Here is a 113,997-nt window from a genome sequence, read left to right on the forward strand (position 1 = left end):
CGCCTTCGCCACCGGCTATCGCCCGTTCGAGCTGCCGCCGCTGGAGGTGCAGCAGCTCGGCATGTTCGTGGCGCTGATGATGCCGACGCCGGTGCCGGCGCTGCTGGATCTCGCGGCCTGCGCGGTGGTGGAGCTGGACGGCCTGCGCGCGCCCCTCACGGAGCAGGAGCTGGCCCGGCGCCGCCCCGAGCGGCTCTCCGCCCGGCAGCTGGAGCATCTGCACCGCTACGGCTATCCCTTCGTGCTGGAGGATTTCCGCTTCCACATGACGCTGACCGACGCGCTCGACGAACCCACCTGCGCCCATGCGCTCAATTCCCTGTGCGAGGCCTATGCCGCCAGCGGCGCGCATCTTCCGGTGCCGGTCGCGGAGATCGCGATCTATCGCCAGGCCGAGGCCGGGCAGCGCTTCCGCGCCCTCCACCGCGCACCGCTGGGCGGCATGGACGCCACGCAGGAGATGCCGGCATGAGCCCGCAGGCCCCGAAGAAGCTCGGCCTTGCGCCGCTGATCCACGAGGGCGCGCAGGTGAGGGCCTCGACCCTCGGGCGCTACACCGAGGTCGGCGCCCGCACCAAGCTGCTCGAAGTGGACATGGGCGATTATTCCTACGTCGCCAATGATGCCGACATCGCTTATGCCAGCATCGGCAAATTCTGCTCCATCGCGGCGATGACGCGGCTCAACCCCGGCAATCATCCCATGTGGCGGGCGAGCCAGTCGCATTTCACCTATCGCGCCTCGGCCTATTTCGACGACGCGGCCGACGAGCCGGATTTCTTCCAATGGCGCCGCGACCATCATCTCCACATGGGGCATGACGTCTGGGTGGGGCATGGGGCGGTGATCCTACCCGGCCGCACCATCGGCACCGGCGCCGTGATCGCGGCGGGGGCCGTGGTGAGCAAGGACGTGCCGCCCTATGCCATCGTCGCCGGCGTGCCCGCGCGGATCGTGAAATGGCGCTTTCCCGAAGACATCGCTGCGCGGCTCCAGGCGCTTGCCTGGTGGGACTGGCCCCACGCGGACCTGCGCGCGGCGCTGGAGGATTTCCGCAGCCTCTCCATCGAGGCGTTTTTGGAGCGCTACGAGGCCGAGGCGGTGGACGAACCGCAGCCCTGAGCGGATTTCGCGTGCGCCGGCCGCGCGCTCAGACCGGCTCCACGCGCAGCACCGGGCCGTCAGCCGCCACCACCTTCACCTGCGCGCCCATGGGCAAGTCGGGGCCCTCGACCCGCCAGATGGTGTCGTCGATGCGCACCCGCCCGATGCCTTGCTGGATCGCGTGCTCCAGCGTGAACACGCGCCCCACATAGCCTTCCGCCCGGCGGTTGAGAAACGGGCGGTCGCTCGCCTGGTCGGGCTTAGGGGTGATCTGCCGGGCGATCAGCACCGCCACCAGGGCAAGCCCCGCGAACACGATCACCTGCGTCTGCCATGAGAGCACGACGAGCAGCGCGACGCCCCCCGTGGCGAGCGCGGCGAGGCCGAGCCAGAGCAGGAAGACGCCCGGCAGGAACACTTCGGCCAGCAGGAGCAGGCCGCCGATGACGAACCAGCTCCAGCTGGATTGTTCGAGCCATTCGCCCATGGCGGCTCAGGCGTCCCGCGCCGGGCCGGCGGAGGGGCCGGTGGGACCCGCGCGGCGGATGGATTTTCCATCCTCGCCACCGAACGCGCCGCGCGCGATCTCGCCGATGCCGGCGAGCGAGGAGAGCAGCGCCGTGCCCTCGTAAGGCATCAGCACCACCTTCTGGTTGGGCGCGCCGGCGAGCGTCTCAAACGCCTTCACATATTTCTCGGCGATATAATAATTCAGCGCGGCGGGATCGCCCGCCGTGATGGCAGTGGAGAGCATCTGGGTCGCCTTGGCATCGGCCTCGGCGAGGCGCTCGCGGGCCTCGGCATCGCGATAGGCGGCCTCGCGCCGTCCTTCGGCCTGCAGGATCTGGCCCTGCTTCTCGCCTTCAGAGCGCAGGATTTCCGACTGGCGCTGGCCCTCGGCCTCCAGGATCACGGCGCGCTTCTCGCGCTCCGCCTTCATCTGCCGGCCCATGGCGGCGACGAGATCGGCGGGCGGGACGATGTCCTTGATCTCGATGCGGTTGATCTTCACGCCCCAGCTCGCAACCGCCGCATCCACCACCCGCAGGAGACGCTCGTTGATCTCATCGCGGTGGGAGAGCAATTGGTCGAGGTCCATGGATCCCATGACGGTACGGATATTGGTTGTCGTCAGGGCGATAATGGACGTATCGAGCAGCGTGACTTCATAGCTGGCCTTGGCGGCGTCGAACACCTGGTAGAACACCACCCCATCCACGGAGACGGTGGCATTGTCCTTGGTGATGACTTCCTGGGTGGGCACATCATGGACCTGCTCCATGATGTTCACCCTCTTGCCGATGCTGTCGATGAAGGGAACGATCAGGTTGAGGCCGGGATAGAGCGTGCGCGTATAGCGGCGGAACCGCTCGACCGTGAATTGGTAACCCTGGGGCACGGTCTTCACGCCGGCGAATACCACGGCGATGACCAGCACCAGGAAAACCACCACGAACGCATTCAGTCCGAACGGCATGGCGTGTCTCCCGCGCAGCGCCGCGCTTCAGGGCGGCGGGGGGATATGGGCACGCCCTTCGCCGTGCCGCAAGCGGGCGGTGGCCAGGCCCGGAACAAAGGAGGATCCGAGCCGGCGCAGCGATTCGGACGCGGTTCGTTCCCCGGCCGTTCGGATCGCGGTCCGGAGCCGTCCCGCTGCGGGACTCTGGCGCGGGGCGGGAGGCACGGGGAACGAAGCGCGTTTTTTCCGAAGGCCGCGATTCGCGCGCGCTCTGTTCCCGGCGTGTTCGCGATCAGGCGCCGGCCGTCCCGTTGTGGGACGGGCCGCGCGGGCACTCAGCCGGCGATCCAGCCCGACAGCTCGCGCCGCACCACGGCCTCGATCACCCGCATGCCCTCGGCGCTATCGTTCAGGCACGGGATGGCCGCAAATTTCTCGCCGCCATTGTGCTTGAAGATCTCGGCATTCTCGACGCCGATCTCCTCCAGCGTCTCCAGGCAATCGGCGGTGAAACCGGGATTGACGATGGCGAGCCGCTTCACGCCGCTCTTGGCCAGGGCCTCCACGGTCTTGTCCGTATAAGGCTGCAGCCATTCCTCGGTGCCGAAGCGGGACTGGAAGGTGAGGCGGAATTTCTCCTGCGCGAAACCGAGCCGCTCGCGCATGAGGCGGGCCGTCTTCACGCACTGGCAATGATAGGGATCGCCCTTCAGCAGATAGGATTTCGGCACGCCGTGGAACGAGGCGAGGATCACCTCCGGCTCGAAATCGAGCTGCGCCAGGTGCCCTTCCAGCGCCGCGCAGGCGGCCTCGATATAGACCGGATCGTCGTGCCAGGGCGGGGCGACGCGCAGGATCGGCTGCCAGCGCATGGTCTTGAGCTTGTCGAATGCCTTGTCGCAGACCGTGGCGGTGGTCGCGGCGGCATATTGGGGATAGAGCGGCACAAGCAGGATGCGCTCGCAGCCCGCCTTTTGCAGCGCTTCGATCCGCTCGCCGATGGGCGGCTTGCCGTAGCGCATGGCCCAATCCACCACGATGCGGGCATCGGTGCCGCCAAGGCTTGCGGCGAGCTTTTCGGCCTGGGAGCGGGTGATGGTCTTCAGCGGACCCTCGTTGCGCTCCTTGTTCCAGATGCTCTCATAATCCTTGCCCTTGGGGCCAGGCCGCTTGGTGAGCACGATGGCGTTGAGGATGAACCACCACAGGGCCCGGTTCACCTCGATGACGCGCTTGTCCCAGAGGAATTCCTTCAGATAGGCGCGCATGGACCAATAATCGGTCGCTTCCGGCGTGCCGAGATTGACCAGCAGCACGCCGATGCGCCCGTAGGACACGGGCGGATGGTCCTTCGGGAAATGGGTGGCATCGCCGAACGGTGCGGCTGCGGGGGCGGGGGACGGGGTCATGGTCTCTCCTCTTGCGAGGCGAGATGAGGCTTTGCGGGCGCAAGGTCAATGCGAAACGCAGCCGCGCCGGACGGCGGCCGCGTTCACCATTGCGCCAGCGCGCTCCGCTACCGCCGCAGCCTCAGGCCGCGTTCGGCGTCAGCGCGAGCACGGATTCGAAGCCCTCGAATTCCGGCGGGCCGATGTAGTTCACCTTATTGGTGCCGGCGCTCGCATGGGCGGCGCGGAACGCTTCCGAGCGCGTCCAGCCCTCGAAATCCGCCTTCGAGGCCCAATGGGTGTGGGAGGCATAGAGGGTGTAGTCCTCCTTCTGCGGCCCCTTGAGCAGGTTGAAGGCGACGAAACCCGGCACGGTGGCGAGATAGCTGTCGCGCTCGCGCCAGACGCGCTCGAACTCGGCCTCGGACCCCTGCTTCACCTTGAAGCGGTTCATGGCAATGTACATGCGTCTCTCCTCATCCCACCCCGTGCGCCCGGGGACCCGCTTGCGGCGAGGCGAGTGGCGGGCGCGGGTCCTTGCGGCGCCGCCGGGCGGCGGACGTCAGGGTAGGGGAGAAAGCAGCAGCGCGCGCGCATGTCCAGACGACGCCGCGCAAATCAGAATGGCTATAATGAAAGGCTTCCGGATGGTGGGCGCGACAGGGATCGAACCTGTGACCCTCACGATGTCAACGTGATGCTCTCCCGCTGAGCTACGCGCCCATCCGTTGGAAGGAGGCCTCTATATCGGCAAGTTTTAAGCGATGCAAGGCGTGGACGGCGGATATCCCCCGCTCACGCCGCGGCCAGCATTTTTCCGACTTCAAAAACCAGATCGCGCAGGTGAAACGGCTTGGAGAGCACCTTGGCTTCGCGCGGCGCCTCCACATCGGCGTTCAGCGCCACGGCGGCGAAGCCGGTGATGAACATGACCTTGAGATCGGGATCGAGCTCGGTGGCGCGCCGGGCCAGCTCGATGCCATCCATCTCCGGCATGACGATATCGGTCAGCAGCAGTTCGAACGGCTCTTCCCGCATGCGCTCATAGGCGGACCGGCCGTTGTCGAAAGAGGCCACCTGGTAGCCCGCATTCTGCAACGCCTTCACGAGGAAGCGGCGCATGTCATTATCGTCTTCGGCGAGCAGGATCTTCGACACGCCTTCGTCCCCTTGTTACATGTGCTGCGCCGTCGGCGTTCTGGCTGCAGCGTCCATGGCTTGTTTCGCGCATTCGGGTAAATTCGAAGTGAACCTTCTCGCCTCTTCCCAAAACACCGCCGCGCCGGGCATCATAATGCGGGCCGCCGGCTCACCAACCGATCATTTGAGCCCGCGATGACAGCCTGCCTTGCCGATACCATAGATCCGGCCTTCGATATCCTGCTTCCCGAGGCGGTCACGGCGCCGTTCGTGTTCAATTCGCCGCACAGCGGGCGAATCTACCCGCGCGCCTTCATGGAGCAGACGCGGCTCGATTTCGACACTCTGCGCCGTTCGGAAGACAGTTTCGTGGACGAATTGTTCGCGGACGTGGTTTCACGGGGCCTTCCCCTGATGCGGGCGCTGTTTCCGCGCGCGTTCCTGGATCTCAACCGGGAGCCCTACGAACTCGACCCGCGCATGTTCGAAGGCCGCCTTCCGGCATTCGCCAACACCCGTTCGCTGCGGGTCTCGGGCGGGCTCGGCACCATCGCGCGCGTGGTGGGCGAGGCGCAGGATATTTATTTTCGCCGCCTGACGGTGAGCGAGGGCCTTGAGCGCATCGAGACCTTCTACAAGCCCTATCATCAGGCGCTGCGGCGCCTCATCACCCGCACCCATCGCAGTTTCGGGGCGGTGGTGCTGGTGGATTGCCATTCCATGCCCTCTGGTCCAGGCCGGGAGGAAGGCGCCCGCGCCGATATCGTGCTGGGCGACCGCTATGCCACGAGCTGCGCCGGCTTCATCACCGACGCGCTGGAGCTGGAGCTGGCCGGGCGCGGCTATGCGGTGGTGCGCAACAAGCCTTATGCGGGCGGCTACATCACCGAACATTATGGAAATCCGGCGGCCGGCCTGCATGCCGTGCAGATCGAAATCAATCGCGGTCTCTATATGGACGAGGCGAACTATCAGCGCGCCGCAGATTTTTATCGTGTGCGGGCAGACCTTTGCGCCGCGATGGCCGGGGTTGTCGCACGCACGGCGGAGGCACTGACGGGGCCGCGGGCGGCCGCTGCCGAATAAGGCATAAAAAAGGTGCCTTGCGTTTTTCGAATGGCAGATATACGAATTTGCGCACGGGGCGATTTCGTAAAGAGATAGCCCTCGGAGGCCGATTGCCTCGATACAGCCGGCTCAAAAAGAAAGGGGCCGCCCGCAGAGCGAACGGCCCAAGTCTAGGGAGGAAACGCCCAAGGAGGGCAGCGACACAGCGACGCCAATCGCCATGTCGCAATGCAGCAATAGCCCATTGCGGTGCCAAAAATCAAGTGGTCGTTTGTCGCACTCTTGTATACCAGAATAAGTCTTTGTTTAATAAGGCGTTTTGGTCAATTCAGCGGTGCGTAGCGGGCGCATTTTCAAGCGGTGGTAGACAAAATAATCAATTCAACCGGTCCGAAACGGCTCAAATCGGCACAGTGCGGCGCACGCGTGTCATTTGGGCAACAGGTTTTGGGGCGGACAGGGGTGGCCAACCATGCCCTGCGGTTTCAGATTACCAATGATCGGGCGCGGGGGTTTTTGAGCGGGAGTGGCTCGTTCTCGGAGGTTAGCGGTTCGGTACTTCTCACCGAATCGCGCGCCGGGAGAGCGGACTGTCGGAAGAGGGGCGGCATGGCGTGGCGCACACGCCGCGCGCGAGGGGTTAACCCGACCGCGAAATCCAGATCGGGCGCGCCAACGGCCGGATCGAGGACTTGAGATTTAGAGGGGAAGACGGCCGCAAAGGCCGCAAAAGAAAGGGGCCGCTCACGAATATCGGAGCGGCCCAAGTCTAGGGAGGAAACGCCCAAGGAGGGCAGCGGCATCGCAGCAAGCAATACCGCGCCGCATCAATATGGGCTCCTTCCCCATCTGCATCAAGCCGGCTCTCTGCTCATATTTTAAGCGTGCTCAGAAAGTAAACTCTTTAGCATTTCCAATGGCTTGCGATCGTCCGCTCAATGCAGGGGCGACTTTACCAAAGGAAATGCCGTAGAATTCACCGTCCCCTGTGTCCCGGGTCGGCTCTGGCACGGCGCCGATTCTAATCCTTTTGAACCTCGCGGGCGCCCGCATTCGCCGTGCCGACGCGCGCCGTTGGCTTTGCGCCCGTGGGAAACACGCCGGCCGCCGCCTTCTCCTGCGGCGCGAGTTGCTCTAAGCAAGGCGCGCCCCTCGGAGAGCCGCCCATGACCGCCGTCGCCATTGATGCTTTCGTTCATCAGCTCGCAACGGAGTCGGGCCGCGCCATCCTGCCGTTCTTCCGCACCGCAATCGGCGTGGAGGACAAGAGCGGCGGAACGGCCTTCGATCCGGTGACCGAGGCCGACCGCGCCGCCGAGCAGGTGATGCGCCGCCTGATCAACGCGCATTTTCCCGGCCACGGCATCATCGGCGAGGAATTCGCCAACGAGCGCACCGACGCTGCTTATGTGTGGGCGCTCGATCCCATCGACGGCACGAAATCCTTCATCGCCGGCCTGCCGGCCTGGGGCACGCTGATCGGCCTGCTCAAGCACGGCAAGCCCGTGTACGGCATGATGCACCAGCCCTTCATCCAGGAGCGCTTCTTCGGCGACGGGGCGTCTGCCCATTACCAGGGCCCGGCGGGCGCGCGGGTGCTCACGGCGCGTGATTGCCAGCGGCTGGAAGACGCCGTGTTGTTCACCACCAGTCCCCGCCTGATGAACGGCGCCGATCGTACGGCCTTCGAACGCGTGGAGGAGAAGGTCCGCCTCTCGCGCTATGGCGGCGATTGCTATGCCTATTGCATGGTCGCCGCCGGCTTGGTGGACCTGGTGATCGAAACCGGCCTCCAGGACCATGACGTGATCGCCCTGGTGCCGATCATCGAAGGCGCCGGCGGCATCGTGACCAGCTGGGAAGGCGGCTCGCCGGTCGCGGGGGGGCGTGTGGTGGCGGCCGGCAGCGCGGCGGTTCACGCCCAGGCGCTCGCCGTTCTCAACGGTTGAAGCCCTTCAATAGGGCGCGCTACCGGGGATGAAGGCGTCGAACGCGGCCCAGAACTGGGCGCGGAAGATGTCGCGCTCCATCAGGATCTCATGCCGGCTTGCCGGCACCACCACCTGCGCGCCGGCGATGAGCCGCGCCGCCAGATGCTCGACGGCGGTGTTGGAGACGATCGAATCCGCCCCCGCCGCGACGATCAGGAGCGGCTGGCGGATGCGGCGCACGGTTTCCGGCGCCATCAGGTGCGCCATCGTCTCATAAGCGGCATTCATCCATCCGATGGTCGGCGCGCCGAGGCCGAGCTGGGGATGGGCCTCCACAATCTCCGCCGCGCGGGCATAGCGCTTGGGATCGGACGTCACGGGGTTGCGAGCGAACGGGCCGGAGGTGGTGGCGCGGCTCCCGCCGCCGGGCACGAAGGCGCGGGAGAAGCCCATGTGCGCCAGCAGCCGCGCCGCCGGCTGCAGCACCGAGGAAAACCGCACCAGCTGCAATTCCACCATCGGGGCGGTGATCACCGCCCGATCGAACCAGCGGTGCCCGGCGAGGACGGTTTCCAGGAAGATGGCCCCGCCCATGGAATGGGCCAGGGCGAAATGGGGCGCCGGGCAATCGGGCAGAACCACGTCCCGCACGACCGCCGCCAGATCGCGTTGATACTCGGCGAAGCTCGCCACATGGCCCTTACGCGGGTTGCGCAGCAGGCGTTCCGAGCCGCCCTGTCCGCGCCAGTCGAGAATCGCCACGGCAAAGCCCCGCGCGCGCAGCTCGCGCACCACCTCGAAATATTTCTCGATGAATTCCGTGCGGCCGGAGAAAATCGTCACGGTGCCGCGCCGCTGGGTTCCCTCCAGCGGCAACCAGCGGGCGAAGCGGATGCGGACGGCGTCCTCGCTGGTCACATGGCCGCTCACGGCGCCTTCGGGGACCGGATTTGATGCTGTCGGGTAGAGGGTCATGACGCGCGCCGGCCCGAGAAACTGCACAGATGCGGGAGGCCGGGCTTCGCCTTCTCCTGGCGGAAAAGGCGGATCGAACCGGCGTCTCAGTGCGATACACGCTCAGGCGCCGCGCGACAACGCATGCTCAATAGCGCTTGTCGCCAAAGCCGATCACCACCACGCCGCTGATTTCGCCGGTGGTCGCATCAACCACCAGGCGGACCCGTTCCCGCCGGGGGCCGGTGGCTTCGCAAATCACGTTGCCGCCTTTCTGGTGGACATCGGTGAAGTGGGAAAAGCCGCGCGCCCTCAGGCTCTCCAGCAGCGCGGCGAGATTGGCCGGCGGCTTTTTGTGAGGGACGGGCCCGAGATAGGGCGCATAGGCCGGCGCCGTCGTGGCGATGCCGACCGTCGAGCCGTCGCGAAACGGAGCGCCCAGGCTGAGCCCCACAACCTGTGCCTGCGCCGGCCCCGCGAGCAGCGCGCCCATCAACAGCGCGGCGGCCATGCCGGGGGCAATAGGATGCCACATCCGCATATCTCCCGCAGAGAGTGCGTGATTAAGGCCGGCGCCCCATTCCGACGTTCCGATTATAGACTGATTGGGTGAATGCGCGCCAACGCCGCTGTTCAGGCACTGTTCATCTGCGCACGTTTCGCGTGCGGTGCGCGGGCCCTCTTGACGGCGAAAATACGCCTTCCCACATGATTTGCAGCGCCGGTCATCACGACGGCGCGTTCATCGGACCCGGCTTCGGCGGGTCCTGCATGTCGCTTGAGGAGGATATGCTATGCGTCTTGATCTTTCCCCCCTGTATCGCAACACCGTCGGCTTCGACCGCGTGTTTTCGCTTCTGGACGCCGCCGGCGGCGTCGAGGCAGCGCCTACTTATCCGCCGTACAATATCGAGCGGACGGGCGAGAATGCGTATCGCATCACGGTCGCGGTTGCCGGCTTCACCCCGGCTGAACTGTCGATCGAGGTGAACGAGAATGTGCTCACCCTGCGCGGCGAAAAAGCTGCCGAGCCGGAGGCGGAAGGTGCGCAGGTGCTGTATCGCGGCATCGCGGCCCGCGCGTTCGCGCGCCGCTTCCAGCTGGCCGACCATGTGGAAGTAAAGGGCGCGAGCCTGGAGAATGGCCTGTTGCACGTTGAGCTGGTGCGCAACATTCCCGAGGCGAAGAAGCCCCGGACCATTGCCATCACCTCCGGCACGCCCAACCAGGTGCTCGAAGCCAAGGCGGCCTGATCGCTTCGGCGTGGGCTTAGGCGCTCCGGCGACAGCCGGGGCGCTTGCGCGTTTCCCCCGTCGCGGACTGAGGCGCGCCATTCCCTTGTTCGGCGTTCCTCTCCGCGGCGGGCGTAAGCTGCGCGAAAAGGTGCCTCAGACGGCGTGCCCCACGGCACGCCGTTTTGTCATGGCGGGGGGGCCTGCACGGGATTGCGGTCATCCACCGGCGGCGACGGCGCAGCGGCCGCGGCCGCGGCCGCTGCCGTGCCGGGAGGCCAGGAATAATCGTCCGCGCGCCCGGGCACCACCGGCATGGGCGTGCCTTCCAGCAAAGCGCGCGCGGCTTCGTTCGGCTGAAGCTTCACCGCGATGGGAGCGACCGCCGATGACGGTCCACCCGCCAGGGTGCTGGCGCCACGCGCGATGTCGCTGAGCGAGAGCGGCCCGGATCGTCCATCCGCGCCCTGGGGCTCCTCGATTCGCGGTGCTTCGGAGAGGAAGCGCGTCAGGTCCTTCTGGGTGAAGAAAGCAAGCTTGCGCGCACCGGCGCGGGTGAACCTGATTCCGTCATTGAACCTCAGGCGTCGGCGCTGCCCGTCCACCGCCGCGCCGGAAGCGGCATATTTTCCGTCGTCATCCACAAACCCGTCCCATACCGGCGCGAACACCACGCCGGCGCGCACGGCCTGTGCCCGCAGCACGTCGTTCAGCTTCTCGTAATCAGCGAACACGGTGGGATTCTGCACCGGCGCGAGGCCGACGAGGATGATGTTTCCCGTACGTGCGCGCAGCGAGCCGAGCACATCGGCGACGCGCTTGGCATAGAGTTCCTGCCAGCGATCGCTCAGCGGCTCCACCTTGGTGTCGCCATCGGCAATCGGCTGGAGGTCGTTGGCGCCCAGGGCAAGGACCACGCCGTTCGGTCGCGCGGCGCCGATGGCCTCCGGGCCTCGCGTCAGCCAATCGGTGCCGCCGGGCGCGGTGGGCGCGAGAAACCCGCTTTCATCGTCGGTCACGCCAATCACGGCGGGGCTGCTGCGGTCGGTGACATAGGCATCCGCCAAGCCTTGGGCGAGCTGGGCGGCGGTCCGGTCGCCAAGAACGAGCACGAATTTCGTCGGCGGCTGCTTCTTGCCCTCCACCGCATCGGCGAGCGAGGCGTGCACCACCCCCTCCGGCTCCGGCGGAGGAGCGACCCGCTTGGGAGCGGGGGGCTGGACGGGCACGGCTTGGCGCGGCGGAGCAAACCATCCGCCAAACAGATTGAACGGCTGGGCGCCTCCGGCGCCGGGGACCACGCCGGGCGGGCGCAGATCCTGCGCAAATGCGGCGGACGAGAGGGACAGAAACGCGAGCGCGAGCAGCGCGATTGCCGCAAATGGAAAATGCAGGCGGGCGCGCCCGTTCCCGACGCGGCCGAGGAGCCCAAGGCCGAGCGAAAGCGCGAAAAGCGGCTGCGAGCGTTTCATGTCTCAGCTTTGACGCAGGAGGGCGGCTGTTTCAAGACCGCGTCGGCGGTGCGGGGCGCACGGCGCGTACCCGGTACCAACAAAAAGGCCGCCTCGGAGAGGCGGCCGATTGTGCTTGCGAAGGCTTAGGTTTGTCTGCGGGCGAGGCCCGCGATCAGGCGCCAGAAGCTCAGTTGAGCTTGGCCTTCACATCCGAAATAGCGCTGCCGATGAGGCGCTCGGCCAGGTTTCCGGTGACGCTGCCGGTCAGCAGATGCTCGGCGGCCTTCACCGCGGCGTCGGCGGCGAAGGCCTTCACGTCGGCCACGGCCTGGCTTTCCGCCTGGGCAATCTTCTCTTCCGCCATGCGGGTGCGGCGGGCGATGAAATCTTCCAGCTTGGCCTTGGTCTCGGCGGCGAGGCGCTCGGCTTCGGCTTTGGCTGCGGTGACGATGGATTCGGCTTCGGCCTCGGCCTCGCGCTGCTTGCGCTTATATTCGGCCACCAGCTTCTGGGCTTCTTCCTTCAGGCGCCGGGCTTCGTCCAGCTCGGCGGCGATGCGGGTGCCGCGGCTGTCGAGCGCGCCCGCGATGCTGCGATGGACACCGGCATACAGCAGGATCGCCACGAAAACGACGAAGGCAATGGCGACCCAAAGCTCCGCGAGTTGCATCTCGTTCATGGCAGTCCTCGATCGCCCGTCGTCTCGATTTCAATTCCCCGAGGTGCCTGGCGCACCACGGGGGCTCTGCTGGGTCGCTGGGTTCAGGCGGCCTTGCGGCTGAGCACCTGATCCACCGCGCTTTCAATGTCCTGCTGGGCGGGCGTGGTGCCGACCAGGGTGTTCACGATGGTCTGCGCCGTGTCCACGGCGATGCCGCGCACATGGGAGAGAGCATTGGTCTTGGTGGTGGAGATGCGCGCCTCGGCCTCTTCGAGCTTCACCGTCAGCGCCGCTTCCAGGCTCTTGCGGTTGGTCTCGGTCTCGGCATTGAGGCGGTTGCGGGCCTCGCCAGCAATGGCATTGGCCTTGCTGCGCGCTTCCGTCAGCGCCTTTTCGTAGGCGATCTGCGCGGCTTCGCTTTCGGCGCGCCGCTGGGATGCCTCAGCCAGATCGCGGGCGATCCGGTCATGACGTTCCTCCAGGATCCGGCCGATCCGGGGCAAGGTGACCCGGCTCATGAGGAGATAGAGAACGCCGAAGCTCACGGCCAGCCATGCCAGCTGCGAGCCGAAGGTCGCGGGGTTGAACGGCGGGAAGCCGCCCTTGTGTTCGCCGCTGTGTGCCGCTTCGCCGACGACCTCGGCCACATGGGCGCCGGTGGACGCGCCATGATCCTGCTGCGCGACGACAGCTCCGGCCGGGCCGGACGAAGGTTTTGCGCTGTCCGATGCCACCGCCGGAGCCGCCGCGAGGGCCAGTCCCATCAGTGCGGCTGCAACAGTCAGCTTCCATGTCTTGGTCATGGCTCGCCCGCCCGTTTCTTGTCCATCAGGCTCCGGGCGAAGGCCCGAAGCCGCATTTCTCTCGTGCGCGGATCAGGCGACGAAGAGCAGAACCAGCGCGACGACCAGCGAGAAGATGCCGAGACCTTCCGCGAGCGCGGCGCCGATGAAGGCGCGGGCAAACTGGCCGTCGGCGGCCGAGGGGTTACGCAGGGCGCCGGAGAGGAAGTTTCCGAAGATGTTACCGACGCCAATGCCGGCCAGGCCCATGCCCAGGCAGGCGATACCGGCGCCCAGGAACTTTGCAGCATCCGCTTCCATTGTTCTGCTCCTTGAAAAACACGCTTGGGTGGTATTGGGGTTGCGATGGCGGTCCGGGTCAGTGCCCGGGGTGGACCGCATCGTTGAGATAGATCGAGGTGAGAACCGCAAACACATAGGCCTGCAGCACCGCGACCAGAAGCTCGAGCGCGGTGAGCGCCACGATCATGAAGAAGGGCAACGTCGCGCCGAACATGCCGGCAATGCCCGCCGAGGACAGGCCGACGACGAAGAAGGCGAACACCTTCAGCGCGATATGGCCGGCCAGCATGTTGGCGAACAGACGCAGCGACAGGCTGATGGGGCGCGAGAGGAACGACACCACCTCGATCAACACGACGAACGGGAGCAGGAAGCTCGGTACGCCCGACGGCACGAACAGGTGCAGGAAGTGGGTGCCGTGGCGCCAGAAGCCGTAGATCACCACGGTGCCGATCACCAGCAGCGCGAGGGCAGCCGTCACGATGATATGGGCGGTGATGGTGAAGGTGTAGGGCACGAGGCCGATAACATTGGCCACGAACACGAACATGAAGAGCGAGAACACCAGCGGGAAGAACACCATGCCTTCGTTGCCGGCTGAGTCTCGAACCATCTTGGCGATGAATTCGTAACTCATCTCCGCCACCGACTGCATGCGGCCCGGCACCAGGGTGCGGCCACGCGTGGCGAAGGTGAGGAACAGGAAGATCGCCCCGACGATCCCGATCATGAAGGCGGAGGCGTTGGTGAAGGAGAACGAGACGCCGCTGACCCTCAGCAGGTCCGCGTAACGTTGCACTTCAAACTGGTGGATCGGATCAATGTTCATCCGACTCGCCTCTGTCTCAAGCGGCTCGCGAGAGCCGTGCCAAACCAACGGCTTGCGCCGCGAAAAAGGATGCGACCCCTCGGGCTCACGCCTTCGGGCCGCTTTTTTTGCCGGTCTCGCCCGCCGCCCGCAGCATGTTCATCACGCCGGCGCCGAAACCAACCAAAGTGAAAACAAGCATTCCCCAGGGCGCCACGTCGAAGACGGTGTCGATGCCCCAGCCAATGAGTGCCCCCACCAGAACCCCGGCAACGAACTCCGATCCCAAACGGAAGGCCATGGCCATTCCAGAGGATGTGGACGTATCGTTCCGTGAACCCGCCGGCTGCGATTGGTCTTTCGGCCGAGCCTTGTCAAGCGCGGCATTGAGCCGCTGAAGACGCTCGGAGAGGGCGGAATCCGCCTCTTCGTTCGCCTGCTTTCCAGGTCGTCCGTCAGGTGTCCGATGATCGGAGCCCGAACCCTCCGGCATGCTGAAAACTCCGGCTTCGAATGAAGATGGATCCGACGATCTCAGCACCGAAACCGCGCCGCACCATAGTTGCGCCAAAATGGGGTGTCAAGGCGAAGGTGGCTACATATAACTAATTGAAATATATATAAAAAATGCGTTGTGCGACATCGTGGCCGACACGTTTAACTCACCTCGCGTAACCTCTCGGCCGCCTGGAGATCCACCGAAACGAGCCGGGAAACGCCGCGCTCCGCCATTGTGACCCCGAACAAACGATCCATATGCGCCATCGAAATGGGATTATGGGTGATGACGAGAAAACGCGTGTCGGTCAGGCGCGTCATTTCGTCCATCAGCGCGCAGAATCGCTCCACATTGGCATCGTCGAGGGGCGCGTCCACCTCGTCGAGCACGCAGATCGGCGCGGGATTCGTCAGGAACACGGCGAAGATCAGCGCCATGGCGGTCAGCGCCTGCTCGCCGCCCGAGAGCAGGGAGAGCGTCTGCGGCTTCTTGCCGGGCGGCTTGGCAATGATGTCCAGCCCGGCTTCCAGCGGGTCTTCAGCGTCGGTCAGCACCAATTGTGCCTCGCCGCCGCCGAACAGCGTGTCGAACAATTTGCGGAAATGGCCGTCGACCACCGTGAACGACGCCTGCAGGCGTTCGCGCGCCTCGCGGTTCAGGCTCTGGATGCCGGCGCGCAGGCGCTTGATGGCCTCGATCAGATCGTCGCGTTCGCCGGCGAGATTGCCATGCTGGCCCTCCGCCTCCTGAAGCTCCAGTTCGGCGCGCAAATTCACCGCGCCGAGCCGTTCGCGGTCGCGCCGCGCCCGCTCCAGCGCGGCCTCGATGGCGCCAAGCTCCGGCAAGGGTGCGCCGGGCTCCAGCCCGGATTGCACGCGCGCGGTCTCGGGCGGGCCTTCGAGCGCGTCGGCGATCTCCCGCATGAGGTCGTCGCGGCGCTGGCGCAGGGCGTCAAGCCGCGCCTCGGCGCGGGCGTTCTCCTCGCGCGCGGCAGACATGGCCTCCAGCGTGTCGCGGGCGGCGCGGTCGGCGGCCGCCTGAGCTGCCTCGCCCGCCACCAGGCGATCGGCCGCGGCGCGGCGGGCGGCTTCGGCTTTCTCCAACTCGCTCATGAGGATGCGGCGCTGACGGCCGAGCTCGGCCGGGGCTTCCTCGGTATCCTCCAGGGCTGCCTGCGCCTCCGCGCGCCGGGCCTCCAAAGCGGCGATGCGCTCCCCGGCGCCGCCGGCGCGCTGGTTCCAGGAGCGCTCCTCGGCGGCGATCGCTTCAAGCCGCCGCACGCGGGCGGAGCGCTCCCGCAGCAATGCCGCATGGGCGGCGCGGGCTTCGGCCAGCGCGGCGCGCCCCTGAGCCGCCTGGGCGCGGGCCTGGGCGAGGGCGGCTTCCACCAAGGCGGGCGAATCGAGGGCGGCAAGCTCCGATTCGGCCCGGCGCTGGGCGTCTTCGGCTTCCGCGCGGGCGGCGGCGATTCGGGTCCGGGCTTCTCCGAGAGCCGAGAGGCGCGCCATGTGCTGGGCGGCCTTGCGCTCGGCGGCAGCTTCCGCCTCGCGTGCCAGATCGGCGGCGCGCTGGGCCGTGCGCCGTGCTTCGCGGGCCTGGGCTTCCTGGGCCGCCGCGGATTTGAGGCGGGTTTCCTGGGCCGCGAGCGCCGCGCGCGCGGCATCGAGGGCGGCGCGTGCCTCCTCCACCTCGGCATGCAGGTCGGCCAGGCGGTTGCGCTCGGCGAGCCGGCGGGCGGCGGCGGTGGGCGCGTCGGCGGCGGCGAGTACGCCGTCCCAGCGCCACAGGTCCCCCTCGCGCGAGACCAGCCGCTGTCCGGGCTTGAGCCTCTTCTGAAGCCGTGCCCCGTCCGCGCGCGGAACGATGCCCACCTGGGCGAGGCGCCGGGCGAGGGCGGGGGCGCCGCGCACATGGGCGGCAAGCGATTCGGCCTCGGGCGGCAGGGCGGAGTCGAGCGCGTCGAAATCGGCGCCGGCCCAGCGCGCCGGAGCATCCGCGGCCACCGGCAGGTCGAGATCGTCGCCAAGGGCCGCGCCGAGGGCGATTTCATAGCCCTTGTCCACATGCAGCAGGTCGGCGACGGGGGGAAAGCGGGCGTCGGAGGCCTGCAGCAGCTTTTCCAGCGTGCGCGCTTCGGCATCGAGCCGTCCGAAGGCACGCTCCGCATCGGCGGCGCCGGGGCGCAAGGCTTCCAAGGCGCGCCGTGCGTCGGCCTGCTCTGCCTCGGCTTCGAGTGCGGATTCTTCCGCCGCCTCCAGGCGCTCGCGGGCGATCAATGCGTCCTCGCGGCGGGCGTCCAGCATATCGGCGCCGGATTCCTTCATCAGCCGCTGCTCCTCCGCATCCACCGAGGCGCGCTCGGCGGCATTGCGCAGGAGGCGCGCGCGGATATCGCGCAAGTTGGTATCCAGTGCGGTGCGGCGGGCGCCGAGATCGGCGAAGCTGGCGGTCTGCGCCTCCAGCATCTCCTCGGCCTCGGCGAGGCGGGCTTCGGCCTCCGCCAAGGCTTCGGCAGCCTCGCTTTCCTGCATCGCCGCGTCGGCCTGCGCGTCGGCGAGCTCGGCGGCTTCTTCCGCGAGGCGGGCGAGCACGCCGGAGGCATCGGCCGACAGCGCGTCCTCACGCACCATGTCCTGCGTCAATTGAGCAAGGCGGCGCTCCAGATCCTGCCGGCGGGCGGCGATGCGGCTTTCTTCCTTGTCCAGTTCGCCGAGCGCGAGGGTCAGGCGCTGGAGCGCGGCGGCGGCCTCCACATCGGCCTGGCGCAGGGGCGGCAATTCGTGGGCGGCGATGGCCTGGAGGCGGGCGGCTTCCGCCTGGGCGCGGGTGCGCTCGGCGCTTTCGCGCACCGCGGCTTCCTGCGCGCGCTCGCCCTCGGCAAGGGTGCGCACAACCTCGCTCCAGCGCAGCCAGAACAAGGTCGCCTCATTGCGGCGGATTTCCTCGGCCACCGCGCGATAGCGGACCGCCTGCTTGGCCTGCCGGCGCAAGCTCTCCACCTGGGCCGACATCTGGGTGATGACATCGTCCAGCCGCAGCAGATTCTGCTCGGCCGCCTTCAGGCGCACCTCCGCCTCGTGACGGCGCGCGTGCAGGCCGGCGACGCCGGCCGCCTCCTCCAGGATACGCCGCCGGGCGGCGGGCTTGGCGCCGACGATCTCGCCGATCTGTCCCTGACGCACCAGGGCCGGCGAGCGGGCGCCGGTGGAGGCGTCGGCGAACAACAAATGCACGTCGCGGGCGCGCACGTCGCGGCCGTTGATTCGGTAATGCGAGCCCTGGCCGCGGTCGATCTTGCGCACCACTTCCAGATGGTCGGCATCGTTGAAGCCGGCGGGCGCCGTGCGGTCGCTATTGTCGAGATGCAGCACCACTTCGGCGGTGTTGCGCGCCGGCCGCCCCGTGGTGCCGGCGAAAATGACGTCGTCCATGTCATTGGCGCGAAACGCCTTGTGCGAGCTTTCGCCCATCACCCAGCGCATCGCCTCGACCAGATTGGACTTGCCGCAGCCGTTCGGCCCCACCACCCCGGTGAGGCCGGGCTCGATCAGCATGTCGGAGGGCTCGACGAAGGTTTTGAAACCGACGAGCCGCAGGCGGGTGAATTTCATTATGCGGCGGTTTTGCCAATCCCCGTGGCCTTGGTCAAACAGCGTGCCCGTCGCACGCGCCAAGGGCAAGGCGCGCCGCACCCGGCCGGGCTTGCAATCGCGATGATCCACAGCCTGCAGGTGCGTGCACAGGCGTGCTCCTGCCGTTGGGGACGGGCGGCGGGCGATTTGGCGCCCGCAAGCATGGCGGCGCGCGGGATTTGCGGCTAGAAGCTCAGCGGATGAGATTGCGTCGCGCCCCGGAACGCCCATCTAAGGGCGGAGCGAGACCCAAAAGAGTTTTCGAAGGACAGGCCCATGCTGTTCAATCAAGCAGGCGCAGCCAATGATGCGGCTGCTGGCGCTCTCGGCGCCGGCGACGATCTGGTCACCGAGACGACCACCCAGACCTTCATGGCGGACGTGATCGAGGAGTCCAAGCGCCGCCCGGTGCTGGTGGATTTCTGGGCGCCATGGTGCGGCCCCTGCAAGACCCTTGGCCCGATCATCGAGAAATCGGTGAAGGCCACCAAGGGCAAGGTCAAGCTGGTCAAGATGAATATCGACGACCATCCGGCGGTTGCCGGAAAGCTTGGCATCAAGTCCATTCCCACCGTCTATGCCTTCGTCAACGGCCAGCCGGTCGACGGCTTCATGGGCGCGCTGCCGGAAGGCCAGGTGAAGTCCTTCATCGAGCGGCTGCTGGGTGGGGCACTGAACCCGGACGCCGCCGAACTGCTCGCTGCCGGCGAGGCCGCATTGGCGGAGGGCGATGCGGCGGGCGCGGCGGAAGTGTTCGCCCATATCCTGTCGGAAGATCCGGAAAACCTGAAGGCACTCGGCGGTTTCGTGCGCGCGCAGGTGCTGGCCGGCGCCCTGGAAGAGGCGAAGGAAACGCTCGCGAGCATTCCCGCCGCCAAGCAGAGCGACAGCGCCATCACCGCCGCGCGGGCGGCGCTCGATCTGGCGGAGCAGGCCGCAGCGCTGGGCGATGCCGCCCCGCTCGAAGCCAAGGTCAATGCCGATCCCACCGACCATCAGGCCCGGTTCGACCTTGCGGTCGCGCTCAATGCCAAGGGCCTGCGCGATCAGGCGCTCGCCCATCTGCTGGAAATCGTCAAACGCGACCGCGCCTGGAACGAGGATGGGGCGCGCAAGCAATTGGTGCAATTCTTCGAGGCCTGGGGACCGACCGATCCGTCGACCGTCACCGGCCGCAAGAAGCTTTCCGCGATTTTGTTCGCTTAAGGGACGCGCGTGGCCAAGCATCGCTCCTATCATGCGCCGGCGGACCTGCCGGCAACCTTGCCGGTGTTCCCGCTCGCGGGAGCCTTGCTGCTGCCACGTGCCGAACTGCCGCTCAATATCTTCGAGCCGCGCTATCTTGAGATGATCGACGATGCGCTCGCGGGCGAGCGCCTGATCGCCATGGTCCAGCCGGACGAGAGCAAGCCCGAGGGGGCGCACGGGCCGATGCTGTTCCAGGTCGGCTGCATCGGGCGCATCACCCAGTTCAGCGAGACCGGTGACGGGCGCTATCTCATCACCTTGTCGGGCATCTGCCGCTTCAAGGTGGGCGCCGATCTCGATGTCGCCACGCCCTACCGGCAGATCGCCATCGACGCGCATTCTTACGCGCACGATTTCCAGGAGAGCGCGGGCGAGGACGAGGTGGACCGCACGGCGCTCCTCGCGGCGCTGGCCGCGTTTCTGGAAGCGAACCAGCTGGAAGCCGATTGGGACGGCATCCAGCAGGCCGGTACGGAAACTCTGGTCAACGCGCTTTCCGTGATGTCGCCTTATGGCGCGCTGGAAAAACAGGCACTGCTGGAAGCGCAGGACCTCAAGGCGCGGGCCGAAATGCTGGTCGCCATCACCCAGATGATGCTGGCGCGCATGCCGGGAGACGGCGAGGCACCGCTCCAGTAAGCGGTGCGGGTCGCCGTCCGGCTAGGGTTCCACCGCGAAGCGCAGCCGCCCGGCGGGGGCGAGGGTGTCGAGATCGAAGGTGCGCACCTCGACCGCGCCGCCCACGTCCAGCGTCACCACCAAAAGCTTGTCGGCCACCGCCGTGGAGACGATGCGCGCGCCTTTCGGCAGGGCGGCGGTGATATCGCTGGCCTTCTGGCCCTTGGCGCGCAACATGCGATAGCCGATCACGCCAAAGACGGAGGCGACCCCGAGCATCATGATGAGGCCGGACACCAGCGAAAAGCGCCGCACTTTTTTCAGCACGCGCTCCTGGGCGGGTGAGAGTTCCTCTTGAGGTTCGGGATCGGGTGAAGTGAAAACCATGAACAAGCCTGACTGGGTGGATGAAGACGCCGTTCTCGAGGTGCTGGACGAGGCTTCCGAAGGCGAGATCGACCATGAGGTCGTCGTGCCTTTGGAAGACGCGAACGCGCGCATCGACCGCGTGCTCGCCGCCCGGCTCGACGGGCTGAGCCGGACCCGCATCCAGCGCCTGGTGGCGGAGGGGCGCGTGACCAACGGCGGGCGAGTGGTAGGAGACGTTTCCGAGCGGGTCAATGCCGACGACGTCCTGCGCCTGCGCGTTCCGGCCCCCGAACCCGCCGAACCCGTGCCCGAGGCGATGGATCTCTCCATCGCCTATGAGGATGATCATCTGATCGTGGTGGACAAGCCGGCGGGGCTGGTCGTGCATCCGGCGCCCGGCCATTGGTCCGGCACGCTGGTGAACGGCCTGCTGCACCATTGTGGCGCCAGCCTCTCGGGCATCGGCGGGGTGCGCCGGCCCGGCATCGTGCATCGGCTGGACAAGGACACCTCCGGCCTGCTGGTGGTGGCGAAGACCGACGCCGCCCACGCGGCGCTTTCCGCCCAGTTCGCCGACCACGGACGCACCGGCCCGCTGGATCGCGCCTATCTTGCCTTTGTCTGGGGCGTCCCCGCCCAGCGCGGCACGGTCAACGCTCCGATCGACCGCCATCCCTCCAGCCGCCAGAAAATGGCGGTGCGCACGGGCGGACGCGAGGCGGTGACCCATTGGGACGTGCTGGAAACCTTCCTTGATACCGCAGGGTCTCCGGTGGCGAGCCTGGTGGAATGCCAACTGGAGACCGGGCGCACCCACCAGATCCGCGTCCACATGGCCCATGTCGGTCACCCGCTGCTGGGCGACGAGGTCTATGGCCAGGGTTTCCGCACGAAGGCGGCGCGGATTGCGCCGGACGCACGCGCCGCGCTGCTCGCCCTCGACCGGCAGGCGCTGCACGCCACACGGCTTGGATTCGCCCACCCTGTCGGCGGGAAGACGCTGACCTTCGACAGCCCGCTTCCATCCGAATTGGCACTGCTTCTGGAGAAGCTCTCGGCGTCGTGACGGGATCGAAGCTAGCCCTGGCGCGTTAGACCCTATATGGTTCGCGGTTGCGGTCGGCGAAAGCGGCCGCGCATGTGGTCGCTTGCGCTTGAGGGCCACGACATCAAGGAGGCCGCCTATGGCCCGGTCACAACACGTGCCCATTCCCTCGGCTGAGGGGGGGCTGACACGCTATCTCGAAGAAATCCGCCGGTTCCCCATGCTGGAGCCGCAGCAGGAATACATGCTTGCCAAAAGCTGGCGCGAGCATGGAGATCGCGATGCCGCCCACAAGCTGGTGACCAGCCATCTGCGCCTCGTGGCGAAGATCGCCATGGGCTACCGGGGCTATGGCCTGCCCATATCCGAAGTGATTTCCGAAGGCAATGTCGGCCTCATGCAGGCGGTGAAGCGGTTCGAGCCCGAAAAGGGCTTCCGCCTCGCCACCTATGCCATGTGGTGGATCCGCGCCTCGATCCAGGAATATATCCTGCGCTCGTGGAGCCTCGTGAAGATGGGCACCACGGCCGCGCAGAAGAAGCTGTTCTTCAACCTGCGCAAGGCCAAGAGCCAGATTTCCGCCCTGGAAGAGGGCGATCTGCGTCCCGATCAGGTGAAGCACATCGCCACCAAGCTCGGCGTCACCGAGCAGGACGTGGTGGACATGAACCGCCGCCTCTCGGGCGATGCCTCCCTCAACGCACCGCTGCGCGAGGAAGGGGAGGGCGGAGGCGAATGGCAGGACTGGCTGGTGGACGACCACCTGGACCAGGAAAGCGTGTTCGCCGAGAGCGAGGAGATGGAGAACCGCCGCGGCGCTCTCGCCGGCGCGCTGAGCGTGCTCAATGAGCGCGAGCGGCGCATCTTCGAGGCCCGGCGTCTCTCCGAGGACCCGGTGACCCTGGAAGAACTCGCCGCCGAGTTCGGTGTGTCGCGCGAGCGTGTGCGGCAAATCGAGGTGCGGGCCTTTGAGAAGGTGCAGAAGGCGGTGGTGGATCGTGTCCGCGCGCTGGAAGAACCCGAGGTCGAGAATGCCTGAGGCCGAGCACGCCTGAGGGCGTCCGGCAGCGGCACGCCGCGACTGAGATTTTATCGCGATGGCCGGGCTTGCCCGGCCATCGTCGTTTCGGCGTTGCGTCCGGGGCCCGAGTTGCCGCGCCACGTCCGCCATCCCTTAACCTGATCTCAACCCGTCGCAGCGCATCATGCCCCCATGACGCGCGGCGTATTCAGGTATCTCGTAGCCCCGCTCGTCTGCGTGGGGCTCCTGTCGGGCTGTCGTTTCGATCTGTTCGACCGACGGGAGCCCTGGCGCGCCGAGGCAGAAGAGAAGTGCATCGCCGAAAAGGGCGCGGTGGCATCTCCCTTCCTTGAGCCCATGTCGGAAATCGACGGCGCGGGCGCCTGCGGCATGGATCACCCGTTCCGCGTGTCCGGCCTCGAGGACGGCGCGGTCTCCGTGGAGCCCAAGGCGACGCTCGCCTGTCCCATGATCCGCGATCTCAATTTATGGCTTGCCGAAGTGGTGCAGCCCGCGGCGACGGCCTGGTTGGGCCAGCCGGTGGTGGGCATCCGGCAGATGTCGTCTTATTCCTGCCGCGGCATGAACGGCCAGGTGGGCGCCAAGATTTCCGAGCATGCGTTCGGCAATGCGCTGGATGTCGGCGCCTTCGTGTTCGCCGATGGGCGCGAAATCACGGTCAAGAACGGCTGGAAGGGGCCGCAGGAGGCGCGCGGCTTCCTGCTCCAGGTGCAGGCGGGCGCGTGCGAGGTGTTCACCACCGTCCTGGCGCCCGGCTCGAACGTGTTCCATTACGACCATATCCATGTGGACCTGATGCGGCGCAACAATCCGCGCCTGATCTGCAAGCCCGCGCCCCGGCCCATGGCACCGCCGCCGCTGATGGTTTCGGCGCCGCAACCCTCAGTGCAATTCGGCGGGCGCTCGGAAGGCCAGCCCCTGGGCGCGCCGGCGCCCCAATTCCCGCAGGGTGCGCGCGTCCCCGGCGAGCCGATGAGCATCGCGCCGCCCGGCCAGCCGCCGCTGCCGGAACGCGCGCCGCCGGGCTACAGCCAATCTCAGCCCGCCGGCTACGGGCGCGCACCGGCCTATGGCCAGCAGCCATATGGCGCGCCGCCGCCGGGCTATCCGCCGTCCGGCGATCCGGTGCAGCGCGTGCAGCCTCCGGGCGGGGTCTATCAGCCGAATTCGCTGCGGCCGCTCGGCCCCATGTCGTACGGGCCGGCGGGGGCCGGCGATCCGCAGGTGACCGGGTCGATTGCGAACCGCAAATATTATTCCCCCACTTTGCCGCAGGCCTCCACCATCCCACTGCCCCAGGCACGCCCGGGCGAGGATTGATCAGGACCCCGCACTGCGGGAACGAGGCACCCGGCGCGAACGCCGGGTGCCGGGTCGTCAGTGGATGACCATCGCGGTGAACGGCCACACATAGGCCTGCAGCATCACGAAGCAGCCGACGAGGCAGGCCAGCGCGATCGAGTGCCAGAACACAAACCGCAGGATCGTGCCTTCATGACCGAACCAATTGGTGGCGGTTGAGGCCACCACGATGGATTGCGCGTCGATCATCTTGCCCATGACGCCGCCGGAGGAATTGGCGGCGCCCATCAGGATGGGACTGAGGCCCAATTGCTCGGCGGTGATCTTCTGCAAGCCGCCGAACAGGACGTTGGAGGCGGTGTCCGATCCCGTCAGCGCGACGCCGAGCCAGCCGAGCAAGGTGCCGAAGAAGGGATAGAGGAAACCCGCATGGGCAAAGGCCAGGCCGAGCGTCGCGTCCAGGCCCGAATAGCGGGTCAGGGTGCCGATGGCGAGCATGGCGGCGATGGTGAGCAGAGACTTGCGCACCACCCAGATGGTCTCGGCATAGGCCATCACCATCCGCACCGGCGAGAACTTCATGAAGGCGGCGGCGATGAGCGCGGCGATGAGAATGCCGGTGCCAGTGTAGGAGAGATAGGTGAAGGCGAACACCGCGCCTTCCGCCACCGGCTTTGCCACCACCGGCGGGACCTTCTGGATCATGTTGTGCAGGCCGGTGACCGGCACGTTGATGGTGAAGATGGGATTGACCAGGGCTTTGAACCAGCCGGTGCCCCACAGCCCCACCACCAGCGAGAGGATGAACCACGGCACCCAGGACCAGATGACTTCGGCGCGGCTCGCCTTGGCGCGGGGCGGGGGCGGGGGCGGCATGGTATCGGCGCTCAAGTCGTGGGTGCGCAGCTTCGGCGACAGCCACAATTCCTTCGGCTGCCACACCTGCAGGAACGCGACGAGGCACCCCATGGAGATGATGGAGGCGCCGATATCGACGATCCAGGGATTGATGAAATTGGAGATCAAATACTGCGGCACGGCGAACGAAACGCCCGTGACCAGGATCGCCGGCCAGATCTGCCACATCCCCTTGCGCCCGGCGAACACCCAGATGAGCCAGAACGGCACGATGAGGGAGAAGAACGGCAATTGCCGCCCCACCATGGCGCCCAGAAGATAGGGGTCAAGCCCGGTCACCGAGGCCAGTCCCTGGATTGGTGTTCCGAGTGCGCCATAGGCGACGGGCGCGGTATTGGCGATCAGCGAAAGGCCGGAGGCGGCAAGCGGCGAGAAGCCAAGGCCGATCAGCAGCGCGCCCGTCACCGCGACCGGGGTGCCGAAGCCGGACGCGCCCTCGAAGAAGGCGCCGAAGGCAAAGGCGATCAGCAGCAGTTGCAGGCGCCGGTCCTGCGTGATGCCGCCGATGGATTGCTGGAGAATTTCGAACCACCCTTTCTCCACCGTAAGGCGATAAAGGAAAATGACGTTCAGAATAATCCAGCCGATCGGGAAAAATCCGGTGACAACCCCTAGTAGCGTTGCGCGGATGGCGAGATCCGCCGGCATGGTGAAGGCGAAAATGGAAATCGCGAGCGCCACAAGAAGGGCGAGAACTGCAGCAATGTGTGCAGATACTTTGCCGGAGGCAATCAATACCAGAAGTGTAACGACGGGGATCGCCGCCGCGAGAGTCGACAGCACTGCACTGCCGAACGGGTCATAGACCTGATTCCACATTACATCGCTCCCTAGAGCCGTTTTATTTTTGATTCAGGTGCTGGTCGTCCAGCCCACGCTATTGCGAGGCGACATCTCGCGTCTGTCAATGGTAAAACTCTAGGGAACCAGCATTCGTCGGCTAAAGCTTAGACTTCGGTGCTGAATTGTCGGGACGATTTGGAACGACATGATTCCAAAGTCTATATTACGTAACGTAAATTACAGGGATGATGTTGTAATTACCTAGCGTCATGTACATTTGTCGAAAGAAGCGGCACCTGTGCCGTTCGCAGGTCGGCTGTGATGCGAACCGTCGCTTCAGAGCACCCGCGCGATACGGCGCGCTGCCCGACAAAAGCCGAAGCCGCCGGCGCGCGAGGCAAACGGCGGCTTCGGGCATTTTGAAGTGGCGCCGCGCCCCTGAGGGGCGTGCGGCCGCAGAGGGCCTATTCCGCCGCTTCGGCGATCGCCGCAGGTTTCACCCAGCGCAAAACCGGCGCACGGGCGGCGCGCGTCTCGTCGAGCCGGCGGCGCGGGGCATAATGCGGAGCACCGAGGAAGCGCTCCTTCTCGCCCGCCTTCGCCGCCATCGCGAGATCCCGCAGGGTGGCGATGAACAGATCCAGCGAGGCCTTGGATTCGCTCTCCGTCGGCTCGATCAGCATGGCGCCGTGCACCACCAGCGGGAAATAGACCGTCATGGGGTGATAGCCCTCGTCGATCAGCGCCTTGGCGACGTCGAGCGTGGACAGGCCCGTGCCCTCCAGCCAAGCATCGTCGAACAGGGCCTCGTGCATGGCCGGGCGCGTGGCGAAGGGCGCGCTCATCACGTCCTGGAGGCTGGCGCGGATGTAGTTGGCGGAAAGCACCGCATCCTCCGCGGCCTGCCGCATGCCGTCGGCGCCGTGGGACAGCATCCAGGAGAGCGCGCGCACGAACATGCCCATCTGGCCGTGGAACGCGCTCATGCGCCCGAGCGCCTGCTCGGCACCAGCCTCACCCTGCTGTTCCACGAGGCGCAGGCCGTCGCCGTCTACGACCAGCGCGGGGGCAGGAGCGAACGGCGCGAGCGCCTTCGAGAGCACCACCGGCCCCGCGCCCGGCCCGCCGCCGCCATGGGGGGTGGAGAAGGTCTTGTGAAGATTGATGTGCATGGCATCGACGCCGAGATCGCCGACCCGCACCTTGCCCAGGATGGCGTTGAAATTTGCGCCGTCGGCATAGAAATAGGCGCCCACCGCATGCACCGCCTCGGCGATCGCCACCACGTCCGGCTCGAACAGGCCGCAGGTGTTGGGATTGGTCAGCATGATGGCGGCGACGTCCCGCGAGAGCGCCTTCTTCACCTCTTCCACGTCCACCGTGCCGTCGGCGCGGGCGGGAATGGATTTCACCTGATAACCGAGCAGGGCAGCGGTGGCGGGATTGGTGCCATGGGCGCTTTCCGGCACCACCACGATGGTGGGCTTGCGGCCGTTGGCTTCATGGGCGGCCTTGATGGCCATCATGCCGCACAATTCGCCATGGGCGCCGGCCTTGGGGGTGAGCGCCACCGCATCCATGCCAGTGAGGGTGAGAAGATAGCGCGAAAGCTCGCCCATCAACCCGAGCGCGCCCTGGACCGTGGAAACCGGCTGCAGCGGGTGGATGTCGGCAAATCCGGCCAGGCGGGCCATGCGCTCGTTGAGGCGCGGATTGTGCTTCATGGTGCAGGAGCCCAGCGGAAAGAGGCCGCTGTCGATCCCGTAATTCATGCGCGAGAGCCGCACATAATGGCGCATGGCCTCCGGCTCGCTGAGGCCGGGCAGGCCGAGCGGGGCCTTGCGCTCAAGCCCGCCGAGGCGTGGGGCGAAGGCGGCCGGCTCGTCCAGATCGACGCCCGTCACCTCTTGCCGGCCGATCTCGAACAGCAGGCCCTCTTCCAAGTCCAGCGCCCGGTTGCCGGTGAAGGTGGCAGGGCCGATTTCGCTCGCCGATTGGGGCGCCGTCGCGCCGCGTCCTTCGCGATTCATGAGCGGATCTCCTGGGAGAGGAAAGAGCGTGCGGCTTTCGGCAAGAAGACGGCCGTTCCCTCTCCCGCTTGCGGGGGAGGGCTAGGGAGGGGGAAAAGATCCGGCATCGAAATATTGAAGGGAGGCTTGGCTTCACGGGCCCCCTCCCCAACCCTCCCCCGCAAGCGGGAGAGGGGGAGCAGGGCGCTGGCGGTAAGGGGCGCGTTCATGCCAGCACCTCCTTCAGCGCGGCCGCATAGGCGGCGCGGTCTTCGTCCGTGGATGTCTCGGTGGCGGCCACCAGGATCAAATCGTCAAGGCCCGCATCCGGCGCCAGCCGGGAATAAGGCACGCCGCCGAGGATGCCCCTGGCCGCCAGTTTCTCGATCACCTCTGCCGCGTTACCCGCGACGCGGATTGTGAACTCGTTGAAGAAGCTCTCGTTGAGCACCGCGACGCCGTCGAGGGCGGCGAGCCGGTCGGCGAGGTCGCAGGCGGCGGCATGGTTGATGCGGGCGAGCCGCGTCAGCCCCGCTTCGCCGAGCAGCGAGAGATGGATGGTGAAGGCCAGCGCGCACAGGCCGGAATTGGTGCAGATGTTGGAGGTCGCCTTCTCGCGGCGAATGTGCTGCTCGCGGGTGGACAGTGTCAGCACGAAGCCGCGCCGGCCTTCCGCATCCACCGTCTCGCCGGCGAGGCGCCCCGGCATCTGGCGCACGAATTTCGCGCGGGTGGCGAACAAGCCCACATAGGGGCCGCCGAAGGTGAGCGGATTGCCGATGGACTGGCCTTCCCCCACCACGATGTCCGCCCCTTGCGCACCGGGCGGCTCGACGAGGCCGAGCGAGACGGCTTCCGTGAACACGGCGATCAGAAGCGCCCCGGCCGCATGGGCCTTTTCCGCGATGGGCTTCAAATCCACCAGATTGCCGAACACGTCCGGGCTCTGCACCACCACGCAGGAGACGGTCTCGTCGATGGCCGCGAGAATGTCGTCCGGCCCCGTGGGCTGCGGCGCGAGGCGCAGCAGAGGCACTTCGGCATAATGGGAAACGGTGGCGATGGTCTGCGCATAATGGGGATGCAGATTGCCCGCCAGCACGGCCTTGCCGCGTTTGGTTACCCGGTGCGCCATCAGCACCGCTTCGGCGGCAGCGGTCGAGCCGTCGTACATGGAGGCGTTGGCGACCTCCATCCCCGTGAGTTCCGCCACCTGGGTCTGGAACTCGAACAGATATTGCAGGGTGCCCTGTGCGATCTCGGGCTGGTAGGGCGTATAGGAGGTGAGGAATTCCGAGCGCTGGATCAGATGGTCGACCGTCGCCGGCACATGGTGGCGATAGGCGCCGGCGCCGACGAAGAACGGCACGGAGCCCGCTGGCACGTTGCGCGCGGCAAGGCGCGACAGGGCGCGCTCGACCTCCAGCTCACCCTTGCGGCGAGGCAGGTCGGGCAGTTCGGCGAGAAGCTTGTCGGCGGGGATGTCGGCGAACAGAGCGTCCACCGATGGCACGCCGATGCGTGCCATCATTTCGGTTCGGTCTTCGGGTGTCAGGGGGAGATAGCGCATGATGCGTTTGCCTCGCCGACGTGCACGGCCGCGTCAGCCCGCGGCACCGTGCATGTGCGGCCGTTGGGGTGTCAGGCGTGCGTCTCGACGAAGGCGGCATAGGCCGCGGCATCCATCAATTCGTCCAATTCGGCGGGGTTTGAAAGTTTGAGCTTCACGAACCAGCCGGCGCCTTCCGGATCCGCATTGACGGTATCGGGGGCGGCTTCCAGCGCCTCGTTGACGGCAATCACCTCGCCGGAAACCGGGGCATAGACTTCGCTCGCGGCCTTCACGCTCTCGACGACCGCGGCTTCCTGGGACTGCTTCACGACCTTGCCAATGGCCGGAAGCTCCACGAACACAACGTCGCCGAGCTGGCTCTGGGCATAATCGGAGATGCCGATCACCGCCACGTCACCGTCGAGCCGGACATATTCATGGTCCTTGGTGTAGCGCACGTCACTCATGGTCAGGCCCCCTTCTGTTCGCTCTTACGGACGTAGCGCTGGGCCACGAACGGGAATGTGACGACGGTCGCGGGCAGGTTCTTGCCGCGCACGATGATGTCGAGACGCGTGCCCGGCGCCGCCAGGGCGGGCGGCACATAGCCCATGGCGATGGGCGCGTTGAGGGTGGGTGCGAAACCGCCCGAGGTGACGATGCCGATCACCGTTCCGTCCTTGGCAATCTCGGCGCCCTCGCGGGCCGGCGCACGCCCTTCGAGGTGCAGGCCGACGCGCACGCGGGCCGGGCCTTCTGCCAGCTCGCGCTGGATGCGCGCGGCCCCGGGAAAGCCGCCGCCCTCGCGCCGCCGTTTCTGGATGGACCAGACGAGGGCGGCCTCGACCGGAGAGGTGATGGGGTCGATGTCGTGGCCATAGAGGCACAAGCCCGCCTCCAGCCGCAGCGAATCGCGCGCGCCGAGGCCGATGGGCTTGACCTCCGGCTCGGCGAGAAGCGTGTTCCAAACCGTGACTGCGGCGTCTTCGGGGACGGAGATTTCGAATCCGTCCTCGCCGGTATAGCCGGAGCGGGAGATATGGACGGGGATTCCGTCGAACGTGGCCGGGCCGGCCGCCATGAAGTCCAGCGTGGCGCCTTCAGGCGCATGGCGCGCGAGCACGGCGGCGGCCTGCGGACCCTGGAGCGCGAGCAGGGCGCGGTCGTCGAGCCGTTCCAGCGTCACGCCGGCGGGCAAGCGGGCGGCGATATGGGCGTAATCGGCCTCCTTGCCGGCGGCGTTCACCACCAGCAACAAGGTGCCGTCCTCGTCCGGCGCGCCGGGACGGGTGACCATGAGGTCATCCAGAATACCGCCGTCGTCCGCCATCAGCTGGGAATAGCGCTGGCGGCCGGGCTTCAGATTGAGGATGTCGGCGGGGATCAGCGCCTCGAGCGCGGCGGCCGTGGTCGCGTGATCGGGGCCGACGAGCTTGGCCTGGCCCATGTGGGACACGTCGAACAGCCCCGCGTGGGTGCGGGTCCAGGCATGTTCGGCCAGGATTCCATCGCGATATTGCACCGGCATGTCGTAGCCGGCGAACGGGACAAGGCGGGCGCCGAGCGCCGCATGGGCGCCGTGTAGCGGCGTTTTCAGAAGGGGGAGATCAGTCTCGGGATGTGACATTCCGGTTCCTGGGGCGCGCCAAAGTCATCGGGTCTTTCGACCCGAGCGGCGCCCCCTCTGTCACCGGAACCTGAGAGATTTGACCGCACCCGGTGGAACGGGCACGGCTTACGCCTTCGGTGAGCCACCCGCATGAACCCTGAGGGTCACGCCGCGGCTGCTTTCCAGAGTGTCGTCCCCCTGCGGTCCTTTTGCCTGAGCGGTTCCGGGGCGGTTGCGCCTTCGGCGCCAGCCATCATTCAGAGAATGGGCCGGTCTCTCCCGCAGGGATCTTCCGAGCGACCGCTCCGAGGAGCGGCCGCCGTCACCATAGACAAACGCGCCGCAGGGTCAATGCGGCGCGTTTCGTCATTGTGCGGGTGGCGGTCCGAAAGTCGCCGGGGGTGGCCCGAAGGTCGGCGCCGGGCCGAACGTATTGGGGTCCGCGGCTGGCGCTGCCGGGGCGGCCGGCTTGCTCGCGGCGGGCTTTGCGGCGGCCGGGGCAGCGGTTGCCGCAGGCGCGGCATCGGCCGCGGGTGCAGCAGGCCGCGGCCGGGCCGGGCGCGGTCGGGCCGGGGTTTCGCCCTTGGGGTCGAAGCCCACGTAGATCACATATTTCCCGATCGCTTCCGGGGTGGTGACCGGGAAGGAGATGGTGTCCTCCACCACCGTGAAGGTGGTCTGGGTTTCACCCTGGGGGATGTTCAGCGGCACCACGAAGAATTTGGTGGTGATGGTCTTCGGCGAGGGACCTTCCTGCACCACGGCGATGCGGATCGGTACGTTGAGCGCGCCGGGCGTGCCCTTGTCGCCGAGCAGGACGCGCCCATCAAGGCCGACCTTCACGTTCATGACGCCGTTCGCGATATTGCATTCGCGCGCCATCTGGCCGAGCGAGCCCTGGTATTTGAGGCCACCACCGGGGGCGGGGACTTGCCAGGTGGACGCGCCGGAGCGCACGTCCACGCGCGGGCATTCGAATTCCACCGCATCCGGGCCAGTGCCGACGGTCATATTATTGGTGGTCTGTGCGGCGCCTACGCCGCCCGCCGCCGCAGCCGGATCGACATTCACGCCGGGCGCGCCGAACGTTCCCTGCGAGTTGCCGGCGCACCCTGCAAGGGTGATGGCCATGGCTGCCCCGGCCAACACACGCATAGGCAGAGCCGCGTCTAAAGCAAAACGCATGAGGAAACTCCAAAAACCTCCGCAACACGGGAATGTATAACAGAAGGTTAAAGCGCTCGGGGAGGGGGAACCCGCGCCTTGAGCCCGTCGGCGGGGAGGTATCTGACTCTATGGTTACCGGCGGCGCCGGCCGGTCAGTTTCCCACCACTCCCGCCGGTCGTCCGGCAACCACCACCAGAGCCTTGCGCGCACCCGAGAGACGCTGCGAGACGCGTCGCAGATCCTCCAGCGTCACCGCCTCGATCAGCGCGTTGCGGCGATCAATATAATCCATGCCAAGCTTGTCGATCTGGATCTGGAGCAATTGTCCGGCGATCTTCGAAGAGGTGTCGAAGCGCAGTGCGTAGCTGCCGGTGAGATAGCTCTTGGCCTCGTCGAGCTCCGCCTGGGTCGGGCCCTTGTCGAGGATCTGCTGAAACTCCTCGTTGATGATCTTTATGGATTCGCCCGCGCGGTCGTTCTTGGTGGCGGTGCCGGCGAACCACAGGCCCGCGTGCTCCAATGCCACCTGGTAGGAATAGACCGAATAGGCGAGCCCGCGGGCCTCGCGCACTTCCTTGAACAGGCGGGAGGAAAAGGCGCTGCCGCCGAGAATGTGGTTCAGCACATAGGCGGGGATGAAATCCGGGTCCTGCCGTTCCAGCCCGTCAGTGCCGATCATGACCACGGACTGGGGGACATCCAGCGGAATGACGTCGGTCTTGCCGAGGTCCTGGGGCTTCACATCCGCGACCGGAGTGAGCTGCGCGGTGGCCGGAAGCGCGCCGAACACGCGGTCCAGCTCGGTGGCGAGTTCCTCGGGCGTGATATCGCCCACCACCGCCACACGCAGGTTGGAGCGGGCGAGATTGCGCTTGGCGAAAGTAGCCAGATCCTCGCGGGTGATATCGGCGACGCTGGCGAGTGTGCCGTCCACGGGGCGGCCGTAGGGATGGTTCGGGAAGGCCAGCGCGAACCAGCGCTCGTTGGCGAGCGAATTGGGATCGGTGGAGCGCCGCCGCAGCGAGGCAAGCTGCGCGGTGCGGATGCGCTCGACTGCCTCGGTGTCGAAGCGCGGCTGGGTCACCGACAGGCGCAGCATGTCGAAGGCGGCGTCGCGGTTTTCCGAAAGGGTGCGCACCGAGCCGCGGACCTCGTCGCGCCCGGCGTCGAAATGTAGCTCGATGGCCTTGTCGGCCAGCGCCTGGTGGAAGCGCTCGGCATCATATTCGCCGGCGCCCTCGTCCAGCAGCGAGGCGGCGAGGCTGGCGATGCCGGGGCGTTCCGCCGGATCCTGGGCCGCGCCGCCGAGGAAGGCGAATTCCATGGCAAGGAGCGGCAAGGTGGTGTCGCGCACCAGCCACGCCTCGATGCCGCCGGGGCTGACCACGCGTGTGATCCGCGTGGTCTGGGACTGGGCAGGAGCCGCGGAAACAAGGGAAACAGCCATCATCACCAACACAAGAATGCGAGCGCGAAAGGAGGAAGCGGTGAAAGGTGCGCTCACGAGCGCTTCTCCGGTGCCGCAGGCGCGGTCGCGGGAGGCGGGGTCAAATAGCCGGTCACCGCGCGCTTCAGCACGAGATACTGCGCGGCAGCGGCCTTCACGTCCGCCGCGCTGACGCGCTTGATGAGATCCGGCCAGCGGTTCACATCCTCCACGGAAATGCCGGTGGCCCACGCCGCGCCATAGATGCGCGCGAGGGTCGCCTGATTGTCGCGGGCATAGATGGCTTCCGCCGTCAGGCGGGTCTTGGCGCGCGCCAGCTCGACATCGTCCGGCCCCTCCTTCGCCATCTTGTCCACCACGCCGTCCATCGCCTGTTCCAGTGTCTCCAGCGTCACGCCCGGACGGGGCGAGGCGGAGATGCCGAAGCGGGTCTCGTCATAGGCCGTGCTCTGGTACCAAGCGCCCGCGCCGGCCGCGAGCCCTTGCTCGACCACGAGGTCGCGATAGAGACGTCCGGTCTGTCCGCCGCCGAGGATCTGGGCGAGCACGTCCAGTGCCTCCGCCTCGCCGGGCTTGGCGGTGCGATAGGAGGGCACCAGATAGCTGCGCTGAAGGCTCGGCTGGGCAACGCGCGGGTCGCTCAGCGACACCCGGCGATGGACCTGCGGCTCGGGCTCCTGCGGGCGGTTGCGCGGCGGGGTGTCGGCGCGCGGGATGACGCCATAGGTCTTCTCGGCGAGCGCGCGAACGGCTTCCGGTTCCACATCGCCCGCTACCACCAGCACCGCGTTGTTGGGGGCATAGAAGCGGCGATAGAAGGCGAGGGCATCCTCGCGGTTCAGCTGCTTGATCTCATGCTCCCAGCCGATGATCGGATGCTGGTAGGGATGGTTCACATAGGTCGCGGCCTGGAGGGCCTCGGAAAGGCGGGCGCCGGGATCGCTGTCGGTCCGCATGCGGCGCTCTTCGAGCACCACGTCGCGCTCGGGCAGCACCACCGCGTCGGAGAGCTTGAGGCCGGTCATGCGGTCGGCCTCAAAGGTCATGACCGTTTCCAGGTGCTCCTTGGCGACGCGCTGGTAATAGGCGGTGTAATCCTGCGAGGTGAAGGCGTTTTCCTGGCCGCCGAGCCGGGCCACCTCGCCCGAGAACTTGCCGGGGCCGGCCTTCTCGGTGCCCTTGAACATCAGATGCTCAAGGAAATGCGCGATGCCGGACTTGCCCGCCTGCTCGTCGGCAGAGCCGACCTTGTACCACACCATATGGGTGACCACCGGCGCGCGGTGATCGGGAATCACCATCACCGTGAGGCCGTTGGCCAGCTGGTATTGGGTGACGTCCGGCCCTGCGGCGGAAGCGGCGTTCAACGTTGCTGCGGCGGTTCCCGCGGCGACCATTGCGATCATTGCCAGGCGTCTCATCTGTTCGTTTCTGCCCTTTGGAGGCACGGGCCGCGCGAAGGAGTGACGGCGCATCGCCTTAAAATAGGAAGCCGGCGGCGCACCGCCACTGCGGCGAAGCGTGCAACGCGCACATTCATGCGAGCACGCGGCCTTGTTTCCTCACGCGGTTCGGCACGCCGCGAAGACCGGTGCCGGGGCGCAGCGCGGCTGCGGCCCGAAACTCTCACTGGCGATCGAACAGGGTGGGGAACTTGAAGGGTTCCGCCTTCTGCTCCACCACCCCATACGGCGCATTGGGCGCGGGGGTCTGGTAGCCCGGAGGCGGCTCGGTCAGCTCCTGCCGCTCGGGCTCGCCGTTGAAGGTGAGCTTATCCTTGTCGCTGCCCTGGGGCGCGAACCAGTTCTTGAACCCGAGCTCGCTCGGCAACAGCACGTCCCGCTTGGATTCAGCCCCGACCGGCGCGCCGTTCGCAGCGCTCTGGGTCGGCTTGAGGCGCGGATTGTTCAATTGCGAGGGGAGCAGCACGCGGCTTGAATCGGTCAGGCCCACCGGTGTCTGGTCGCCGGCCTTGGCCTTGGCGGCGCGGATCACATCCGGATCCTTCGGCCAATTGGGATTAGCGGCCGCGCCGCCATCGCGCGGCGGCGGCAAGGTGTTGGCGGCGCTCGGCGGGGGAACCACCAGCGGGGCGCGCTCGCGATATTGGATCTGCGGCTTCTCGTCGTCATTGAGGCCGAGAAGGCCGCCGAGCGTGGTCTTGAAGAAGTCGCCGGTGTCGCTTTCCTGGGCAAACGCGAGGTTCGGAGAGGCAGACAGGGCAGCGAATGGAAGCGCTGCCAGCATGAGGCCACGCAGCATAAAGGCTCGGTTCCGCCGATTTTCCGTCATTCGCATGGGCCTTTCCCTCGTGCGCCTGCCCCTTCTCGGACATTCAGCCCATACGGCTGAGGTCAGAGGGCGGCATTTTTGAGGCGCGTCCGAAGAAAGCATCATAAAGCAGCACGGCAACGCCCACAACGACCGCCACATCCGCCACGTTGAACACGTACCAGTTGAAGCCGAAGGCGTGCAGCGACACGAAATCGAACACGGCGCCATAGACCACCCGGTCGGCCGCATTGCCGATGGCGCCGCCGATCAAAAGACCGAGCGAGAAGGCTTCGAGCTTGCGCGGGGTGCGGGCGAGCCACACCGCGAACAGCAAGGAGGCGATCACCTTGAACGCCACCAGCACCCAGCGCCCGGTCTCGCCCTGAGGAAACAGGCCATAGCTGATGCCGCTGTTCCACAGCACCACCAGATTGAGGAACGGGGTCAATTCCCGCACGCCCTCGGGCCAGCTCTGAGACCAGGCGAGCACCGCAGTCTTGCTGCCCTGGTCGAGCACCAGCACGATCAGCGCCACCAGGACGCCGAGGCGGATATGGCGCGCGGGGCGGCTCATTCGGCGGCGGCTCGCGCGGCCAGTTCGCGCAGGGCGCGCGCGTCGCGCAAGGTGACGTCGGGAAAGTCGGGATCGCTGCCGACCTCCTCCAGCACCTTCCAGGAGCGCGCGCATTTGCGGCCCTGTGCCAAGGCGGGCACCACCGCGACGCCGGGGACCTCATCGAGCATGAAGGCGCCTTCGGGCGGCGCCGCCAGGACGAGGTGCGCGCCCGAGGTGATGCACACTTCCGCCAGATCCAGGCCTTCCAGAGCGGCGGCAAGGTCCGGATCGGTCACGAACACCTGCGGCGCGGCTTCGAGCGAGGAGCCGATGCGCTTGGCGGTGCGCTCCACCTCCAGCGCGCCGAGGACCACGCGGCGCACCATGCGGATCTTCCGCCAGGTCTCCGCGAGCGCCTCATTCTTCCATTCCGCAGGGGTCTCGGGGAAGGTGCGCAGGTGCACGGACCCTTCCGTATCGCCGGTGCGGGCGAGGTAGGCTTCCTCGCAGGTGAAGGGCAGAATCGGCGCGAGCCATGTGACGATGCGCTCGAACACCTCGTCCAGCACCGTCAGGCAGGCGCGGCGGGTGAGCGAGGACAAGGGATCGCAATAGAGCGCGTCCTTGCGGACGTCGAAATAGAAGGCGGACAGCTCGCTCGTCATGAAGGACGTCAGCAGCGCGTGGACCTTCTTATAGTCATAGGCCACGTAAGCGGCGCGGATCTGGCCGTCCAGCTCCTGCAGGCGATGCAGGATCAGCTTTTCCAGGGGCGGCATGTCGGCGAAGGCGACCCGTTCGCCGGCGCGGTAATGATGCAGCGAGCCCAGCAGCCAGCGCACGGTATTGCGCAGCTTGCGATAGGTATCGGCGGTTGTCTTGAGGATTTCGGGGCCGATTTTCAGATCGTCCGCATAATCGGAGGCGCACACCCACAGGCGCAGGATGTCGGCGCCGGACGCCTTGATCACGTCCTGGGGCGAGACCACGTTGCCGAGCGACTTGGACATCTTGTGCCCGTTCTCGTCCAGCACGAAGCCGTGGGTCAGCACCGCGTCATAGGGCGGGCGGCCACGGGTGCCGCAGCTCTCCAGCAGGGAGGAGTGGAACCAGCCGCGATGCTGGTCGGAGCCTTCCAGATACATCACCCGGTCCGGCCCGTCCGGCGGGCGGTTCGCCTTCAGGTCGGGGCGCACCTCCAGGGTGAAGGCATGGGTGGAGCCCGAGTCGAACCACACGTCGAGAATATCGTCCACCTTCGCCCAGCCCTCGGCAGCGCGATCGCCAAGGAAGCGCTCGCGGGCGCCCTCCTGGTACCAGGCATCGGCGCCTTCCTCCGCGAAGGCCGCGGCGATGCGGGCGTTCACGGCCGGGTCCTTGAGGATCTCCACGGAGCCGTCGCCGACTTCCTTGACGAACACGGCGATGGGCACGCCCCAGGCACGCTGGCGCGAGACCACCCAATCGGGCCGGCTGGCGATCATGCCGGTGATGCGGTTTTCACCGGTCGCCGGCACCCAATCCACGGTCTTGATGCCGGCGAGCGCGCGGGCGCGCAGGGTGTCGGGCGCGTTGCCGGCCAGCGTCGCGGGACGCGGCGCCGCCGTGCCGTCCGCATTGCGGATGTCCTGGTCCATGGCGATGAACCATTGCGGCGTGTTGCGGAAGATCACCGGCTTCTTGGAGCGCCAGGAATGGGGATATTGGTGCTTCAACCGCCCGCGCGCGAGCAGGTTTCCGGCAGCCACCAAAGCGTCGATGACCGCCTGGTTGGCATCGCCCTTCTCGCCCTTGTCGGTGATGACGCGCTTGCCGGCAAAGCCCGGCGCCTGGTCGGTATAGAAGCTGTCCTCGTCCACCGTATAGGGGATGGCGGGATTGATGCCGCGCTCCTCCAGCCAGCGGCGGTGCGCCGTCCAGATCTCGAAATCTTCGCGGCCGTGACCCGGGGCGGTGTGGACGAAGCCCGTGCCAGCGTCATCGGTGACATGGTCGCCTTCGAGCAGGGGAACCTTGAAGGAATAGCCGAGCGAGGCGAGCGGATGGGCGGTGACGAGGTTCGCCAGCACGTCCGCAGGTACGTCACCGAGACGAGAGAAACTCGTGACGCGGGCAGCCTTGAACACGTCGTCCGCCAGCTTATCGGCGAGGATCAGCTTGTCGCCGGCCTTCGACCAATTGTCCGCTGGTGCCTCAGTGACCTCATACAGGCCATAGGAGATGCGGTTCGAGAAGGAGATCGCCCGGTTGCCGGGCATGGTCCAGGGGGTGGTGGTCCAGATGACGATGGAGGCGCTTTGAATATCTGCAGGATTTGCAAGTCGATGGGTCTGGCTTTGCCACCCTGCAACTGCAACTGGCCCCACCACCGGAAACTTCACCCACACCGTGTCCGACTGGTGGTCGTGATATTCCACCTCCGCCTCGGCGAGCGCGGTCTTTTCCACCACCGACCACATCACCGGCTTGGAGCCGCGATAGAGCAGGCCGTTTTCCGCGAACTTGATGATCTCGCGGGCGATCTGCGCCTCGCCGAGGAAGCTCATTGTGGTATAGGGGTGGTCCCAATCGCCCTCGACGCCGAGGCGCTTGAATTCGGTGCGCTGCTCGTTCAGCCAATGCTCGGCATAGGCGCGGCATTCCTGGCGGAAGGCGATCATGGCGGCGCTGTCAGAGAAGTCGGGCTTGGCCTTGCCCTTCTTGCGGTAATTTTCTTCCTCGATCTTCCATTCGATCGGCAGGCCGTGGCAATCCCAGCCGGGCACGTAATTGGAATCGAAGCCCAGCATCTGCTGGGAGCGCGTCACCACGTCCTTCAGGATCTTGTTGAGCGCGTGGCCGATATGGATGTTGCCATTGGCATAGGGCGGGCCATCGTGCAGCACGAAGCGGGGACGCCCGCGCCCCTCTTCGCGCAGCCGTTCGCGCAGGCCGATGCGGGCCCAGCGCTCCAGCAGCTCCGGCTCCTTCTTCGGCAGCCCGCCCCGCATGGGAAAGTCGGTCTGCGGCAGGAACAGGGTCGCGGAATAGTCCACGGCGTCGGACGGCGTCTTCTCGGTCATGGGATCGGGCTCGAAAGGGATCTTGGCGGCAGATCGTTACATCGGTGGGCGCACCCCGGCGCATCGGCGGGGCGGTCGCGGCGAAGGGGCGTGTCCCGGTTGACCCCGCGCGCTCAGGCGCGCTGGCGGGGTTCCGGGCTGGTAATTCGCGCCCGGGCCGGGCGGCGCGCGCCCTGATGTGACGGTGCTTGTGCCATGCAGGGCTTCTAGCAGGGCTCTCGACGCGGGAAAAGCCCGGATGGAACACGGACGGGCGACGCCCGGCCGCGCGATAAGCGGGAGAGGCCGCCCCAAAAAGCAATGAAGCCCCGGCCAGGCGGCCGAGGCTTCATCTTCCCCTCTTTTTATTTCGGTTGGACACGCCGTTTCGCGCGGCCTGTCCGGGACGTCGCGCGGCCCGGTTCGCGCCGAGGCCGCATTCTGGTTTGCATCGGCCCGCCGCGCGGGCGGGCCTTGTCCGGGCGCGCCGGAAGCTAAGGGGCGGCGGTGCCGCCGCCCCTCAGGCTCAGCTGTGGTAGGCGCGTTCGCCGTGCTCGGTGATGTCGAGGCCTTCGCGTTCCACTTCGATCGGAGCGCGCAGACCGACCACGGCCTTGATGATGAAGAAGAGGATCGCCGAGCCGACGCCGGACCACACGAGGGTGATGAGCACCGCCTTCACCTGCGCCAGGACCTGGGCGCCCATGGCGTAATCGGCAACCGCACCGGTGGTGTAGTCGTAGATGCCGGTGCCGCCGAGCGCCGGGGCGACCACGATACCGGTCGCGATGGCGCCGAAGATGCCGCCGATGCAGTGCACGCCGAACACGTCGAGCGAGTCGTCATAGCCGAAGGCGTTCTTCACGGTGGTGCAGAAGAAGAAGCACAGCACGCCGACGATGAGGCCCGAAACCAGCGAGCCCATGATGCCGGCGAAGCCAGCCATCGGGGTGACGGCCACGAGGCCGGCAACCGCGCCCGACACGACGCCGAGCATGGAAGGCTTACCCTTGGCGAGCCACTCGATGATCATCCAGGAGATGGCGGCGGCGCAGGTGGCGATGAAGGTGTTCATCATGGCCAGAGCGGTGAGGCCGTTGGCTTCCAGGTTGGAGCCCGCGTTGAAGCCGAACCAGCCGACCCACAGGAGGGAGGCGCCGACCATGGTGAGCGTCAGGGAGTGGGGGGAGAAGGCTTCCTTGCCGAAGCCCGTGCGCTTGCCGACGATGAGGCAGCCCACGAAGGCGGCAATACCGGCGTTGATGTGCACCACGGTGCCGCCAGCGAAGTCGATGGCGCCGATCTTGTAGATGTAGCCGGCGTCCGCGAGAACCGCGTCGAGGGCATCCTGCGCCGCCTGCTTGGCCGGGCCGTCAGCCGCCGCCTTCAGGGCCTTGGCAGCCGCGTCGACCGCGTCCGGGCCGGCCCAGTACCAAACCATGTGGGCGATCGGGAAGTAGATGAACGTGACCCAGAGCGGCACGAACAGCACGATCGCCGAGAACTTCACGCGTTCAGCGAACGCACCGAAGATCAGCGCCGGGGTGATCATGGCGAAGGTCATCTGGAAGGCGACGAACACCAGTTCCGGGATCGCCACGCCGACCGTGAAGGTGCCGCCGGCGGAATCCACCGTGATTCCCTTCATGAAGGCCTTGGAGAAGCCGCCGACGAAATCGGAGCCGCCGGTGAAGGCCATGGAATAGCCGTACAGGACCCAGATCAGGCCGACGATGCAGACGGTGTAGAACACCTGCATCAGCACCGAGAGCATGTTCTTGCCGCGCACGAGGCCGCCGTAGAACAGGGCGAGGCCGGGCACCGACATCATCAGCACGACCATGGCGGAGACCAGCATCCAGGCCGTGTCGCCCTTATTGATGGTCGGCGCCGCGGCAACCGCCGCCGCGGCATCGGCCGCCGGCGTGGCTGTCTGCGCAAGCACGGGCATGGCAAGGGCCGCCGCTGCGAGAAGGGTTGGCAGTCCCACCCGGGACCAGGTCTTGAACGTCATGGAATATGGCTCCGTGAATGAGGATTGCTCAGAGGGCGTCGGTGTCGGTCTCGCCGGTGCGGATGCGAACCGCCTGATCGATCTGGAAGACGAAGATCTTCCCGTCGCCGATCTGGCCCGTCTTGGCGGCGGCGGTGATGGCTTCCACCACCTTCGCGACCTGATCGGAGGCGACCGCCACCTCGATCTTCAGCTTGGGGAGAAAGCTCACGGCATATTCGGCGCCGCGATAGATTTCCGTGTGCCCCTTCTGGCGGCCGTAACCCTTGACCTCGGTCACGGTCAGGCCGTGGACCCCGATGCCGGTCAGGGCGTCGCGCACCTCTTCCAGCTTGAACGGCTTAATGATGGCCATCACGATCTTCATGGATCGATCCCTGTCCCTGTCCCCGTGATGCCCTCGCACCGCAAAAGCGGAGGGCGCGTTCTTCCGGGCTGGGCCGCGCGTGACGGGGAAAATCCACGCTGCAGCACCCAAGCCTGCGAACAGGGAATCAAGGACCGTGCCAAATGGGGAAAGCCTCGTTTGCGGCGTGCTTATTTTCTCGCCACGAGACTCTTCGTCATGCGGTTGCCGCAACGTTGCCGGAATTTTAGCCTAAAAAATAATCAGATCGCTCAATCCGCAGTCACCGAGGGGTAACGGGACGCATCAAGCCTTCCTGCGCCGCTGAAGCCACGAGCTTGCCGTCGCGGGTGAAGAGTTCGCCCCGGCAAAATCCCCGCGCGCCCCCGGCGGCCGGGCTTTCCTGAACGTAAAGCAGCCATTCGTCGGCCCGGAACGGCTGGTGAAACCAGAGCGCGTGGTCGAGGCTCGCCACCTGGATGTCCGGATCGAACACGCTCTTGCGATGCGGCACCAGTGCCGCCTGGAGCAGCGAAAGGTCGGAGGCATAGGCAAGCACCGCCTGCTGGGTGCGCAGGTCGTCCGGCAGGGGGCCGCGCGCGCGCACCCAGATGCTCGGACGGGAGGTGTTGATATTGCCCGAAAGGAACGCGGGATCGAGGCTCGTGGGCTTCACTTCCAGCGGACGCAGCGCCATCCAGTCGCGCTTCGAGGCGGCGGGAAAGCGCTTCAGCAGCTTGTCGCGCCACACCTCGTCAGAGGGCAATTCTTCCGGCTGGGGCACGTGCGGCATGGCGATCTGGTGCTCCAGCCCGGGTTCCAGGAGCTGAAACGAGGCGGACATGGAGAAGATCGCCTTGCCGTGCTGGATCGCCTTCACGGTGCGCGTGGTGAAGGAGCGGCCGTCGCGGATGCGGTCCACCTCATAGACGATGGGGATCGTGGGATCGCCGCCCAGAAGGAAATAGCCGTGCAGCGAATGGGTGATGCGCTCCATCTCCACGGTGCGCTGGGCGGCCACGAGGGCCTGCGCCACCACCTGTCCGCCGAACACCCGCCCGCCGCCCGGGCTCCCGCTGCGACCCCGGAACAGATTGATCTCAAGGGGCTCAAGGTCGAGGATGTGCAGGAGGGCTTCGACATCATTCATGGCGGGGCTCGACCTTGAAGGTTGCGGGGCGGGTTCGGGCGAACGAGCCACGCGCGCGGGCGCCCGTCAAGGTCAGGCTGCCGCACGCGCCCGCATCGCAGGGCCGCTTTTCAGCCCGCGCCTTTTCAACCCGCGCCATGGTATGGGCGGCGGGCACATCGAGGAGAAGATCATGACCGCCAGCGATGAGACCCACACGCCCGCCGCAGGCCGCGCCGATGTGGTGATCGCGGGGGCGGGGCTCGCCGGGCTGAGCCTTGCGCTAGCGCTCAAGGACGGGCTCGGACGCGATGCCGCCATCACGGTGCTGGACCCGGCCTTCGCGCGCGGCACCTGGGGCGATCCACGCGCCTCCGCCATTGCCGCCGGCGCACGCCGCCTGCTCACCGTGCTCGGCGTCTGGGACAAGGTGGCGCCGGCGGCCGAACCCATGCGCACCATGGTGGTGACCGACAGCCGCACCCGCGACGTCGCCCGCCCGGTGTTCCTCACCTTCGACGGCGAGGTGGAGGAAGGCGAGGCGTTCGCCTACATGGTGCCGAATGCCGTGCTCCAGCAAGCTCTGACCGAGGCGGCCCAGGCGGCCGGCGTGGCGCTGATCGCCGAGCCGGTGGGCGATTTCTCCACCGACCGCGGCGGCGTGACCGTTTCCTACGGCACCGACCAGACCCTGCGGACTCCGCTGCTGGTGGCCTGTGACGGCGCCCGCTCGCGCCTGCGGGAGATGGCCGGAATCCAGACCGTCTCCTGGGCCTATGGCCAATCGGCCATCACCTTCACCGTGGAGCACGAGCGCCCGCACGAGGGGCGGGCGGAGGAGCATTTCCTGCCGGGCGGCCCGTTCGCCACGCTGCCGCTGCCGGGCAACCGCTCGTCCGTCGTATGGACCGAGCGGACGGCGGAAGCCCAGCGCCTGGTGGACCTGCCGGCGTTCCGCTTCCAGGAGGAGCTGGAGCAGCGCTTCGGCCTCTCCCTCGGCGCGGTGAAGCCGGTGACCAAGCCGAGCGTGCATCCTCTCGGCTTTGCCATGGCGCGCAGCTTCATCGGCGAACGGTTCGCGCTGGTGGGGGACGCCGCCCATCTCATCCATCCCATCGCCGGGCAGGGCCTCAACATGGGCCTGCGCGATGTTGCCGCACTGGCCGAGGCGATCACGGACGCCGCCCGCGTCGGCCTCGATTACGCGTCGCCCCAGGTGCTGGAGCGCTACCAGCGCTGGCGGCGGTTCGACACCCTGGCCATGGGGGTGGCCACCGACGGGCTGAACAAATTGTTCTCCAACCATTCCGACGCCCTGCGGCTGATGCGCGATGTCGGCCTTGGCCTGGTGGACCGGCTGCCGCGTCTCAAGGGCCTGTTCATCAAGGATGCGGCGGGGCTGACCGGCGCGGTGCCCAAGCTCATGCGTGGGATGGCGCTGTAGCGCGAACCAGGCGCTCCGCCTCGGGAGGGGCGCGGGGTGGGGCCAATCGCGGCTCGTGGGGCGGCCTCAAGGGGCGGCCTCAAGGGGCGGGCGCCGAAAATGTTTCACGTGAAACAATGGCTTAGCGAAGACGAACAGGGTGTGAAGCGGGTTTCTCGCCGCTTTTCCGCCGATGACACCGCGTGTTCGGGCGAGATCTCCTACATGAATCCGAAGGGCGCGCATCCATCGGTTCCAGGACCCTGAGCATCACGTTTCCTCAGCTGGCGTCTTTGCCGGAAGCAGCGTGGATGCACGGGCTCGACCCGTGCATCCACGCTGCACCGATGGTGCCCGCCTTTCAAGATCGGCGCGGTCGGAGCGGCGTGGATGGCGGGACAGGCCGGCCGTCACGCGCGAAGGGGGCGCTGCGCCTCAGGCACCTTTTGGCCTTTTGTGAGCGGTCTTCTCCCTCCCCCCTTGCGGGGGAGGGGTGGGGAGGGGGGTCTGATGGCGCGAAAATCCCATCGCCGGTTGGGCGGCGCGATACCCCCCTCCCTGTCCCTCCCCCGCAAGGGGGGAGGGGATACGGCAAGGGGGCTCGGGGGCGCGGTCGGAGCGGGGTGGATCGCCGGGACAGGCCGGCCGTGACGCGCGAAGGCGGACGCTGCGCCTCACGTGCCTTCTCGCTTCTGCCTGAGGCTGCGCCTCAGATCTCCTCTCGTTCTGCCTGAGGCTGCGCCTCACGTGCCTTCTCGCTTCTGCCTGAGGCTGCGCCTCAGATCTCCCCTCGTTCTGCCTGAGGCTGCGCCTCAGGCTTGGGTCTCGATGAAGCGCACCAGCGCGGGCAGCACGCCGGGGTGCAGGGGGGCGGTGCGGTTCCTGTAGAGGGCGAAATTGGCCGCGCGGTCCTCCGGCGCCACCTTGAACATGTGGTTCGCGTCCGCCAGCGTCACCACTTCCGCGTCCGGCCGGCCGCGCCGCAGGGCCGCGAGATCCTGCCCGCTCACCTGAAGATCGCGAAGGCCCTGAACCAGCAAGGTCGGCGTGCGCACGCGCGCGAGGTCGCGCGCCGGGTCCACCGCGCATTCCGAGGCCAGGAAGGGTTGAACCGAGGGGCGGAACGCCATGCGCAGCGCCGGGGGCACCTGGAACACCCGCCCGCCGGCCGCCACCGTGCGCAGGATGCTCAACGCCTCGTTCAGCATGGAATCGGTGAGGTTCATGGCCACGAACTGATCGTGGAGGATATCGGCCAGCGGCCGCCCGGCGCCGGCCAGCAGCACCAGGCCCGCAACCGGCACCCGCTCGGCGCTGCGCGTCGCGACGCTCGCGCCCTCGCTATGGCCGATGGCGATCAGGCTGGAGACATCCGGCCGCGCCGCCAGCGCGCGCAAGGCATTGACGCTGTCGTCCACATATTGGTCGAAGCGCAGATCCTCCTCGCGCGCCACCAGCGCGCGGCTGGCACCGACCCCGCGCTTGTCGTAGCGCAGCACCTTGTATCCCGCCCCGGCGAGGCCGAGCGCGATCTGGCGATAGAGGTCGGTTGAGATCGACGGGCCATTGCCGTCGCGGTCCAGCGGACCGGAGCCGGGCAGAAGCAGCACGGCCGGGCCGGCGGCGCGCCCGTCGCGGGCCAGCGCCAAGGTGCCGCTGAGCCCGCCGAGGGCCCAGGGCTGTTCTTCCACCTCGAAGACGGGAGCCGCCCCGAGGCGCCGGGAACCGGTAAGCAGCAGGCCACAGGCGCCTGCCGCCAGAAGCGCGCGCCGGCTGATCACGCAGGTTCAGCCGTTGAGTTCGGTTTCGGTCAGGCGACGGGCTTCGTCAGCCAGCATGATCGGGATGCCGTCGCGGATCGGGAACGCCAGCTTGGCCGCGCGCGACACCAGTTCCTGGCGGGCACGATCATAGGAGAGCGGCGCCTTGGTGAGCGGGCAGACCAGGATTTCCAGAAGCTTGGGGTCCACTTCGTGGCCCGGTCGCTGCGGTTGCGTCATCGAATATCCCCTTGAAGGCCGCCCGGTCTGCCACCCCAGGATGGTTCCCCCGACCAAATGCGGCACTGCACTTTTGCGGACCCAAGTGTAGCTATTGCGGCGCACACGTCCATGATGAATTTTGCCGGCATCGCGCTTGTAGCTCATGGTCAAGTCCAAGATATGACAGGCCAAAGCCGTTTCAGCGCAGGCTTTCACGGCCTTCTATTCGCGCCGTGCGGGTGTGATCTGCAGCGCGCGTGTGTCACCAGAAGTGATGGGAGGCATCGCATCCTTTTGCTATTCGCCCGCCAGGCCCAAGACTAGAACGAAACCCCGGAGCTTCAGCCGGTCCGACGCGGCGGCGCCAAGGCGCAGCAGCAATCGGCCGCGCTTGGCTGCGCTTGGCGGCGCGTGCTTGCGCGTTCGCGCTTTCCGCAAGGCCGGTGCGTTTTGGTGCAGGGTCCCATGGCGTCGCGCGTTCCCCTCGGACTTTTCCTCGGCTTCGTCGGGGTGGTGATCTTCGGCGCCACCTTGCCGGCGACGCGCCTCGCCCTGACCGGTTTTGATCCTGTTTTCGTCACCTTCGCACGTGCGGCCATGGCCGGCTTGCTGGCGGCGCCGCTGCTGATGCTGCGCGCCCGCTCCCTTCCCCGCGCGCCCGGCGTGCTGCGCGATCTGCTGGTGGTGGTGGTCAGCCTGATCTTCGCCTTTCCCTTGCTCATGGGCACCGCCACCGCCACCGTTCCCGTGGCCCATGCCGGCGTCGTGCTCGGCCTGCTGCCGCTGGCGACCGTCGCTGGGGCGGCGGCGCTGGCCGGAGAGCGCCCAAGCCGCGCCTTCATTGCGCTCAGCCTGCTTGGGGCCGGGGTGGTGGTGGCATTCGCCCTGCGCAATGGCGGCGCCGGCCGATTCGGCTTCGGCGATACGCTGCTGGTGCTCTCGGTGGTGGCCTGCGGCATCGGCTATCCGATCAGCGCCCGGCTGGCGCGCCACATGGAGGCATGGGAGGTGATTTCCTGGGCCCTGGTGCTGGCCCTGCCGCTCACCATCCCGCTCACACTTCTGACCTTTCCCGCCAATGTGGCGGCGGCGCCCGCGCTTGCCTGGGCGGGGCTCGGCTATGTGGCGGTGATGAGCCAGTTCATCGGCTTCTTCTTCTGGAATGCGGGCCTCGCCATGGGCGGCATCTCGCGGGTCTCGCAGGTGCAATTGTTGCAGACCTTCGTCACCGTCGGCCTGGCCTGGCCGATCAATGGGGAGGCGCCGGAATTGGAGACCGTGCTGTTTGCGGTGGCCGTGGTGGGCATCGTGGCGCTCGGGCGCGGCGCCAAGGTGCGCCGGGCGGCGGTGGCGCCTTAGGAATCTGCGCGCTGCCCGCGCCGGCCGCGCCGGAGCGGGCTTGCCCCCTCTCCCGCTAGCGGGAGAGGGCTGGGGTGATGGAAGGTGCGCGTCAGTCCGCGAGCCCGAGGCTCGGCGCCTTAAGACCGAACGCTGTCTTTCAATCCCGCCCGTCTGCCCCCACCCTAACCCTCCCCCGCAAGCGGGAGAGGGGATGAGGGGCGCGCGTGCGGGAGGAGCAGGAGAGAACCGGCGGGCAGGCGGGAGGGGCGAAAGAGCGGGCTTGCCCCCTCTCCCGCTTGCTGGAGAGGGCTGGGGTGAGGGAAGGTGCGCTTCAGTCCGCGAGCCCGAGGCTCGGCGCAGCGCGGCGTTCCAGCACGCCGCGAATGGCCTCCACCAATTCCTCTTCCTTCACCGCGAACTGGGCCGGGCGGGCGGCGCGATATTCCGCATTGTCGGCGATGCCGGCGGCGATCTTCGCGCCTTCGACCAGGTCCTTCACCTGGACCTCGCCGGCGTCCTTCTCGTTCGAGCCCTGGATGATGACCGCCGGCGCATTGCGCTTGTCGGCATATTTCATCTGCGCCTTCATGCCGCCGCCGCCGAGATACATTTCCGCGCGGATGCCGTTCTTGCGCAGGTCCGAGACCATCTTCATGTAATCGGCGATGCGCTCGGGCTGCTTGTCCATGACGAGCACCACCACGGGGCCGATTTCCGGCTCCGCATCCATCTTGCCGAGATGGGCCAGCGCATGGAGCAGGCGCGAGACGCCGATGGAGAAGCCGGTGGCCGGCACCGCCTCGCCTCGAAAGCGCGCCACGAGCCCGTCATAGCGTCCGCCGCCCGCCACCGAGCCGAACCGCACCGGGCGGCCGTCCTCGTCCTTCACCTCGAAGGTCAGCTCGGCCTCGTAGACCGGGCCGGTGTAATATTCGAGGCCGCGGACGACGGAGGGGTCGATGAGAATGCGTCCGTCGTCATAACCCGCCGCCGCCACCAGGGCGGCGATGAGCTGCAACTCCTCGACGCCGGCGCGGCCGGCGGCATTCTCCCCCACCACGTCCACGAGCCGGGCGAGGCCCTCGACACCCGTGCCGGCATTGACGAAGGCCAGCACCTTGTCGATGGCCTCGGCCGCAAGCCCTGCGCCCTTGGTGAAGTCGCCGCTCTTGGCCTCCGGGCTTTCCCAGCGGCCCGCGCCGAGCAGGTCGCGGACGCCGTCGGGGCCGATCTTGTCCAGCTTGTCGATCGCCCGTAGCACGGTGAGCCGGCGCCCGGCATTCTCCGCGCCGCCGAGGCCGATGGCCTCCAGAACGCCGTCCAACACCTTGCGATTGTTCACCTTGATGACGTAATCGCCGCGCGCGATGCCCACCGCTTCCAGCGTGTCGGCGGCCATCATGCAGATTTCCGCGTCCGCCGAGACCGAGGGCGCGCCCACCGTATCGGCATCGAACTGCATGAACTGGCGGAACCGCCCCGGGCCGGGCTTCTCGTTGCGGAACACGAAGCCCGCGCGATAGGAGCGGAAGGGCTTGGGCAAGGCGTCGAAATGCTCGGCCACGTGGCGCGCGAGCGGGGCGGTGAGGTCGTAGCGCAGCGAGAGCCACTGCTCGTCATCGTCCTGGAACGAGAACACGCCCTCGTTCGGCCGGTCCTGGTCGGGCAGGAACTTGCCGAGTGCGTCGGTATATTCGATGGCGGGGGTTTCCAGCGCGTCGAAGCCGTACAGCTCATAGACGGCGCGGATCTTGTCCAGCATGGCGCGGGTCGCGGTCAGCTCGGCGCCGTGGCGGTCGACGAGGCCGCGCGGCAGCCGGGCCTTCGGCTTGTTGCTCTGCGTGGACATGGGAAATGCGCCTGTTGTTCTTGTGCGGAAAGCCGCGTCTTAGAGGAGGGCGCCGGACGCGGCAAGCCGCCTCGCCCGTGACGCAGCCCCGCGCCGGACGTATGAAGGAGCCATGAGCGACCCCGCAGCCGCCGGCCCCGGCGCCCACGTTCCGAATGGCGCCGATCCGGACGGCGCCGAATTCGATCCGCCGCCCGACCGGCCGCTGAAGCGCGGCTGGACCACGGGCACCTGCGCGGCCGGCGCCGCCAAGGCGGCGTTCGCGGCGCTCGCGGGCGGGGATTTTCCCGATCCGGTGGAGGTGGAACTGCCCTCCGGCGCGCGCCCGGCCTTTGCGCTGGCGGTGCAGGCGCGCGACGGCGACAGCGCCATGGCGGGCATCGTGAAGGATGCGGGGGATGATCCCGACGTCACCCATGGCGCGCTGGTGATGGCGCGGGTGAAGCGCCTGCCGGCGGGCAGCGGGCTCGTGTTCCGCGCCGGGCCAGGGGTGGGCACCGTGACGCGGCCCGGCCTGCCGATCCCGCCCGGGGAGCCGGCCATCAATCCCACGCCCCGCGCCATGATCGCCCAAGGCATCGCGGAAGTGGCGGCGGCGCAGGGCATCGGCGCCGACGCGGAGGTGGAGATTTCCATCGAGCATGGCGCCGAGCTGGCCCTGAAGACGCTCAATCCCCGCCTCGGCATCCTCGGCGGGCTCTCGGTGCTGGGGACGACGGGCGTCGTGATTCCGTTTTCCTGCTCGGCCTGGATCCACTCCATCCATCGCGGCATCGACGTCGCCCGCGCCATGGGGCTGGACCATGTGGCGGGGGCCACAGGGTCCGCCTCCGAGGCGGCGGTGCAGGCCGTTCATGGCCTCGACGAGGTGGCGCTGATCGACATGGGCGATTTCGTCGGCGGCATGTTGAAATATCTGCGCGCGCATCCCGTCGCCAAGGTCACGGTGGCGGGTGGCGTCGCCAAGATGACCAAGCTCGCGCAAGGGCTGCTGGACCTGCATTCCAAGCGCGGCGCGCCGGATCTGGAAGCGCTCGCGCTGCTTGCCGGGGAGGCGGGCGGCTCTGCCGGGCTGTGCGCGCGCATCCGCGCCGCCAATACGGTGGCCGAGGCCTTCCAGCATGCGAGCGCGGACGGGCTCGCGCTCGGTGATCTGGTGGCCGCGCACGCCTGGACCACCGCGGCGGCGGCGCTGGGGCGGGCGGATGTGGCTTTGGAAATCCTGGTGTTCGACCGCGCCGGCGCCCGCATGGGCCGCGCGCCCTTCGCGCCGACGGGGAAGGGCTGATCTGTTCCGCCCGGACAGTCCCCCGAAGGCCGGACCTGAAGCAGATGCGCGCCGTTCCATCGTCTTTCGACAGTTCCCTTTTCGTCCTGGCCGTGCGTGTCCCGGCCATCTCCCGTGATGGGCGTCAAGTGCCGGAATGAGCCCATGGCTGGTTGTCGCGGGCGCTGGCGTTGAGAGTGACGAGCAGTTTACGCATGACTGCGGTTAGAGCGACCTTCCCCGGTCGCTTATTGTGCGTGACGAGGCGCTGGTAGAAGTCTCGCATGACGCCGTTCCAGCGGATGGCGGACCGAGCTGCGTTGAACAGCACGCGGCGGACGCCGGGTCGTCCGTGGCCTGTGGTGGCGCGAGCGGAGCGCTTGCCGCTTTCGCGATTTCTGGGCGCAAGGCCAACCAGGGCAGCGATCTCCTTGCCGGTCAAAATGCCCAGCTCTGGCAGTTCAGCGATCAGGGTATGAACTGTCACCGGGCCGATGCCTTTCAGCGTGCGCAAGTTTGCCGCTCGCTGGGCCAACTCCGCATTGGCAGCGATGCGCTCGGCAATCGCCGCCTCGATGGCATCAAGGGAGGCTGCGCGTGCGCCGACGATCGCGGCTATGTCGGCGCGCACCGCTTCAGCCTGCGCAATGGCGGCGCGGCACCGCTCGGCCTGCAGCAGATCCACAAGCTGGCGGCGGCGCACGGTCATTTCGCGCAAGGCAAGGTCTCCTTCCACACAGCACCCCAGGGCGCGGCGGGAGAGTTCGCGCGCGGCGAACTCAGCCAGCAACAGGGCATCGCGGGCATCGGTCTTAGCTTTGACCCCGCAGCGGGTGCGGAAAGCCCCCACTTCATTGGGGTGGACACGCACGGACGGCAGCTTGGCTGCGACCAACTCCTGGCGCAGCCCCCGTTCGTACCCGCCGGTGGGCTCGAAGGCGACCAGGCCGATCTGAGCCGGTTCGAGGGTGTCGCTCCAAGCTGCCACGGCCGCCGGGGTATTGGCAATGCGCAGGCCCCGTCCAACGGCTTGCCCGCATCGTGGCTCGCGATGTCGAGCCAGTCCTTGGACACGTCGATCCCGATGGAGAGCTTGCCGTCCATGGCACCCTCCGGCATGTTTGAGCGGTGGTCTGCACGCCGGATTGCATTCGGGCGAAAGCCCCCAACTCCCGTACGCGTGTGCGACCGAAACGCCGGCGGGTCCGAGATGACCACGGTCGACAGACCCGTCCACGCATCGGAGTGCCCGCCGGCGTCCCCATCCTAACAGGACGGGCAGACGCAACATGCAATCCACGCCGAGCCGAACGTGCGGGCCTTGAAGAACTGGTGTCAGCGCTGCCGCCTGGATGCACGGGACAAGCCCGTGCATGACGCGGCTCTGGTGTCGTCGCGGCAGACCATGAAGGTCGGTCGGCTCTATGCCCCCATGCCCCTGAAGCGGCGCACGTAATCCACGTCGTAGAGCGCGCTCTCGCGGAAGTCGCGCGCGCCGAGCGCAGGACCCACCAGGATTAGCGCCATGCGCTCGATGGGGTCGGCGGCGATCTTTGCGGCGATGTCGGCGAGCGTGCCGCGCACCAGCTTTTCGTCCGGCCAACTCGCCTTGGCCACCACCGCCACCGGGCAATCGGCGCCGTAGAAGGCGATGAGCTCGTCCGCGACCCGCGCCAGCCCATGGATGGCGAGATGGATCGCCAGCGTCGCCCCGGTGGCGGCGAAGGCGGCGAGCGTCTCGCCCGGCGGCATGGCCGAGGCGCGGCCGGAAATGCGGGTGATGACGAGGCTCTGGGCCACTTCCGGCACGGTCAGTTCGCGCCCGAGCGCGGCGGCCGCCGCCGCAAACGCCGGCACGCCGGGGGTGAGCGTATAGGGAATGCCGTGGCGTTCCAGGCGGCGGATCTGCTCGGCCACCGCGCTATAAACCGAGAGATCGCCCGAATGCAGCCGCGCCACATCCTGTCCCGCTTCATGGGCGCGCACATATTCCTGCTCGATGCGGTCGAGATCGAGCGGAGCGGTGTCGATGAGGCGGGCGCCCGGCGGGCAATAGGCGAGCAAGTCCGGTGCGACGATGGAGCCGGCATACAGGCACACCGGGCAGCGCGCCAGCAGATCGCGCCCGCGCACCGTGATGAGGTCCGCCGCGCCGGGTCCGGCGCCGATGAAATGAACGCTCACGCGGCTTCTCCGCTGCGCGCGAGGGCACAGGTGACCGGACCCAGCGCAAGGCGCGGGCCGAGCAATTGGGCGCCGAGCCCGGCGGCGGCGAGCGCCGCCGTCTCCGCCGCCGAAGGCACGCGCAGCAGGGCGACCACGCGCTCGGAATGGGTCTGCGCCCGCTCCGCCATGGCTTCCAGCTGGCCCTGGGGCACCAGCACCAAGGGCAGGCCGAGTTCGGCGGCCGCCTGGGAGATGCCGACTTCCCCGCCCTTCACGGCCGGGGTCGCCACGGCGCCGAGATCGGTGCGCCCGAGGTCCGCGCGCTCCAGCGCACCGTCGATGGCGGCGATCACTTCCTCCGCCGAGGCGCCACGGCGGCTGCCGATGCCGGCGACGATCATTGCGCCTCCCTTCCTGGCTTCATCCAGCGCCATTGGGTGATGGGCATGGCCGGGCGCCAGCCCGTCATGCCCTTGATGGGCTCCGCCCGCGATAGGGCGAGGCGCAGCAGATCACCCCCGAGCCGCGCATGCAACGCAAGCAACACCGCTTCGGTTTCCAGCGTCACGCCATTGGCCACCAGCCGCCCGCCGGGCTTGAGCGCCGCTTCCGCCGCCGCGACCACACCGTGTTCACTCGCGCCGCCGCCGAGGAAGATCGCGTCCGGCGCCGGCAGGCCACCCAGTGCGCCGGGCGCCGTGCCCTCCACGATGCGCAGATGGGGCACGCCGAGCGCCTCGGCATTGCGGGCGATGCGCGCCGCGCGCACGGGATGGGATTCGATCGCGATGGCGGCGAGCGAGGGGTCCGCCAGCAGCCATTCGATGGCGATGGAGCCGGAGCCGCCCCCCACATCCCACAGCACTTCCCCCTTGCGCGGCGCGAGCGCGGAGAGGGTCACGGCGCGGATCTCGCGCTTGGTGATCTGCCCGTCGTGCTCGAACAAGGCATCGTCCAGCCCGCTGGCGCGGGTGAGCACCGCGCCCGTGCCCTGAACCTCGATGGCGAGCACATTGAGCGGGTCGATACCGGGCAGGGCGAACTCATGGGCCTGCGCGGTGCGGATGCGTTCGCGCGGGCCGCCCAGCGCTTCGAGCACGGTGAGGCGCGAGGCGCCGAAGCCGAGCCCCGCCAGCAGGGCAGCGAGGTCGGGCGGGCCGCTCTCGTCTGAAGTGAGCACGAGGATGCGGCAGCCGGGATGCAGGAACGGGCGGATGCGGCCGATCTCGCGCCCATGCAGCGACACCTGCGCGACATCGGCGAGCGCCCAGCCGAGCCGCGCCGCCGCGAGGCAGAAGGCGGAGGGGGCGGGAATGACGTGCATCTCGCGGGCCGGAACAGCGCGTGCGAGGGTGGCGCCGACCCCGTGCAGGAACGGATCGCCCGAGGCGAGCACGCACACGGTCTTTCCCCGTGCGGCGAGCACCTGCGCCACGCCCTCGGCAAACGGGCTCGGCCAGGGATGCGCTTCGCCCCGTATGGCCTCGGCCGCGAGGGCCAGATGCCGCGCCCCGCCGAACACGATGCGCGCCTGTTCGATGCGTGCGCGGGCGGCGGGCGAAAGGCCATCCAGCCCGTCCTCGCCGATGCCGACGATGGACAGCCAGGGGGCGGGTGCGGCAGTCTCCGGCTCCGTTCCTCCGGCGCCGGTGGCCTTGCCCGATGTTTCGTCCGCGTCCTGCACTTCAGCCATGAGGCGCCCCGTGCTCATTCTGGGCGGCACCCGCGATGCCCGGCAATTGGCGGCGCGACTCGCCGACCGCGACGATCTTAGCGTGTTGCTCTCCCTTGCGGGACGCACCGAAAATCCCGCGCCCCAGCCGGTGCCGATGCGCAGCGGCGGCTTCGGCGGCGCCGAGGGGCTGGCGGATTTCCTGCGCGCCCACGGGACATGCGCGGTGATCGACGCCACCCATCCCTATGCCGCCAACATCTCGCGCAACGCCGCTCTGGCCTGCGCAGCGACCGGCGTGCCGCTGCTCGCCCTCGGCCGGCCCGCCTGGGAGGCGCGAGCGGGCGATCGCTGGCGCGAGGTTGAGGATGTGGCGGCGGCGGTGGAGGCGCTCGGCATGGCCCCGCGCCGGGTGTTCCTGACGCTCGGCCGCAACGAGGTGCGCGCCTTCGAGGCCGCGCCCCAGCATGCCTATCTGGTGCGCAGCGTCGATCCCATCGCCCCGCCGCTGGCGGTGCCGCAGGCGGACTATATCCTCGCGCGCGGGCCGTTCAGCGAAGCCGAGGACCATGCTCTGCTCGAAGCGCGCGGCATCGAGATCGTCGTCGCCAAGAATTCCGGCGGCACCGCGACCTATGGGAAGATCGCCGCCGCCCGCGTGCTCGGCATCGAAGTGGTGATGCTGCGTCGCCCGCCGGTTCAGGACGTGCCGCGCGTGAGCGATGCCGATGCGGCGCTGGGGTGGCTGGACGCCCAGTGCGGCTAGAGCGGTTTCGCCCTTCATGGAAGCGGGATAGCGTTTGAGGGCAGATCGCGATTCAGGGGCAGTCGGTGGCCTTGAAGTGACTGAAGGCAGGTCCACCCCCCGTTCCGTCGTCTCGCGGTCGTCATGGCCGGGCGTGTCCCGGCCATCCACGCCGGGCCGACCGCGCGGGCCTTGAAAAGCTGGCGCCAGCGGGTCCGCGTGGATGCACGGGCCGAGCCCGTGCATGACGATGTCTCCGGCGGGCCCGGCCACCTGCAACGGCCCCGGGCCATGAATAGCGATCCGCTCCAGGCTGCCGCCCGTCTTCATCCCCCGGCCCGCGCGGAGCGGGGGGAATAGACCAGCGGGGACAATCCCGGCCGCTCGACGATCCGCGTCTCCGCGCTGCCGATGAGGACGCAGGTCGCCATATCCGCCTGTTCGCCCTTCGCCTCGGCGAGGGTGGAGAGGACGATGCGCTCGTCCGGCCGGCCCGCCGCGCGGCCGAAGATCACCGGCACGGACGGCGCCAGAACGCCGCGCAGCAGGTCGAAGGCGACATCCAATTGCCAGGGCCGCGCGCGGCTGATGGGATTATAGAGCGCGATCACGAAACCGGCCTCGGCCGCCGCCTTCAGGCGGGCTTCAACCAGCGGCCAGGGCTTGAGATTGTCGGACAAGGAAATGGCGCAGAAATCGTGCCCCAGCGGCGCGCCGATGCGGGCCGCGACCGCCAGCATGGCGGTGAGGCCGGGCACCATCTCCACTTCGACCGTGCGCCATTGAGGCGGGCCGTGCTCGATGGCTTCGCACACCGCCGCCGCCATGGCGAACACGCCGGGATCGCCGCCCGAGACCATGACCACCCGCGCCCCCGCCGCCGCCCGCTCCAGCGCCGCGCCGGCGCGGCTCAGCTCCTCGCGATTGTCGGTGGCGTGGCGCACTTGGCCGGGCTTCTCCGGCACGCGGGCGAGATACGGGCCATAGCCGAAGAGCTCCTGCGCGGCGTCGAGCGCGGCGCGGGCCTGGGGTGTCACCTGCTCCGGCGATCCCGGGCCGAGGCCGACGACGCAAAGATGCCCGCTCACGCCGCGCCCTCCCAGCCCGGCACCAGCACGATGGCGAAATAGGGCGCGCGGGCATCGTCGCGCGCCGCCAGTGGAATATGGGTGCAGCCCGCCATGGTGCCGCGCTCCACATAGATGGCGCGCTCCAGCCGGCCGGCGCGCTCCAGGGCGCGGCGGATCTTCGGCAAATTGCGGCCCACCTTCATGATCACGGCGGCATCGGCCTGGGCGAGGCGAAGGGCCAGCGCATCCTCGTTGAGCGTGCCGGGCAGCACCATCAGCACATCCTCGCCCTGGGCGATGGGCGCCCCCACCGTGGACCAGCAGCCGGACATGCCGGTGACGCCGGCGATCACCTCGGTCGGGAAGCGATGGGCGAGGCGCACGTGCAGGTGCATATAGGAGCCATAGAACAGCGGGTCACCCTCGCTGAGCACCGCCACCGTCTGCCCCGCCATCAGCCGTTCGGCGAGCGCGGCCGCGCTGGCGTCGTAGAAGGCGGTGATGGCGCTGCGATAGGCCTCGTCGCGATGGTGGATTTCCGTCGTCACGGGATAGAGCAGCGGCACTTCCTCCGCGCCCGGCGGGAAATGGGCGCTGGCGATGGCGCGGGCATGGCTGGAGTTTCCGGCCTTGGCGAAATGCGCGATCACGTCCGCGGCGCCGAGCGCGCGAACGGCCTTCAGGGTGATGAGGTCCGGGTCTCCGGGCCCGACGCCGACACCGATCAAACGTCCCGTCACAGGCCGGCCCTCGCAAGCGAATTGAGCGCGGCGGCGGTGATGGCGCTGCCGCCGAGCCGTCCGCGCACGATGGCAAAGGGGATGCCGCGCGGGTTTTCCGCCAGCGCATCCTTGGATTCGGCCGCCCCCACGAAGCCCACCGGCATGCCGAGGATCGCGGCCGGGCGCGGCGCGCCGGCATCCAGCATTTCCAGCAGATGGAACAAGGCGGTCGGCGCATTGCCAATGGCCACCACCGCGCCCTCCAGATGGGGCCGCCATAATTCCAGCGCGGCGGCGGACCTCGTGGTGCCGAGCCGCTCCGCCAGCTCCGGCACCTGGGGTTCGCGCAAGGTGCACAGCACGGGATTATGCGCCGGCAGGCGGGCGCGGGTCACGCCATGGGCGACCATCTGCGCATCGCACAGGATCGGCGCGCCGGCCTTCAGCGCCGCGCGCGCGGCTTCCACGAACCCGGGGCCGAACAGGAAATCGCGCGCCGCCTCCACCAGCCCGCAGGCATGGATCATGCGCACGGCAAGGTCGGCCTCAGCTTCGCTGAAACGCGAGAGGTCCGCCTCGGCGCGGATGATGGCGAAGGAGCGCTCGTAAATGGCGGCGCCATCGCGCACATAATCGAACCCGGCAACCATCAGGCGGAACGCTCCTTAAAGGCCTGCGCAAGCAGGCGGGACAGGGCCTGCGCCCCGGTTTCGCCAGGGCTGCGGCCCGGCGCGGCGAGGCGGGTGAGGGTGGGGACGAGGGCGGAGGGCGAAAGCGCCGCCAGCGCCATACCCTCCGCCGTGCCGTCTCGCACGAGGGCGATGGGAAAGTCCACAGCGGGCGCGTTGCTTGGGGGCGCAGCGGGCGATGGCGCGCCGGGTGCGGGCAAGTCTGCCGCGCTTCGCGCGGTCGCCGGTTCGCGCCCCACCAGGGTCAAGGCGGCCGGCGCGGGATGGGCGCAGCCCTTGGCGCAGCCCGAGACATGCACCTCGAACGAGCCATCCAGCAGCGGGGCAAGCGCGCGCGCCACCTGCGGGGCGAGCGCGCGGGCCGACAGCCGGCCGGAGGCGCAGGCCGGCGCGCCTGGGCAGGCAGCCACGAAGCCGCGCGGGTCGGCGGGATCGGTGAGCAGGCCGAGGGCGGCTGCGGCTTGTTCCAGGCGCGCCACGCCGTTTCGCGTCAGGCCGACGGCGAGCAGGGCGCGGCCGGGGGCAAGGCGGATCTCCCGCGCGCCGGCCTGTTCGGCGGCCTCGATGAGGGCAACGAACGCCTCCGCCTCCAGCGCGCCGAACGGCAGTCCGATGCCTCGGGCGAACGTGCCGTCGGCCAGCGGGTGGAGGTGCAGCGGGCCGGGTCGGGTTTCGGGGGCAGGGGACGCGGCAGCGCGCCGCGCCGGAACATCACGCGCCCCAAGCGCCATCGTGCTCCCTCTCCCGCTTGCGGGGGAGGGCTGGGGTGGGGGCAGGGCGGTGAAGTCTTGAGAGTGAGGGCGCGAGCAATCGGCGCCTGCGTCCGCTTCCCCATTTGCATGAGTGCGGGTCGGCTGCGGTACGATGTCGACGAGGCACTTTTCCCCCTCCCCCTCCCCATCCCTCCCCCGCTCGCGGGAGAGGGGGCCGTGCAGCCCATGGGGCGGGAGAAGCTCGGGGGAATCGGCGCTTGTCCCTTCCGCGCCAGCTGCCGCTGGGGCCGTTCCGTCCTCCCCAAGCGCCACCGCGCTCCCTCTCCGGCTTGCGGGGGAGGGCTGGGGACAGGGCGGGTTCGAGAGGTCGTCCTCCCCAAGCGCCATCGTGCTCCCTCTCCCGCTTGCGGGGGAGGGCTGGGGTGGGGGCAGGGCGGTGAAGTCTTGAGAGTGAGGGCGCGAGCAATCGGCGCCTGCGTCCGCCTCCCCATTCGCGTGCGTGCGGGGCGGCTGGGGTGCGACGTCGGCGAGGCCCATTTCCCCCTCCCCAGCCCTCCCCCGCAAGCGGGAGAGGGGGCTGTGCGGCCCTTGGGACGGGAGAAGCTCGGGGGACTCGGAGCTTGTCCCTTCCGCGCCGGCTGCCGCTGGGGGCGTTCCGTCCTCCCCAAGCGCCACCGCGCTCCCTCTCCCGCTTGCGGGGGAGGGCTGGGGTGGGGGCGCGGCGGTGAAGTCTTGAGAGTGAGGGCGTGCGCGATCGGCGCCTGCGTCCGCTTCCCCATTTGCGTGCGTGCGGGGCGGCTGGGGTGCGATGTCGACGAGGCACTTTTCCCCCTCCCCAGCCCTCCCCCGCACGCGGGAGAGGGGGCTGTGCGGCCCTTGGGACGGGAGAAGCTCGGGGGACTCGGCGCTTGTCCCTTCCGCGCCGGCTGCCGCCGGCGCCGGTCCGTCCTCCCCAAGCGCCATTGCGCTCCCTCTCCCGCCTGCGGGGGAGGGTTGGGGAGGGGGCGGGTTCGGGAGGTCGTCCTCCCCAATCGCCACCGTGCTCCCTCTCCCGCTTGCGGGGGAGGGCTGGGGTGGGGGCAGGGCGGTGAAGTCTTGAGGGTGCTGGGGTACGCGATCGGCGCCTGCGTCCGTTTCCCTATTTGCGTGCGTGCGGGGCGGCTGGGGTGCGATGTTGAGGCACTTTCCCCCCTCCCCAGCCCTCCCCCGCACGCGGGAGAGGGGGCCTTGGGGGCTATCGTCGGATGCGGCCCGGCGCAGCACATCTTCCATCCGCGCCGCGCGGCCGAGCGCGGCGATGCGGGCCAGGAGGTCGACCACGGCCGCGACCGCCTGCTGACGGCCGAATGTGCCGAGGGGCCGAGCGCGTGCCGCATCGCCGGCGAGGGACACCTGCCACGCCACGCCATCGCCTGCCCGGACGGCTTGCAGCCGCACATCGGCCTTGGCGGCATCGAGCGGGCAGGCGCCGCCGCCGTCGATCACCACCGACACCTTCGGCCCGAGGCGCGGCAGCAGGCCGGCTTCTGCCACCGCCGCGCCGATTTCACCGGCCAGGAGCCGGGCGTCGGCGATCTCGGCGGCGTCGATGCCGGCGAGCGGCGAGGCATCCAGGGCCAGGCCCTCGCGCGGCACCAAGGCGAGGGCGGCGACGGCGTGATTCAGCGGGCCGACAGTCTCGTCCGCCAGGCCGCGAATCTGGAGACTGCCGCGGGCGGTCACTTCCAATATGCCGTTGCCGAACGTCTGGGCGGCGCGTGCGAGCCCGATGAGCGCGCGCGGCGTGAAGATGCCGTCGGCGGGGACGAGGCGCACCAGAAGGCCGTCGCCGGTCTCCATGGGCGCGCTCAGCGCCGGGCAGGCGCCGCGTCGGCGGGAGAGCGCGCTCATTCCGCCGCCTCCGTGCCGATGGTTCCTTGATGGCTTGTCTGCGCGGGCGTCCTTGCGTCTCCCGCTTGCGCGCGCAAGGCCGCAAGATCGCCGTCGAGATCGTTGCGGCGGGCGTGCCACAGGCCGCGGCGGCGGGCATCCTCGAAACGGCGCGCCATGGCCTCCGCCGCCTGCGGATTTTCCCGCAGCAGGAAAGCGCGCACCGTCTCGTCCGCCAGATAGGCCGCGTGAATCTGGTCCAACAGGTCCGATGGCACCTGATGGGTGGTCTCGGCGAAGGCCACCAGCCGGTCCACGGTTTCGGTCAGCTCGGCGGCGCCGCGCGGGCCGTGGCGCATCTGGCCGGCGATGAAGACCGGCGATACCCGGCCATGGACGATGCGCGCCAGCGCATCCTTCAAGGCGCGGGCCTTCGGCCGCTCGGGATCGCTGGTGTCCAGCACCACCAGATCCACCGCCTTGCCGAGCAGCGCGGCGGCGGCGGCGAACCCGCCCATGAAGGCCCCGTCCTCGGCGCCGTCCAGCAGGTCGCGGGCGGGATCATCGGCGCCGTGCAGCAGCGCATCGGCGCGCGCGACCTGGGCCGCGAAGGCGCCGGCGGCCGGGCGGGCCGCGCCATCGGGTCCGTCATAGACATGGGAGGCGGCGGCAAGATACGCGGCGCCGAGTTCGCTGCGGTCGGCAAACGCGCCGCGCGCCAACGCGTCCTCGATGCCCGCGCCATAGGCCCCCGGTGCCGAGCCGAAAATGCGGGCCACATCGCCGCCGGCGCGGACCTGGGCGGCGAGCGGATTTTCGCTCTCCTCCTCCTCGCGGGCCGCGACCGCGCGGGCGGCGGCGTCCAGCAAGGCCAATTGGGCGGGGAAAATGTCACGGAACAGGCCGGAGACGCGCCAGCTCACGTCCACGCGCGGCCGGCCCATGCTCGCCGGCGGCAGCACCTCGATGCCGGTGACGCGGCCGCTGGCGTGGTCCCACACCGGCCGGCAGCCCATGAGATGCAGCCCCTGGGCGATTTCCTCGCCTCCGGTGCGCAAGGTGGCGCTGCCCCAGAGGTCGATGACCACCGCGCGGGGATAATCGCCGTGCTCCTGCAGATAGGCGCGCACCACCTCTTCCGCCGCCAGGCGCCCGAGGTCGAGCGCGGTGGGGGTGGGCAGATGGCGCGGATCGGCGGTGAAGAGATTGCGCCCGGTGGGCAGCACGTCGCGCCGCCCGCGCGCCGGAGCGCCCGCCGGACCCGCGCTCACATGGCGGCCGTCGAGGGCGGCGAGGAGGGCGGCGCGCTCGGCTTCCGCGCTCGGCGCGCGCTCCGCATCGCCGTCGGCGCTGCCATAGATGTGCAGTCCGTCCTTCACCTGCATGTCCTTGACGTCGCAGAGCCAGGCGTCGATGCGGCGCAGCGCCTCGTTGGGATCGCTCGCGCCATCGACCCCGGCGCGGACCGAAAGGCCGGTCTCGCCCGCCCGCTCCACGATCAGCCGGGCGAGGCGGTCGCGGCGGCGCGGGTCGAGGCCGTCGGCTTCGGCATATTCGTCCACCAGCCGTTCGAGCGCCTGCTCGGCTTCGGTGAGCCCGGCTCCGGTGAGCGGCGGCGGCAGATGGCCGAGCGTCACCGCCGCGATGCGCCGCTTCGCCTGCGCCGCCTCGCCGGGGTTGGAGACGATGAAGGGATAGATCACCGGCAGCGGCCCGAGCACGGCTTGGGGAAAGCAGTCGGGCGTCAGCGCTACGGCCTTTCCGGGCAGCCATTCCAGCGTGCCGTGTGCGCCCATATGCACCAGCGCATGGACATCGAGCCCGTGCCGCAGCCACAGGCCGAAAGCCAGCAGGCCATGGCGCGGCGGCAGCGCGGGGTCGTGATAGTCCGCCCGCCGGTCCAGCGATGCGCCGCGATCGGGCGCGAGGGCCACCGTGACAGTGCCGAATTGGGCGCAGCGGACATGGAAGGCACCGTCGCGCAGGTCGCGATCCTCTTCCGGCGCGCCCCAGGCGGCGGTGACAGCGGCGCGGACGGGTTCGGGGAGGGCGGCGAACAGGCGCTGATAGTCGGCGAGCGGCAGGGCCTGCGTCGGGACGATCCGGTCCAGCAGGGCTTTTGAGTGGGCGGGTGCCGTGCCGGCGGCATAGCCCGCCTCCGCCAGGGTTTCGAGTGCCCGCCGCACGCTTTCCGGCACATCGAGCCCCACCGCATAGCCGGTGCGGCCGGGGGCGCCGGGATAATCCGGCATCAGAACGGCGATGCGACGCTCCGCGCGGGGCGTGCGGGCGAGGCGGATCAAGGCGGCGGCGCGCGCCGCCACATGGGTGATGGCCTGCGGCTCGGCGCGGTTCAGCGCGGCGGTGAAGGCGAGGTCCGCGTCCGGGGCGGCCATGTCCTTGAAGGAGATGGCGCCGGCCAGCACCCGCCCGTCCAGCTCCGGCAGCACCACATGCATGGCGAGATCGGCGGCGGCGAGGCCGCGCGGGCTTCGCTCCCAGGCGTCCCGCGCCGTGGTGGCGGGAATGATCTGGAGCACCGGCGGGCCGCCGGCGGGGAACAGGCCGTCCGCATCCCCGGCCGCGAACGCGGTGGCGGTGAGGATCAGGTCCGGGGCCGCCTGCGCGATGGCGTCGCGCACGAAGGCGCGGGAGTGGGGATCTTTCAGGCTGGCGAGAAACACCGGCACAGGCGCGATGCCCCGCGCGCCGAGTGCGGCACAGAGGTCGTCGATGGGGGCGAGGTCTCCGGCCAGCCACATGGAACGGTAGAACAGGATGAGGGCGCGGGGAGAGGGGCCGTGTGAGCCGGACTGGACTGCCGAGCGCGCTTCGTCATCCCCGGGCCTGTCCCGGGGATCCACGCCGCGCCCCACGGTCCGACTTTGCCCGTTCGTTCCTTCCGGCACCGCGTGGATGGCCGGGACAGGCCCGGCCATGACGGCCCCTTGGACCGGAGCGGCAAGCGGGACGGTCCACACCACGTCCGCCAGGTCCACCGCGCCGGCATCCGGCAGATAGAAGCTCGCGGGCGGAACGCTTTTCGGCGCGGCGATCTCGGCGCCTGTCTCCCCCCGCACCACGCGCGCCACCCGCTCCAGCAGCGCGGCCATATTGTCTGGCCCGCCCTGGCGGAAATAGCCGAGCCATGCGGCCAGCTCCGCCGCCGGCACGGTGGAGAGGGCGGCAAGGCGCGGATCGTCCTGGTCCTCGCCGGGCAGCAGAGCGAGCGCGATGCGGCGCGCGCGCGCCAGCTCGGCGAGCCGCTCGGCGCCATAGCGCCACCAGTCGAGCCCGCCCAATTGCCGCACCAAGATCACCTTGGCGTGGCGCGCCGCCTTGTCGATCCACAGATCCACCGACATGGGATGGCGCAGATCCTTCAGCCGCGCGAGCCGCAGGCTCGGCAGCCGGTCGCGGCCCCGCCGCCAAGCCGCCGCGAGCGCCAGGAGGTCGCTGTCGGTGAAGGACAAGGCCAGCACATCGCCGGGAGGCTGGCGCAGGTCGATGGGCTCGGCCAGGTCCTCGATGGTGGCGGATGTGCTCGCGAGCAGATGCATGGAAAGGGCGATCCCGCCTCAGGCCGAAAGCGCCGGTTCCGGCGCCAGCAGCGCGCGTTCCACCGCAGTGCGGTCGAAGCCCTTCAGGCCGATCACCACCAGCGCGCCGGTGCGCGGCTCGTCCGCCCGCCACGGCCGGTCGAACTGGTGGGAAACCCGCGTGCCCACGCCCTGCACCAGCAGGCGCAGGGGCTTGCCGGCGACATTGGCGAAGCCCTTCACCCGCAGCACGTCCGGCGTTTCGGCGGCACGCGCCACGCGGGCGGCGAGGGCGGCGGGATCGGCGATCTCCGGCAGGCGGACGATGAAGCTGTCGAAATCGTCGTGGTCGTGGTCCAGCTCGTCGTCATGATGGGTGCGGCGGGCGTCGATCTCGTCCTCCGTGCCGATTCCGAGGCCGAGCAGGATCGCCGCGTCCACCTTGCCGCCAGCGGAGCGCACCACCTTCACGGCGCGCGGCAGGGCTTTTGCGATGCGGGCGTCGGCGATTTCCGCGCCGGCGGCATCCAGCAGGTCGGACTTGGAGAGGATGATGAGGTCGGCGCAGGCGATCTGGTCCTCGAAAACTTCTTCCACCGGGTCGTCATGGTCGAGCGTGTCGTCGGCGGCGCGCTGGGCGGCGAGGGCCGCGAGATCGTCCGCGACCCGGCCGGCGGCGAGCGCCGGGCCGTCCACCACCGCCACCACGCCGTCCACCGTGACCCGGCTCTTGATGGCGGGCCATTGGAACGCCTGCACCAGCGGCTTGGGCAGGGCAAGGCCCGAGGTCTCGATGAGGATATGGTCCACGCGCGGGGTGCGGGAGAGGATGAGGTCCAGCGCGGGGACGAAATCGTCCGCCACCGTGCAGCACAGGCAGCCGTTGGCCAGCTCGACGATATTATCCTCCGGGCAGCTCTCGATGCCGCAGCCCTTCAGGATCTCGCCGTCGATGCCCACGTCGCCGAACTCGTTGACGATCACGGCGAGGCGCTTGCCCTGGGCATTTTCCAGAATGTTGCGGATCAGGGTGGTCTTCCCCGCGCCGAGGAAGCCGGTGACGATGGTGCAGGGGATGCGGGCGAGAGAGGTCATCGCTGGTCCTCGGAGAAGGTCATGGGAGGGATGCGGGCAACCATGCCGCGCTTGAGGCTGTCGGGCCGCCCGCGCCAGGGCAGGATGCCGTCCGTGGAGGTGGCGAACAGCGCCGCGCCGGTCAAAAGGTCGGCGGCGCTGTCGGGCGAAAGATCGCCGAACACGTAGGACCAGCCGCCGGTGCGCACCAAGGCGGCGGAAAGCGCGCGCTTGCAATTGGAGAGGCAGCGCACCTCCTTCACGGCGATGGCCGGGTCCCCGCCCGTTGCCGCGACGCGCATCGCCTCCCGCGCAAGCGCGGCGCCGGCGGGTGGCGCGTCGGTGGCCGCGCCGGCGAGCTTGCAGGTGGTGCAGACGAACAGGGTTACGGCGGGAACGCTGGCGACGCGCAGGGAATCGCGTGCCGGCCCGTCGGCGGGCGTGCCGCTTCGCACCATCGTCTCGCTCCCCGCGAAAGGCGAATCGTCGTTGGAAGGTCGCTCCACGCCGGTTTCCATGGGTGCGAGCGGCCCGCGCAGGCGTGCCACGGGAAGAATCGCCATGCCAGGGCACCCCGCCCGGCACGCGTCCTTGTCGGTGGCAGGTCTCCTGGCTCGCGGATCGCCGTTCGCGGCCGCCTTCCCGGAAGGGGCGCGGGGCCCGTCTTCCAGTGGCTTTTCGGCCGGAACTCACCGCCTACAGTTGCGGGGGCAGCTGCGGCTATCGCCCGGAAAACCCGTGCGCGACCGCATTCCCTTTTCACCCGGCGGAAGCGGCAAGCCGCTCGAACCGGGACCATCGACGCCGACACTTAAGAACCGTGCCGCCGGGAAGTCAATGAAGCGGCGCGCCGCGCTTCAGCCCGTAGGGGTCACTCGAACCTCACCGGCGAGAACCCCTGGCACCCTCATGTCCCTCCCGCGGAATGGGGAATCCCATCACGCGGCGCCGTTTCCTTCCTCCCCACTTGAGGGGGAGGGCAGGGTGGGGGGTATCTCCCCGCTGTCCCGGCGGGCGAGATGCTGGCGGCGCCGGACCCCCCTCCCCATCCCTCCCCCGCAAGGGGGGAGGGGGAGCGGTTCGGCTGAAGGTCGATTCGCCTCAGGCGCCAGCCGTCGAGGTCTTGGCGGCGATGATCGCCAAAGCGGCGACCAGCCCTCCTCGAACGCGACCGTTGCCGTGTCATCGCTTTCCTGCGGAATGGGGAATCCCATCACGCGGTGCGGCATTCCTCCTCCCCCTTAAGGGGGAGGGCAGGGTGGGGGGTATCTGCCCGCTGTCCGGGCGGGCGAGATGCTGGCGGCGCGGGACCCCCCTCCCCATCCCTCCCCCGCAAGGGGGGAGGGGGAGCGGTTCGGCTGAAGGTCGATTCGCCTCAGACGCCGGCCGTCGAGGTCTTGGCGGCGATGATCGCCAAAGCGGCGGCCAGCGCCTCCTCGATGCCGAGATGGGTGGTGTCCAGCAGCACCGCGTCCTGTGCCATCACCAGCGGGGCGGCGGCGCGGTGCGAATCGCGTTCGTCGCGCTTGTGGATGTCGGCCAGAACGTCCTCGAACGCGACCTCGCTTGCACGCTCCAGCAGTTCGCGATGGCGGCGGGTGGCGCGCACGTCCGCCGAGGCGGTCACGAACAGCTTCACCGGCGCATGGGGACAGATCACCGTGCCGATGTCGCGCCCGTCCAGCACCGCGCCGCCGGGCTGCGCGGCGAAGCGCCGCTGCAGGTCCAGCAATGCGCCGCGCACCACGGGGCGGGCCGCCACCACGGACGCCGCCTCGCCCAGGGCGCCGGTGCGCAGCTTTTCCGGATCGAGCGCGCGCAGGTCCAGCGTGCGGGCGGCCTCCGCGCTGGCCATCTCGTCGTCCAGCGTGCCGTCGGCGAGGCAGCGCGCCGCCACCGCGCGATAGAGCAGGCCGGTATCGAGATGGGGCAGGCCGAGGGTCGCCGCGATCCTGCGGCCGAGGGTGCCCTTGCCGGAGGCGGCCGGCCCGTCGATGGCGATGATCAGGCTGTCGCTCATTTCAGCACGGCGCCGAGGTCGCCCATCATGGGCACGAAGGTCGGAAAAGACGTGGCGATGAAACGCATGTCGTCCACGCTCACGCCGTCGCGCGCGGCAAGGCCCATCACCAGGAAGGCCATGGCGATGCGGTGGTCCATATGGGTCGCCACCGGTCCGCCACCGATCACGCCGTCCGGCCCGAGCCCGGTGACCAGCAGGTCGTCGCCGATGATCTCATGGGGCACGCCGCAGGCCGCGAGCCCGTCGGCCACCGCGGCGAGGCGGTCGCTTTCCTTCACCCGCAGCTCGTTGAGGCCGCGCATGCGGGTCGTTCCGTGTGCGAACGCCGCCGCCACGGCGAGCACCGGATATTCGTCGATCATGGAGGGCGCGCGCTCCGGCGGCACGTCCACGCCGGTCAGAGTGGAATGGCGCACGCGCAGGTCCGCCACGGCCTCGCCGCCCTCGGTGCGCTCGGAGAGCGTCTCAATGGACGCGCCCATCTCCTTCAGCGTGGTGATGAGGCCGGTGCGCAGCGGGTTCATCATCACATCCTTGAGGATGATGTCCGAACCCGGAACGATCAGCGCCGCCACCAGGGGGAAGGCGGCCGAGGAGGGGTCGGAGGGCACCGCCACGGGGGCGCCCGTCAGGTTCGGCCGGCCGGCGAGGGTGATGCGGCGGCCGTGGGCGCCGTGGGGCTCGACGCGCACGTCGGCGCCGAAATGGGTCAGCATGCGCTCGGTATGGTCGCGGGTGGATTCGCGCTCCACCACCACCGTGTCGCCGCTCGCGGCAAGTCCGGCCAGCAGCACGGCGGATTTCACCTGCGCCGAGGGCACCGGGGTTTCATAAGTGAAGGCCTTCAATTCGGTAAGGCCCTTCAGGCGCAGCGGCAGGCGGCCGCCGGGGGCTTCCTCTTCCACCACCACGCCCATGGCGAGGAGCGGATTCAGCACCCGCTTCATGGGGCGGCGGCGCAGGCTGGCATCGCCGTCGAAGGTGGCGACGATGGGGTTTCCCGCCACCACGCCCATCATCAGCCGCGCGCCGGTGCCGGAATTGCCGAAATCCAGCGGCGCCTCGGGGCTCTTCAGATGACCGGCGCCGACACCGACCACCCGCCATTCGCCGGCGCCGAGGCGTTCCACCTGCGCCCCGAGCTGGATGCAGGCCTTGGCGGTGTTCAGTACGTCCTCGCCTTCCAGCAGGCCGGTGATGCGGGTTTCCCCGCGCGCCAGGGCGCCGAACATCAGCGCGCGGTGCGAAACCGATTTGTCGCCCGGCACGCGCACCGTTCCCGAAAGGCCGGGCGAGCGCCGGCTCGCGCCGGGAACGGCATTTTCCCCATCACCATGGGAAGAAGAGTGGGCGACGGCGCTGGACATGGACTGCTCCCATTTTCGGCGCGCGGAGCCCGCAAAGTCCCGCCGGCTGCCGTTCCAGGATGGATTGCATGCCGTCTAACACAAGCTCGTGCACGCTGGCCACGCGGCGTATTCGGATTCGGTGCTTGACAGGGGCATGGGGTTTCGCCAATGGAGCACCCTCCTTTTGACAGCCCCCTAGGATCTTTGCCGTGGCGAAGCCAGAACTCGGCACCAAGCGCATCTGTCCTGTTACAGGGCGCAAGTTTTACGATTTGAACAAGGACCCGGTGGTGTCTCCCTTCACCGGCGAATCCTACCCGCGCTCCTATTTCGAGCCGGTGGTCCGCAGCCGCGGCGAAGCGGCCCGTGCCGCCGCCGTGCCGGTGGTCGCCGACGCGGACGAGGAGGTCGCCGACGTCGAGGTCATCAGCCTTGAAGAGGCGGATGAGGAAGCCGTCGGCGCGAAGGTGCCGGTGGATGATGTGGACGTGGATGTGGACGTCGATGACGACCTCGTCGCGGACGCGGACGACGACACCTTCCTCGAGGAAGACGAGGATGAAGGGGACGACGTCTCCGATTTGATCGGTGAAGGCCTCGAGGACGACGAAGAGGCTTGATACGATCAGCGGCCTGTGCTTAAAGGCCGCTCTCGCTGGGGGGCACGATTCCCCTGGCATCCGTCGCGGGGCATCCCGACGCGCAACTGGTTCCTTAATTGACATCCCATGTCATTTAAATGACCGCCTGCGCGCACCTCGCGATCCGGTGGGGCCATAGCTCAGTTGGGAGAGCGCTTCAATGGCATTGAAGAGGTCGTCGGTTCGATTCCGTCTGGCTCCACCATTTCGTTTCCGCCGGCTCTGAAAAGAGATAAGGCTATAAGGATCGCGGGCCGCCTCAAGGCCCGCTCGTGCCCGGGGGCGATCTTTCCCCGGGAAACGTCGCGGGAGTTCCCGACGCGCCAGCGCTTCGAATTGGGCGGTTTGCCCGCGGCGAGGTGGCAGCGCGAAGCCCGCGACCCGGTGGGGTCATAGCTCAGTTGGGAGAGCGCTTGAATGGCATTCAAGAGGTCGGCGGTTCGATTCCGCCTGGCTCCACCACTTTTTTGTTTCTTGTCGTCTCGCGACGCATCAAAGCACTGAAAAATCAGTCACTTACGCGCTAATTGTCGCCCCAGCGCGTCTCTTGGCGTGCCGTTGCATCTCATCGATTTGTAGGCATGTTCGTAGGCATCGGCCGCGTGCCTACAAAAGAGATGCCTACACATGCCGCTCACCGACCTCGCGCTTCGCAACGCCAAGCCGAAGGACAAAGCCTACAAGCTGTTCGATGGCGGCGGCCTGCATGTGCTCGTCAGCCCGAACGGAAGCCGCATCTGGCGCCTGGCCTACAGGTTCGCCGGCAAGCCGAAGCAGCTTTCCTTCGGGCCTTATCCCACCACGTCGCTGGCCGATGCACGCCTCAAGCGCGATGAGGCCAAGAAGCAGTTGCTCAACGGCGAGGACCCGTCCACCGTTCGCAAGCTCGATAAGGTGGCGGCATCCGTGGCGGCGGAGAATACGTTCGGCGCGATCGCAGCGGAATATCTGGCAAGGCTGGAGGCGCGCGAAGCCGCCGCCGCCACGATGAGCAAGAACCGCTGGATGCTCGAAACGCTGGCAGGGCCCGCCTTGGCGAATCGCCCCATTGCCCAGATCACCCCGGTTGAGATCCTCGCTGTCCTGCAGCAGATCGAGCGTAGCGGTCGGCGCGAGACAGCCCGCCGTATGCGATCTGCCATTGGCACCGTATTCCGTTTCGCCATCGCGACGTTGCGGGCCGAGACGGACCCGACCGCTGCTTTGCGTGATGCTTTGGAGCGGCCAAAGGTGACACACCGGGCGGCGCTGCTCGATCCCAAGGCCGTTGGCGGCCTTATGCGCGCGATCGACGAATATGATGGCTGGCCGACATTGCGGTCCGCCTTGCTGTTCACGGCTCTCACCTTCTGCCGCCCTGGCGAGATTCGCGGCGCACGCTGGGCCGAGTTCGATTTCGAAACCTCCGTCTGGAGTATCCCCGCCGAACGCATGAAGATGCGCCGGCCGCACAAGGTGCCGCTCTCGAAGCAGGCCCTTCGCGTGCTGGCGGAGATCCGGCCGCTTACGGGCGAGGCGGAGCTCGTGTTCCCCTCCATCCGCTCGAACAAGAAGCTGCTGAGCGAGAACGCCTTGAACTCGGCGCTGCGGCGCATGGGCTTCACGCAGGACGAGATGACCGCCCACGGCTTCCGCGCCACCGCCAGCTCCATCCTCAATGAGCGCGGCTTCTTGCCGGACGTGATCGAAGCGGCGCTCGCCCATATCGACCAAAACGAAATCCGCCGCGCCTACAACCGGGCCACTTATTGGCCGGAGCGGGTCGTGCTCATGCAGGCGTGGGCGGACATGCTGGATGAGTTTCGGGCCACCAAGGCCGTTGTGCGCAAAGGGTCGACGGGCAGAGATGCAGCTTGAGGGAAGCGCGACGAGTGATGATCTCTCTTGGGTTGTTCTAAGCCTCATTTAGAATTTTTTTTGACGCTTAAACCCTTATCTCATATGGATTTTTAAAGCCTTATGGCTCTTATATTGATTTTAAATTCTTTTATCTCTTGCTTATGGCGTGGGTTTATGGCTCTTTAGGTCAACGGCGCCGCACCGGTGCCCCCCCGTTAACGGCGCCGCCGCGGCGCCCATTGGAGCCCGCAGGGCATGACCAGCGACGTGCACGATGACGTGGTGAAACGCACCTACGCGCTCTACAGCTCGACCGCATATGCGCGCCTCCTGTTGGACAGCACAGCTCAGCGGGAGCGCGATGCGTCTTACACCAGCATCACGCGGATCGCCAAGATCATCGGAGCCGACCGGACAGCAGCAATCGCGTTGGCGAAACAGCTCGAGGATGCAGGTTGCGGCCGCTACATCGTCGGTCGCCGAGGCTCTATCTCCCGGTTCGAGTGGGAATTCAGCTGCATCAGCCTCGGCCGGGCTATGACCGGAAAGGCTGTCGAGCTTAAAAAGGTCGATAAGTATACCGCGGAAGGCGACCAAGACCCCGGAGAGAGCGACCCTGTCGAAGGCGGCGCCCTCACGATCGCGAAGGCCAAGGAGGAGTTGTCCAAGTCCCTGGGCGTTCCCATCGAGAATATCGAGATCCTGATCAGGGGCTGAGCCACAGCCCTTCCCGGACATGACGGCCAGCCTGACCGCCATGTCGTGGCCCGCGGCGCCAAAGGCTCCGTAGTCCCCCATTCCTGACATTTAGGCTCGCACGCCACGTTCACGTTGTGCGCGAACCCTTACGGCTGCCTGCGCGACACCTTTGCGGTGCCGCGCAACGACCCCGCACGTCCATTCTCCACCCCCGCAACCATCGCGGCTCCAACTCGTCATTTGCGAGATCGAGGTCGCATGCCCGCAAGACCGAGAGGCTCTTTATGCCATGCCCCCGAGCACCCCCGGATCTCATTCCCGAACAGCACATCAGGGGACCGCCTCGGCGCTCCTCGATGCTGCAGCAAGCCCCATCGTTTTCCCAATACTATTGGAGAGTTCAATGAGCGAAGGTTTCGGACGACCGTGCGAGCGGCTGCTGCGGCAGAATCAGATCATCGCGCCCGATGGGCCGATCCCGGTCTCGGCATCCACCTGGTGGCGCGGTATCAAATCTGGTCGCTTTCCGCAGCCCCTCAAGATCGGAGCGCGCATTACGGTGTGGCGTGAGTCCGACATTGTCGCGCTCGTGAAGAAGCACGATGATATTTCCAACGGGACCGATAGCAACAGCTAGTCCAGCTCGGGGTCTTTCAACCCCACCTTTCCCCAAAAATTCGCGAAGAACGACCTCCCGACGGCAGCGCCGGGAGAAACGGCACCGCTTTGACTGAACTGAAAGGACATCGATCATGAAAAATCGTAATCGTCATTCCAAGGGCAAGCCCAGATCGGGCGCGCCTTTTCCCGGGCAGACGAAGAAGAAGTCCAACAAGGCTTTTTCTACTAAGCCGAACAACCCCCTCCGGCAGCTTCAGGCGCTGAGCGACGAATACCTGGAAATTCGGAGTGGTCATCGCGAAGCAGTCTATCGCCTGGGAGCGCAGGCGGCCGCTTTGGTCGCTGCGCTTGAGCCAGACAAAGAGCTTCTCGCTGAGTTTTGGGCACACCCGTATTGGAAGAACCGAGGGAAGCCGAAGGACCTTACAACCGCGGTAATGCATTTTATGCACCGCGCAAAGACTGTATCCAGCTTGAAGAAAGCTTACAAGCATGCGCGCGGCATCGGCTATGTTGTGAATGTACTGAACACTGACCCCGATGACGTGGTTGAAAAGCTGAAGGAGCTCGGCGGCCTTCAGAAAGCATGCGATCTGGCGGCCGAGCACGATTCTAGGAAGGCAAATAAAAACAAGAATGTGGCATTGCTTTCGTCAGATGCAGATCACGGCTCAATTGATCTTCATGATGAAGATTCAGATGATGAAGTATTAATTCCACCGTCCATGCGTAAAAAGATGGAGGATAAAGTAAACGCCAATGCTTCGACGTTTCGTGACGATTGGGGGGATGAGGACGAGCCTAGATTGCCGAAGGTGTACTCGATCACTGCGAAGCTGAGTCATCGTTGGCATCAGGAGACCGAAGAGATGGAAATTGGGGAAAGGCGTGTTCTCACAATCAGGCGCGTCGATGGGGATCCGAATTTCCGGGTTACGCGCGTAAAAAAACTGCGAGCAAAAAAAGCGGCTAAGCGCAATTAGTTGAGAAATGGGGACCTTGCAGAGATGCAAGGCCCCCGCAACTCGTCAATTTGAGGGTGAAACGCAGAAAACGGGTCATTTTTGCGATACTGTTAAATAGTCATGTCGCCAGCGGGCGCCGTGGCACTCCCGAACGCAATCGCTTCGACCTCATGCCTATTCAATGTGGTGCAGAAACGCACTGCATATGAATAATCATGTCTAAATGGCAATGAAATACATGCCTATTTAAACATGGCAATCTGCATCTCTGACACACATCAACATCATAAATTGTCTATATCACAAATGCAGACATTCGATGATGAGATATCTGTCAATTATACAATGTATCAATTATCTGCTTATATGAGGTGTATATCATGGCTTCTAATCTCGGGCATCAGGGAGTGCCTTATACGCCTGCGAAGGAGCTTCAATTCGCCTATGGGGATTGGGTCTCAGATAAGGTTGAGCAAGGGTATCAGCCCTTCTTCATGAGCTTCATGTTTCACCCCCTCACTTTTTCGCTTAAAGCGAAAAAAATCGATCAGATGCACGCCGATATCGAGCGGATATATTCTCGGATCATCACGCGTTTTGCTCGCAGACCGAATTCCCATCAAGAGCGCCACAAGCTGCCCTTGATGCTTGTCGCGCCGGATCTACCCGTTCCAAAACACACCAAAGTTGAGCTCAATGACGTCACTCTGAATGATGGCCTTCATTGCCATGCAATCTTTCTGCAGCCGCCTGTGTCTCGCTTCCGGGAGAGATTCCATCTCTGGGCGACTGAAAACAATGCAGCACTGATTAGGGATACGCGCGTGCGGCACATGTGGGTCGGACGCGTATTCGTAACCCCTGATCGCATGACCCAATATGCCCTGAAGGCGGTTGGGACCCGGCTTTCCTCTGATTCGCTTCTGCTGCTACCTCGTGAGAGAAATGGCGGGCGGGACACGACGGCTCGCGGCTATGATGAGGCTTGCCGTCGTGAAGGAGGTTCCAGCCTAATGAGAACCGGATGGAAACCCTTCTGAGGGATGGCTGATGGTCTCAAGTTGAGACCATTGCGCGCGAAACCGATGCCTGGCGATCAAGGCGCAACTGGTGCTGTTGACCCAAAGCTGCCCTCTCAGCGCAACGTTGCAAACGGCCGCTTTGCGCCCCCATCTCGGCCGTTCAGGACAGCCCGGGCGCCTCCTGAAAGCTGCTAGTCCGCTTCGAGGAGATCTCAGCGCTCACCCGGAAAATCTATTGTTAGCACATCGTCCGTCGCATCAGGCAGTGGCGGCACGCTGCCAATGGGCTCAAGCTTACCGTCCCGAATCTCAATCGGAAAGTTCCACGGCCCAGCACGGCCTGCTAGCTTGGGGCCAACATGATCTTGCCCCTGAAGGTCGGTCCAGAACAGCCCTACCTTAATTGACACCTGTTTGGGATAACCCCGAAGCTTTAGGGCCGCGGTGACCTCAAGGCAGCCATCGCGATTCTCGAACCCCGCCTGCAGTTCACCGACCAACCCATCGCCTATGTCGAAGGCTGCGCCGTGCATTACCGTGATTGCATGCAAAATTACTACCGCTCGAGCGCTGTCCATCCGAGCCCCATCGGCTTGGCCAACCAGTCCATTCTTCATCATAACAAACTTGAAATCATCAAAGACGTCTTGCCCCCGAAGTGCTGGATTCCAGATGACAGAATCGCCAAAGTTGACGACAATTTTCTGCTCAGCGGAAGTCATGGCCCGGATGGCGCCCCGCCTCATCTTGGCGACCGCTGACTTTAGCAACGGCTCGGCCACTTTGCGTTTGAGCCCGCGTGAAAACCTGGCGATTTGCTCGTCAGTGGCCATCCGAAAATTTGACTCAGCGCGGTCAAGAATTTCCTGGATGGGCGGGGAATCTCCGCTTATAGCCCGATCCAGCATCGGCTTGAAGGTTGTCCGCATATCGCGAATGCGGTCGGTCACAGGACCACGGTTCCGTAAGTCGGGATGGGCCGCAAAATCGGCAATCTCTCGAAAGCTGGCACGCCCATAGGACGATGACCGCTTACCGATATAGAGCTTCGCTACATCTTCAGGACGTAAGTCTCCACTCATCAGGCGCGCTAGTCGCGCTCTCAAATGTTCGTCGTGAAGGCTCGATGATTTGGGCATTAGTGTGCTCATCCGACACTCAGCGCGTTGGCTTGGCCACGCTGCGAGGAACGGCAGCACGGTGGCCAGAAAAGCCCACAGCAGGCGTGTGGTCAAAAGTTCTGATGTCAGGCATCGAGTTCCTCGTCCTGCCCATTCTGTTCTACCGTGGTCCTCAATGCGCCGCTCGATATCAATGCGTCTTTTAGCGGCCCGGGCAGTATGAATTCGGCCTCAATATTACCCTGTCGTTCTATGGCGAGCACCCCGCGCTCGACACCTTCCCAAATGATGGGCGCTCTCTCCATCGGAGCTTCCCTCTGAATGAGGGTGACGAGGCTCTCTATCCATTCTGATGGCATGCAATCAGGGGCGACCAACGCAGGAAGCTGCTGGAGGATGGACAGTACAAGGGAGGCATCGCCCGCTATCGTCAGGGTGATGACGAGGCCGTCGCAGTCCCACATGATTGGGATTGCGACACGTCGAACAATGCCGCTCTCGACATCCTTTCTCAAGGCAGCCGCCAGCGCCGATAACTCATCTGTGAAACTTACCGCAGATTTTCTGGATCGTCCGATACCGAAGCGGGACAGGTTTAGAATATCGTCTCGAAAACCGATGGCCATTACGTCTAGGTTACACTTCGTAATGAGGTACGTGGCAACCTCGCCCACCCCAACTTCGACAAAAGGAAAATTCTCGGTCCCGATCTGTTGCAACTGTTCAGGGTACAACGTTGCACCGTCGGAAAGGCCTTCTGGAAGGAGAGAAATGAAGGCTGCCAAGGGCGCCTCGGCAAGTTCCTCAGCGCCAGTCGATTCAGCTGCGCTCCTTGATTCCTCGACGTCCCCTGGCGCGCCGAGATATTCTGGTATCAGGTTGTTGCCTCGGTAATAATCGCTTAGCAGCCGCTTCCAATCGAAAATAGAGAGCGCGCCGTCGAACCGGAAAAGTTTCGAATAGTCTGACTGCTTCCCCGCGCGATCTATCGAGGCCTCAAATCTCGCCAAATACTGGGCGCCTTCATACGCCCGGATGGCACCGTCGAAATGAGTGATTGAAGCCGCGTCTGCCGAGTACTCCGCATGGGCGTAGCGACATCCATATTGTCCATTTGCCAATCCCGAGGACGGGTCTTCAATCAGCTCTTCAACTTCAAAGGTCCGATACTCAGCCGAGGTGCTGCCTACGGTCCGCGTCTCGGGCCCTTTCCACCAAATCTGGGTTCGATCTACACCCTCAAATAGTCGCGTCTGCTCGTCGGCCTTGTGCTCCGCGACACCGTTCGGGATTTTGTTTATGTCATCGTCGTATTTTGGACCGCGCCAATATTCGAGCTCTATGAGGCCCTTTGTCGAAGCTGGATCGCCGAGAAGATCTGGATCAAGCCTTAGTCGAGCTCTCAGATTGGCGTGTCCGGTCGCGACGCCTGAAAAACTACTGAGAAATTCGGTGTTCAGAGCGTTTAGATGTGAAAGCCGGCGCCGAAAAAATCTGTGAGCGACCAGGACCAAATCGCGCTTTTTGTCGTGGAAAACGCCAGGTGCCAGCTCGGTTGTACGGGCTAATAGCTCATCGAAGTCAACCAGGCCGTCCTTGTCGACGATTACGGAGTTCGGAGTGAAAAACTCGGGATATTGTTTGGCCGCTAATCCTTCTCGCTTCGCAAACACAGCTTCCATGCGTATGAAGGTCAAATCCTCGTCGTCGGAAAATCCGAGTTTTGCTGTAAGTTCGCGGCGATACGGGGCTGTGCTATCATCATTGATACGTTTTCTATGGCGAGCAACTCGGTCTTGCAGGGCCGCCCGATCCTCTTCGGTCTCGGGGTATTCTATGCAACCCAGAACGCGAACCATTTCGCCGTCGATATAATGTCCAAGCTGGCGGCTCCAGCCGACTACCCTGTGCATGTCGTGCTGCATATGGGCAGGCGTTCCAACAGGCGCTTGAGCGAGGAAGGCCTCGCGCCGATGGGTTTCATCGGAGCGCATCAGGGCAGATGCAGGGAACTTGATGCGCTTCTTGTTGACTTGATCTGTATTGAATACCGCAAGCTCGTACCTCAAACCCACCTCCTCAATTTGCAGCATTATATTTGGCGATGATCGAGTCGCCGAGCCTGACAATACCGCAAACCTCGCGACATCGCGCGTGGGTTGAACCGCGAAACGGCGGGTGCTGGCTGGACTGCGAAGAACTCTAACTGCGCATCTGGCGTCGGCCACGCCTACGTCTGGGCCACGGCCGCCTTGCCTCCTTAAACCGTAGCTGCTTCTGATTGCAGGAGCGCATGGCGGTGAGCGCTGTGAAGCTGTTGTGGAGCAAGGAAACGCTTACGCCGGCACGGCAGGCCACTCCTCCATACGCACAAGGGGTACGTGACCGGCCGTGAAAAAGCAGTAGAATTGCGGGAAATGAAAAGGATGATTGGGTGACAAATCCAACGATAAAGCCAACGGCTATAGTTCGGGCAGGATACGAGTTCCAGGACCTGGTGGGTATTGAGACATTGATCCGGTTCTACCGATCTCCAGAGTTATTCGAATGGGTGGCCTTGGAAGCCGATAACGACGAGTATGGATCGCTCGACGATATCGTTGCCGCACGAACGGACGGATCCTTCGAATTCGTCCAGGTCAAGTTCACTGTTGGTGGTGACGCAAACCTCCTCGACTGGGATTGGCTACTTGCACGAAAGCCCCGCGGCACATCGCTTTTGGGTAAATGGGCTACTTCCCTCCGAAGGGTCGAAGCGCTTGGTCCGATATCTTCTGCCTGTCTCCGCACCAATCGAGCGCCGTCGGCCGCATTCTCGGTGGCGATGACTAATCAAAAGATCTTTTTGGAGGGCGTCGACCCGGTCTTGCGGACAGTCATCGAGACTGAATGCGGGGGGCCCGAAGCCGCTAACTCATTCTTCTCGCAGTTCGAATTTCAGACGATCCCTGACACCCTGCCTGGCCTCGAAGCGCGGACAAGGTTGGAGCTTGTTCCGTCGGACATGCTGCCGGCAGGTTGGCATTATTTTCGGGACATGGTCAGGCGCTGGGCGATGCTTCGAAACGAGCCGCCAGGAGGGCGCATCCTTTATCGCCATTTGGCGCAGGTCATCACACGAGATCGACCCGAGCCGATCCGGCAGGACTTCCAGATACCACCGGGTTACTCACTGCCAAACCAGAAATTCCACAAGAACTTCCGGCTCAGAATCGTAGCCCCGGAAACGCCTGTTACGGTTTTGTGGGGAACCCCAGGAAGGGGGAAAAGCACTTACCTGAGCTTTCTCACCGAGGAGCTTAGGCGAGAAAACAAGCCGATCCTTCGCCATCACTATTTTCTATCCGGCGACGACACCGCGGACCGTATTTCCTATTCGGAGATCTCGCACTCTCTGGTCAGCCAATTAGAACTTCGTCACCCTGAGGCCTTGTCGCCTACTGCGGATGATACTGACAAGATTCGCAGCACTTTGACGTCGGCTGCGCGGCACTTTCAGGAGATAGGCGAGCGACTTTACCTTGTTGTCGATGGACTGGATCACGTTTGGCGTGACTACAGAAAGGTCGATCAACTCAACTTTCTGTTCAACCAGCTACTGCCGCTACCGGAGAATGTGAGTCTGATAGTTGGGACACAGCGGGTTCCGAATGACCAACTGCCGAATAAGCTCTTGGCCCAGGCACGAGATGAAGATTGGTTGGCAATACCACCAATGGATGAAGTCGCCGTCCATTCATGGATAGAAGCCCAGGACGCTGCATCTCGCCTAATCCTCTTGGATGCGCGTGAAGGAGAAGAGAGAGCCAGCGAGGTGGCGGTCATCTCAAGCGCATTCTACAAGGTATCCGGTGGTCACCCCCTCCATTTGATTTACGCCTTTGAGAGCCTGGTGAGCACGGGTGCGCCCATACGCGCGGACGACGTTGCCCTTATACCGCCATGCCCGGACGGAGACATACGTGCCTATTATGGCGGCCTTTGGAACATGCTGACTGATACGGGCAAGCAGGTTCTCCATGTACTTGCGGGATCAGAGTTTTACTGGCCAAGCTTGGGGATTAGGCAATGCCTTGGGACTTATGCCGAGATCGCCTTTTTGCTGGAGCCCCGAGCATCGGGCATGCACCCATTTCACGGCAGTATCCTGGCGTATGTCAGGGAGCGTGACGACCACGACGAAGCGTTTAGAGCAATCCTGCCTGGAATTGTAGACTGGCTCGAGAATGATGCGCCGCCGTATTGGCGGTGGGGCTGGCTGTGGCTAAGCAAGGCGAAGCTTGGCGACTTTCAACCACTCATGGAAGGGGTTTCAAGGGAGTGGGCGGTCCGTTCGCTAGCGGCCGGATGGTCCGAGCGTCAGATCGTTCGTGTCTTTGAAGCCGCCGAAGAGTACGCGTTCCAGATTCTTGACCTGCCTCGAGCTGTTGGACTTCGGTCCGTCAAGATACGCGTCTTAAATGCGAGGGGATATCAAGTTCAGGACTTTGCTGCCTTCGAAGAAGCAGCTATTAAATCACACAAGAACTGGCAACAGCTCGACAATCTGTTAGACAACGCAGCCGGGCTCACCGATGGCGAGGTCGCCATGCTGGCGCGAGCAGCCCCGAAAGATAGGCGGCCGGAGGTTTCCGAGCAGTGCGCAGAGGAGCTTGGGCGCCGGATCGATGTTTGGTTGCAGCTCCGCCACAGGCCCGAGGGTGAGTTCATCTCCTTGGCACACCTCTATTGCGACGTCGTGGCACTTTGCGGTACCCCTGATGTCGATGGGGTGTGGGATTTTCTTTTGCTCCTCAGAGAGCCAGGCCCGCACATCAATTACTTCGCCGAGGGCCTTGCCAAGGCGATGCAGTATGAGGCTCTCATCAAACTGTGGGGGAAGACCTCCGATCCAAAGTGGCACCGCGAAAAACTTGCCATTTGCGATGAGATGCTACGGGTGGCTTGCCGTATCAGGGCTGATCCCTCTAAGCGGATCGCATTGGACGAGGCCAGTCTGAGCCCGCTCTATGGCGTTTGGTCTCACTTGCACCGCCCCGGACAAGCTGTGACCATTGCGCTTCCGGCTGTGCCGGCCAACATGCTGCGGGACCGTTATGATTACGGGATAGATTATGGCATCCGCAACTTTGTATATGCACTTTTCTTCGGCGAGTTGGGGTATGCGCTGAAGCCAACCTCCCACCAATCCTTCAAATATCCTGGGCTCGCTGAGTCGGGTTTGGGCTGGCTGGGTGACGCGTTCGAGGTGGTTCGCGAAACTGCAAGGCGGATCGCTCGCCGCGAACTCCCGGCCGACTTCTCGGCGATCTACGTGGGAACGACGAGGTTAGCCCCTGTCTTTCACGGACGCAACGGGGCAAGCGAAAACGACCAGGCGCAGTATAGGTCAGTCCTCGCGGGCTTGCGAATGATTGCGCCGGACCTGCACCTTGTTGGAGCGTCTGCGGCCTCGGGCACCTTGATAAGTGAGGGGGCCATCAGGCGCGCGCAGTTCTCGCCGCATTGGAATGACGACGCGTGGTTGCTGACGTCAGACTGCGGACACCCGATTATGAGCGGCGGTGGAGCCAAGCTCCTGATCGACACCGCGAGTGCGGCACTGTCCGCCTCGATCTCCGAATTCCCAGAACGAGCGGAGGCGTGGTCGCTTCGGTCCCGTGTCGCATCGCTCTACGACTTGCCAGACGCGAAGGCGCTGGCCGAGCGGGCCGGTGACTGCCTCCTCGGATACGGCTATCGCAAGGACCCGTGGGTCTTCGACATTCTGGATGCTGTGGAGACTGCGCATGATGCGGAGCTAAGCCCTGCTCTGGATTGGATTAGGTCATTGGTGCCGGTGGTTGACAAGATTACGGAGTACACGGACGGAGCCGGAACCAACCATGCGCCAACCGAACTAATCGAGACTATTGCAGCGACATATCCTGAACGGCTCGGCGAACTGTTTTTGCACTATGTTGAGGAGGAGGACTGGCGCCAAGCGGACGATTGCCTGGTGCAATTTGCGAAGGTCTGGCCGCTCGCTTCCCTGGATGCATCGGCCATAGCCGGTACGTTCATAGATCCGAAGGTCTTAGGCGGCCTGCGCGACCGTGCAGAAGGAGGGGACGTCGCCGCGGCAGACCTTCTTGATCGCCAGCTTCGGTACTTGGGCGGAATGCCGGCGGATCATTCCGACCATTATCATTCCACGACAGAGGCAGACAAGAAGGAACCGCTCGAGGAAAAAGAACGCGCCTTCGATGACTTTGTCGGAGTGATCTCAGACATTGATGGACTGAGCACCCATCGGGACATTCGTGCCCACTATTCTGGCTGGCTTGGCAGGCACGTGGCCGCTGGGAAGGGCAAGGAAGCCCTCGACGCCATAAGACGCTACTTCGCAAGCGGAGAGCCGACGTACCACGCCGAGGAGGCGCTGGACGCAGCCTTTGACGTTTCGATGGCCGTAGAGGGGCGCGAAGCGGCATATGAGTGGCTGGTTAAGGCCCACATTGCTCGGCACGGCTGGCAAAGCAACTGGACGTCCCGGGACGAGGTCTTGGGAAGGCTACGGCTGGTCGCCGAGCACTATCCCGAGCGCTGGGCGCAGTTCGTCAAGGACACCTCGGAACCTCAGGAATTCTGGAAGAAGCGTGGTTACGGGCTAACAATCGGGCCAAAGTACTTGGTGCACTTTCTGCTTATGGTGAACCAACGTGACCTCGCTCGGCGTGTTGTCGACGTTATGGTGGCATCCATGATCAAGGAGGTTCATGACCAACCCATACCGGAGGCTCCATGGTTCCGGTAGCTGAAGGCCCCAGCGCCGCCTCTGTTTCGATTTTGCTGGAGCGCTTGAGATGGCCGGTCAAACTCGTTCGGTGGCGGGCAGCCAAAGAAATCCGGATGCTGTTGATGCATCCCTCAACAGGAGCCGATGTCTCCTCGGCTTTGCTATCGTGGATTGAAACGCGCCGCCTTGAAAGTGAGGTCCTGTCTGGGTTGAGTGTGCTGCTAGTTACGCCGGCCGCACACAGGCCAAGTTTCGATCTGATCCGGAGTGCGATCAACTATCCGTCGATGGCGTCCGACTTCTTGCTTGGCGAGACATTTGGACAGACCTCCCATGGATGGATCGAAGGGCACAGTGGCACGGCACCCGATGAGTTTGTCGCCGAACCCTACTTTGATCGCTTCAAGGCCTCACATGTTCCTGGCGCCTTGAGTCATGAGCTGCAGTATCTTGAAGAGCGCTTCGACCTGCCATTCACGCGGCAGTGGGGCTTCGAGTGGAGCCGTATCCGAGAAGCGCTAAAGACTGGCTATACCCGCTATCCGAATTATTTCGGGGACTTCGGTCTTCAGAGGGAGGGCATCGTCGGGCAATTCCTGCAACGGCAGTCCGAGGTCTACCGATCAGCTCATTTGCGCACCCTTGCGTGTGCGGTCACGGAGTGGGGTATTCCATTCGACGACATCGCGCCGTTCGCAACTTACAATGTGCCTATCCTACCGGATTTGTTCGAGCTCGAGCCACAGCCTAGACCCGGATGGCTTCCGACGCTGGACGCTAACGCACTCGGAAACCCGGTGAGCCTGGGGAACCTAGCCCAAGCAATCGTCGCGGCACAGCCGGACGACGAATGGCAAACCGTGCAGTTAAGAATTCCGCTGGACAGATCGTTTAGCGAATTTGGTGAGCTGGAGATATCTGCGTTCCTCGCGAGCGAGGATTTCGAATTGAGTCCGGATCAAATTCTGCGCCCAGGCGAGCACCTTCATGAACTCGATCGATATCGGTTCGATGGCTCAAGGCCACTCCACGCGCCGCGACCAAGCCGCGGGGCAGCAGGGGTTGCCTTTCCCGTTTGCTGTAATGAGATACCGTCAATACACGGCTTTTGGCATGGAGAGTACTGTCACCGGGGTCTGTCTCTGCCTGCGCCCTATTGTTTTGAGCGCCCCACATTTAGACGGGCGACCAGTTCGGGCCTTACCGCAGGAATTGGCGGGGATATCGTCGGAACGTTCTCAATTTGGCATGACGCATGGACGCCAATGTACGGCCCAAACTCTGCCACCCGCTGCGGGAGCATTAGCCGGATCAAGCGGACAAGGCTTAAGGGAATGTCAGACCGGATGGGGTTGGGTTTAGGTTGGTTCGTGCGACTGTCGAGAGTGGACAAACCAGTGGGTGGCTATGAGCGCCGGCCGACCGATGAGACGGCGTTCTACCGAGACTGACGACTTTGTTGCCGCGTTCAGCTGAACATGTCGCTCCGCTGTAAGGAGCTTCGCTGCGAACTGTTTGGATACGCTAACGTGATCGTCCATCCATTCGATGGCACGACCTTCGGCGGAATGAACAGACTTGATCCTTGCATACTCGGCGACTGACTTATCTTTCTCTAATGTCCGCTGTGGGGCGCAATGCGCCAGGAGCGGTCAGTCTGTTAGCGGCCCCCAAAGCGGCGTCTATTACGGCAAATTTCTATCTCCGCTGAAGGTTGAACCGCGCGCGAACCGAAGATCAGACTCGTCGAAGCGGCTGAGATAGCCGCTGCCGGGTTTTCGGTTCGCGATCTATCAGCCCGACACCGACGAGTTGGTGCTACCAGGCCGCTGCGGAGAACGACTTTTATAGGACGCTCAGGTTCCTGCAGTCGTGACGGACTTCCGGATGCGGCACTCGGAGTGAACGATCTCGACGCCGTTATAGCCGTTTGCAGCCAACATGCCGGCGACGTCATCTATGGACAGTGTGCACATCGGACCGATGATTACCCGCGCGATCGCGCCACGATGCTTGTCGTCGCCGTCCCGGTACCGACCGAACTGGAACGGCAGGTAACTCACCTCGCCACCGGCCCCGGTGCGGGTCGACGGGGTGATCCACTCATTGACGTCGCCGTCATCGGACACCAGGGCGCCGTCCGCCGGATCAGGCTCCTCCCTGGTCTGCAAGTGAATCATCCGGATCTCGCGTTCATAGGCCCAGGTGTGATGCTTGAGCGCAGTGATGGCGGTAAAGGCGTCCACGGAGGCCTGCGTCCAAAACTGCTCATTTGGGACGCCCCCCTTGGGATCGTGAGTAGCCGCTATCTTGAGAACCTTCGACCGGAACGCTTCTGGTGTGTTGTCAGAGAGGTAGTTTGCCTGCTGCAACCGGGCTTGAATGTCATTGATCGCCGTCGGCTTGAACCCGACCGATAACCCGACGTATCCCGTGTACTCGTTCCACAATGGGAGGTCGTCCCCGACCAGAGAAAAGCAACAGCAGAACGCTTGGTGGCTCTCTCGCAATGCCGTCAGCCTGCCGGCCAAGATCGACAGGAAGAAGCCGCGATGGCCTTTGTATTCGTTATGGCGTACCGCCTTGAGGGCTTCAACGAAGTGTTCGAATCCTAGATCCAACTCCCGAGGGTCGTTCATCTGCGTCAGGTCGTTGAACCAGAGCACCTTCGATTTCAAGATGCCTTCGAAGCCAGCGGGGCTTGTGAAATGATAGAGTGGCTGACGCGGCTGGTATTCAAGTAGCGCCATCAGCTACTCTCCCTCGACGGTCAGAAAATCTAACATGCGCTTCCAGTCCGCCGGCAGGGCCGGGGAGCTACCGGGGTCCAGTGCGGTCACACGGAGTTGGTTAGACTGGATCGAGTATTGAGCTACCTGATCGACGAACGACCAGTTATCGCCGAGGATCTTCATCGCCAGCGCTAGATAGCCGTTGAAATTCACGGCGTGGCCGGAATTTCGGATGAACTCATTGACCTGCAGCTGATCGTTGAAATGCCCAGAAAATTCGGAGCCGGGCCTTGGCTTGATCCTGTAGAGGAGCGCGTCGGCCGCCAACCCTGACGCGGTGACGAGTGCCGCGAGTTGCAAGTCGTCGGCTGTCAGATTGTCCGGGATCTGCCACGCGACGTGCCCGTGTCCATGCTCTGAGTCGCGGACCACGATCTCGGTGCCGATGAACCGGCAGATGATCGCTACGACGGGATGTCCAGCCTCATGGTAGGCGATCACTTCAAGATCGATCGCCATCGGCGTGCCTTCTTCGCTTTCCGTTATCAACGTTCCTCCAGCGGCTTCGGTTATCTGAACCTCCACGCTTTCAGATAATCTTCATTCGGCAGCTAAGTCGAGTTGACTGCCGGTCGGTATCAACGACTTCGAGCCTGCCAATCGTTCGACATCTGTTATTCCCGCGCCAGCGCCAAAAGCCGACAGGCTGCTTCCGGCCCGAGGCTGTGTGAGAACTCTGCGCGGCTGATCGGTCAAGCTGCCTTTTCCATGGTGCGCGTCGGCTCCGGTCACTCGGCTATCGCCTTGAGTGTTGGGGCCACGCCGGCCACGGCAATGGCACGCTTCATGTTGTAAGCCAGTATCGCCAAGCTGGCTTCGGTGGCGACGTGCTTGAGGCCGCGCGTTCGGAAGTGGGTGGCCCCCATCCATCCTTTTATGGTGCCGAAGACGTGCTCGACCGTGCAGCGGCGGACCGCCATGGCTTCGGGCATCGCTTGAAGCCTGCGCTCCATGGCATCAAGCACCGCTTCGTGCTCCCATCGTCGGATGCGTTTCTCTTTGCCGGCCGTGCACAGGGGACGCGACGGGCAGGCGCTGCAGGCCTTTTGGTTGAAGTAGACGCTGATGAGCTTGCCGCCCTCCACCCGGGCAAAGCGTTTCTGCAGCTGTTGACCGGCGGGGCAGCGATAGGTGTCGGTCTGCGGCTCATGCACGAACCTAGCCTTGCCCCAGAAGCCGCGCGCCTGAGCCGGTGAGGTATTTGGCTTGGGCACTATCGGGATGATGCCAGCTTCGGCGCAAGCGCGGATTTGCTCGCCCTCATAGTATCCACGATCTGCCAGGGCGATCATTTCGGCAGCGCCGGTCTCGGCCTGGGCCGCTGTGGCCATCTCCAGCAGATGCGAGCGGTCATGACCGCGGTTGGTCACCGCATTGGCGACGACGATGTGGTGTCGGGTATCGACGGCCGCCTGGACGTTGTAGCCGACTACCCCGCGATGGTCGCTCCCGGTCGCCATGGCACGGGCATCGGGATCGGTGAGCGACACCTGCTCATCGGGAGCGGCTTGCAGTTGCTGGCCAATCTCCTCGAGTTCGCGAAGCCGACCACGCAGCGACGCCAGTCGCTCGGTCAGGTGATGGATCCTGGAAGTGGCCGGGCCGGTCTCCGCCCTGTCGGTCTCCTCAAGCTCGGCGAGATAGCGCGCGATGCTCTTCTCGACATGGGCCTTCCGGCGCGCCAGCTTGCCCTTGGTGTAGTTCTTCTCGTGCGTGTTCACTGCGCGCAGGCGTGATCCGTCGATCGCGACCATGCCACCACCGACCAAGCCAAGGGCACGACAGATGGCGACGAAGCGCTGGCACGCGATCTGGATCGCGCTGGCATTGTCATGGCGGAAGTCCGCGATCGTCTTGAAGTCGGGTGCCAGCTTGCCGATCAGCCACATCAGTTCGATGTTGCGGCGCGCCTCGCGCTCCAGCTTCCGGCTCGAGGTCAGCTGGTGCAGATAGCCATAGACATAAAGCTTGAGCATGGTGCCCGGGGCATAACCGGGTCTGCCGGTCGATGCCGGCTGCACGCGAGCAAAGCCGAGTTCGGCCAGATCGAGTTCATCGACGAAGGCGTCAATGATGCGGACCGGGTTGTTAGCATCCACATAGTCTTCCAGGCACGTCGGCAAAAAGCTTGCTTGGCGGCGGTCAGCAGCTTCAACGAAACGTCCCATATGGCACCCCGAAGCACTGCCAGATCATAGCATCATCAGGGGTTTTCACACAGCCTCGGCCCCAAACCGGCCATTCGTCGTCGTAGCAGCGACCTTCTGCTCCTAGCGCGAATCGGAGGCGATGGAAAAGACAAAGTCTCGGCCCGAGCTGTTAGGATGACCTGCATTCATCATAGGCGCCGGAATTTGGGAGTTTGGGATGCTGAGGTTCATTCGCGAACACGATGTGGCAAAGGTTTTCTCGGCCGCCATCCGCGAGGACAAGCAGGTTCGTATCGCCGTCGCATTCTGGGGCCTGGGGGCTGCAAAAAAGCTCGGGCTGTCCCCAAGTGACGATGTCCAGATTGTCTGCAACCTCGACCACGTCGGCTGCAATCCGGATGCCGTGCAGGAGCTCCTCGATGTTGGAATTCAAGTGCGGACCCACCGCAGGCTCCACGGCAAGGTCTACGCAACGGAAAAGCTGTGCATCGTCGGCTCATCAAACGCCTCGACAAACGGCCTGATGGTCGAGGGTGACGATGCGGTCGGCTGGAAGGAGGCCAACGTCCTCAGCGACGATCCCGACCTCGTTCGTGCCGCCTCCGCCTTCTTCGACGAGATGTGGGGCGCCGCTGAGACTCGTATCGTCACAGCCTCGGATATCAAGGCGGCCCGCGCCAGATGCGATGCTGTGCCCGCTGGCACGCTCAATCCACCCAATTCAAAAACATTGATCGCAGCATGCCGCGAGCGACCTGATGTTTTCGAGGACGTCATCGTCATCGCATACGGAGAAGATTTGAGTCGGGCGGCTAAGAAGGAATTGAAGACATTTAAGGAGCAAGCGGCGGTGCTGGAGCCAAGCTCAGATCTCTCGAAGGTTAAACGGCCCTGGGGATATCAGGTCGGCGCGATCCAGATCGGAGCGTGGATTATCGATCTGGATTGCACGAACGTAAAGCTTCCGAAGATTCGCGGCTGTTCGAAATCGGTGGGAATTCAACGCGAGATCGAAGGGGAGGAACTCCTGACGGTGACGCCTCGCGGCGTCGTCTCCGTGGGCGGCCGTCGATACCCGATCGCTTCCGCGGAGAAAGCTTTGCTCGAAGCCGCCGGGAAGCAGATCATGAGGGCGGGCAAGAAGGATCGTGTGTCGCTGCAGCGGGCCATCGAGATCGCCGACCGCTTCGCTCGGAAACAGGCGCCATAGGATAACAGTGGAAGAGTATGCCGCCATTTTTTTGGCCAGATTCACTTCAGAAATCTGCCCGCACGCAGCTACGACCTCCATGCCGTTCAAACGGCCTTCAATTTTCAGGGTAGCAGAGAGGGGTGCCGAGATCGGCCGCGTTGGGTGGGCGCTCACTCTGACTGCACGGGGATCCGGCGAACGTCCGCTCCCAACTGAGCGGGAAGGTCAGCTGTTGGCGCGTCCTGCGCGCCTATACTCGCCATAGAGGGTCACTCGGACCATGGAGTCTCTGCTCACGAACGCAGTGCAATCGATCGAGATTGGCGTCGAGGATTTCCGTTCATCGGACCCGCGACGGCTGATTTCCGCCGTGCGCAACGTCCAGGCTGGGGTTCTCCTCCTTTGCAAAGAGAAGCTCCGCGCCTTGTCGCCGGCTGGAAGCGACGAGGTGCTCATCAAGGCCCGCATCCCCCCTGGACTCGATGCTGCCGGCAACCTCGCCTTCAAGGGCCAGGGCCAGAAGACCGCTGACGAGCAGCAGATTATCGAGCGGTTCGGCCAGCTCGGGATTAAACTCGATCGGGCGCCCCTGCGAAAACTGACGAGCCATCGCAATGTACTGGAGCACTACCGGTTCGCAGGCCGTCGCGACGAACTACGGGAGGTCGTCGCGCAGTCCGCGATGATGATTCGCCGCCTGTTCGACGTCCTCGGCCTTGATCCGGCGGAAGCGCTGGAGCCCGACACCTGGGAGTTTCTTCTCTCCAACGAGAGCGTGTTTCAGGAAGAATTGGCCCGATGCCAGGCCTCGACCCGCACGCTGCGATGGCGATCGCCAACAATGCGTCACGCCGCCGCGACAGAGCTCGTGTGTGCGGTCTGCAATTCTGCGCTCGTCGAACTAGAAGACCACGCCGACACTGACCAGGACACAGCTCGCCTCAAGTGTCGCGTATGCCCCATGACCTTTCCGGCAAAAGGCCAGATTTGGCCAACCTTGGTGAGCCACTTCGCCCGAGACCTCTATGACGCCGCGACACAGGGAGGCAAGCCACCGCTCTTGAAATGTGACGCCTGCGGTGAGGTCGCGGTCGTCGTCGACGAAGGCGCTTGCGCAGTGTGCGGCCGGGACGGCTACGAGCTTCGGTGTGAGGTGTGCAACGAGGTACTCACGGAGGAGGATCGCGAACAAGATGACAGCCGATGCCTTCAGCATCGCGATGCTAAGGTCGCCTTCTTTTCGAGGGATCGGGTCACAGGGTAAGACTGATCAGTACCGGCGTAAGGGCGCCCCGCCACAGGCTGATTCATTAAAGGCCCCTTTCAAATGGGATTTCGACCAAATCGGAGGCGGCGTCGAGGCCAAGCTCATAAGTTGGAGGCGGCTAACCAGCAGAGCTTCCGGTCGGCTTACGAATATTCGCATTTCGGATTAAATGCCAACTTCCGCATCTCGCGCAACGGAAACTCGGGCATTCCTTCAATTGGTGAGGGAGCATGTCTCAAAAATCAAAATATATGAGACGATATTTATGTTATGAAATATCAACGCGTTGACTGTCTCATAATATAGTCTCATAATACACAAATGATTTTCGGCTACGCGCGCGTCTCAACTGATGGGCAGACTTTAGATAGCCAGATCGAACACCTCAAAGCCGCCGGCTGCGAAAAGCTGTTCCAGGAGACGGCAAGCGGCGCTAAAACGGACCGCCGGCAATTGCGAAAATGTCTGGCCGCCTTGCAAGCCGGTGATACGCTTCTCGTCGTTCGACTTGATCGCTTGGCGCGCTCGACGCGTGATCTGCTCAACATTCTCGCCGAGATCGCTGAACGAGGTGCCGCTTTCAAGTCCCTCGGCGACGGCTGGGCCGATACGACAACGCCGCATGGCCGTCTTATGCTCACCGTACTTGGCGGCCTTGCCGAATTCGAGCGAGAGCTGATCAGAACACGCACAGGAGAAGGCCGTATGCGCGCCAAGGCGCGCGGCGTGCGATTCGGCCGCAAGCATGTGCTATCGGCCGATCAGCGTGCCTTCGTTGCCAAGCGAAGGGCGGAAGGAGAGAGCGTGCGCGAACTCGCGCGAATCACAGGCGTGAGCAAGGCCACCATCAGCCGTATCGGACCCATTGAGTGAGCTCGCCCCTGCGCTAGAAGCAGACTCTGGCTCTTTGCCCGAAAGCCGACATTCAGCCATCCGTCATCCAAAGCCGACGTGCGCGAAGTCTCCTCCGCTGCTCTCCTCCGCAACCTTCAGCACAACCTTGCCGAATCCGCCACCCGCTTCCATGGAGCGATGCGCTTCGGCGGCCTGTGCGAGGGGATAGACCCTGCCGACCAGCGGCGTCAGCCGGCCATCGGCGAACAGGGGCAGTGCGCCTTCCGCGAAGCGCCGCACCATGGCGCGCTTTTCGTCCGCCGTCCGCGATTTAATCACAGTCCCGATGAGGCGAAGATGGTTGTGCAACAGGAGAGCCAGCGGAATCGCCGCGCTCTCCTGCCCGCCCAGCAGGCCGACCTGAACGAGACGGCCGCCCGGAGCGAGGCTCCGCAGATTGCGCGGGAGATAGTCGCCGCCGACGAAGTCGACGACCACGGTGACCCCTGACCCGCCGGTGGCGTCGCGCACGCCTTGCTCGAAGTCCTCGGATCGATAGTCGAACACCGCCTCCGCGCCGAGGGCGAGAACGTCGTCGCGTCGCTCGACGTTCGAGGTGGCGAAGACACGGGCCCCGAGCGCGCGCGCGATCTTCACGACGGCGGAGCCGACCCCGCCCGCCGCCGCGTGGACGAGGATGGCCGTGTTCTTCGCCGTCCCACCCAGATGCACGGCGGCCTCCCAGGCGGTGACGAAGGACTCCATCACCGCCGCCGCGCCGAGATCATCGAGATCAGGCGGAATTCGCACCGCCATGCCCCGATCGACGCGGGCATATTCAGCATAGGCACCGCCGCCCACGATGGCCATTACGCGCTCGCCGATGCGGACATCGGCAACATCGCTGCCGACAGCGACAACCTCGCCGGCCACTTCCAGCCGGAGCAGATCGCTTTCGCCATAGCTCTTTCGGCCGTAATAGCCCTGCCGCTGCAACAGATCGGCGCGGTTGACGCCGGCGGCGTGCACCTTGACCAGAAGATCGCCCGGGCGAACCTCCGCCATCGCCACGTCGCCGAGATGGAGCACGTCGGCCGGGCCGAACGCGTCGAACACGATGGCTTTCATTTCGCTGCGGCCTTGGCGAGCGCACGGCGTCCAATGCTGGCGGCGAAGAGCGGCGTCTCCCGGCGGTTGTGATCGCCACCGGCCTCCTGCCGGGCGATAGCCGCCTGCTCGAAGGTCTGGCCGTGCGCGGCGAGGAAATCCATGAACGTGTCGGTCGGGCGCGAGGTGACACGATTGGTGTAGCGGGTCCTGCCGCCCTCGATCTCCTCGGCCATCAGCTCCCAGAGCACATTGACCTGGGTGCGGCCGACGGGCGTGAACACGTCGGAGATCGAGTTCATCCGGCAATAGTTCGCCGTGGCCTCCTCGGCGATGTAGTGCTGGATGACGAGGCCGGTGCCGATCATCTCCACATTGATGACCATGCGGCGGCCATCGTCGGTGGTCGTGACGCCGGAGCCGATGTGATCCGGCGGGCAGCAGCGCAGATATTCCGCTTCCGGCAGGCTGAACAGCCATTCGGCGATGTCGATCTTCTCAAAAGGAACGTCGATCTCCGCAGTATAGGCAGACTGGGAGAGGATCTTGTCGGTCAGAACTTTCATTTCTTTGCCTTCTCGATGAGCGTGTGAACGGGATGACCCGCCGTGCGATGGGCCCCGATACGTGGGGGAAAGAAGCAGAGCAGGGTCACCCGCGGCGCCAGGGCCGGCGCATTTCAATATCTCCGTGACCCTGTGATATCGTGCGAGATGGAACGCCGGCGCGCTCCGGCTGCGATGAATCGGGCCGAGAGGCGCGGTGCCGCTGCTGTGTTGACGCCGCGAATATGCGAGTGTCCGGCATCGGCGATAAGCCGGAGCCTCCTGCAAATGGCTTTGCCCGGATCGCAAAGATGAGACCCCATTTCGCCGAATTCCTCGCCACCTTCGTGGATGTGGTCCGGGCCGGAAGCTTCTCCGGGGCCGCGCGGCGACGCGCCGTGACGCCTTCGGCGATCGTCCGTCAGATCGATGCGCTGGAGGAGGATCTCGGCGTCGCGCTCTTCATCCGCTCGACGCGGGCGCTCACGCTCACCGATGCCGGCCAGCGCCTCCACGAGCGGGCGCAGCGGCACCTGGATGAGCTTGCCGACACCCATGCGGAAGTCGCCGCCTTCGATGGCTCCGTCTCGGGCACATTGCGGATCGCCTGCTTCCCCTCCTTCGGCAAGCGCTATGTGCTGCCGGTCGTCGCGGCACTGCAAGCAGAGCATCCAGCTTTGCACGTCGAACTCGATCTGACGGAGCGGCTGGCCGATCCGGTCATCGAGCGCCTCGACGTCCTCATCCGCATGGGCGCACTGACCGACAGCACGCTGATCGCGACAAAGGTCGCGCCGCTGGAACGACTGCTGGTGGCGAGCCCGGACTATCTGGCGCGGGCCGGCAGGCCCGACAGCGCGGCGGACCTGTCATCGCACCGGCTGATCGATAAGCTGCACGGCGCCGACCTTCTCGGCTGGCGCGATGTGCTCGGCTGCCCGGCCGGCCATGCCGGGAATGGAACGGTGAGCTTTCGTTCGGATGATTTCGAAGCCCAGCGCGCGGCGGCCGAGACGAGTCTGGGCATCGCATTTCTGCCGAGCTGGGTCGTCGGCCCGGACGTGAGGGCTCGCAAGCTCGTACGCCTGCCGCTCGGCGGCGAGCCCTGGAACGATGGGTCCGCCGGCATCTATCTCCTGCGCGCCCTGCCGCAGCCAAGCGCGAAGGTGCGGGCCTTCACCAAGGCCTTGCGCACGTCGATCGGCAATCCCCCCGTGTGGGATTCATGAACGATGCCCGATCGACGGGAGGCGCCAGGAGCAGAAGTTTGCCGCTACGGCGACGAATGGCCTTTTTGGGGCCGAGGCTGTGTGAGAACTCTGCGCGGCTGATCGGTCAAGCTGCCTTTTCCATGGTGCGCGTCGGCTCCGGTCACTCGGCTATCGCCTTGAGTGTTGGGGCCACGCCGGCCACGGCAATGGCACGCTTCATGTTGTAAGCCAGTATCGCCAAGCTGGCTTCGGTGGCGACGTGCTTGAGGCCGCGCGTTCGGAAGTGGTTGGCCCCCATCCATCCTTTTATGGTGCCGAAGACGTGCTCGACCGTGCAGCGGCGGACCGCCATGGCTTCGGGCATCGCTTGAAGCCTGCGCTCCATGGCATCAAGCACCGCTTCGTGCTCCCATCGTCGGATGCGTTTCTCTTTGCCGGCCGTGCACAGGGGACGCGACGGGCAGGCGCTGCAGGCCTTTTGGTTGAAGTAGACGCTGATGAGCTTGCCGCCCTCCACCCGGGCAAAGCGTTTCTGCAGCTGTTGACCGGCGGGGCAGCGATAGGTGTCGGTCTGCGGCTCATGCACGAACCTAGCCTTGCCCCAGAAGCCGCGCGCCTGAGCCGGTGAGGTATTTGGCTTGGGCACTATCGGGATGATGCCAGCTTCGGCGCAAGCGCGGATTTGCTCGCCCTCATAGTATCCACGATCTGCCAGGGCGATCATTTCGGCAGCGCCGGTCTCGGCCTGGGCCGCTGTGGCCATCTCCAGCAGATGCGAGCGGTCATGACCGCGGTTGGTCACCGCATTGGCGACGACGATGTGGTGTCGGGTATCGACGGCCGCCTGGACGTTGTAGCCGACTACCCCGCGATGGTCGCTCCCGGTCGCCATGGCACGGGCATCGGGATCGGTGAGCGACACCTGCTCATCGGGAGCGGCTTGCAGTTGCTGGCCAATCTCCTCGAGTTCGCGAAGCCGACCACGCAGCGACGCCAGTCGCTCGGTCAGGTGATGGATCCTGGAAGTGGCCGGGCCGGTCTCCGCCCTGTCGGTCTCCTCAAGCTCGGCGAGATAGCGCGCGATGCTCTTCTCGACATGGGCCTTCCGGCGCGCCAGCTTGCCCTTGGTGTAGTTCTTCTCGTGCGTGTTCACTGCGCGCAGGCGTGATCCGTCGATCGCGACCATGCCACCACCGACCAAGCCAAGGGCACGACAGATGGCGACGAAGCGCTGGCACGCGATCTGGATCGCGCTGGCATTGTCATGGCGGAAGTCCGCGATCGTCTTGAAGTCGGGTGCCAGCTTGCCGATCAGCCACATCAGTTCGATGTTGCGGCGCGCCTCGCGCTCCAGCTTCCGGCTCGAGGTCAGCTGGTGCAGATAGCCATAGACATAAAGCTTGAGCATGGTGCCCGGGGCATAACCGGGTCTGCCGGTCGATGCCGGCTGCACGCGAGCAAAGCCGAGTTCGGCCAGATCGAGTTCATCGACGAAGGCGTCAATGATGCGGACCGGGTTGTTAGCATCCACATAGTCTTCCAGGCACGTCGGCAAAAAGCTTGCTTGGCGGCGGTCAGCAGCTTCAACGAAACGTCCCATATGGCACCCCGAAGCACTGCCAGATCATAGCATCATCAGGGGTTTTCACACAGCCTCGGGCCGGGAGCGGACTGTCCGCTATTGGGAACTTCGAACGAAAAGCGGACGTGTCGCCGATGAAAGTCGAGGGCGGTCACTGACCTGTAGCTGACGCCGGAAGCGTCCGGTTTCGGGTAGTTTAGCTTAGCGATGCTGTGTGCCCGCGCGGGCCATCGAGAAGGTCTGCTCAAGCGAACAGGACGCTCAAGACCACTCACCCGCAGGCGATCACGCTAGGCAAACTTGATACGATATCTATCTCGCGCTTCGACGAAGTCGCCTTAGGCAACGTTTAGATAGGCTTGAACATGCTCTCGGCGCTGTCCGACTTCAGCCTCGCCCAGAACTCCATGGCGTAGCGGTCCGTCATGCCGGCGACGAAATCGCAGACGGTGCGGGCCTTTACGTTCACGTCGCTCGCAGAGTTGACGATGGCGCGCACGTCGTCTGGCATTAGGAGATCGCCCTTGTCACTCATGAGCGCCTCGAAGATATCGCCGACGAGGTCCGATCCACGGTACTCCCCGATCTTGACGCGTGGAGAGTAGATCGCGGCGGCGCGGGTGTACTGCTTAAGCACTTCCTTGACCAGCGCGAGTGGCTTCGGCAGCTTCACTGAGCTGAGGGCCTTGCATTCCTCGTGCACCGTCAGCTCGACGCCGCTGATGAATTTGTGGACCAGCTCCGAAGAGAGCTTCGTCCTGCGGTACCCGTCCTCGCCGAGCTTCTTCGACGATAGGTACATCTGCGCGAAGGTGACGAGGATTTTGTCCCTCTCCGATTCCTGGGTGGGCTCGCTATCCTCTGGGAGCGCGTCCGTGTCCTCGTCGCTATCGGCCAACTCGGCGAACAGATTGAGGAACACACCGAGGACGTCCCTCGTGGTGACGTTGTATTCCAGTTCCTTAGAGACCTTCGCCGCGACCTTCGCCAGCAACCCGTCCTCGGACGACAGGATTTCGCCCGGGGACAGGATCCCCACTTTGAGGCAATCCTCCAGGTCGTAGATGGAGTAGGCGATGTCGTCGGCCAGATCCATTATCGAGCACTCGATCGTCTTGAAGGTCTCCTCCTGCTTCAGCTGATAACCCTCGAGTATGGACGCCTTCACGCGATCGACGATCGTCTTCTCGGAAAGGTAGTATCCTTTGACGATGTCTTCATCCTCGCCGCGCAACGCCGGGATCAACTTGTCGTATTTCAGCGCCGAGGCGATCGTCCGGTGGCACAGGTTGTAGCCAGCGCGATCGTCGCCATCGATCGCTTCCTTGTACCGCTTCTTCTTTTCCAGGCGCGTGATGATGCGCAGCGTTTGCGCGTTGCCCTCGAATCCGCCGTAGGGCTTCATCGCCTTGTCGAGCGCCTTCTCGCCATTGTGGCCGAATGGGGGGTGCCCGATGTCGTGAATCAGCCCTGCCGTGGCGCAAAGACGGCCATCGATCCCCGGCGGCCCGAGGCGTTCCGCGAAATCGTGGTTCAGGCGTTCCGCGATGCCTTGTCCGATCTGGGCGACTTCTAGCGAATGGGTCAGCCGGTTTCGGAAGAAGTCGGATTCCCTGCTGGGAAAGACCTGCGTCTTTCCCTGGAGGCGGCGGAAACTGGCGCTGTGGATGACGCGGCCGTAGTCGCGTGAGAAGTCGTCACGCCAGGCCTTTTCCTGGCCGTCCGGCGCGTCGACTTCGCGCCGGTAGTCCACGCGGCGATACATTGGGGATTACCGCGCGGCCGCTGCCTGCGGGGCCTGGCCAACCGCCTCGTCTCGCGCGGCCCTTTCCTCGTCCGCGCGCCTTTCCTCATCAGCTTTCCTCTCGCGCTCGCGGCGCTCCTGCATGGCTTGCCGCAAGGTGGACAGGCTGTTCTTGGCGTCTTCCCTGGCTTCTCTGACTGCTGCGAGTACCATGGTGTGCCCCTCTCGTGGAATGTTCGAAGTCGCGGAGGTGGTGTTCTTTCCCCTCGCCGATCGCACGGCAAGTCCCGCCCCCGAAATCCGTGGAATTATCCCGTACCGATACGCGTCGGCACGCCGGCCTTGCGAACCAGGTCGGCGATGTGGCTGGTGAGCCCGACGGGTCCGTCGATCGCGATGCCCGTTCTCGGCGGCAACTCGCGCACGATACCGCGTAATGCCTCCAGACCGTCGGAGGGACGGAACGTGACCCAGCGCTCAGCGTCCCCAGGGACGATCACCGTCGCCGAGGATGCCGTCGCGCCACGATGCAGTTGCACGACCCACGCCCTCTCGCCGTCGAAAACCCATTCGAAGCGCACGTCGCCGACGCGCTCGCGCAGTAGCGCGTGAAGCGCGAGCACGGCCGCCGTGACCTCGACCGGAAGGTCGGACGGGCGAACGGAACCGAGCATCAGCTGGTCGCCGGTCCCGCGCACGCCCTCGATCAGGAGCGAAGCGTCCACGGTCTCGATCGCCGCTCCCGACCACATGGCGGGTACGCCGGATTGGGACAGCACAGACGCTATCGCCTTATGGTCCGGGTCCTCCTGCGCCATCAGCAGAAACGGGTCTCGCCAGCCACGAAACGTGCTGAACTTGCCGGGCTGCTGTTCGGTCGGACACGTCCTGAGCCAGATCTCGTTCGATCCGGTGGCCGCGCCGAAGGAGAATGGGGCCACCCGCCGCCCGATGACGGTCGTGCGGGGAACGGGCAGTCCCGCCGCATGGGCGACCAGGAGCCCATACGCCTTGTCGCCGATCATCCGGGAGAAATCGTTGGGCCAACGCGCGTCCGCCAGCTTCGCGGGAAACGCCTCGGATTCACCGAGCTCCCAGTAAAGGACAGGGGTCTGCTTGTAACCGCGTGCCGTCGGATGGAGGCTGAACTCGATCCTGCTGCGCTCGGCGCAATCGAAATCGGGGCTGGCGCCGTACACCGTCGAGAACACGGTCTCGGCCCACTCGCGCGGCAACGTCGCGAAACCCTTCTTCTCCACGCCGCGGGGCGTCGTATCCGGACCGAACTCGACGATCTCGCCCATGGCGACGCCCGACACGCCGCCATCGCTCACGTCGATGGTCTCGTTGGCGATCGTGAAGAGGCCCTCGGCAGAGAGGCGCGACAACGCCGAGAGGACGTCGGCTTCCGAACCTAGGCCGTAGATGAATTCGCGGCTCTGGGGACGATCCTCGTCGAAGCTGCGAACGTTGACCGTGCCTTCGGCGCTCTTGCGGAAGAGCTCGCGAACGGCGTCCGCCGGACTGGCGAAGCGCGAGTTCGGCGATGCGTCGGCTAAGCGCGAGAACTGCTGGACCGGCCCTTTCGCGGAAGGCGCGAAACTGACGAACTGCGCAACGTTGAAGCGATCCGCCAGCCGATCGAGTGAGGCGTCCTTGCGAAATCGGGACGTTTTTTCGCTGGCCGGAGAATTTCCGCTCGCGCCCATCAAAACCAACCAATCGCCTAGTGCTGTCGAATCGAAATGCCCTGCTAGCATTTTTACCGCACCACCGTAAACGAGCGATAAGAAAGTTACAAAAATCCAAACGGAAATTTTCGCCGGCCCCGAAAAGGATCCGCGATCGAAATTCACCGCAACGTAATTCAACACTGTCCGGAAACATGGATCGCGCCTGCGCCCATCCAATGCCCCGGAACGCCCGCCGCAACGAGGATGTCATCGCCTCGACGACCGAGGATGACGGCTTTCGCCGAAAGCGCCGTCGCGACGAGCGACAGCACCATCGCCATGGCGCCGGAGTCGCGCCACATCAGCGTCTCCCACGCGTCGTAGCAGTCGGAATAGACGCGTGCGTCCGCAACGAGTTGGAGCGTCACGCCGTCTTCCGCGCCGGCCAGTTCGCGAACGCTGCGTGAGTTCAGCTCTCGCGCCGCCGAAAGGTCCGTAGGCGCGCGCAAGGCATGCGCGTCGCAATCATAGAGGCCGGCGATATCGGATCCGACACCTAGAACGAGAAGTCGAAGCGCATGGAGCCCGCCGGCGGACGGAGCCGTCCGGCTTTCCCAAGTCCCGAAGCGACCGTCCCCGCGGGCCTCGCGCAATTGCGTGGCGTGGCGGAGAACCGCGGCCAAGGTCGGCTCCGGAAGATCGCCGCCCACGCGCGATCGGCGTTGGCCGAGAACGTGGAAGAAGTCGCGGTCCGCCGATCCCACCAGACGAGGCCACTCGGTCACGAGCGGCCAATCGGGCATCGTCGAGCGGCGTTTCTCCCCGCCGAGACGAGGCGCCGGCTCTTCAGTAGGCACGGCCGGTCAACTCGCCGGTGACCTCGTAATGCTTCACGCATCCTCGGCAAACACCACAAGCGAGGTCGCCGACGTGGCAGGAATGCGCCCAGGCAAGCGCCGATTGCGGGACACCGGAGATGCGGACAAGGGCGGCCGTCGTCAGCCCTAGAGCGGGAGCGGTCACGCGGAGCTCGCCTTCCTGCAGTCGCATCAGTCCGTCGATCGCCTCGTAGAAGGGCCGCCGACCGTCGGCATGGACGTCGTCGGACGCCACGGAGCCGACCATCAGCTCGGTCACGCCGATGGCCACGGCCCGCATCCCCGCCAACGTCACCAGCAGCTGGTTGCGAAACGGCCACCATTCCGGTGCGGGCGCGAGGTCGAGCGCCTCGGTGCCCGCCATGTGTCCCGAACCAAGCGACGAGCAATCGACCGAAATGATCTCGTGCCGCATCTCCAACAGCGACGCGATCTGTCCGGCCGCGGCGATCTCCGCCTTGGAAGCGGCCTGCCCGTAGTCGACGGTGAAGGCGATGTCGGGTCGCTGCCAATACGCCAGCGCGATCGAATCCATACCACCCGAAAGCAAGATACCCTTCATGGCAGTGCCCAGACGGCGCGATAGATCGCCGAGACCAGGTCGTCGGCCACCTGGCAGCCCGATCCGATCGTCATCTTCATGTCCTCGGGGCGGATGTTCTGGGCCAGCGCGACGACGGGCTTGCCACGAGCGACGGCGTAACCGACCTCGAAGATCGTGCCGGCATCGCCGCCGTTCAGGACGGCCAGCACCACATCGCAGGCATCCAGGCCCGCGAGGTCGGCCTTGGCGACTTTGTGCGCCGGGCCTCTACCGACATCGTGCAGCGGGGAGAACACAGCCACGCCCATATGCAGGAGTTGCGACCTGATCTCCTCGATCATCCAGAGTTCGCCGAGATTGAAAAACGGTCCGGCGATGTAGATCCGCCCTTGCCCCGGCCCTATCGGCCTGTCGACCGTGCGACGGAGTTCGCCCGAGGACGGCAGGGGTAGTGAGCGCGTCGATACATAGTGGCTGACCGACCGGGAGGCGAGGTCGGCGGCGTCCTGGGGCGACCTGTCGTGGATCGCCCAGTGGAGCGTGAAGGCAGCCGAGAAGACGTCGCCCGAGCCGATCTTCCAGACGCTGGCGCTGCGATAGGCCGGGACCGGGCTTCGTGAGGTTTGGGTCGCAACGATGGCACCCCTACCGCCTTGCTTCAGGATGACGATATCGGCGCCGTGTTCGGCGAAGAGCGTATCGATAATGTCTTCGGGCTCCGATTTGCCCGTCAGTCGACGGCCTTCCAATCCATTGAGGACGATCGCCAATTCCTGCGCGCATGAGCCATTTCGATGGAACGGCTGCGGGGCGAAGGCGGATTGCGGGTCGTAGACCGCGCGTCTTGCCGTGACCTTGGCGCTTCCCTCCATCATGCCGAATCTGAGGACGACGTCGTCCTCGACCTCCAGAGGTTCGCGTTCCTCGATCAGGTCGCGCCGCGGAACGATCCGAGGGTCGGACAGCGAGTGCAGGTATTCGAAGGCAACGCCCGGTCCCGACACCTTAGGTCCCCTCACGTCGAGACGATAGACGGCCGCAAGGTTCGCGAGACCGTCCTCCAATCCCTCGGCACGATAGGTGTGCAGCCGGACGTCCTCGACCTCTCCTGAGATTAGCGCGGCCGAGCGTCCGGCCGAGCCATAGACGTCGTCCCAGAACGGCTCGAGGCATCGCTCGGCGTAGACGCCACCGGCGACGGAGATCACTTGCGCTCGATCCGGACGATCACCGATCCGCCAGAGAGTTGGATGACTTCTGCCGAATACTCATTACCTTGGTCGATGCAGCCTATCAATTGGATATGCCCGCGATGGGTCAGCGATCCCACAGGAGTTCCAGTGGCGGTCGTGACCGCCAGCACGCGGTGAGGGGCGGTGCCGGTGACGCGGACGTCGAGAACGTCGCCCACGGAAAGGGTGGTAACGACAGGCTTGGGGCTGTTGATCGGCGCATCCTGAACGATCGCGCAAGGATCGGTGTCGGCCCCGCCCGCACCGCCGCCGCCTGCGCCAGAGGTTCCCGACGACCCGATCGGGATCGACCCGACGTCGTCGTCCCTCCTGCTTCCACCGCTTCCCGACATGGCGCTCTCCCCCTCCGAAGTCAGGTAAGGTGAATCATTATACCGGGCTCCGTCAATTCTTGCGGCCTACGCCTTTCAGACCGCCAGTGCGGCACGATCCAAGGATTTGACCGGCGAAACCTTTACGACCCGGGCCGGGGCCCGCTCCGGCAGTTGCCGCATGGTGTTCCACATTACGGAATCCAGGATCGACGCGGCGGTGCCGATTGACGTGGCGAAGCGCAAGTATGCGGTCTCCAGCGCAAGGTAGTGACGTTCGACGCTGAGACCGGGATCGAAGATGCCGAGCGCCCGCCCGGCCCTCAGGATATGAACGTCCAGGATGGCGACCTTGTCGCTGCGCCGGAGATTGCGGACGACCCACGAGGCGGTCTTCCGGCCGACGCCGCGCAGCATGGTCAGCTCCTCGCGCAACGCAACGTCATTCAGCGAGCGGTCGATCTCCGGCAATGCTTGGAAAGCGGCGGCGACGTAGCCGGCCTTCTGCCTGGCGAAGCGGTAGCGAACGGGCCGTTCGCCTATCCGGAACGGCGTCGAGAGCGCATCGAGGACCGCGTGATGGTTGGCTAAAGCATCGGGCGATGCATGCATTGATTTTCGTAGCCTGTCATATGCGGCGAGGCCAATTTCGGCCGGGATGCCGTAGCCTCCGAGCATGCAGGCAAGAAGCTCTTCCTCGAGACTGTTTCCGAGGCGGTAGTGATCTGGCGCGTCTAGCTTCCACATCCACGATTGCGCGGCCCAATAGGCGGGGGTCATCGGCCTGTCAGCGTCGCCCCAGGTGAAATCCCAACCATCGACGATGTCGTTAGCTGCGGGCACATCGAGGCTGTGCAGCCAACCTCCCGATAGGGCGAGAACCTTCTGACTCGACGCTCGCAGTGAATGCATATATGCATTCTATATGACACCCGAACGACTGGCAATGAGCGAGCTTCTTTCAACTGTCGAGGAACGTCGCCTCCAGGCCGGACTAAGTCAGCGAGAGGTGGCTCGGGCGGTGGGAATCACCCAGCCCCACTACAGTAAGGTTGTTGGCGGCTTGGCGAGCCTGCCAAGTGAACTCGAGGATCGGTTGGTGGCTTGGCTCCGCGCAAAGGAGCACCGATCGGTCGAGGTACGCACTGCGGTTGGCATTGAGGCGGCAAGGATCAAAGAGCTAGCAGCGTCCATTGAGGAACAGCTCCGCGAACTGAATCGCCTGCTGGGGGTCGCAAGCAGGCCTCGAAAAAGGAGGGTGCCGTCAGTGACGCGGCGCATTCCGAGCAAAGTGATCACCTAAGAGGCTTCTGACGGGCCGTAGACGCCGCCGTCTCAAAGTCAGCATGTGGCGTTTCGATCCGCTAGGTCCGACATGTTCCGAAGCCCGGCTGTGGATTGGGTTTACAACCCGACCAAAGTGAACGAACGGACCGGGAGCATTATGCCTAATGCGGTTTCGTGGTGGTAATTTCGGCCATCTCGTGGGGACCGAATCATGGATATCGACGACCTGCCGGACAGCATCATCGAGCGAGTGACGATGATGGAAGGCATTTTGACTGATGCTGCGACGGGCGGATCTCCGGACAATCACGTCTATGAATACCTGCGCCGGGAGTTCATGGCCGACGAGATCTTGAAGCCTTTGCTTCCGTCATTTGTTCGTACCTACCGCAACCTGAGCGCTTTCTGGCCCTTCATCAAGAACGAGGCTGGCACATATGCAGAGCGTCGCCAGATCATCAGCGGGGCATTCACGCCGATCATCGAGCATCTTGAAGGCGCGAACCGGGCTCCCATCGACGTTGTCGCCGGCGACCCGTTGGCGTCCTTCGACGCCGATGGTGTGCATTCGGTGTGGGCCAAGGCTTTGTCTCGCCGGGCTGCCGATCCGGAAGGTGCGATCACGGTCGCGCGCACTCTGCTCGAAACCGTATGCAAGCGGGTGCTGGACGAGCGCGAGATTCCGTACGGCCATAAGGACGATCTGCCTAAGCTGTACGGCTTGGCAGCTCGCGAGCTCAACATGGCGCCGGACCAGCACGTTGAGGAGCCGATCAGGATGATCCTTGGCGGTGCAATGAATCTGGTCAATGGCATCGGCACGCTGCGCAACCGGTTCTCCGACGCGCATGCCCCTGGCGGCAAGATCCCCGTCAAACCTTCGGCCCGCCACGCAGCACTAGCAGTAAACATGGCGGGCGCCATGGCCACCTTCATGGTTGAGACGTATGTTCAGCAGCAAGGGAAGGCCGCCACATAGAGCCAGAGCCTCCTATTCGTTGCTCACGCCCGTACCAAGTGTTTCGACACTTTCAAAATACGTACGGCTTCTCGGGGCCACGGAAGCCGCGTGGCGAATTGTCAGGTCCGGTTTTGGGTAGACACCTGATGGCTGCTCCTGGCGCAAAGGTACCAACGTCCTCCGCCTTGCGAATGTCTGCTTTCGGCCACGGCTGTTACGAGATCAAAGGCCGATATGGGGGCGCAAAGCGGACGTCCCTGAAAGGGCAGTCGAGGGGCACGTATGGGTCAAACCGACTCATTTGCGCTGCGCTGCTCGCTGTCCAGATCCGCGCCCCCTTCCCGGTCAGCGCCCCTGCCTCACCCGAGCCGCAAGCGCCTCCATCAGCATTGCAGCATCCTCGCCGGCCCGGTGCCGCACTTCGGCGTGCTCCAGCCTGTCCCGTATCCTCTCGCTGACTTCCTCGCCAAGTTCGCGAAGCAGACCATCCCAGCTGCGCAGCGTGAAGCTAGGCTTTATTCCCGCGGCCTCGAACAGAGCATCCATCCAATAGGCATCGAACGGCCCGCCATCGCACCAGACTGGCCCGCTGCTGATCAGCGAGTTCAGGGCCCTGGCGACGACCATTGGCAGCTCGGCCGTGGCAAGCTCGGTCCGGTCGATGCCGTGCACCTCTTGCGACAGTTCGCTCCAATGGCCGAAGTCGGTCCAATCCTGCGTCGGCCGGATAAGCGCCGACCACACATGGATGGGCTCCTCCGGAGCCGGCCACGCGGCAACGCCCACCTCGATGGGATATCCGCCATCCTCCAAAGAACTCGCCTCAAAATCGATGATGCGCAGAGGCCATTGGATCGTCGGCACTTGCTGCTCCTTCGTCTGGAGAAAGCTCCTACCCCCTTATCTCGGACACCGCCCCCCTTGGCCCATGGGCTCAGACCTCCTGATCGACGACAGCTCACTCAGTGCAGTTGGCCATGGCGAGGTGGATCAGACGTCTGTCTCCTGAGACGCGGAAGCGCAGGGCGTCCTGGATCGACCAGTCGGCGCGGGAGAGATCGCCGGCGTCCTGGAACGACACCGCGACTATGGCTTCCAGCTCTTGGAATGACACGCCAGAGACCTCCAGAACGGCGATGAGTTGGAACGGCGCCTCGGCGGTGGGGCTGGGCTTGATGTCGAGCACACGCGCGGCGAGTTTGCGCGTGCCACCGCGCTCGAAGCGCACCTCCATGTCGAGGTTTTCGAGCATGCTCAGCACATCCTCCGGCCGGCTGGTTTTTTGGCCCAGCGCCGTGTCGCGCGAGCCCGGCTGGAACACCAAGGCGACGAGGGGGGTCTTGCGGCCTTTGCGGCAGAACAGGCGCAGGCGGGTGGTATCGTCGAAGCGGCTGGTGGCCACTTCGGCAGTGGCGCCGATGTCTCTGCCCATGCCACCGGCGGCCTCTAGGCTGAGGGGTGCATAGTGGCGCGCCGTGTTGTCGACGTTCCAGGCGCGCATCTCGTCCGGTGTGAGCCAGTGGGGTGCGCCCTCCGGCGTCTTGGCCGCCAGAGCCAGGAAGCGCGGATCGATGCCCATGGCCAGCGTGTAGTCGATCAACCGCCCCATGATCTGCTGGGCATAGGCGGTGGTGCCCGAGAAGGAGAATTGATGCACGCCGAGGCGGGTGCCGGTGGCGCCCTCGAAGCGGTCGTATTGGTCTCCCTGGTCCTCGGCGCCGGGATCTTGCGCGATCATGTAGCGCTTCACGCCGCCGAGGATGGCATAGGCGCAGGCGCCGACGCAGATCTCCCCGAGGCTGGTGCCGAAGCCGGCCTTGCGGATCAGCTCGCCCAGCTTGGCGGCGGAGGCAAGATCCCCGCCGGGCGAGACGAACTGCAGCATGCCGCCATCGGGATTGTCGCGGGCGAAGGCGGCGAAGGCCTGCGGCGTGTCGGGCGTGATCATGCCGACGGCGAGGTCCGCGCTTTCCAGCGCATTGCCCCGGCAGGCGGCGTTCGGCGGGGAGAAGAAGCGCATGGGCTTGCGCAAATCGGCGGGGCGATAGTCCGGCGCCTCGCAATCCGGCTCTTCCGCCTGCGCCCGGCTGGAGGGAGCCGCCACCGCCAGGATGGCGACGGCGGCAATGCTTGCGAAGATGCGTTTCTCGCGAAAAATCATCCTTCGCTCCGCAGGGTCGGCTCGGTGCGGTTCGGCTCGATGGGATGCGGCTCGGAGCGATGGGGCGGCCGGTCGATGGCGAGGCTCCATCGGGTCTTGGCGTACCAGGTCTCCTGCGAATCCGGATCGGCGAACACCCAGCCGTGCTCCAGATAGTTCTTGGCCGTCAGCTCGTTGCCCTTGACGCCGAAGAAGATCATCAAGGTCAGATCGAGGATGCAGGTCGCGAGCGCGACCAGGGCCACGTCCTTCGGCTCGAGGTCCGCCAGGCTCTGGCTGATGGTCGTGGAGAAGTTGATCACATTGATCAGGATGCCCCAGACATAGAGGCGGCGCAGGAACAGCGGGATGCCGAAGAAGGTGGAGAAGAAGAACAGGACCCAGCTCCAGCCGACCTTGATGCGCTTGAGCTCGCCCGTCTTCGGGTTTTTCATCAGAACTTTCATGCTTTCCCCCATAATGAAGCGATGATGTGATGAAGCGATGTTTGATGACGTGATGGAAACGCGCGTCAGATCGCGGCTCAGCGCTGCGCCGTGGCGGGCGGGGCCATCCCCACGCCGCCGCTGAGCACGAAGCCGCGCTGGCCGTCGGCGCGTGCGACCGGGATGAGTTCGGCCGGCGCCTCGCCCTTCGGCTGGATGACGACGAGGGCGTCGACCCATTGCAGCGTGTCGCCGACGTCGAGGATGGTGCAGTCGCCCGTGCTGGCGAAGAGATCGCGCACCCTGCGCCGCGCCGCTCCCGGCCGCTCCGACAGGATGGCTGTGAGCTGTTGCGGGGTGCGGCAGAAGACCGTGCGCTCGACGATGGTGCAGCGGCCGCCTTCGACGCAGCGTTCTTCCCCCGGCTGCGCGCCAGGTGCGGCCTTCGACGCCGAAGCCGTCTTTGGGGCTGACCGCAGCGTGGCAAGCGCGGCCATGGCCTGATCGAGCTCGCGCTGTGCCTGTGCTCGCTCGCGCCGCACTCCTTCCAGGGGATCGGGACCGCCGCCGCCCGCCAGATCCTGGAACGCCTGCGCCATGCCGGACGGTCCCCGCGCCATGCCCATGGCCAGGCTCAGCATGCGGCGCGCCTGATCGGCCTGTATCGCGGCGGACCGCTCCTGCAAGCGCCGCTCGGCCGCCTGCACGGCTTGGCGTGCTCGCGCGACACGCGCTTGAGCGGCATCCAAAGCATCGGCGGCAGCCGTGGCAGTGGCCTGTGCCTGCCTCTCGCGCGCCTCCGCATCGCGCATTGCGCGGCCTTCTTCCTCACGCCGCGCCTCATCCTGGCGCCGCGTTTCCTGCTCAAGGCGGGCTTCCTCTTGCTGCCGCACTTCTTCCTGTCGGCGCGCCGCTTCGCGCGCCTGAAGGGCACGTGCCGTCTCCTCTTCGATCTCGGTCAGGCGGCGATCGATGATGGTGTAGGGCTCATCTCCCGCCAGCTGCTTCAGGGTCTCCTTGATGGGGCTGTCCTGCATGGCGCCCCCATCGGCGGCGGAAACGACGACACCGACAGCGGCGAGGCGCGTCACACGCGACCGGATATCGGTGAGCCTGCCGGCTGCGGTCTGCATGTCCGCCTTTTGCAACTCGGCCAGCGACATCCAGTTGGCGGCGAAGCGCCTGCGGGTCGCGGCCGCCAGATCGCTCAATTGCCGGTCGGTCGACAGGCTGTCGGCATAGGCGAACTTGAACAGAACCGTCTGCGCCAGGCAGAGCTCGTCGACGGACAATCCGGATTGTTGCGGCTTCGATGTCGGGGCCGGCGAAGATTGGGCGGCTTTGGCGATCATGTCCTGCGCCGGCGAGAGGGGCGGCGCGGAGACCGCCTTCTTCAAAATCACGACCGTGTCGCACGCGCCGCCCATGGCCTGGGCCAATTCCGCGCCGAAGAACGCCTCGATCTGCGCGGGGGTGGTGCCGATCGTCATGAACAGCAGGCGGAGCATTACGAGCTCATCGTCGCTGAGCTTTTCCGGCAGGACGTACTTCTGCTCGAAGATGCGATCCTTGTAGCCGTACTCGGAGCGGGCCAAGGCGGGACTGGCGAGCAGGCCGAGGCTGCCGCACAGCGCAAGCGTCCTGATCAGCCTGGGAGAGGCCATCGGAGGGGTTCCTTTCTGAGGGGGCGAAGCCCTGGAAAATTGGGCATCGACGGAGATGAATTTCGTAACGTGCACTATAATGCGTAGCACACTAGTGCACAATGACGCGCCATCGCACCATGGTGGATGCGCAACATGTGCTTGGTGCAAACGTTCGACGCTGCCGTCTGGCGATCGGCCTCTCTCAGGAAGAGGTGGCTGAACGTATGGGCGTCGATCGTGCTTACGTCAGCGGCTTAGAAGGCGGGCGCAGAAATCCCACCCTCACCACCATATGGGCGATCGCGCAGGCTCTGGGCGTTGAGATGTCGACATTAGTAAGCGCCGCTGGGGCGAGCGACCCGGCGCCCCCCATCCGAAAGCGGGCACCTCGTCGGAAGCCTACCGGATAATAGTGCTGGGAGGCCTTGAGGCCTCCCAGCTTTCCGCTCACGCCTTGCAATCGGGATGCATGAGGGCGAGTTGGCTGATCGGCCGCGTGATCACCGGCAGATCGTCGAAGCCGTGCCATTTGAGCGTGGCCCGGGTCGCATCGCGATTGATCACCTCGGCCGGCCACCAACCGTTGAAGGCACCGTCTTCATAGTCCGGCGCCAGCACCAAATGGCCGCTGGCAATCTCGGGCCAGAGCCCCACGGCGACCTCTTTACTGACAACACCGAGATTGCCGCCGTCGAGCATGTTCTGCGATGCAATGGCCACGGCAGAGACAGGCTTGTCCGTGGCGCCCGAGGCCGCCTCTGCGGCCGTTTCGACGGCCGGCACTGTCGTCGTCGCTTTCGCGGCCGCCTTGGCCTCAGCGGCCTTCGGAATCAACTGCACGACAGGCGCCGTTTTGGCCGCGCTCTCGGCCACGGCCGCGAGCTCGCTGATCATGCGGGGCGTGACGGCGCCGAGCAGGGGAGCACCCTCCTTGTCGAGGGCGCCGCGCGCGAGACTCGCGATGAGCTTGGCGTCCTTCGCCGGGTTCAGCGTCACGCAGCGATGGCCGAGGCCCTCGGCAGCGGCACGCGCCTTTTCAGCGGCCTCGCCTTCGAACTTTGCGGCCTGGGACGGCGTCGCATTAAAGAGCACGAGAATGCCGGGGGAAGCGGCCTGAGATTTGACAGTCATGATGCGATCTTTTGTGAAGCTGGCGGCAGGTTCCACCTCTCTGTTGTATCATAATACCGTCATTTTGTCAAACAGCTCATGCCGAGGGGAGGCTCTGGCTTCAGTTCGGATCGAATATTTTGTTCTAGAACCTGGGCCTATAGTCGCCCCGCTTGTCTGTTCGGAGTTTCAAAGCTCGGATCATCGATATGGTTTGTGGAAGTCATGGCCGATATTCGAAAACCAAGCGGCTTGGACGCAAACTGCGATTTTAAGCAGAACTGCGATTCGCCGACGATCGGATTCGGCCGAATGCGGCCCGGAACTCAATATCGCTTGGCCTCGCGTGCGCGAGGCTGTTATGGCTCTCAAAGATACGCGGTGAAATGCAGTGGGATTCCGCTTTTTGCGGACCGAACTAACGAAGTTGCAGCCGCGAAAAATGTAGGCATGCCTGTAGGCGTGAAAAATTTTATACCTGTTTTTTACCTTTAACCCCAATGCTCTACGGCGCCAGATGATTCCGCCTGGTGCGGCGTGCATGAACGCCCCCGCGACGGCCGGAAGCGGCGCGATAGGCGTGCGAACGTGCAGCGCCGCCGGTGCTGCCCTTCAGACCTGCGGCCGCCACATGTCGAACACCGCCTCGGGCGTCACCTCCACATAGCCGCTCGGCCCGCCGGCCCGCAGCACCGGATGGGCTTGCGCGGTCTGGTAGATCCCATCCTTGAGCAGGGCGCGGGCGATATGCACGCCCACCACTTCGCCCAGCACCAGCCAGGATTGGATGTCATCACCCGCCGCGCTGCGCAGCTGGATGAGCTGGGTCAGCCGGCATTCGAACGAGACTGGGCTCTGCGCCACGCGCGGCACGTCGATATGCCGGCTCGGCGCCGGGGTGAGGCCGGCGAGGGCGAATTCGTCCACATCGGCGGGGACGGCGGCGCTGGTGGTGTTCATCGCCTCGGCCAGCGGTCGGGTGGCGAGGTTCCAGGCGAACATGCCGGTCGCGGCGATATTGGCGACGCTGTGCTTCCAGCCCACGCTGGAGAAACCGATGATCGGCGGGCGATAATTGAACGCGTTGAAGAAGCTGTAGGGCGCGAGATTGAGCGTGCCTTCGGCTGACCGTGACGAAATCCAGCCGATCGGGCGCGGCCCGACGATGGCGTTCAGCGGGTCGTGCGGCAGGCCGTGGCCCTCGGCGGGCGTATAGAAATAATAAGAGGCTTCGGCGGTCATGATGCGGCTCTGTCCCCGGGTTGCGGCGCCATCTTAATCGCGTGCCGCCGATTCGGCGCCGGCCGCGCGCAGCATCGCGTGCCGCTTCCCGATGCGGCTCGGCCGATGGCGGCGCGGCCTCTCGCCCCAGGCTCAGCCCCCAATGCGCCGCTTGCGCCGGTTTGATCATACGGCGGAGCCTGGACTATGGTCGCGGGCGCGGCAAGGGAGGCAGGAGGTATGAAGATCAGCGTCCTGCGCGTGCTGCGGCGCTTCGGCGCCTGGGCCGCCAGCCTGTCGGGACCTGTGCGCATTTCGGCCGTGATCGGCGTGCCGCTGATCCTCGTGGCCCTTGTGGCCTGGTTCGATCGCGAGGCGGAACTGAAGGCGGCGCGCCAGAAGGTGATCGCCTCCGCCCATATGTTGTCCGAGCATGCGGGTGCGCGGTTTCTCTCGGTCGACGTGGCCCTGTCGCGGGTGCGGGACGCGCTCGGCATACGCCCGGCGGGCGTGCTGCGCACCGACACGCAGATGCATCAATTGCTCGTGCGCCTCGTGCGCCGCATGCCGGAATTGGAACTGGCCTTCGTCATTGACGAGACGGGACGCCTCGTCTCCTCAAGCCGAGCCTATCCCGCGCCCGCGCGGGATCTCAGCCAGCGCGAATTCTTTCTCGCCGGAAAGGGCGGGCAGGAGGGTCTGCTGTTTTCAGTGCCGTTCCGGGGCGCGGCGAGCCGGTCCGTATCGTTCGCCGTGAGCCGGGCGGTCTGGCGGGACGGGGTGTTCGGTGGCGTCGTCGGCGCGATCGTCTTCCCCGAATATTTTCATTCGTCCTATCGCGGCCTGCTGGGTCCCAATCCGGGTGCCGTCGCCGCGCTGGTGCGCAAGGACGGCACCTTGCTGCTGCGCTCGCCGGACCTGCGCGCGCAGCAGGACCTGCCGGTGCTGATCGCGGACGTGCCCGAGCAGCGCGGCCAACATGAGTCCGGGCTGCTCGCCGCCAGCGCGCTGATCGAGGGCGGGCCGGCCGTCGCCGCCTATCGCGCCGTACCCGGCACCGACCTCACGGTGGTCTATGCCCTCAGCGAGGGTGATGTCCTGTCCGCCTGGAACCGGCGCGTGGCGGGCTATGTGCTGGTCGGCGGACTCGCCAGTTTCGCCCTGGCGGTGTTGACGCGGCGCCCGACGGGGCTGCGGGTCTTCGGCGCCCGACGCCAGCTCCGCCTCGGCGGCGTGCCGCGCCCGTCGCTCTCCGAGGCCAGCGTCGGCGCCGTGGACCGCGTGCTGACGCCCGTCCTTGCCGATCTGACCTTTGTCGGAACGCGCAATCGTGCCGATGGGCCCGAGCCGGAATTCGACGAGGCCCTGGCCGGCGCCGGCCATGGGGTGCGCCTCGCGCAGCGCCTGCTGGACGCCGGCCGGCGCGGCGGCCGACCACGAATCGTCCATGCGCCGACGGTGCTCAACAATGTGCGCTGCCTGCTGATCGGTTCGGTGTGGCCGCCGCTCGAACTTACCGTCGCCAGCGATGCAAAGGACATGGATGTTTTCGTGGAGCCGGCCGGGTTCGAGCTTGCCGTGCTGGACCTCGTGATGGACCTGAAACAGCAGGCCGATGCGGGAAGCCAGATCACACTGGGCGCCCGGCGCGACGTGGTGCGCGCGGAGCCGGTGCACGTGGAAGCGGGCGAATATGTATGCGTCACCGTGCGCGCGGCATCCACCATGCCCGCCGATGGCGGCACGCTCCGCACGGCGCGGCATGATGAGATTGCCGCATTCGCCGCACGGGCCGGCGGCGGCTGGCAGATGATGACGGGCGCGGATGGCCCCGAGGCGCGGCTGTGGATTCCCGCCGCCCTCGGCCGGCGCGAGGAAAGTCCCGCGCCTCGTTTCAACGGGCTCGCCCGGTCCTAGGACCGATCACCCTCATGGCTTGCCGCCGGTGCCGGAGACATCGTCGTATGTAAGATTTCGCGTGCATCCACGTGGCACCATCTGGCGACTGGACGATGCGCGACGCCGCTGAATGTCGATGCGTCCTAGCGCAGGCCGAAGAACGACAGCACGGCCAGAACGACCACCACCAAGCCTACGATATAGATCAGATTGTTCATGACGGGCCTCTTGTCTGGGGATGCAAGGGCAACGTCTCGCGCCGCGTTGTGTTCCGCTGAAGTTGAAGGTAGCGCCGCTGCGGCAGGGCTCGACTTCGAGGCCCGGATCGTGCTTGAGACGCGCCGTCGCCCCGCCGGGGTAAAGATCGGAGCCCGCATGCACCCGACATTCCGCCTCAGCCTGCTGGTGCTCGCCGGCATCGCAGGCCTTTCCGCCGCGCCCGCCTTCGCCACCGAGGCGCAATGCAAGTTCGGCGGTGGCTTCCAGGTGATTTCGCGTGCGCGCACGGACGCTGCCGGCAACGACATCATCGCCCGCGCCGTTCCGGCCAGTGCCGCCGGCCCCTGCATTTTCGCCAAGCGCGGTGGGGATATCGAAATCAGCACGGCGGAGGAGGCCGATACCGTGCTCGGACTTGCCGGCACGCATCTCGTGATGGATCGCGGCACCGGGCCGAGCCGCGTGCTCGTGATCTATGATCTTTCGGCCCGCAAGGTGGCGCTCACGCTCGCCTATGACGACCAGGAGCCGGTGAAGATCGCCGCCTCCGGCGTCACGTTCGCCGCGGTCACCGGCCCGGCAACCGCCGCCACGTGCCCGAAGTTCAAGGAATATAAGGCGAACGGGCTTGGCGCCGCGCTGGCGGTGGAAACCCGTATCACCTTCCCGGGCCTCGCCCGCAGCCAGAGCGGCAAGCCCCGCTGCATCGCCCAGCAATGACGCGGCGGGCTAGGAGCGATCCACAATCAGCTGGGAGGTGGATCGCCGACGTGCCCGACGCCGGGCGCGTGCGATCGTCTTTCTTTCACCAGCCGTCATGGCCGGGCGTGTCCCGGCCTTCCGCGCCGGCCCGGCCGCGGGGGCTTTGAAAAGCCCGTGCCGGCGAGGCCGCGTGGATGCACGGGACACGCCCGTGCATGACGATCGCTCCCGAACAGAGCCATGCCATGAATGTCGATCGGTGCTAGCGCTCGGTGAAGAAGGTCATGAGCACCTTGCCCTCATCGCCGGTGAGGCACAGGAAGCGATGCACCTTGTCGGTCTTGTCGCGCTGAATATAGGCTTCACCCATCAGCACATGGCGCACCCGCTCGGTGCCGACGGTCGAATCGGCCTCGGCGACGGTCAGGCCGTCCACATCAATGAAGATATCCTCGATCGAGGGCGAGCGCTGGCGCAATACCGCCAGCGCGCGCAGCTTGCAGGTGCGCACCAGGGCGGTGTCGGAGGAGGCGGGCACCGCCGCCTTCTCCTTGGGCACGTCGGCCGCGGAGCCCGGCGGCGCGGGGACCGGCGCCGGCTGCGGCAAGGGCGCGGGGGAGGGGACGGCCGCCGGGGCTGCGGGAGCGGGAGATGAATTCGCGGGCGCCTGCGGTGCGGGCGCTTGCGCCAGCTGCAGCATCCCGGACAGCTCGGACCGCGGCGGCAGCGCGTATCCCGCGCCGGCCTCCGCCGAAAGGGCCGGTTTCGCCATCACCGCCAGGGTGGTCAGGCAGAGCAGGGCCAGCACCAGTAAGATCAGAATCGGCCGCGTGACCTGGGCGGTAGAGAGCAGCGGGATGCGGGTATCCCGGTCGAACGCCGCCACCGCGCGGGCGACCCGGCGCTGCGCGGCTCCCGAAGGGGGGCACTGAGGTTTGATGGGATCAGGGTGCCAGATCCGTCGGGTCTGCGCGGGCATGAGATGTCCTTGGTGCGTGGTCTGATACCAACGCCCGGACAGGCCATTTTGTGCCGCTGACCCTTGCCGAAATGCCGCTGATCGCTGGGGAATGCGCGCGACACGCCCTTGGGCCGGGTTCCGGCCCGGCGTTTACCCGCGTCGGGGGCATTTACGTCGCGTGCCTCGTGCACAAGCGCCGGCCCTCGGGCCGCACCGTTCGCGCGTTGGCCGGTGCGTTTGCGCCAAGCTGAAGCGCCG

The 113,997-nt window shown here is 65.8% G+C and carries 98 protein-coding genes, 3 tRNA genes, 1 pseudogene and 2 riboswitches (1 of these 104 cut by a window edge); of the genes and pseudogenes, 33 read left to right on the top strand and 69 right to left on the bottom strand.

Features of this window, described 5'->3' with window-relative positions; all coding sequences use genetic code 11:
• On the top strand, nucleotides 1–472 hold the 3' portion of the coding sequence (locus V5F78_RS01950) for a DUF1045 domain-containing protein (RefSeq protein ID WP_394068954.1). The gene continues 251 nt to the left of window position 1, outside the view; only the last 472 of its 723 coding nucleotides appear in the window; its start codon lies beyond the left edge, outside the window; the stop codon is at nucleotides 470–472.
• On the top strand, nucleotides 469–1,122 hold the full coding sequence (locus V5F78_RS01955) for an LbetaH domain-containing protein (RefSeq protein ID WP_394068956.1): 654 nt from the start codon (nucleotides 469–471) through the stop codon (nucleotides 1,120–1,122). The genes V5F78_RS01950 and V5F78_RS01955 overlap by 4 nt, the downstream gene beginning before the upstream one ends.
• 28 nt (nucleotides 1,123–1,150) lie before the next feature.
• On the opposite strand, the gene V5F78_RS01960 is transcribed toward V5F78_RS01955, so the two are convergent.
• The 6 genes from V5F78_RS01960 to cpdR all read right to left on the bottom strand — a co-directional run bounded on the left by V5F78_RS01960 (nucleotide 1,151) and on the right by cpdR (nucleotide 5,109).
• On the bottom strand, nucleotides 1,151–1,591 hold the full coding sequence (locus V5F78_RS01960) for an NfeD family protein (RefSeq protein ID WP_394068957.1): 441 nt from the start codon (nucleotides 1,589–1,591) through the stop codon (nucleotides 1,151–1,153).
• A gap of 6 nt (nucleotides 1,592–1,597) precedes the next feature.
• Nucleotides 1,598–2,581 carry an SPFH domain-containing protein gene (locus tag V5F78_RS01965; RefSeq protein ID WP_394068959.1) on the bottom strand — a complete coding sequence of 328 codons (984 nt, stop codon included), beginning with the start codon at nucleotides 2,579–2,581 and terminating at the stop codon, nucleotides 1,598–1,600.
• Between the two features lie 317 nt (nucleotides 2,582–2,898).
• Complete coding sequence (gene hemH / locus V5F78_RS01970; RefSeq protein WP_394068961.1) at nucleotides 2,899–3,972, bottom strand: ferrochelatase; 1,074 nt, start codon at nucleotides 3,970–3,972, stop codon at nucleotides 2,899–2,901.
• Nucleotides 3,973–4,093: 121 nt separating this feature from the next.
• Entirely contained in the window at nucleotides 4,094–4,417 is a 324-nt protein-coding gene (gene hmuQ, locus V5F78_RS01975) for a heme-degrading protein HmuQ (RefSeq protein WP_348844418.1), read from the bottom strand.
• Nucleotides 4,418–4,599: 182 nt separating this feature from the next.
• Nucleotides 4,600–4,674, bottom strand: a tRNA-Val gene (locus tag V5F78_RS01980).
• A gap of 72 nt (nucleotides 4,675–4,746) precedes the next feature.
• Entirely contained in the window at nucleotides 4,747–5,109 is a 363-nt protein-coding gene (gene cpdR / locus V5F78_RS01985) for a cell cycle two-component system response regulator CpdR (RefSeq protein WP_348844419.1), read from the bottom strand.
• Nucleotides 5,110–5,286: 177 nt separating this feature from the next.
• Here cpdR and V5F78_RS01990 point away from each other — a divergent pair, with 177 nt between their 5' ends.
• Both V5F78_RS01990 and hisN read left to right on the top strand, forming a co-directional pair.
• On the top strand, nucleotides 5,287–6,177 hold the full coding sequence (locus tag V5F78_RS01990; RefSeq protein ID WP_394068963.1) for an N-formylglutamate amidohydrolase: 891 nt from the start codon (nucleotides 5,287–5,289) through the stop codon (nucleotides 6,175–6,177).
• Nucleotides 6,178–7,325: 1,148 nt separating this feature from the next.
• Complete coding sequence (gene hisN, locus V5F78_RS01995) at nucleotides 7,326–8,108, top strand: histidinol-phosphatase (protein WP_394068965.1); 783 nt, start codon at nucleotides 7,326–7,328, stop codon at nucleotides 8,106–8,108.
• A 6-nt stretch (nucleotides 8,109–8,114) separates the two neighbouring features.
• On the opposite strand, the gene V5F78_RS02000 is transcribed toward hisN, so the two are convergent.
• Both V5F78_RS02000 and V5F78_RS02005 read right to left on the bottom strand, forming a co-directional pair.
• A complete protein-coding gene (locus V5F78_RS02000; protein WP_394068967.1) occupies nucleotides 8,115–9,065 on the bottom strand; it encodes an alpha/beta fold hydrolase in 951 nt (316 codons plus the stop codon).
• Nucleotides 9,066–9,192: 127 nt separating this feature from the next.
• Nucleotides 9,193–9,555: a hypothetical protein gene (locus V5F78_RS02005; RefSeq protein ID WP_394068969.1), complete on the bottom strand. Its 363-nt coding sequence runs from the start codon at nucleotides 9,553–9,555 to the stop codon at nucleotides 9,193–9,195.
• Nucleotides 9,556–9,838: 283 nt separating this feature from the next.
• Here V5F78_RS02005 and V5F78_RS02010 point away from each other — a divergent pair, with 283 nt between their 5' ends.
• Nucleotides 9,839–10,297 (top strand): Hsp20 family protein, encoded by a 459-nt coding sequence (locus tag V5F78_RS02010; RefSeq protein ID WP_394068970.1) that lies wholly within the window; start codon nucleotides 9,839–9,841, stop codon nucleotides 10,295–10,297.
• A 167-nt stretch (nucleotides 10,298–10,464) separates the two neighbouring features.
• On the opposite strand, the gene V5F78_RS02015 is transcribed toward V5F78_RS02010, so the two are convergent.
• From V5F78_RS02015 to smc, 7 genes are all read right to left on the bottom strand, one after another.
• Nucleotides 10,465–11,748, bottom strand: coding sequence for an SGNH/GDSL hydrolase family protein (locus tag V5F78_RS02015; RefSeq protein WP_394068972.1), 1,284 nt, complete (start codon nucleotides 11,746–11,748; stop codon nucleotides 10,465–10,467).
• Nucleotides 11,749–11,917: 169 nt separating this feature from the next.
• Nucleotides 11,918–12,409 carry a F0F1 ATP synthase subunit B family protein gene (locus V5F78_RS02020; RefSeq protein WP_394068973.1) on the bottom strand — a complete coding sequence of 164 codons (492 nt, stop codon included), beginning with the start codon at nucleotides 12,407–12,409 and terminating at the stop codon, nucleotides 11,918–11,920.
• An 83-nt stretch (nucleotides 12,410–12,492) separates the two neighbouring features.
• Nucleotides 12,493–13,194 (bottom strand): F0F1 ATP synthase subunit B, encoded by a 702-nt coding sequence (locus tag V5F78_RS02025; protein WP_394068975.1) that lies wholly within the window; start codon nucleotides 13,192–13,194, stop codon nucleotides 12,493–12,495.
• Nucleotides 13,195–13,266: 72 nt separating this feature from the next.
• Nucleotides 13,267–13,494, bottom strand: coding sequence for a F0F1 ATP synthase subunit C (locus V5F78_RS02030; RefSeq protein WP_348844428.1), 228 nt, complete (start codon nucleotides 13,492–13,494; stop codon nucleotides 13,267–13,269).
• A 58-nt stretch (nucleotides 13,495–13,552) separates the two neighbouring features.
• Nucleotides 13,553–14,305, bottom strand: a complete 753-nt coding sequence (locus V5F78_RS02035; protein ID WP_348844429.1) for a F0F1 ATP synthase subunit A — start codon at nucleotides 14,303–14,305, stop codon at nucleotides 13,553–13,555.
• Nucleotides 14,306–14,390: 85 nt separating this feature from the next.
• Nucleotides 14,391–14,777 carry an AtpZ/AtpI family protein gene (locus V5F78_RS02040; protein ID WP_394068977.1) on the bottom strand — a complete coding sequence of 129 codons (387 nt, stop codon included), beginning with the start codon at nucleotides 14,775–14,777 and terminating at the stop codon, nucleotides 14,391–14,393.
• Between the two features lie 164 nt (nucleotides 14,778–14,941).
• Complete coding sequence (gene smc / locus V5F78_RS02045) at nucleotides 14,942–18,394, bottom strand: chromosome segregation protein SMC (RefSeq protein ID WP_394068979.1); 3,453 nt, start codon at nucleotides 18,392–18,394, stop codon at nucleotides 14,942–14,944.
• 297 nt (nucleotides 18,395–18,691) lie between these two features.
• Between smc and trxA the strand changes: the two genes are divergently transcribed.
• Together trxA and V5F78_RS02055 are read left to right on the top strand one after the other, a co-directional pair.
• Nucleotides 18,692–19,621 carry a thioredoxin gene (gene trxA, locus V5F78_RS02050; protein ID WP_394068981.1) on the top strand — a complete coding sequence of 310 codons (930 nt, stop codon included), beginning with the start codon at nucleotides 18,692–18,694 and terminating at the stop codon, nucleotides 19,619–19,621.
• A gap of 9 nt (nucleotides 19,622–19,630) precedes the next feature.
• On the top strand, nucleotides 19,631–20,302 hold the full coding sequence (locus V5F78_RS02055; RefSeq protein WP_394068982.1) for an LON peptidase substrate-binding domain-containing protein: 672 nt from the start codon (nucleotides 19,631–19,633) through the stop codon (nucleotides 20,300–20,302).
• A 21-nt stretch (nucleotides 20,303–20,323) separates the two neighbouring features.
• On the opposite strand, the gene V5F78_RS02060 is transcribed toward V5F78_RS02055, so the two are convergent.
• Nucleotides 20,324–20,668, bottom strand: coding sequence for a hypothetical protein (locus tag V5F78_RS02060; RefSeq protein WP_394042031.1), 345 nt, complete (start codon nucleotides 20,666–20,668; stop codon nucleotides 20,324–20,326).
• On the opposite strand from V5F78_RS02060, the gene V5F78_RS02065 reads away from it, so the two are divergent.
• From V5F78_RS02065 to V5F78_RS02075, 3 genes are all read left to right on the top strand, one after another.
• A complete protein-coding gene (locus V5F78_RS02065) occupies nucleotides 20,667–21,716 on the top strand; it encodes an RluA family pseudouridine synthase (RefSeq protein WP_394068984.1) in 1,050 nt (349 codons plus the stop codon). The genes V5F78_RS02060 and V5F78_RS02065 overlap by 2 nt on opposite strands.
• Before the next feature lie 118 nt (nucleotides 21,717–21,834).
• Entirely contained in the window at nucleotides 21,835–22,734 is a 900-nt protein-coding gene (gene rpoH, locus V5F78_RS02070) for an RNA polymerase sigma factor RpoH (RefSeq protein ID WP_394068986.1), read from the top strand.
• Nucleotides 22,735–22,908: 174 nt separating this feature from the next.
• Complete coding sequence (locus tag V5F78_RS02075; protein WP_394068988.1) at nucleotides 22,909–24,057, top strand: extensin family protein; 1,149 nt, start codon at nucleotides 22,909–22,911, stop codon at nucleotides 24,055–24,057.
• Nucleotides 24,058–24,114: 57 nt separating this feature from the next.
• On the opposite strand, the gene V5F78_RS02080 is transcribed toward V5F78_RS02075, so the two are convergent.
• The 14 genes from V5F78_RS02080 to tesB all read right to left on the bottom strand — a co-directional run bounded on the left by V5F78_RS02080 (nucleotide 24,115) and on the right by tesB (nucleotide 42,906).
• Entirely contained in the window at nucleotides 24,115–25,776 is a 1,662-nt protein-coding gene (locus V5F78_RS02080) for an L-lactate permease (RefSeq protein ID WP_394068989.1), read from the bottom strand.
• Between the two features lie 428 nt (nucleotides 25,777–26,204).
• A complete protein-coding gene (gcvPB, locus tag V5F78_RS02085) occupies nucleotides 26,205–27,770 on the bottom strand; it encodes an aminomethyl-transferring glycine dehydrogenase subunit GcvPB (RefSeq protein WP_394068991.1) in 1,566 nt (521 codons plus the stop codon).
• Nucleotides 27,771–27,975: 205 nt separating this feature from the next.
• Nucleotides 27,976–29,319, bottom strand: a complete 1,344-nt coding sequence (gene gcvPA, locus V5F78_RS02090; RefSeq protein ID WP_394068993.1) for an aminomethyl-transferring glycine dehydrogenase subunit GcvPA — start codon at nucleotides 29,317–29,319, stop codon at nucleotides 27,976–27,978.
• Nucleotides 29,320–29,390: 71 nt separating this feature from the next.
• The gene (gcvH, locus tag V5F78_RS02095) at nucleotides 29,391–29,768 is read right to left on the bottom strand and encodes a glycine cleavage system protein GcvH (RefSeq protein ID WP_394014032.1); all 378 of its coding nucleotides are present in this window, start codon (nucleotides 29,766–29,768) and stop codon (nucleotides 29,391–29,393) included.
• Between the two features lie 2 nt (nucleotides 29,769–29,770).
• Entirely contained in the window at nucleotides 29,771–30,928 is a 1,158-nt protein-coding gene (gene gcvT, locus V5F78_RS02100) for a glycine cleavage system aminomethyltransferase GcvT (RefSeq protein WP_394068995.1), read from the bottom strand.
• A gap of 173 nt (nucleotides 30,929–31,101) precedes the next feature.
• Nucleotides 31,102–31,202, bottom strand: a riboswitch (glycine riboswitch).
• Between the two features lie 74 nt (nucleotides 31,203–31,276).
• Entirely contained in the window at nucleotides 31,277–32,041 is a 765-nt protein-coding gene (locus tag V5F78_RS02105; protein WP_394068996.1) for a hypothetical protein, read from the bottom strand.
• A 188-nt stretch (nucleotides 32,042–32,229) separates the two neighbouring features.
• Nucleotides 32,230–33,465: a M16 family metallopeptidase gene (locus tag V5F78_RS02110; RefSeq protein WP_394068998.1), complete on the bottom strand. Its 1,236-nt coding sequence runs from the start codon at nucleotides 33,463–33,465 to the stop codon at nucleotides 32,230–32,232.
• A gap of 113 nt (nucleotides 33,466–33,578) precedes the next feature.
• On the bottom strand, nucleotides 33,579–34,946 hold the full coding sequence (locus tag V5F78_RS02115; protein ID WP_394068999.1) for a M16 family metallopeptidase: 1,368 nt from the start codon (nucleotides 34,944–34,946) through the stop codon (nucleotides 33,579–33,581).
• Nucleotides 34,947–35,151: 205 nt separating this feature from the next.
• Complete coding sequence (locus V5F78_RS02120) at nucleotides 35,152–35,787, bottom strand: hypothetical protein (RefSeq protein ID WP_394069000.1); 636 nt, start codon at nucleotides 35,785–35,787, stop codon at nucleotides 35,152–35,154.
• Nucleotides 35,788–35,860: 73 nt separating this feature from the next.
• Entirely contained in the window at nucleotides 35,861–36,373 is a 513-nt protein-coding gene (gene lspA / locus V5F78_RS02125) for a signal peptidase II (protein WP_394069002.1), read from the bottom strand.
• Nucleotides 36,370–39,417 carry an isoleucine--tRNA ligase gene (gene ileS / locus V5F78_RS02130; protein ID WP_394069004.1) on the bottom strand — a complete coding sequence of 1,016 codons (3,048 nt, stop codon included), beginning with the start codon at nucleotides 39,415–39,417 and terminating at the stop codon, nucleotides 36,370–36,372. The genes lspA and ileS overlap by 4 nt, the downstream gene beginning before the upstream one ends.
• Nucleotides 39,418–39,922: 505 nt before the next feature.
• Nucleotides 39,923–41,410: an ammonium transporter gene (locus tag V5F78_RS02135; protein ID WP_394069006.1), complete on the bottom strand. Its 1,488-nt coding sequence runs from the start codon at nucleotides 41,408–41,410 to the stop codon at nucleotides 39,923–39,925.
• A 28-nt stretch (nucleotides 41,411–41,438) separates the two neighbouring features.
• Complete coding sequence (locus tag V5F78_RS02140; RefSeq protein WP_348844448.1) at nucleotides 41,439–41,777, bottom strand: P-II family nitrogen regulator; 339 nt, start codon at nucleotides 41,775–41,777, stop codon at nucleotides 41,439–41,441.
• Between the two features lie 262 nt (nucleotides 41,778–42,039).
• Complete coding sequence (tesB, locus tag V5F78_RS02145; protein WP_394069008.1) at nucleotides 42,040–42,906, bottom strand: acyl-CoA thioesterase II; 867 nt, start codon at nucleotides 42,904–42,906, stop codon at nucleotides 42,040–42,042.
• A gap of 172 nt (nucleotides 42,907–43,078) precedes the next feature.
• Between tesB and V5F78_RS02150 the strand changes: the two genes are divergently transcribed.
• Nucleotides 43,079–44,329 carry a ubiquinone biosynthesis hydroxylase gene (locus V5F78_RS02150; RefSeq protein ID WP_394069010.1) on the top strand — a complete coding sequence of 417 codons (1,251 nt, stop codon included), beginning with the start codon at nucleotides 43,079–43,081 and terminating at the stop codon, nucleotides 44,327–44,329.
• 791 nt (nucleotides 44,330–45,120) lie between these two features.
• Here the strand turns inward: V5F78_RS02150 and V5F78_RS02155 are convergent.
• Nucleotides 45,121–46,089: an alpha/beta hydrolase gene (locus V5F78_RS02155; protein WP_394069011.1), complete on the bottom strand. Its 969-nt coding sequence runs from the start codon at nucleotides 46,087–46,089 to the stop codon at nucleotides 45,121–45,123.
• 6 nt (nucleotides 46,090–46,095) lie between these two features.
• The gene (locus V5F78_RS02160) at nucleotides 46,096–46,308 is read right to left on the bottom strand and encodes a Trm112 family protein (RefSeq protein WP_394042052.1); all 213 of its coding nucleotides are present in this window, start codon (nucleotides 46,306–46,308) and stop codon (nucleotides 46,096–46,098) included.
• 447 nt (nucleotides 46,309–46,755) lie between these two features.
• On the opposite strand from V5F78_RS02160, the gene V5F78_RS02165 reads away from it, so the two are divergent.
• Nucleotides 46,756–47,649, top strand: a complete 894-nt coding sequence (locus V5F78_RS02165) for a DMT family transporter (protein WP_394069013.1) — start codon at nucleotides 46,756–46,758, stop codon at nucleotides 47,647–47,649.
• A 313-nt stretch (nucleotides 47,650–47,962) separates the two neighbouring features.
• On the opposite strand, the gene hisS is transcribed toward V5F78_RS02165, so the two are convergent.
• A complete protein-coding gene (gene hisS, locus V5F78_RS02170) occupies nucleotides 47,963–49,480 on the bottom strand; it encodes a histidine--tRNA ligase (RefSeq protein WP_394069015.1) in 1,518 nt (505 codons plus the stop codon).
• 112 nt (nucleotides 49,481–49,592) lie between these two features.
• Here hisS and V5F78_RS02175 point away from each other — a divergent pair, with 112 nt between their 5' ends.
• On the top strand, nucleotides 49,593–50,768 hold the full coding sequence (locus V5F78_RS02175; RefSeq protein ID WP_394069017.1) for a cobalt-precorrin-5B (C(1))-methyltransferase: 1,176 nt from the start codon (nucleotides 49,593–49,595) through the stop codon (nucleotides 50,766–50,768).
• A gap of 124 nt (nucleotides 50,769–50,892) precedes the next feature.
• On the opposite strand, the gene V5F78_RS02180 is transcribed toward V5F78_RS02175, so the two are convergent.
• The 4 genes from V5F78_RS02180 to cbiE form a co-directional block, all read right to left on the bottom strand.
• Entirely contained in the window at nucleotides 50,893–51,735 is an 843-nt protein-coding gene (locus V5F78_RS02180) for an IS110 family RNA-guided transposase (protein WP_394069019.1), read from the bottom strand.
• Nucleotides 51,736–52,169: 434 nt separating this feature from the next.
• Nucleotides 52,170–52,931, bottom strand: coding sequence for a precorrin-4 C(11)-methyltransferase (gene cobM, locus V5F78_RS02185; RefSeq protein ID WP_394069021.1), 762 nt, complete (start codon nucleotides 52,929–52,931; stop codon nucleotides 52,170–52,172).
• Nucleotides 52,928–53,314, bottom strand: coding sequence for a cobalamin biosynthesis protein (locus V5F78_RS02190; RefSeq protein ID WP_394069023.1), 387 nt, complete (start codon nucleotides 53,312–53,314; stop codon nucleotides 52,928–52,930). Before V5F78_RS02190 ends, cobM begins: the two co-directional genes overlap by 4 nt.
• Entirely contained in the window at nucleotides 53,311–54,606 is a 1,296-nt protein-coding gene (gene cbiE, locus V5F78_RS02195) for a precorrin-6y C5,15-methyltransferase (decarboxylating) subunit CbiE (protein WP_394069025.1), read from the bottom strand. The genes V5F78_RS02190 and cbiE overlap by 4 nt, the downstream gene beginning before the upstream one ends.
• Between cbiE and V5F78_RS02200 the strand changes: the two genes are divergently transcribed.
• Nucleotides 54,605–55,351, top strand: a complete 747-nt coding sequence (locus V5F78_RS02200) for a cobalt-precorrin-6A reductase (protein ID WP_394069027.1) — start codon at nucleotides 54,605–54,607, stop codon at nucleotides 55,349–55,351. The genes cbiE and V5F78_RS02200 overlap by 2 nt on opposite strands.
• 305 nt (nucleotides 55,352–55,656) lie before the next feature.
• Here V5F78_RS02200 and V5F78_RS02205 read toward each other — a convergent pair whose 3' ends face one another.
• The 10 genes and pseudogenes from V5F78_RS02205 to aroA form a co-directional block, all read right to left on the bottom strand.
• Entirely contained in the window at nucleotides 55,657–56,418 is a 762-nt protein-coding gene (locus tag V5F78_RS02205; protein ID WP_394069029.1) for a precorrin-3B C(17)-methyltransferase, read from the bottom strand.
• Nucleotides 56,415–57,140, bottom strand: coding sequence for a precorrin-2 C(20)-methyltransferase (locus V5F78_RS02210; protein WP_394069031.1), 726 nt, complete (start codon nucleotides 57,138–57,140; stop codon nucleotides 56,415–56,417). Before V5F78_RS02210 ends, V5F78_RS02205 begins: the two co-directional genes overlap by 4 nt.
• Complete coding sequence (locus V5F78_RS02215) at nucleotides 57,137–57,772, bottom strand: precorrin-8X methylmutase (protein ID WP_394069033.1); 636 nt, start codon at nucleotides 57,770–57,772, stop codon at nucleotides 57,137–57,139. The genes V5F78_RS02210 and V5F78_RS02215 overlap by 4 nt, the downstream gene beginning before the upstream one ends.
• Nucleotides 57,772–58,542, bottom strand: a complete 771-nt coding sequence (locus tag V5F78_RS02220; protein WP_394069073.1) for a 4Fe-4S domain-containing protein — start codon at nucleotides 58,540–58,542, stop codon at nucleotides 57,772–57,774. The genes V5F78_RS02215 and V5F78_RS02220 overlap by 1 nt, the downstream gene beginning before the upstream one ends.
• A 1,686-nt stretch (nucleotides 58,543–60,228) precedes the next feature.
• Nucleotides 60,229–60,414 (bottom strand): annotated as a pseudogene (locus tag V5F78_RS02225) (ferredoxin-like domain-containing protein); the annotation flags it as partial.
• Nucleotides 60,411–63,953 carry a cobaltochelatase subunit CobN gene (gene cobN, locus V5F78_RS02230; protein ID WP_394069034.1) on the bottom strand — a complete coding sequence of 1,181 codons (3,543 nt, stop codon included), beginning with the start codon at nucleotides 63,951–63,953 and terminating at the stop codon, nucleotides 60,411–60,413. The pseudogene V5F78_RS02225 and the gene cobN, both read right to left, overlap by 4 nt.
• Nucleotides 63,954–63,971: 18 nt before the next feature.
• Nucleotides 63,972–65,027: a cobalamin biosynthesis protein CobW gene (cobW, locus tag V5F78_RS02235; protein WP_394069036.1), complete on the bottom strand. Its 1,056-nt coding sequence runs from the start codon at nucleotides 65,025–65,027 to the stop codon at nucleotides 63,972–63,974.
• Nucleotides 65,024–65,569: a DUF1636 family protein gene (locus V5F78_RS02240; RefSeq protein ID WP_394069038.1), complete on the bottom strand. Its 546-nt coding sequence runs from the start codon at nucleotides 65,567–65,569 to the stop codon at nucleotides 65,024–65,026. Before V5F78_RS02240 ends, cobW begins: the two co-directional genes overlap by 4 nt.
• Nucleotides 65,570–65,588: 19 nt before the next feature.
• Nucleotides 65,589–65,821, bottom strand: a riboswitch (cobalamin riboswitch).
• 560 nt (nucleotides 65,822–66,381) lie between these two features.
• Nucleotides 66,382–67,014, bottom strand: coding sequence for a (d)CMP kinase (gene cmk, locus V5F78_RS02245; RefSeq protein WP_394069071.1), 633 nt, complete (start codon nucleotides 67,012–67,014; stop codon nucleotides 66,382–66,384).
• Nucleotides 67,015–67,022: 8 nt separating this feature from the next.
• Nucleotides 67,023–68,396: a 3-phosphoshikimate 1-carboxyvinyltransferase gene (aroA, locus tag V5F78_RS02250; RefSeq protein ID WP_394069040.1), complete on the bottom strand. Its 1,374-nt coding sequence runs from the start codon at nucleotides 68,394–68,396 to the stop codon at nucleotides 67,023–67,025.
• 191 nt (nucleotides 68,397–68,587) lie between these two features.
• On the opposite strand from aroA, the gene V5F78_RS02255 reads away from it, so the two are divergent.
• The 8 genes from V5F78_RS02255 to V5F78_RS02290 all read left to right on the top strand — a co-directional run bounded on the left by V5F78_RS02255 (nucleotide 68,588) and on the right by V5F78_RS02290 (nucleotide 74,183).
• On the top strand, nucleotides 68,588–68,998 hold the full coding sequence (locus tag V5F78_RS02255; RefSeq protein ID WP_394069042.1) for a TIGR02300 family protein: 411 nt from the start codon (nucleotides 68,588–68,590) through the stop codon (nucleotides 68,996–68,998).
• A gap of 150 nt (nucleotides 68,999–69,148) precedes the next feature.
• A tRNA-Ala gene (locus V5F78_RS02260) sits at nucleotides 69,149–69,224 on the top strand.
• Nucleotides 69,225–69,405: 181 nt separating this feature from the next.
• Nucleotides 69,406–69,481: transfer RNA gene (locus tag V5F78_RS02265), tRNA-Ala, on the top strand.
• 165 nt (nucleotides 69,482–69,646) lie between these two features.
• Complete coding sequence (locus tag V5F78_RS02270; protein WP_394069044.1) at nucleotides 69,647–70,876, top strand: tyrosine-type recombinase/integrase; 1,230 nt, start codon at nucleotides 69,647–69,649, stop codon at nucleotides 70,874–70,876.
• Nucleotides 70,877–71,113: 237 nt separating this feature from the next.
• Nucleotides 71,114–71,575 carry a hypothetical protein gene (locus tag V5F78_RS02275; RefSeq protein ID WP_394069046.1) on the top strand — a complete coding sequence of 154 codons (462 nt, stop codon included), beginning with the start codon at nucleotides 71,114–71,116 and terminating at the stop codon, nucleotides 71,573–71,575.
• A 385-nt stretch (nucleotides 71,576–71,960) separates the two neighbouring features.
• The gene (locus V5F78_RS02280; RefSeq protein ID WP_394069048.1) at nucleotides 71,961–72,194 is read left to right on the top strand and encodes a helix-turn-helix transcriptional regulator; all 234 of its coding nucleotides are present in this window, start codon (nucleotides 71,961–71,963) and stop codon (nucleotides 72,192–72,194) included.
• Between the two features lie 115 nt (nucleotides 72,195–72,309).
• On the top strand, nucleotides 72,310–73,161 hold the full coding sequence (locus tag V5F78_RS02285) for a hypothetical protein (RefSeq protein ID WP_394069050.1): 852 nt from the start codon (nucleotides 72,310–72,312) through the stop codon (nucleotides 73,159–73,161).
• A 362-nt stretch (nucleotides 73,162–73,523) separates the two neighbouring features.
• Nucleotides 73,524–74,183, top strand: coding sequence for a hypothetical protein (locus tag V5F78_RS02290; RefSeq protein ID WP_394069052.1), 660 nt, complete (start codon nucleotides 73,524–73,526; stop codon nucleotides 74,181–74,183).
• A gap of 194 nt (nucleotides 74,184–74,377) precedes the next feature.
• On the opposite strand, the gene V5F78_RS02295 is transcribed toward V5F78_RS02290, so the two are convergent.
• A complete protein-coding gene (locus tag V5F78_RS02295; protein ID WP_394069054.1) occupies nucleotides 74,378–75,304 on the bottom strand; it encodes a hypothetical protein in 927 nt (308 codons plus the stop codon).
• A 107-nt stretch (nucleotides 75,305–75,411) separates the two neighbouring features.
• Entirely contained in the window at nucleotides 75,412–77,379 is a 1,968-nt protein-coding gene (locus tag V5F78_RS02300; RefSeq protein WP_394069056.1) for a hypothetical protein, read from the bottom strand.
• A 404-nt stretch (nucleotides 77,380–77,783) separates the two neighbouring features.
• Here V5F78_RS02300 and V5F78_RS02305 point away from each other — a divergent pair, with 404 nt between their 5' ends.
• Nucleotides 77,784–82,082, top strand: coding sequence for a P-loop domain-containing protein (locus V5F78_RS02305; RefSeq protein ID WP_394069057.1), 4,299 nt, complete (start codon nucleotides 77,784–77,786; stop codon nucleotides 82,080–82,082).
• Nucleotides 82,070–83,515 (top strand): hypothetical protein, encoded by a 1,446-nt coding sequence (locus V5F78_RS02310; RefSeq protein WP_394069059.1) that lies wholly within the window; start codon nucleotides 82,070–82,072, stop codon nucleotides 83,513–83,515. Before V5F78_RS02305 ends, V5F78_RS02310 begins: the two co-directional genes overlap by 13 nt.
• Before the next feature lie 405 nt (nucleotides 83,516–83,920).
• Here the strand turns inward: V5F78_RS02310 and V5F78_RS02315 are convergent, their stop codons facing one another.
• From V5F78_RS02315 to V5F78_RS02325, 3 genes are all read right to left on the bottom strand, one after another.
• Nucleotides 83,921–84,814, bottom strand: coding sequence for a hypothetical protein (locus V5F78_RS02315; protein WP_394069061.1), 894 nt, complete (start codon nucleotides 84,812–84,814; stop codon nucleotides 83,921–83,923).
• Between the two features lie 3 nt (nucleotides 84,815–84,817).
• Complete coding sequence (locus V5F78_RS02320; RefSeq protein ID WP_394069063.1) at nucleotides 84,818–85,315, bottom strand: hypothetical protein; 498 nt, start codon at nucleotides 85,313–85,315, stop codon at nucleotides 84,818–84,820.
• Nucleotides 85,316–85,584: 269 nt separating this feature from the next.
• Nucleotides 85,585–87,024 (bottom strand): IS1182 family transposase, encoded by a 1,440-nt coding sequence (locus tag V5F78_RS02325; RefSeq protein WP_509276515.1) that lies wholly within the window; start codon nucleotides 87,022–87,024, stop codon nucleotides 85,585–85,587.
• A gap of 199 nt (nucleotides 87,025–87,223) precedes the next feature.
• On the opposite strand from V5F78_RS02325, the gene V5F78_RS02330 reads away from it, so the two are divergent.
• From V5F78_RS02330 to V5F78_RS02340, 3 genes are all read left to right on the top strand, one after another.
• Nucleotides 87,224–88,216, top strand: a complete 993-nt coding sequence (locus V5F78_RS02330) for a phospholipase D-like domain-containing protein (RefSeq protein ID WP_394072744.1) — start codon at nucleotides 87,224–87,226, stop codon at nucleotides 88,214–88,216.
• 262 nt (nucleotides 88,217–88,478) lie between these two features.
• Nucleotides 88,479–89,462 (top strand): hypothetical protein, encoded by a 984-nt coding sequence (locus tag V5F78_RS02335; protein WP_394072746.1) that lies wholly within the window; start codon nucleotides 88,479–88,481, stop codon nucleotides 89,460–89,462.
• 324 nt (nucleotides 89,463–89,786) lie between these two features.
• A complete protein-coding gene (locus tag V5F78_RS02340; protein ID WP_394072748.1) occupies nucleotides 89,787–90,338 on the top strand; it encodes a recombinase family protein in 552 nt (183 codons plus the stop codon).
• A gap of 63 nt (nucleotides 90,339–90,401) precedes the next feature.
• Here V5F78_RS02340 and V5F78_RS02345 read toward each other — a convergent pair whose 3' ends face one another.
• Complete coding sequence (locus tag V5F78_RS02345) at nucleotides 90,402–91,427, bottom strand: NAD(P)H-quinone oxidoreductase (RefSeq protein ID WP_394072750.1); 1,026 nt, start codon at nucleotides 91,425–91,427, stop codon at nucleotides 90,402–90,404.
• The gene (locus V5F78_RS02350) at nucleotides 91,424–91,972 is read right to left on the bottom strand and encodes a hypothetical protein (protein WP_394072752.1); all 549 of its coding nucleotides are present in this window, start codon (nucleotides 91,970–91,972) and stop codon (nucleotides 91,424–91,426) included. The genes V5F78_RS02345 and V5F78_RS02350 overlap by 4 nt, the downstream gene beginning before the upstream one ends.
• A gap of 290 nt (nucleotides 91,973–92,262) precedes the next feature.
• On the opposite strand from V5F78_RS02350, the gene V5F78_RS02355 reads away from it, so the two are divergent.
• Entirely contained in the window at nucleotides 92,263–93,180 is a 918-nt protein-coding gene (locus tag V5F78_RS02355; RefSeq protein WP_394072754.1) for a LysR family transcriptional regulator, read from the top strand.
• 142 nt (nucleotides 93,181–93,322) lie between these two features.
• Here V5F78_RS02355 and V5F78_RS02360 read toward each other — a convergent pair whose 3' ends face one another.
• The 8 genes from V5F78_RS02360 to V5F78_RS02395 all read right to left on the bottom strand — a co-directional run bounded on the left by V5F78_RS02360 (nucleotide 93,323) and on the right by V5F78_RS02395 (nucleotide 102,059).
• Complete coding sequence (locus V5F78_RS02360; RefSeq protein ID WP_509276518.1) at nucleotides 93,323–94,762, bottom strand: IS1182 family transposase; 1,440 nt, start codon at nucleotides 94,760–94,762, stop codon at nucleotides 93,323–93,325.
• Between the two features lie 331 nt (nucleotides 94,763–95,093).
• Nucleotides 95,094–96,509, bottom strand: a complete 1,416-nt coding sequence (dgt, locus tag V5F78_RS02365; protein WP_394072695.1) for a dGTP triphosphohydrolase — start codon at nucleotides 96,507–96,509, stop codon at nucleotides 95,094–95,096.
• A 287-nt stretch (nucleotides 96,510–96,796) separates the two neighbouring features.
• Nucleotides 96,797–98,344: a hypothetical protein gene (locus V5F78_RS02370; RefSeq protein WP_509276521.1), complete on the bottom strand. Its 1,548-nt coding sequence runs from the start codon at nucleotides 98,342–98,344 to the stop codon at nucleotides 96,797–96,799.
• Between the two features lie 11 nt (nucleotides 98,345–98,355).
• Nucleotides 98,356–98,964 (bottom strand): nitroreductase family protein, encoded by a 609-nt coding sequence (locus V5F78_RS02375; RefSeq protein WP_394072691.1) that lies wholly within the window; start codon nucleotides 98,962–98,964, stop codon nucleotides 98,356–98,358.
• 43 nt (nucleotides 98,965–99,007) lie between these two features.
• Nucleotides 99,008–99,601 carry a 7-cyano-7-deazaguanine synthase gene (locus tag V5F78_RS02380; RefSeq protein WP_394072689.1) on the bottom strand — a complete coding sequence of 198 codons (594 nt, stop codon included), beginning with the start codon at nucleotides 99,599–99,601 and terminating at the stop codon, nucleotides 99,008–99,010.
• Complete coding sequence (locus V5F78_RS02385; RefSeq protein WP_394072687.1) at nucleotides 99,598–100,791, bottom strand: PfkB family carbohydrate kinase; 1,194 nt, start codon at nucleotides 100,789–100,791, stop codon at nucleotides 99,598–99,600. Before V5F78_RS02385 ends, V5F78_RS02380 begins: the two co-directional genes overlap by 4 nt.
• Nucleotides 100,788–101,168 carry a hypothetical protein gene (locus tag V5F78_RS02390; RefSeq protein WP_394072685.1) on the bottom strand — a complete coding sequence of 127 codons (381 nt, stop codon included), beginning with the start codon at nucleotides 101,166–101,168 and terminating at the stop codon, nucleotides 100,788–100,790. Before V5F78_RS02390 ends, V5F78_RS02385 begins: the two co-directional genes overlap by 4 nt.
• Before the next feature lie 75 nt (nucleotides 101,169–101,243).
• Entirely contained in the window at nucleotides 101,244–102,059 is an 816-nt protein-coding gene (locus V5F78_RS02395) for an 8-oxoguanine DNA glycosylase (protein WP_394072683.1), read from the bottom strand.
• A gap of 34 nt (nucleotides 102,060–102,093) precedes the next feature.
• On the opposite strand from V5F78_RS02395, the gene V5F78_RS02400 reads away from it, so the two are divergent.
• On the top strand, nucleotides 102,094–102,450 hold the full coding sequence (locus V5F78_RS02400) for a helix-turn-helix domain-containing protein (protein ID WP_509276524.1): 357 nt from the start codon (nucleotides 102,094–102,096) through the stop codon (nucleotides 102,448–102,450).
• A 195-nt stretch (nucleotides 102,451–102,645) separates the two neighbouring features.
• Nucleotides 102,646–103,413, top strand: a complete 768-nt coding sequence (locus V5F78_RS02405) for an abortive infection family protein (protein WP_394072679.1) — start codon at nucleotides 102,646–102,648, stop codon at nucleotides 103,411–103,413.
• A gap of 327 nt (nucleotides 103,414–103,740) precedes the next feature.
• On the opposite strand, the gene V5F78_RS02410 is transcribed toward V5F78_RS02405, so the two are convergent.
• The 4 genes from V5F78_RS02410 to V5F78_RS02425 all read right to left on the bottom strand — a co-directional run bounded on the left by V5F78_RS02410 (nucleotide 103,741) and on the right by V5F78_RS02425 (nucleotide 107,576).
• The gene (locus tag V5F78_RS02410; protein ID WP_509276526.1) at nucleotides 103,741–104,259 is read right to left on the bottom strand and encodes a hypothetical protein; all 519 of its coding nucleotides are present in this window, start codon (nucleotides 104,257–104,259) and stop codon (nucleotides 103,741–103,743) included.
• 94 nt (nucleotides 104,260–104,353) lie between these two features.
• The gene (locus V5F78_RS02415; RefSeq protein ID WP_394072760.1) at nucleotides 104,354–105,556 is read right to left on the bottom strand and encodes a COG3904 family protein; all 1,203 of its coding nucleotides are present in this window, start codon (nucleotides 105,554–105,556) and stop codon (nucleotides 104,354–104,356) included.
• A complete protein-coding gene (locus V5F78_RS02420; protein WP_394072762.1) occupies nucleotides 105,553–105,990 on the bottom strand; it encodes a hypothetical protein in 438 nt (145 codons plus the stop codon). The genes V5F78_RS02415 and V5F78_RS02420 overlap by 4 nt, the downstream gene beginning before the upstream one ends.
• An 89-nt stretch (nucleotides 105,991–106,079) precedes the next feature.
• Nucleotides 106,080–107,576 carry a hypothetical protein gene (locus V5F78_RS02425; RefSeq protein WP_509276265.1) on the bottom strand — a complete coding sequence of 499 codons (1,497 nt, stop codon included), beginning with the start codon at nucleotides 107,574–107,576 and terminating at the stop codon, nucleotides 106,080–106,082.
• Between the two features lie 188 nt (nucleotides 107,577–107,764).
• Between V5F78_RS02425 and V5F78_RS02430 the strand changes: the two genes are divergently transcribed.
• Nucleotides 107,765–108,037: a helix-turn-helix domain-containing protein gene (locus V5F78_RS02430; RefSeq protein ID WP_394016428.1), complete on the top strand. Its 273-nt coding sequence runs from the start codon at nucleotides 107,765–107,767 to the stop codon at nucleotides 108,035–108,037.
• Nucleotides 108,038–108,074: 37 nt separating this feature from the next.
• Here the strand turns inward: V5F78_RS02430 and V5F78_RS02435 are convergent, their stop codons facing one another.
• Nucleotides 108,075–108,794 carry a hypothetical protein gene (locus V5F78_RS02435; protein ID WP_509276527.1) on the bottom strand — a complete coding sequence of 240 codons (720 nt, stop codon included), beginning with the start codon at nucleotides 108,792–108,794 and terminating at the stop codon, nucleotides 108,075–108,077.
• A gap of 555 nt (nucleotides 108,795–109,349) precedes the next feature.
• The gene (locus V5F78_RS02440) at nucleotides 109,350–109,979 is read right to left on the bottom strand and encodes a flavin reductase family protein (protein WP_394066854.1); all 630 of its coding nucleotides are present in this window, start codon (nucleotides 109,977–109,979) and stop codon (nucleotides 109,350–109,352) included.
• A 219-nt stretch (nucleotides 109,980–110,198) separates the two neighbouring features.
• On the opposite strand from V5F78_RS02440, the gene V5F78_RS02445 reads away from it, so the two are divergent.
• On the top strand, nucleotides 110,199–111,875 hold the full coding sequence (locus V5F78_RS02445; RefSeq protein ID WP_394066852.1) for a PDC sensor domain-containing protein: 1,677 nt from the start codon (nucleotides 110,199–110,201) through the stop codon (nucleotides 111,873–111,875).
• 357 nt (nucleotides 111,876–112,232) lie between these two features.
• Complete coding sequence (locus V5F78_RS02450; RefSeq protein WP_394066850.1) at nucleotides 112,233–112,796, top strand: hypothetical protein; 564 nt, start codon at nucleotides 112,233–112,235, stop codon at nucleotides 112,794–112,796.
• A 244-nt stretch (nucleotides 112,797–113,040) separates the two neighbouring features.
• Here the strand turns inward: V5F78_RS02450 and V5F78_RS02455 are convergent, their stop codons facing one another.
• Complete coding sequence (locus V5F78_RS02455; RefSeq protein ID WP_394066848.1) at nucleotides 113,041–113,757, bottom strand: hypothetical protein; 717 nt, start codon at nucleotides 113,755–113,757, stop codon at nucleotides 113,041–113,043.
• Nucleotides 113,758–113,997: the final 240 nt, after the last annotated feature.

Origin of the sequence: Roseixanthobacter glucoisosaccharinicivorans, assembly GCF_043195095.2 — a bacterium.
GTDB lineage: Bacteria > Pseudomonadota > Alphaproteobacteria > Rhizobiales > Xanthobacteraceae > NCEH01.

Bases quoted from the DNA above. Each gene is read 5' to 3' on its own strand.
- V5F78_RS01990 (WP_394068963.1), top strand. From the start codon at position 5,287: ATGACAGCCTGCCTTGCCGATACCATAGATCCGGCCTTCGATATCCTG.
- V5F78_RS02135 (WP_394069006.1), bottom strand. From the start codon at position 41,410: ATGACGTTCAAGACCTGGTCCCGGGTGGGACTGCCAACCCTTCTCGCA.
- V5F78_RS02165 (WP_394069013.1), top strand. From the start codon at position 46,756: ATGGCGTCGCGCGTTCCCCTCGGACTTTTCCTCGGCTTCGTCGGGGTG.
- hemH (WP_394068961.1), bottom strand. From the start codon at position 3,972: ATGACCCCGTCCCCCGCCCCCGCAGCCGCACCGTTCGGCGATGCCACC.
- V5F78_RS02020 (WP_394068973.1), bottom strand. From the start codon at position 12,409: ATGAACGAGATGCAACTCGCGGAGCTTTGGGTCGCCATTGCCTTCGTC.
- V5F78_RS02325 (WP_509276515.1), bottom strand. From the start codon at position 87,024: ATGGGACGTTTCGTTGAAGCTGCTGACCGCCGCCAAGCAAGCTTTTTG.
- V5F78_RS02415 (WP_394072760.1), bottom strand. From the start codon at position 105,556: ATGATTTTTCGCGAGAAACGCATCTTCGCAAGCATTGCCGCCGTCGCC.
- V5F78_RS02005 (WP_394068969.1), bottom strand. From the start codon at position 9,555: ATGGCCGCCGCGCTGTTGATGGGCGCGCTGCTCGCGGGGCCGGCGCAG.
- V5F78_RS02240 (WP_394069038.1), bottom strand. From the start codon at position 65,569: ATGGCGATTCTTCCCGTGGCACGCCTGCGCGGGCCGCTCGCACCCATG.
- V5F78_RS02375 (WP_394072691.1), bottom strand. From the start codon at position 98,964: ATGCCCGATTGGCCGCTCGTGACCGAGTGGCCTCGTCTGGTGGGATCG.
- V5F78_RS02120 (WP_394069000.1), bottom strand. From the start codon at position 35,787: ATGCTGCGTGGCCTCATGCTGGCAGCGCTTCCATTCGCTGCCCTGTCT.
- V5F78_RS02000 (WP_394068967.1), bottom strand. From the start codon at position 9,065: ATGACCCTCTACCCGACAGCATCAAATCCGGTCCCCGAAGGCGCCGTG.
- V5F78_RS02445 (WP_394066852.1), top strand. From the start codon at position 110,199: ATGAAGATCAGCGTCCTGCGCGTGCTGCGGCGCTTCGGCGCCTGGGCC.
- V5F78_RS02065 (WP_394068984.1), top strand. From the start codon at position 20,667: ATGAACAAGCCTGACTGGGTGGATGAAGACGCCGTTCTCGAGGTGCTG.
- V5F78_RS02300 (WP_394069056.1), bottom strand. From the start codon at position 77,379: ATGCTGCAAATTGAGGAGGTGGGTTTGAGGTACGAGCTTGCGGTATTC.
- V5F78_RS02390 (WP_394072685.1), bottom strand. From the start codon at position 101,168: ATGTCGGGAAGCGGTGGAAGCAGGAGGGACGACGACGTCGGGTCGATC.
- V5F78_RS02190 (WP_394069023.1), bottom strand. From the start codon at position 53,314: ATGATCGTCGCCGGCATCGGCAGCCGCCGTGGCGCCTCGGCGGAGGAA.
- dgt (WP_394072695.1), bottom strand. From the start codon at position 96,509: ATGTATCGCCGCGTGGACTACCGGCGCGAAGTCGACGCGCCGGACGGC.
- V5F78_RS02035 (WP_348844429.1), bottom strand. From the start codon at position 14,305: ATGAACATTGATCCGATCCACCAGTTTGAAGTGCAACGTTACGCGGAC.
- V5F78_RS02215 (WP_394069033.1), bottom strand. From the start codon at position 57,772: ATGGTTGCCGGGTTCGATTATGTGCGCGATGGCGCCGCCATTTACGAG.
- V5F78_RS02400 (WP_509276524.1), top strand. From the start codon at position 102,094: ATGAGCGAGCTTCTTTCAACTGTCGAGGAACGTCGCCTCCAGGCCGGA.
- V5F78_RS02295 (WP_394069054.1), bottom strand. From the start codon at position 75,304: ATGCCCAAATCATCGAGCCTTCACGACGAACATTTGAGAGCGCGACTA.
- V5F78_RS02380 (WP_394072689.1), bottom strand. From the start codon at position 99,601: ATGAAGGGTATCTTGCTTTCGGGTGGTATGGATTCGATCGCGCTGGCG.
- V5F78_RS02105 (WP_394068996.1), bottom strand. From the start codon at position 32,041: ATGGCCATCACCCTTGCAGGGTGCGCCGGCAACTCGCAGGGAACGTTC.
- aroA (WP_394069040.1), bottom strand. From the start codon at position 68,396: ATGTCCAGCGCCGTCGCCCACTCTTCTTCCCATGGTGATGGGGAAAAT.
- V5F78_RS02395 (WP_394072683.1), bottom strand. From the start codon at position 102,059: ATGCATTCACTGCGAGCGTCGAGTCAGAAGGTTCTCGCCCTATCGGGA.
- V5F78_RS02150 (WP_394069010.1), top strand. From the start codon at position 43,079: ATGACCGCCAGCGATGAGACCCACACGCCCGCCGCAGGCCGCGCCGAT.
- V5F78_RS02310 (WP_394069059.1), top strand. From the start codon at position 82,070: ATGGTTCCGGTAGCTGAAGGCCCCAGCGCCGCCTCTGTTTCGATTTTG.
- V5F78_RS02040 (WP_394068977.1), bottom strand. From the start codon at position 14,777: ATGCCGGAGGGTTCGGGCTCCGATCATCGGACACCTGACGGACGACCT.
- smc (WP_394068979.1), bottom strand. From the start codon at position 18,394: ATGAAATTCACCCGCCTGCGGCTCGTCGGTTTCAAAACCTTCGTCGAG.
- V5F78_RS02280 (WP_394069048.1), top strand. From the start codon at position 71,961: ATGAGCGAAGGTTTCGGACGACCGTGCGAGCGGCTGCTGCGGCAGAAT.
- V5F78_RS01965 (WP_394068959.1), bottom strand. From the start codon at position 2,581: ATGCCGTTCGGACTGAATGCGTTCGTGGTGGTTTTCCTGGTGCTGGTC.
- V5F78_RS02350 (WP_394072752.1), bottom strand. From the start codon at position 91,972: ATGAAAGTTCTGACCGACAAGATCCTCTCCCAGTCTGCCTATACTGCG.
- cobN (WP_394069034.1), bottom strand. From the start codon at position 63,953: ATGCATCTGCTCGCGAGCACATCCGCCACCATCGAGGACCTGGCCGAG.
- V5F78_RS02140 (WP_348844448.1), bottom strand. From the start codon at position 41,777: ATGAAGATCGTGATGGCCATCATTAAGCCGTTCAAGCTGGAAGAGGTG.
- hisN (WP_394068965.1), top strand. From the start codon at position 7,326: ATGACCGCCGTCGCCATTGATGCTTTCGTTCATCAGCTCGCAACGGAG.
- V5F78_RS01960 (WP_394068957.1), bottom strand. From the start codon at position 1,591: ATGGGCGAATGGCTCGAACAATCCAGCTGGAGCTGGTTCGTCATCGGC.
- gcvPB (WP_394068991.1), bottom strand. From the start codon at position 27,770: ATGAATCGCGAAGGACGCGGCGCGACGGCGCCCCAATCGGCGAGCGAA.
- V5F78_RS01955 (WP_394068956.1), top strand. From the start codon at position 469: ATGAGCCCGCAGGCCCCGAAGAAGCTCGGCCTTGCGCCGCTGATCCAC.
- gcvT (WP_394068995.1), bottom strand. From the start codon at position 30,928: ATGTCACATCCCGAGACTGATCTCCCCCTTCTGAAAACGCCGCTACAC.
- V5F78_RS02405 (WP_394072679.1), top strand. From the start codon at position 102,646: ATGGATATCGACGACCTGCCGGACAGCATCATCGAGCGAGTGACGATG.
- V5F78_RS02290 (WP_394069052.1), top strand. From the start codon at position 73,524: ATGGCTTCTAATCTCGGGCATCAGGGAGTGCCTTATACGCCTGCGAAG.
- V5F78_RS02015 (WP_394068972.1), bottom strand. From the start codon at position 11,748: ATGAAACGCTCGCAGCCGCTTTTCGCGCTTTCGCTCGGCCTTGGGCTC.
- V5F78_RS02270 (WP_394069044.1), top strand. From the start codon at position 69,647: ATGCCGCTCACCGACCTCGCGCTTCGCAACGCCAAGCCGAAGGACAAA.
- V5F78_RS02340 (WP_394072748.1), top strand. From the start codon at position 89,787: ATGATTTTCGGCTACGCGCGCGTCTCAACTGATGGGCAGACTTTAGAT.
- V5F78_RS02355 (WP_394072754.1), top strand. From the start codon at position 92,263: ATGAGACCCCATTTCGCCGAATTCCTCGCCACCTTCGTGGATGTGGTC.
- V5F78_RS02335 (WP_394072746.1), top strand. From the start codon at position 88,479: ATGGAGTCTCTGCTCACGAACGCAGTGCAATCGATCGAGATTGGCGTC.
- trxA (WP_394068981.1), top strand. From the start codon at position 18,692: ATGCTGTTCAATCAAGCAGGCGCAGCCAATGATGCGGCTGCTGGCGCT.
- V5F78_RS02200 (WP_394069027.1), top strand. From the start codon at position 54,605: ATGAGGCGCCCCGTGCTCATTCTGGGCGGCACCCGCGATGCCCGGCAA.
- rpoH (WP_394068986.1), top strand. From the start codon at position 21,835: ATGGCCCGGTCACAACACGTGCCCATTCCCTCGGCTGAGGGGGGGCTG.
- cobW (WP_394069036.1), bottom strand. From the start codon at position 65,027: ATGACCTCTCTCGCCCGCATCCCCTGCACCATCGTCACCGGCTTCCTC.
- V5F78_RS02315 (WP_394069061.1), bottom strand. From the start codon at position 84,814: ATGGCGCTACTTGAATACCAGCCGCGTCAGCCACTCTATCATTTCACA.
- V5F78_RS02455 (WP_394066848.1), bottom strand. From the start codon at position 113,757: ATGCCCGCGCAGACCCGACGGATCTGGCACCCTGATCCCATCAAACCT.
- V5F78_RS02075 (WP_394068988.1), top strand. From the start codon at position 22,909: ATGACGCGCGGCGTATTCAGGTATCTCGTAGCCCCGCTCGTCTGCGTG.
- V5F78_RS02360 (WP_509276518.1), bottom strand. From the start codon at position 94,762: ATGGGACGTTTCGTTGAAGCTGCTGACCGCCGCCAAGCAAGCTTTTTG.
- V5F78_RS02025 (WP_394068975.1), bottom strand. From the start codon at position 13,194: ATGACCAAGACATGGAAGCTGACTGTTGCAGCCGCACTGATGGGACTG.
- V5F78_RS02345 (WP_394072750.1), bottom strand. From the start codon at position 91,427: ATGAAAGCCATCGTGTTCGACGCGTTCGGCCCGGCCGACGTGCTCCAT.
- lspA (WP_394069002.1), bottom strand. From the start codon at position 36,373: ATGAGCCGCCCCGCGCGCCATATCCGCCTCGGCGTCCTGGTGGCGCTG.
- gcvH (WP_394014032.1), bottom strand. From the start codon at position 29,768: ATGAGTGACGTGCGCTACACCAAGGACCATGAATATGTCCGGCTCGAC.
- V5F78_RS02450 (WP_394066850.1), top strand. From the start codon at position 112,233: ATGCACCCGACATTCCGCCTCAGCCTGCTGGTGCTCGCCGGCATCGCA.
- V5F78_RS02175 (WP_394069017.1), top strand. From the start codon at position 49,593: ATGAGCGACCCCGCAGCCGCCGGCCCCGGCGCCCACGTTCCGAATGGC.
- V5F78_RS02220 (WP_394069073.1), bottom strand. From the start codon at position 58,542: ATGGCGCTTGGGGCGCGTGATGTTCCGGCGCGGCGCGCTGCCGCGTCC.
- V5F78_RS02430 (WP_394016428.1), top strand. From the start codon at position 107,765: ATGGTGGATGCGCAACATGTGCTTGGTGCAAACGTTCGACGCTGCCGT.
- hmuQ (WP_348844418.1), bottom strand. From the start codon at position 4,417: ATGTACATTGCCATGAACCGCTTCAAGGTGAAGCAGGGGTCCGAGGCC.
- V5F78_RS02330 (WP_394072744.1), top strand. From the start codon at position 87,224: ATGCTGAGGTTCATTCGCGAACACGATGTGGCAAAGGTTTTCTCGGCC.
- ileS (WP_394069004.1), bottom strand. From the start codon at position 39,417: ATGACCGAGAAGACGCCGTCCGACGCCGTGGACTATTCCGCGACCCTG.
- gcvPA (WP_394068993.1), bottom strand. From the start codon at position 29,319: ATGCGCTATCTCCCCCTGACACCCGAAGACCGAACCGAAATGATGGCA.
- cbiE (WP_394069025.1), bottom strand. From the start codon at position 54,606: ATGGCTGAAGTGCAGGACGCGGACGAAACATCGGGCAAGGCCACCGGC.
- V5F78_RS02060 (WP_394042031.1), bottom strand. From the start codon at position 20,668: ATGGTTTTCACTTCACCCGATCCCGAACCTCAAGAGGAACTCTCACCC.
- V5F78_RS02275 (WP_394069046.1), top strand. From the start codon at position 71,114: ATGACCAGCGACGTGCACGATGACGTGGTGAAACGCACCTACGCGCTC.
- V5F78_RS02160 (WP_394042052.1), bottom strand. From the start codon at position 46,308: ATGACGCAACCGCAGCGACCGGGCCACGAAGTGGACCCCAAGCTTCTG.
- V5F78_RS02320 (WP_394069063.1), bottom strand. From the start codon at position 85,315: ATGGCGATCGATCTTGAAGTGATCGCCTACCATGAGGCTGGACATCCC.
- V5F78_RS02080 (WP_394068989.1), bottom strand. From the start codon at position 25,776: ATGTGGAATCAGGTCTATGACCCGTTCGGCAGTGCAGTGCTGTCGACT.
- V5F78_RS02115 (WP_394068999.1), bottom strand. From the start codon at position 34,946: ATGAGACGCCTGGCAATGATCGCAATGGTCGCCGCGGGAACCGCCGCA.
- V5F78_RS02420 (WP_394072762.1), bottom strand. From the start codon at position 105,990: ATGAAAAACCCGAAGACGGGCGAGCTCAAGCGCATCAAGGTCGGCTGG.
- V5F78_RS02285 (WP_394069050.1), top strand. From the start codon at position 72,310: ATGAAAAATCGTAATCGTCATTCCAAGGGCAAGCCCAGATCGGGCGCG.
- tesB (WP_394069008.1), bottom strand. From the start codon at position 42,906: ATGAATGATGTCGAAGCCCTCCTGCACATCCTCGACCTTGAGCCCCTT.
- V5F78_RS02030 (WP_348844428.1), bottom strand. From the start codon at position 13,494: ATGGAAGCGGATGCTGCAAAGTTCCTGGGCGCCGGTATCGCCTGCCTG.
- hisS (WP_394069015.1), bottom strand. From the start codon at position 49,480: ATGTCCACGCAGAGCAACAAGCCGAAGGCCCGGCTGCCGCGCGGCCTC.
- V5F78_RS02440 (WP_394066854.1), bottom strand. From the start codon at position 109,979: ATGACCGCCGAAGCCTCTTATTATTTCTATACGCCCGCCGAGGGCCAC.
- V5F78_RS02010 (WP_394068970.1), top strand. From the start codon at position 9,839: ATGCGTCTTGATCTTTCCCCCCTGTATCGCAACACCGTCGGCTTCGAC.